Origin of the sequence: Streptomyces sp. 1114.5 (assembly GCF_003635085.1) — a bacterium.
In the GTDB taxonomy this organism is placed as follows: Bacteria; Actinomycetota; Actinomycetes; order Streptomycetales; family Streptomycetaceae; genus Kitasatospora.
In genome coordinates this window covers 2,288,405-2,402,418 of the sequence record NZ_RBXE01000001.1, presented here as the reverse complement: position 1 = coordinate 2,402,418, position 114,014 = coordinate 2,288,405, and the positions used below count along the sequence as shown (strand labels likewise).

95 protein-coding genes, 2 tRNA genes, 1 other RNA gene, 1 pseudogene and 1 riboswitch (2 of these 100 running past the window's edge) are annotated in these 114,014 nt (G+C 72.7%); of the genes and pseudogenes, 28 read left to right on the top strand and 71 right to left on the bottom strand.

All coding sequences use genetic code 11. The features are described 5' to 3' along the window. The 6 genes from BX285_RS10590 to BX285_RS10565 all read right to left on the bottom strand — a co-directional run. Positions 1-805, bottom strand: partial view of an adenosine deaminase gene (locus BX285_RS10590; RefSeq protein ID WP_373560566.1) — the 5' portion only. It extends 269 nt beyond the left edge of the window; 805 of the gene's 1,074 nt are visible here — the first part of the coding sequence; it begins with the start codon at positions 803-805; its stop codon lies off the left edge, out of view. A 175-nt stretch (positions 806-980) separates the two neighbouring features. Next, positions 981-2,276: a DUF445 domain-containing protein gene (locus BX285_RS10585; protein WP_097237751.1), complete on the bottom strand. Its 1,296-nt coding sequence runs from the start codon at positions 2,274-2,276 to the stop codon at positions 981-983. 151 nt (positions 2,277-2,427) lie between these two features. Next, on the bottom strand, positions 2,428-3,282 hold the full coding sequence (locus tag BX285_RS10580) for a hypothetical protein (RefSeq protein WP_097237750.1): 855 nt from the start codon (positions 3,280-3,282) through the stop codon (positions 2,428-2,430). 200 nt (positions 3,283-3,482) lie between these two features. Further along, positions 3,483-4,442 (bottom strand): ATP-binding cassette domain-containing protein, encoded by a 960-nt coding sequence (locus tag BX285_RS10575; RefSeq protein ID WP_097237749.1) that lies wholly within the window; start codon positions 4,440-4,442, stop codon positions 3,483-3,485. A gap of 85 nt (positions 4,443-4,527) precedes the next feature. Then, a complete protein-coding gene (locus BX285_RS10570; protein WP_259470481.1) occupies positions 4,528-5,421 on the bottom strand; it encodes an ABC transporter permease in 894 nt (297 codons plus the stop codon). Then, the gene (locus BX285_RS10565; RefSeq protein WP_121174984.1) at positions 5,414-6,325 is read right to left on the bottom strand and encodes an ABC-2 family transporter protein; all 912 of its coding nucleotides are present in this window, start codon (positions 6,323-6,325) and stop codon (positions 5,414-5,416) included. Before BX285_RS10565 ends, BX285_RS10570 begins: the two co-directional genes overlap by 8 nt. A gap of 316 nt (positions 6,326-6,641) precedes the next feature. On the opposite strand from BX285_RS10565, the pseudogene BX285_RS38295 reads away from it, so the two are divergent. After that, positions 6,642-8,450, top strand: a pseudogene (locus tag BX285_RS38295) (transglycosylase domain-containing protein); the annotation flags it as partial. Between the two features lie 537 nt (positions 8,451-8,987). Here the strand turns inward: BX285_RS38295 and BX285_RS37865 are convergent. Further along, positions 8,988-10,169, bottom strand: a complete 1,182-nt coding sequence (locus tag BX285_RS37865; RefSeq protein ID WP_220783945.1) for a winged helix DNA-binding domain-containing protein — start codon at positions 10,167-10,169, stop codon at positions 8,988-8,990. 149 nt (positions 10,170-10,318) lie between these two features. Here BX285_RS37865 and BX285_RS10545 point away from each other — a divergent pair, with 149 nt between their 5' ends. Then, on the top strand, positions 10,319-10,579 hold the full coding sequence (locus tag BX285_RS10545; protein WP_121174982.1) for an SDR family oxidoreductase: 261 nt from the start codon (positions 10,319-10,321) through the stop codon (positions 10,577-10,579). Here the strand turns inward: BX285_RS10545 and BX285_RS10540 are convergent. Beyond that, positions 10,492-10,794, bottom strand: coding sequence for a co-chaperone GroES (locus BX285_RS10540; RefSeq protein ID WP_097240225.1), 303 nt, complete (start codon positions 10,792-10,794; stop codon positions 10,492-10,494). The two genes, BX285_RS10545 and BX285_RS10540, sit on opposite strands and share 88 nt — an antisense overlap. A gap of 286 nt (positions 10,795-11,080) precedes the next feature. Beyond that, a complete protein-coding gene (locus tag BX285_RS10535) occupies positions 11,081-11,422 on the bottom strand; it encodes a DUF3618 domain-containing protein (RefSeq protein WP_097237745.1) in 342 nt (113 codons plus the stop codon). 164 nt (positions 11,423-11,586) lie between these two features. On the opposite strand from BX285_RS10535, the gene bcp reads away from it, so the two are divergent. Further along, positions 11,587-12,060: a thioredoxin-dependent thiol peroxidase gene (gene bcp, locus BX285_RS10530; protein ID WP_097237744.1), complete on the top strand. Its 474-nt coding sequence runs from the start codon at positions 11,587-11,589 to the stop codon at positions 12,058-12,060. 91 nt (positions 12,061-12,151) lie between these two features. Here bcp and BX285_RS10525 read toward each other — a convergent pair whose 3' ends face one another. Beyond that, on the bottom strand, positions 12,152-14,485 hold the full coding sequence (locus BX285_RS10525; protein ID WP_259470696.1) for a chitinase C-terminal domain-containing protein: 2,334 nt from the start codon (positions 14,483-14,485) through the stop codon (positions 12,152-12,154). A 475-nt stretch (positions 14,486-14,960) separates the two neighbouring features. On the opposite strand from BX285_RS10525, the gene BX285_RS10520 reads away from it, so the two are divergent. Next, positions 14,961-15,033 (top strand) — tRNA-Leu (locus BX285_RS10520). 65 nt (positions 15,034-15,098) lie between these two features. Here the strand turns inward: BX285_RS10520 and rdgB are convergent. The 4 genes from rdgB to BX285_RS10500 all read right to left on the bottom strand — a co-directional run bounded on the left by rdgB (position 15,099) and on the right by BX285_RS10500 (position 17,392). Further along, positions 15,099-15,704, bottom strand: a complete 606-nt coding sequence (gene rdgB / locus BX285_RS10515; RefSeq protein ID WP_097237742.1) for an RdgB/HAM1 family non-canonical purine NTP pyrophosphatase — start codon at positions 15,702-15,704, stop codon at positions 15,099-15,101. A gap of 31 nt (positions 15,705-15,735) precedes the next feature. After that, positions 15,736-16,125: a hypothetical protein gene (locus BX285_RS10510; protein WP_121174980.1), complete on the bottom strand. Its 390-nt coding sequence runs from the start codon at positions 16,123-16,125 to the stop codon at positions 15,736-15,738. Positions 16,126-16,300: 175 nt separating this feature from the next. Next, positions 16,301-17,026, bottom strand: coding sequence for a ribonuclease PH (gene rph / locus BX285_RS10505; protein WP_097237740.1), 726 nt, complete (start codon positions 17,024-17,026; stop codon positions 16,301-16,303). Positions 17,027-17,158: 132 nt separating this feature from the next. Continuing rightward, positions 17,159-17,392: a glucose PTS transporter subunit EIIB gene (locus BX285_RS10500; protein WP_097237739.1), complete on the bottom strand. Its 234-nt coding sequence runs from the start codon at positions 17,390-17,392 to the stop codon at positions 17,159-17,161. A 430-nt stretch (positions 17,393-17,822) separates the two neighbouring features. On the opposite strand from BX285_RS10500, the gene BX285_RS10495 reads away from it, so the two are divergent. The 4 genes from BX285_RS10495 (at position 17,823) to BX285_RS10480 (ending at position 23,476) form a co-directional block, all read left to right on the top strand. Further along, positions 17,823-19,112, top strand: coding sequence for a PTS transporter subunit EIIC (locus BX285_RS10495; protein ID WP_121174979.1), 1,290 nt, complete (start codon positions 17,823-17,825; stop codon positions 19,110-19,112). Positions 19,113-19,447: 335 nt separating this feature from the next. Then, positions 19,448-20,725 carry a PTS transporter subunit EIIC gene (locus BX285_RS10490; protein WP_121174978.1) on the top strand — a complete coding sequence of 426 codons (1,278 nt, stop codon included), beginning with the start codon at positions 19,448-19,450 and terminating at the stop codon, positions 20,723-20,725. 397 nt (positions 20,726-21,122) lie between these two features. Continuing rightward, positions 21,123-22,193 carry an LLM class flavin-dependent oxidoreductase gene (locus BX285_RS10485; RefSeq protein ID WP_121174977.1) on the top strand — a complete coding sequence of 357 codons (1,071 nt, stop codon included), beginning with the start codon at positions 21,123-21,125 and terminating at the stop codon, positions 22,191-22,193. Then, positions 22,190-23,476, top strand: a complete 1,287-nt coding sequence (locus tag BX285_RS10480) for an LLM class flavin-dependent oxidoreductase (protein WP_097237735.1) — start codon at positions 22,190-22,192, stop codon at positions 23,474-23,476. The genes BX285_RS10485 and BX285_RS10480 overlap by 4 nt, the downstream gene beginning before the upstream one ends. Before the next feature lie 209 nt (positions 23,477-23,685). Here the strand turns inward: BX285_RS10480 and BX285_RS10475 are convergent, their stop codons facing one another. Continuing rightward, the gene (locus tag BX285_RS10475) at positions 23,686-24,432 is read right to left on the bottom strand and encodes an MBL fold metallo-hydrolase (RefSeq protein ID WP_097237734.1); all 747 of its coding nucleotides are present in this window, start codon (positions 24,430-24,432) and stop codon (positions 23,686-23,688) included. 221 nt (positions 24,433-24,653) lie between these two features. Then, on the bottom strand, positions 24,654-24,842 hold the full coding sequence (locus BX285_RS10470; protein ID WP_097240224.1) for a MerR family transcriptional regulator: 189 nt from the start codon (positions 24,840-24,842) through the stop codon (positions 24,654-24,656). Between the two features lie 200 nt (positions 24,843-25,042). On the opposite strand from BX285_RS10470, the gene BX285_RS10465 reads away from it, so the two are divergent. Then, on the top strand, positions 25,043-25,492 hold the full coding sequence (locus BX285_RS10465; protein ID WP_097240223.1) for a type II toxin-antitoxin system PemK/MazF family toxin: 450 nt from the start codon (positions 25,043-25,045) through the stop codon (positions 25,490-25,492). A 197-nt stretch (positions 25,493-25,689) separates the two neighbouring features. Here BX285_RS10465 and BX285_RS10460 read toward each other — a convergent pair whose 3' ends face one another. From BX285_RS10460 to clpS, 8 genes are all read right to left on the bottom strand, one after another. Beyond that, positions 25,690-26,931, bottom strand: coding sequence for an IS4 family transposase (locus BX285_RS10460; RefSeq protein ID WP_121174976.1), 1,242 nt, complete (start codon positions 26,929-26,931; stop codon positions 25,690-25,692). Positions 26,932-26,998: 67 nt separating this feature from the next. Further along, positions 26,999-27,967 carry a PLP-dependent cysteine synthase family protein gene (locus BX285_RS10455; RefSeq protein WP_097237733.1) on the bottom strand — a complete coding sequence of 323 codons (969 nt, stop codon included), beginning with the start codon at positions 27,965-27,967 and terminating at the stop codon, positions 26,999-27,001. Positions 27,968-28,085: 118 nt separating this feature from the next. Next, positions 28,086-28,364: a MoaD/ThiS family protein gene (locus tag BX285_RS10450; protein WP_097237732.1), complete on the bottom strand. Its 279-nt coding sequence runs from the start codon at positions 28,362-28,364 to the stop codon at positions 28,086-28,088. A 118-nt stretch (positions 28,365-28,482) separates the two neighbouring features. Continuing rightward, positions 28,483-28,602, bottom strand: a complete 120-nt coding sequence (locus tag BX285_RS39180) for a putative leader peptide (protein ID WP_310794195.1) — start codon at positions 28,600-28,602, stop codon at positions 28,483-28,485. A gap of 138 nt (positions 28,603-28,740) precedes the next feature. Continuing rightward, positions 28,741-29,172: a Mov34/MPN/PAD-1 family protein gene (locus BX285_RS10445; protein WP_097237731.1), complete on the bottom strand. Its 432-nt coding sequence runs from the start codon at positions 29,170-29,172 to the stop codon at positions 28,741-28,743. A gap of 133 nt (positions 29,173-29,305) precedes the next feature. Continuing rightward, entirely contained in the window at positions 29,306-30,748 is a 1,443-nt protein-coding gene (locus BX285_RS10440; RefSeq protein ID WP_121174975.1) for an amino acid permease, read from the bottom strand. A gap of 222 nt (positions 30,749-30,970) precedes the next feature. Then, on the bottom strand, positions 30,971-31,543 hold the full coding sequence (locus tag BX285_RS10435; RefSeq protein ID WP_097237729.1) for a DUF2017 domain-containing protein: 573 nt from the start codon (positions 31,541-31,543) through the stop codon (positions 30,971-30,973). Positions 31,544-31,665: 122 nt separating this feature from the next. Further along, entirely contained in the window at positions 31,666-31,959 is a 294-nt protein-coding gene (gene clpS / locus BX285_RS10430) for an ATP-dependent Clp protease adapter ClpS (RefSeq protein ID WP_097237728.1), read from the bottom strand. A gap of 140 nt (positions 31,960-32,099) precedes the next feature. Between clpS and BX285_RS10425 the strand changes: the two genes are divergently transcribed. After that, positions 32,100-33,434, top strand: a complete 1,335-nt coding sequence (locus tag BX285_RS10425) for a nicotinate phosphoribosyltransferase (protein WP_097237727.1) — start codon at positions 32,100-32,102, stop codon at positions 33,432-33,434. Positions 33,435-33,690: 256 nt separating this feature from the next. Then, entirely contained in the window at positions 33,691-34,281 is a 591-nt protein-coding gene (locus BX285_RS10420) for an isochorismatase family protein (protein WP_121174974.1), read from the top strand. A gap of 48 nt (positions 34,282-34,329) precedes the next feature. Here BX285_RS10420 and BX285_RS10415 read toward each other — a convergent pair whose 3' ends face one another. Continuing rightward, positions 34,330-35,334, bottom strand: coding sequence for a hypothetical protein (locus BX285_RS10415; RefSeq protein WP_097237725.1), 1,005 nt, complete (start codon positions 35,332-35,334; stop codon positions 34,330-34,332). A 256-nt stretch (positions 35,335-35,590) separates the two neighbouring features. Between BX285_RS10415 and BX285_RS10410 the strand changes: the two genes are divergently transcribed. Continuing rightward, positions 35,591-36,217 (top strand): hypothetical protein, encoded by a 627-nt coding sequence (locus BX285_RS10410; protein WP_121174973.1) that lies wholly within the window; start codon positions 35,591-35,593, stop codon positions 36,215-36,217. Between the two features lie 536 nt (positions 36,218-36,753). Continuing rightward, a complete protein-coding gene (locus BX285_RS37220) occupies positions 36,754-37,194 on the top strand; it encodes a hypothetical protein (RefSeq protein ID WP_097237723.1) in 441 nt (146 codons plus the stop codon). Positions 37,195-37,233: 39 nt separating this feature from the next. Here the strand turns inward: BX285_RS37220 and BX285_RS10400 are convergent, their stop codons facing one another. The 5 genes from BX285_RS10400 to BX285_RS10375 all read right to left on the bottom strand — a co-directional run bounded on the left by BX285_RS10400 (position 37,234) and on the right by BX285_RS10375 (position 42,036). Continuing rightward, positions 37,234-37,803 carry a DinB family protein gene (locus BX285_RS10400; RefSeq protein WP_121174971.1) on the bottom strand — a complete coding sequence of 190 codons (570 nt, stop codon included), beginning with the start codon at positions 37,801-37,803 and terminating at the stop codon, positions 37,234-37,236. A gap of 139 nt (positions 37,804-37,942) precedes the next feature. Further along, positions 37,943-39,148: a type VII secretion-associated serine protease mycosin gene (gene mycP / locus BX285_RS10395; RefSeq protein ID WP_121174970.1), complete on the bottom strand. Its 1,206-nt coding sequence runs from the start codon at positions 39,146-39,148 to the stop codon at positions 37,943-37,945. 86 nt (positions 39,149-39,234) lie between these two features. Beyond that, on the bottom strand, positions 39,235-40,680 hold the full coding sequence (locus tag BX285_RS36795; protein ID WP_147465138.1) for a WXG100 family type VII secretion target: 1,446 nt from the start codon (positions 40,678-40,680) through the stop codon (positions 39,235-39,237). Positions 40,681-40,718: 38 nt separating this feature from the next. Beyond that, positions 40,719-41,183, bottom strand: a complete 465-nt coding sequence (locus tag BX285_RS10380) for a hypothetical protein (protein ID WP_097237717.1) — start codon at positions 41,181-41,183, stop codon at positions 40,719-40,721. 97 nt (positions 41,184-41,280) lie between these two features. Then, on the bottom strand, positions 41,281-42,036 hold the full coding sequence (locus tag BX285_RS10375; protein WP_121174967.1) for an endonuclease V: 756 nt from the start codon (positions 42,034-42,036) through the stop codon (positions 41,281-41,283). A 203-nt stretch (positions 42,037-42,239) separates the two neighbouring features. Between BX285_RS10375 and BX285_RS10370 the strand changes: the two genes are divergently transcribed. Then, positions 42,240-42,578 carry a hypothetical protein gene (locus tag BX285_RS10370; protein ID WP_121174966.1) on the top strand — a complete coding sequence of 113 codons (339 nt, stop codon included), beginning with the start codon at positions 42,240-42,242 and terminating at the stop codon, positions 42,576-42,578. A gap of 36 nt (positions 42,579-42,614) precedes the next feature. Here BX285_RS10370 and BX285_RS10365 read toward each other — a convergent pair whose 3' ends face one another. Further along, the gene (locus BX285_RS10365; protein ID WP_121174965.1) at positions 42,615-43,379 is read right to left on the bottom strand and encodes an RDD family protein; all 765 of its coding nucleotides are present in this window, start codon (positions 43,377-43,379) and stop codon (positions 42,615-42,617) included. A 100-nt stretch (positions 43,380-43,479) separates the two neighbouring features. Beyond that, entirely contained in the window at positions 43,480-44,934 is a 1,455-nt protein-coding gene (locus BX285_RS10360) for an RDD family protein (RefSeq protein WP_121174964.1), read from the bottom strand. Between the two features lie 429 nt (positions 44,935-45,363). Between BX285_RS10360 and BX285_RS10355 the strand changes: the two genes are divergently transcribed. Continuing rightward, positions 45,364-45,780 (top strand): SsgA family sporulation/cell division regulator, encoded by a 417-nt coding sequence (locus BX285_RS10355; protein WP_097237712.1) that lies wholly within the window; start codon positions 45,364-45,366, stop codon positions 45,778-45,780. A 93-nt stretch (positions 45,781-45,873) separates the two neighbouring features. Here BX285_RS10355 and BX285_RS10350 read toward each other — a convergent pair whose 3' ends face one another. The 4 genes from BX285_RS10350 to BX285_RS10335 all read right to left on the bottom strand — a co-directional run bounded on the left by BX285_RS10350 (position 45,874) and on the right by BX285_RS10335 (position 51,406). Then, a complete protein-coding gene (locus tag BX285_RS10350; protein ID WP_097237711.1) occupies positions 45,874-47,277 on the bottom strand; it encodes a glycosyltransferase 87 family protein in 1,404 nt (467 codons plus the stop codon). A gap of 170 nt (positions 47,278-47,447) precedes the next feature. Beyond that, on the bottom strand, positions 47,448-49,022 hold the full coding sequence (locus BX285_RS10345; protein ID WP_121174963.1) for a cellulose binding domain-containing protein: 1,575 nt from the start codon (positions 49,020-49,022) through the stop codon (positions 47,448-47,450). Positions 49,023-49,169: 147 nt separating this feature from the next. Beyond that, a complete protein-coding gene (locus tag BX285_RS10340) occupies positions 49,170-50,633 on the bottom strand; it encodes a HAMP domain-containing sensor histidine kinase (protein WP_398900012.1) in 1,464 nt (487 codons plus the stop codon). Then, on the bottom strand, positions 50,630-51,406 hold the full coding sequence (locus BX285_RS10335; RefSeq protein WP_259470480.1) for a response regulator transcription factor: 777 nt from the start codon (positions 51,404-51,406) through the stop codon (positions 50,630-50,632). The genes BX285_RS10340 and BX285_RS10335 overlap by 4 nt, the downstream gene beginning before the upstream one ends. 133 nt (positions 51,407-51,539) lie before the next feature. On the opposite strand from BX285_RS10335, the gene BX285_RS10330 reads away from it, so the two are divergent. Both BX285_RS10330 and BX285_RS10325 read left to right on the top strand, forming a co-directional pair. After that, positions 51,540-52,073 carry a hypothetical protein gene (locus BX285_RS10330; protein WP_183107043.1) on the top strand — a complete coding sequence of 178 codons (534 nt, stop codon included), beginning with the start codon at positions 51,540-51,542 and terminating at the stop codon, positions 52,071-52,073. 108 nt (positions 52,074-52,181) lie between these two features. Continuing rightward, positions 52,182-52,757, top strand: coding sequence for an Lrp/AsnC family transcriptional regulator (locus BX285_RS10325; protein ID WP_259470479.1), 576 nt, complete (start codon positions 52,182-52,184; stop codon positions 52,755-52,757). 9 nt (positions 52,758-52,766) lie between these two features. On the opposite strand, the gene BX285_RS10320 is transcribed toward BX285_RS10325, so the two are convergent. From BX285_RS10320 to BX285_RS10310, 3 genes are all read right to left on the bottom strand, one after another. Then, a complete protein-coding gene (locus BX285_RS10320; protein WP_257032717.1) occupies positions 52,767-53,573 on the bottom strand; it encodes a S16 family serine protease in 807 nt (268 codons plus the stop codon). Positions 53,574-53,743: 170 nt separating this feature from the next. After that, positions 53,744-54,394, bottom strand: coding sequence for an IclR family transcriptional regulator (locus BX285_RS10315; protein ID WP_097237708.1), 651 nt, complete (start codon positions 54,392-54,394; stop codon positions 53,744-53,746). A 360-nt stretch (positions 54,395-54,754) separates the two neighbouring features. Next, positions 54,755-56,587, bottom strand: coding sequence for a DEAD/DEAH box helicase (locus BX285_RS10310; RefSeq protein ID WP_257033101.1), 1,833 nt, complete (start codon positions 56,585-56,587; stop codon positions 54,755-54,757). A 308-nt stretch (positions 56,588-56,895) separates the two neighbouring features. On the opposite strand from BX285_RS10310, the gene BX285_RS10305 reads away from it, so the two are divergent. Then, positions 56,896-57,321, top strand: a complete 426-nt coding sequence (locus BX285_RS10305; protein WP_121174962.1) for an SsgA family sporulation/cell division regulator — start codon at positions 56,896-56,898, stop codon at positions 57,319-57,321. A 45-nt stretch (positions 57,322-57,366) separates the two neighbouring features. Here the strand turns inward: BX285_RS10305 and BX285_RS39175 are convergent, their stop codons facing one another. From BX285_RS39175 to BX285_RS10290, 3 genes are read right to left on the bottom strand one after another with little or no spacing between them, the layout of a single operon-like run. Next, a complete protein-coding gene (locus BX285_RS39175; protein ID WP_147465137.1) occupies positions 57,367-59,976 on the bottom strand; it encodes a rhomboid family intramembrane serine protease in 2,610 nt (869 codons plus the stop codon). Further along, positions 59,943-61,268, bottom strand: a complete 1,326-nt coding sequence (locus BX285_RS10295) for an esterase family protein (protein ID WP_097237705.1) — start codon at positions 61,266-61,268, stop codon at positions 59,943-59,945. Before BX285_RS10295 ends, BX285_RS39175 begins: the two co-directional genes overlap by 34 nt. Further along, positions 61,265-61,909, bottom strand: coding sequence for a class F sortase (locus tag BX285_RS10290; protein ID WP_257032715.1), 645 nt, complete (start codon positions 61,907-61,909; stop codon positions 61,265-61,267). Before BX285_RS10290 ends, BX285_RS10295 begins: the two co-directional genes overlap by 4 nt. Before the next feature lie 402 nt (positions 61,910-62,311). On the opposite strand from BX285_RS10290, the gene BX285_RS10285 reads away from it, so the two are divergent. Further along, positions 62,312-63,628, top strand: a complete 1,317-nt coding sequence (locus BX285_RS10285) for a hypothetical protein (RefSeq protein ID WP_179852862.1) — start codon at positions 62,312-62,314, stop codon at positions 63,626-63,628. A 3-nt stretch (positions 63,629-63,631) separates the two neighbouring features. Here the strand turns inward: BX285_RS10285 and BX285_RS10280 are convergent, their stop codons facing one another. Together BX285_RS10280 and BX285_RS10275 are read right to left on the bottom strand one after the other, a co-directional pair. After that, entirely contained in the window at positions 63,632-65,071 is a 1,440-nt protein-coding gene (locus BX285_RS10280) for an MFS transporter (protein WP_097237704.1), read from the bottom strand. A 124-nt stretch (positions 65,072-65,195) separates the two neighbouring features. Next, positions 65,196-65,510, bottom strand: a complete 315-nt coding sequence (locus tag BX285_RS10275) for a multidrug efflux SMR transporter (RefSeq protein WP_097237703.1) — start codon at positions 65,508-65,510, stop codon at positions 65,196-65,198. A 44-nt stretch (positions 65,511-65,554) separates the two neighbouring features. Then, positions 65,555-65,621, bottom strand: a riboswitch (guanidine-III (ykkC-III) riboswitch). 83 nt (positions 65,622-65,704) lie between these two features. On the opposite strand from BX285_RS10275, the gene BX285_RS10270 reads away from it, so the two are divergent. After that, positions 65,705-65,776, top strand: a tRNA-Cys gene (locus BX285_RS10270). Positions 65,777-65,843: 67 nt separating this feature from the next. Here BX285_RS10270 and BX285_RS10265 read toward each other — a convergent pair. From BX285_RS10265 to BX285_RS10245, 6 genes are all read right to left on the bottom strand, one after another. Beyond that, positions 65,844-68,171 (bottom strand): xanthine dehydrogenase family protein molybdopterin-binding subunit, encoded by a 2,328-nt coding sequence (locus BX285_RS10265; protein ID WP_097237702.1) that lies wholly within the window; start codon positions 68,169-68,171, stop codon positions 65,844-65,846. Further along, a complete protein-coding gene (locus BX285_RS39450; RefSeq protein ID WP_398900002.1) occupies positions 68,168-69,352 on the bottom strand; it encodes a (2Fe-2S)-binding protein in 1,185 nt (394 codons plus the stop codon). Before BX285_RS39450 ends, BX285_RS10265 begins: the two co-directional genes overlap by 4 nt. Then, positions 69,349-70,215, bottom strand: a complete 867-nt coding sequence (locus tag BX285_RS38270; RefSeq protein WP_257033099.1) for a xanthine dehydrogenase family protein subunit M — start codon at positions 70,213-70,215, stop codon at positions 69,349-69,351. The genes BX285_RS39450 and BX285_RS38270 overlap by 4 nt, the downstream gene beginning before the upstream one ends. 323 nt (positions 70,216-70,538) lie before the next feature. After that, positions 70,539-72,275 (bottom strand): beta-N-acetylhexosaminidase, encoded by a 1,737-nt coding sequence (locus tag BX285_RS10255; RefSeq protein ID WP_121174959.1) that lies wholly within the window; start codon positions 72,273-72,275, stop codon positions 70,539-70,541. An 88-nt stretch (positions 72,276-72,363) separates the two neighbouring features. Then, entirely contained in the window at positions 72,364-72,642 is a 279-nt protein-coding gene (locus BX285_RS10250; RefSeq protein WP_097237699.1) for a DUF3039 domain-containing protein, read from the bottom strand. 64 nt (positions 72,643-72,706) lie between these two features. After that, a complete protein-coding gene (locus tag BX285_RS10245) occupies positions 72,707-73,291 on the bottom strand; it encodes a YqgE/AlgH family protein (protein ID WP_097237698.1) in 585 nt (194 codons plus the stop codon). A gap of 304 nt (positions 73,292-73,595) precedes the next feature. Here BX285_RS10245 and murA point away from each other — a divergent pair, with 304 nt between their 5' ends. Further along, entirely contained in the window at positions 73,596-74,936 is a 1,341-nt protein-coding gene (gene murA, locus BX285_RS10240) for a UDP-N-acetylglucosamine 1-carboxyvinyltransferase (RefSeq protein ID WP_097237697.1), read from the top strand. Positions 74,937-75,011: 75 nt separating this feature from the next. Here murA and BX285_RS10235 read toward each other — a convergent pair whose 3' ends face one another. The 8 genes from BX285_RS10235 to ftsE form a co-directional block, all read right to left on the bottom strand. Then, complete coding sequence (locus BX285_RS10235; RefSeq protein WP_030059737.1) at positions 75,012-75,293, bottom strand: HU family DNA-binding protein; 282 nt, start codon at positions 75,291-75,293, stop codon at positions 75,012-75,014. Between the two features lie 508 nt (positions 75,294-75,801). Continuing rightward, positions 75,802-77,274: an NAD-dependent malic enzyme gene (locus tag BX285_RS10230; protein ID WP_121174958.1), complete on the bottom strand. Its 1,473-nt coding sequence runs from the start codon at positions 77,272-77,274 to the stop codon at positions 75,802-75,804. Positions 77,275-77,631: 357 nt separating this feature from the next. Beyond that, positions 77,632-79,935 carry a UvrD-helicase domain-containing protein gene (locus tag BX285_RS10225; RefSeq protein ID WP_121174957.1) on the bottom strand — a complete coding sequence of 768 codons (2,304 nt, stop codon included), beginning with the start codon at positions 79,933-79,935 and terminating at the stop codon, positions 77,632-77,634. 153 nt (positions 79,936-80,088) lie between these two features. Next, positions 80,089-80,469: a transfer-messenger RNA gene (ssrA, locus tag BX285_RS10220) on the bottom strand. Between the two features lie 86 nt (positions 80,470-80,555). Continuing rightward, positions 80,556-81,032: an SsrA-binding protein SmpB gene (smpB, locus tag BX285_RS10215; RefSeq protein ID WP_097237694.1), complete on the bottom strand. Its 477-nt coding sequence runs from the start codon at positions 81,030-81,032 to the stop codon at positions 80,556-80,558. A gap of 44 nt (positions 81,033-81,076) precedes the next feature. Then, entirely contained in the window at positions 81,077-82,216 is a 1,140-nt protein-coding gene (locus BX285_RS10210; protein WP_097237693.1) for a S41 family peptidase, read from the bottom strand. 112 nt (positions 82,217-82,328) lie between these two features. Further along, on the bottom strand, positions 82,329-83,240 hold the full coding sequence (gene ftsX, locus BX285_RS10205) for a permease-like cell division protein FtsX (RefSeq protein ID WP_097237692.1): 912 nt from the start codon (positions 83,238-83,240) through the stop codon (positions 82,329-82,331). A gap of 91 nt (positions 83,241-83,331) precedes the next feature. After that, entirely contained in the window at positions 83,332-84,021 is a 690-nt protein-coding gene (gene ftsE / locus BX285_RS10200) for a cell division ATP-binding protein FtsE (protein ID WP_030059730.1), read from the bottom strand. 349 nt (positions 84,022-84,370) lie between these two features. Here ftsE and BX285_RS10195 point away from each other — a divergent pair, with 349 nt between their 5' ends. Then, a complete protein-coding gene (locus tag BX285_RS10195) occupies positions 84,371-84,565 on the top strand; it encodes a hypothetical protein (RefSeq protein ID WP_097237691.1) in 195 nt (64 codons plus the stop codon). Between the two features lie 66 nt (positions 84,566-84,631). Here BX285_RS10195 and prfB read toward each other — a convergent pair whose 3' ends face one another. From prfB to BX285_RS10175, 4 genes are all read right to left on the bottom strand, one after another. Further along, a complete protein-coding gene (gene prfB, locus BX285_RS10190; protein WP_097237690.1) occupies positions 84,632-85,744 on the bottom strand; it encodes a peptide chain release factor 2 in 1,113 nt (370 codons plus the stop codon). A 57-nt stretch (positions 85,745-85,801) separates the two neighbouring features. After that, positions 85,802-87,055, bottom strand: a complete 1,254-nt coding sequence (locus BX285_RS10185; RefSeq protein WP_121174956.1) for a serine/threonine-protein kinase — start codon at positions 87,053-87,055, stop codon at positions 85,802-85,804. Between the two features lie 221 nt (positions 87,056-87,276). Next, entirely contained in the window at positions 87,277-88,446 is a 1,170-nt protein-coding gene (locus tag BX285_RS10180; RefSeq protein ID WP_121174955.1) for a GH12 family glycosyl hydrolase domain-containing protein, read from the bottom strand. Positions 88,447-88,491: 45 nt separating this feature from the next. Then, on the bottom strand, positions 88,492-90,411 hold the full coding sequence (locus BX285_RS10175) for a serine/threonine-protein kinase (RefSeq protein WP_121174954.1): 1,920 nt from the start codon (positions 90,409-90,411) through the stop codon (positions 88,492-88,494). A 414-nt stretch (positions 90,412-90,825) separates the two neighbouring features. On the opposite strand from BX285_RS10175, the gene BX285_RS10170 reads away from it, so the two are divergent. Then, a complete protein-coding gene (locus tag BX285_RS10170; RefSeq protein WP_121177384.1) occupies positions 90,826-93,648 on the top strand; it encodes an FtsK/SpoIIIE domain-containing protein in 2,823 nt (940 codons plus the stop codon). Positions 93,649-94,272: 624 nt separating this feature from the next. Here the strand turns inward: BX285_RS10170 and BX285_RS10165 are convergent. Beyond that, positions 94,273-95,088 (bottom strand): class I SAM-dependent methyltransferase, encoded by an 816-nt coding sequence (locus BX285_RS10165; protein WP_398899993.1) that lies wholly within the window; start codon positions 95,086-95,088, stop codon positions 94,273-94,275. A gap of 336 nt (positions 95,089-95,424) precedes the next feature. Here BX285_RS10165 and BX285_RS10160 point away from each other — a divergent pair, with 336 nt between their 5' ends. Next, positions 95,425-96,216 carry a hypothetical protein gene (locus BX285_RS10160; RefSeq protein ID WP_257032705.1) on the top strand — a complete coding sequence of 264 codons (792 nt, stop codon included), beginning with the start codon at positions 95,425-95,427 and terminating at the stop codon, positions 96,214-96,216. A 58-nt stretch (positions 96,217-96,274) separates the two neighbouring features. Here BX285_RS10160 and BX285_RS10155 read toward each other — a convergent pair whose 3' ends face one another. The 5 genes from BX285_RS10155 to BX285_RS10135 form a co-directional block, all read right to left on the bottom strand. Continuing rightward, positions 96,275-101,221, bottom strand: a complete 4,947-nt coding sequence (locus tag BX285_RS10155; protein ID WP_121174953.1) for an NAD-glutamate dehydrogenase — start codon at positions 101,219-101,221, stop codon at positions 96,275-96,277. Positions 101,222-101,507: 286 nt separating this feature from the next. Then, entirely contained in the window at positions 101,508-103,133 is a 1,626-nt protein-coding gene (pruA, locus tag BX285_RS10150) for an L-glutamate gamma-semialdehyde dehydrogenase (protein WP_097240213.1), read from the bottom strand. Between the two features lie 181 nt (positions 103,134-103,314). Further along, positions 103,315-103,971 carry an HAD family hydrolase gene (locus BX285_RS10145; protein ID WP_259470478.1) on the bottom strand — a complete coding sequence of 219 codons (657 nt, stop codon included), beginning with the start codon at positions 103,969-103,971 and terminating at the stop codon, positions 103,315-103,317. Between the two features lie 86 nt (positions 103,972-104,057). Beyond that, entirely contained in the window at positions 104,058-104,567 is a 510-nt protein-coding gene (locus BX285_RS10140) for a DUF6912 family protein (RefSeq protein WP_097237683.1), read from the bottom strand. A 132-nt stretch (positions 104,568-104,699) separates the two neighbouring features. Further along, positions 104,700-105,866 carry a patatin-like phospholipase family protein gene (locus BX285_RS10135; RefSeq protein ID WP_183107042.1) on the bottom strand — a complete coding sequence of 389 codons (1,167 nt, stop codon included), beginning with the start codon at positions 105,864-105,866 and terminating at the stop codon, positions 104,700-104,702. Between the two features lie 342 nt (positions 105,867-106,208). On the opposite strand from BX285_RS10135, the gene BX285_RS10130 reads away from it, so the two are divergent. Next, positions 106,209-106,697 carry an Rv3235 family protein gene (locus tag BX285_RS10130; protein WP_121174950.1) on the top strand — a complete coding sequence of 163 codons (489 nt, stop codon included), beginning with the start codon at positions 106,209-106,211 and terminating at the stop codon, positions 106,695-106,697. Between the two features lie 89 nt (positions 106,698-106,786). On the opposite strand, the gene secA is transcribed toward BX285_RS10130, so the two are convergent. Further along, on the bottom strand, positions 106,787-109,549 hold the full coding sequence (gene secA, locus BX285_RS10125) for a preprotein translocase subunit SecA (RefSeq protein ID WP_121174949.1): 2,763 nt from the start codon (positions 109,547-109,549) through the stop codon (positions 106,787-106,789). A gap of 242 nt (positions 109,550-109,791) precedes the next feature. Here secA and BX285_RS10120 point away from each other — a divergent pair, with 242 nt between their 5' ends. Further along, positions 109,792-110,349 carry a GNAT family N-acetyltransferase gene (locus BX285_RS10120; RefSeq protein WP_121174948.1) on the top strand — a complete coding sequence of 186 codons (558 nt, stop codon included), beginning with the start codon at positions 109,792-109,794 and terminating at the stop codon, positions 110,347-110,349. Between the two features lie 69 nt (positions 110,350-110,418). Continuing rightward, complete coding sequence (locus BX285_RS10115; RefSeq protein WP_121174947.1) at positions 110,419-111,630, top strand: winged helix-turn-helix domain-containing protein; 1,212 nt, start codon at positions 110,419-110,421, stop codon at positions 111,628-111,630. A gap of 16 nt (positions 111,631-111,646) precedes the next feature. Here the strand turns inward: BX285_RS10115 and BX285_RS10110 are convergent, their stop codons facing one another. Together BX285_RS10110 and hpf are read right to left on the bottom strand one after the other, a co-directional pair. Further along, positions 111,647-112,399, bottom strand: a complete 753-nt coding sequence (locus BX285_RS10110) for a response regulator transcription factor (protein WP_257032699.1) — start codon at positions 112,397-112,399, stop codon at positions 111,647-111,649. Positions 112,400-112,601: 202 nt separating this feature from the next. After that, positions 112,602-113,297, bottom strand: a complete 696-nt coding sequence (hpf, locus tag BX285_RS10105; RefSeq protein ID WP_097237676.1) for a ribosome hibernation-promoting factor, HPF/YfiA family — start codon at positions 113,295-113,297, stop codon at positions 112,602-112,604. Between the two features lie 366 nt (positions 113,298-113,663). Between hpf and BX285_RS10100 the strand changes: the two genes are divergently transcribed. Then, a protein-coding gene (locus BX285_RS10100) for a ComF family protein (protein WP_097237675.1) crosses the window boundary here: on the top strand, positions 113,664-114,014 show its beginning. 372 nt of this gene lie beyond the right edge of the window; only the first 351 of its 723 coding nucleotides appear in the window; the start codon lies at positions 113,664-113,666; the stop codon falls past the right edge of the window.

The window sequence follows — 114,014 nt, the reverse complement described above, 5'->3', positions numbered from 1 at the left end:
CGATGTTGGAGGTCGGGCAGACCTCCAGCGCGATCCGGTGCTCGCCCAGGTGGTCGAGCAGCGCCGGGTCCTTGACCGCCTGGGTGCCGTGCCCGATGCGCTCGGCGCCGAGCACCCGGATCGCGTCCCAGACCGTCTCCGGCCCGGTGGTCTCGCCCGCGTGCGGGACGCTGCGCAGGCCGACCGCGCGCGCCCGGTCGAAGTAGGGCTTGAACTGCGGGCGCGGCACGCCGATCTCCGGGCCGCCCAGGCCGAAGCTGACCAGGCCCTCGGGGGCCAGCTCGGTGGCCAGCCGGGCGGTCACCTCGGCCGCCTCCAGACCGGCCTCGCCCGGGATGTCGAAGCACCAGCGCAGCACCACGCCGAGCTCCTTCTCGGCCCGCAGCCGGGCGTCCTCGATCGCCTCCATGAAGGCGACCTCGGGGATGCCCCGCCGGACCGAGGAGAACGGCGTGATGGTCAGCTCGGCGTACCGGATGTTCTGGCGCGCCATGTCCTCGGCGACGCCGTAGGTCAGCGCCCGGACGTCCTCGGCGTCCCGGACCAGGTCCACGACGCTCAGGTAGACCTCGATGAAGTGCGCGAAGTCGGTGAAGGTGAAGTACTCGGCGAGCGCCGCCGGGTCGGTCGGCACCTTGGACGCCCCGGCGTGGCGGGCGGCCAGTTCGGCGACGACGCGCGGCGAGGCCGAGCCGACGTGGTGGACGTGCAGTTCCGCCTTGGGCATCCCGGCGATGAACGCCTCGATGCCGCTCGCGCTTCCGGTGCCACCGGTGCTCCCGGTGTTACCGGTGGGGTTTCCGATCCGACTTCCGTCCGGCTGGACCACGGCGGTGCCCTACTTCCTTCTCCGCGCCTTCTACGCGCGTTCCGACAGTGCTGGCAAGCATAGGCCGAGGCCGGCCCGCCCCGGAGGGACGGCGCCCGGCTCACTCCGGAGGGACGGACACCCCGCCCGCCCCGGAGGGACGGCGCCCGGCTCACCCCCCGAGCGCGGACGCCACGGTGTGGATCAGGAGCCCGGCCAGGGCGCCGACCACGGTTCCGTTGATCCGGATGAACTGCAGGTCGCGGCCGACGTTGGCCTCGATCTTGCGGGAGGCCTCGTCGGCGTCCCAGCCCGCCACCGTCTCGGAGATCAGCGAGGTGATCTCGGCACGGTAGGTGTCGACCAGGTACTGGGCGGCGTCCTGGAGCCAGCCGTCGACCTTGGCCTGCAGCTTGGGGTCGGTGGCCAGGCGCTCGCCGAAGCGCCGCACGCCCTCGCGGATGCGCCGGCGCAGTTCGCTGTCCTCGTCCTCGGCCGCGCCCATCACCAGGGTGCGCACGGCCGTCCAGGTGGAGTTGATCAGGTCCTGCACCTCGGGGCGGGCCAGCAGCTCACCCTTGGCGCGCTCGACCCGGGCAATGGTCTCCGGGTCGGTCTGCAGCTCGGTCGCGAAGTCGGCGAGGAAGTTGTCGATCGCGCCGCGGGCCGGGTGGTCCGGGTCGTCGCGGATGTCGGTGACGAAGCGCAGCAGCTCCTTGTAGACCCGCTCGCCGACCTGGTGGTCGATGAACTTGGGCGTCCAGCCCGGGGTCTTCTGGGTCACCTTCTGCACCACGTCCTCGTGGTTGTCGGTCAGCCAGCCGTGCGCGCGGACGGCCACCAGGTCCACCACGCCGTGGTGGCCGCCGTCCGCGACCACCTTGCCGAGCATCCGGCCCATCGGCTCGGCCACCGAGGTGGCGGCGGCCCGCCTGGTCACCGCCTCGGCGACCACCGCCCGCACGTCGTCGTCGCGCAGCACTGCGAGCAAGCCGCGCAGCGCCGCCGAGGCCTCCTTGGTGACCCGCTCGGCGCTGCCCGGCGCGGCCAGCCACTCCCCCAGCCGGCGGCCGATGCCGAGCGCCGCGAGGCGCCCGCGCACCACGTGCCCGGAGAGGAAGTTGTCGCCGACGAAGTCGCCGAGCGAGCGCCCGAAGGCGTCCTTCTTGGTCGGGATGATCGCGGTGTGCGGGATCGGCAGGCCGAAGGGGCGGCGGAACAGCGCGGTCACCGCGAACCAGTCGGCCAGCGCGCCCACCATGCCCGCCTCGGCGGCGGCCGCCAGGTAGCCCGCCCAGGCGCCGGCCCCGGCCGCCTTGGCCCAGGTGGAGAGGGCGAAGACGAGGGTCGCGAAGGCCAGCAGGCCGGTCGCGATGGTCTTCATCCGGCGGACGCCCTGTCTCTTCTGCTCATCGGCCGCGGTGAACCGGACCCCGGGGCCGGTCCCGCTGAAGGCTTCGTCACTCACCCCGCCAGTCTGCCCGGTGCCCGGCGCGGGCGAGGGCGCGCCTCGCGATCACGCGCCGGGCGTGCAGACCACCCTCACGCCGGGCGTACGCGCCGTCACCCAGGGCACGGCCGGGGCGGGCACCCCGGGACAACCGCCGGACGGCGCCCCCTCACACCCCGGACGGCCGGCCGAGGGCAGCCCGCCACGCCGCCCCGCCCGGCACGATCCGCCGCAGCCCGCGCCGCACCTGGGCCGGGACGACGCCGCGCCACAGCTGCTGGGCGAGGTTCAGCGGCGGAGCCGCCTCGACCACCGGATCCTCCCGCAGCAGGAACAGCTCGTCCGCCAGCCCGAGCCGGCCGTCCCGGAACGCCGGGTAGCCCGCGTAGTGCCGTCGGCCCTCCACGACCGTCGGCGGCTCACCGTGCGCGGCCTCGTAGCGGATCTGGTCGCGCAGCGCCTCCGGCCTTACGGCCGCGGCGAGTTCGAGCCGCACCCGCCCGGCGGCCGGCAGCCGGTGGTACACCTCGCGGGCGCCGAACCGCTCGACCAGCCGGGCCACTTCGCGGCACACCCGCTCCTGCAGCCCGGCGTCCAGCAGCAGGAAGCCGTCCCCCAGCAGCCGCGGCACGTCCCAGCTGAAGCTGCGCACCCGGATGGCGTCCAACTCCTCGCCCGGCTCCGCCAGTTCGGCGGCCACCTGCTGCAGCGCGACGATCCCGCGCAGCCGGTCCAGCACCCCGGCCCGCTCGGTGCGGTAGCCCAGGTCCTCACGCAGCACCAGGAAGCAGCAGTCGCAGTCGGCGAGGACGGACCCCCCGCCCGCCCGCGGGCAGACCTCCGGGGTGAACGGCTGGTCCGAGTAGACCGTCGACTCCTCGTTGCGGCACAGCCCGTGGCACCGGACGAGGTCCGTTCGGAGCAGCTTGGCGTCGGCCGGCGCCCAGGCCGGCGCCGAGTCGGCGAAGCCCACGGACACGGCGTCGGAGACCACGACCACCACGGTCACGTCGGGTACGGCCATCGGGCGGCGGGCCTCCGGTCCTGGTCTCGGCAGGTGACGAACGGCCAACTCGGCTCCGGACCCCGGAGTCACGACCGTCACCCGCACCGGCGACGGCGAGCAGAACACCCGCCCGGCCACCGTACGCACGAACACCACACGCGCCCACGAACGCACAGCGACCGGACGACCCCGACGACCCCGACGCCCTCGCCGCCCGCTCAGCCGATCGCGACCTCCGCGTACATCCGGGCGATCACGTCCTCGATGGCCGGCTCGCGCACCGAGAGGTCCACCAGCGGGTACCGCTCCGCGACCGCCGCCACGATCGGCGCGGCGCTCTGCTGCGCCGGGAAGGCCAGCCACTGGCGCGGCCCCTCGACCTTGACCACCCGCGCCCCGGCCACCTCGATCGGGGCCCGGGCCTCGGCGAGGTCCACCACGAGCGTGCGCTCGCTGCGGCCGGTGGCGTGCAGGCCGTCCAGCCCGCCGTCGTACACCACCCGGCCGTGGTCGATCACCATCACCCGGTCGCAGAGCTGTTCGATGTCGGTCAGGTCGTGCGTGGTGAGCAGCACGGTGGTGCCCCGGTCGCGGTTGACCTCGCGCAGGAACTCGCGCACCTTGCCCTTGCTGACCACGTCCAGGCCGATGGTCGGTTCGTCCAGGTAGAGCACCTGGGGGTCGTGCAGCAGCGCCGCCGCGAGGTCGCCGCGCATCCGCTGGCCGAGCGAGAGCTGACGGACGGGGGTGTCCAAGAGGGCGCCCAGATCGAGCAGTTCGACGCAGCGGTCGAGGTTCTCGCGGTACCGCTGGTCGGGGATGCGGTAGATCCGGCGGGCGAGTTCGAAGGAGTCGCGCAGCGGGAGGTCCCACCAGAGGGTGGTGCGCTGCCCGAAGACGACGCCGATCCGGCGGGCCAGTGTGACGCGTTCGCGGGCCGGGTCGACCCCGGCCACCCGCAGCCGTCCGGAGCTGGGGACGAGGATGCCGGTGAGCATCTTGATGGTGGTGGACTTGCCGGCGCCGTTGGGCCCGATGTAGCCGACGCACTCGCCGGCCTCGACGGTGAAGCTGAGCCCGTCCACCGCGCGCACCTCGCGCTTGGTCCGGCTGAACCGGCCGGTGCGGGCCCGTACGGTGAAGCTGCGGTGGACGTCCTGGAGTTCGATCAGTGCCATGGAAACTCCTTGCGAGCGACGATGGTTCGGTTGACGGCCCGCCCGGCGGCCCCGACGGCCGCCGGGCGGCGGCCCGGGCGGCCGTTCAGCTGCCCGTCCCGCGGTAGGCGCGCAGCCCGGCGCGCCAGGCGAGCCCGGCGGCGGCGACGCAGAGGGCGGCCGCGACCGGGGAGGCGTACTGGAAGGCCGTGGGCAGGCCGAGCGGGTCCGGGCGGCCGAGGATGTGCAGGGCGGGCAGCCAGTTGACGAAGGCCAGCGGGACGCCGAAGACCACCCCGGCGACCAGTTCCTTGGCGAAGATCGTCGGTGGGTAGTGCAGCAGGGTCGCGCCGCCGTAGGTGAAGGAGTTCTGGATCTCCTTGGACTCGCCCCACCAGAACTGGACGGTGGCGCCGCCGACGTAGATCGCGCCGAAGATGACGCTGCCGCAGACCAGCAGGACGGGTACGAGCAGCACCCGGTCCCAGGTCCAGTGCACGTCCAGGGCGGTGAGCGACCAGACCAGCACCGCCACGGCCTGCAGGGGGCGGCCGAGCCGGCGCAGCGAGAAGCGTTCGGCGCACAGCTGGGAGAGCGCGGGGGCGGGGCGGATCAGCATGGTGTCCAGGGAGCCGTTGACGATCCGCACGCCGAGGCCGTCGACCGAGCCGACCAGCATGTTGGCGACGCCGAGCGAGAAGGTCGCGGTGGCGTAGAGGAAGGCGATCTCCGGCAGGTTCCAGCCGCCGAGCCGGTCGGTGTGCCGGAACATGATCACCAGCACCACGAAGTCGAGGGAGTGGATGGCCAGACTGGCCAGCAGGTTCAGTGCGAAGGACGCCCGGTAGGCCATCATCGAGCGCATCCACATCCGGGCGCAGAGCCACCAGGAGCGCAGCGCCCAGGCGGCCCGCGCCGCGAGCGGATCACGGCGGGTCGTGAGCGGATCGTGGCGGGTCGCGCGGGGATCCCGGCGGGGAGCCGTGAGCTGCTCAGCCACCCTGCACCACCACCCGGCGGGTCGCCAGCCACTGCGCGCCCCGGCCGGCGGCCAGCAGCGCGGCCGCCCAGGCGAGTTGGAAGCCGAGCGCGCCGAGCAGGCCGCTGCCGCTCGCGCGCTCCAGGAAGACGTCCGTCGGCACCTTCACCAGCGCCGCCCAGGGCAGCACCGGGGCGAGGTCGCCGAGCAGGCCGGGGAACAGCGCGATCGGCAGCAGCATGCCGGAGAAGAACATCGAGACCACCAGCATCACCGAGCGCACGCCCTCCGAGTCGTGCAGCCAGAAGCCGGTGATCGAGACCAGGAACCGCAGCCCGAAGCTGACCACGACCGCGAGCAGCACCGAGAGCAGGAAGAACGCCCAGGTCAGCGGCTGTTCGGGCATCCGGGTGCGGAACACCAGGGCGCCCACAAGCAGCGGCCCGGTGCCGCGGACCAGCAGTTGGAAGGCGGCACGGCCGAGATCGGTGGCCAGCCACCAGCCCTGGAAGTCGACCGGACGGTAGAGGTCGACGGCGATGTCGCCGCTGCGGAATCGGTCCTGGAGGTCGTCCTGGAAGCCGCCGCCCCACACCGCGACGGTGACCAGCAGGGCCTGGCTGATCCAGATGTAGGTGACGGCCTGGCTCTGGTCGTAGCCGCCGAGGCCGGGGCGGGCCTGCCACAGGGCGAGGAAGGAGGAGGCGAGGATGATGCCGAAGACGGTGTTGGTGAAGGTGCCGGCCAGGGTGGCGGCGCGGTAGGTGGCGTAGCGGCGGAAGGCGCCGCGGGCGACGGCGGCGTAGAGCCCGAACGAGGCGGCGGCGTGGAGCCCAGGCGGGGCGGCCGGGCCGGGCCCGGGGGAGGCGACCGGGGCCGCCGCGGGATCGGGGGGCCTCGCCCCGGCGGGGGCAGCGTTCAGCATATTGTCTCCTTATCGACAATTACGGGCGCAGGGAGATACCGCCCGACACCGGCGCACACCCCAGCGGCCCCGGCCGGCCACACCCGGGGGTACCGGGCGGGGGGGCGGAGCTGCCGAAGTGGATGCGCTATCCGGTTTGCACCTTTCACCGTACCGCCGACGACCAGCCCCCGCACCCGGATTTCCCGAGCCCACCGACCAGCGCCCGCACCCGGATTTCCGGATCCCACCGACCAGCCCCGCGGCCGGATTTCCCGAGCCCGACGACCAGCCCCACCCACCGCTGAGCGGACGTCAAATAGCACATAATCTCCGCATGACCTTGAGCACCCGCCGCCAGGCCAAACGGGCCGCCCGCCGCGAGGCCCGCCGTGCCCTCCCGCTCTGGCGCCGGCTCCTGCCCACCTGGCGGATCACCCTCGGCACCCTCACCGCGCTGTTCCTGATCGCCGTCGGCAGCTTCGCCGTGCTCTACGTCATCGTCCCGGTGCCCGACGCCAACGCCCACGCCGTCGCCCAGAACAACATCTACCTCTACGCCGACGGCACCACCGAGATCGCCCGCACCGGCGCCGTCAACCGCACCGACGTCACCATCGACCAGATCCCGCTGCAGACCCAGCAGGCCGTCGTCTCCGCCGAGGACCGCACCTTCTACCAGAACCGCGGCATCGACCTGACGGGCATGCTCCGGGCCGGCTGGAACACCCTCACCGGCAAGGGCATGCAGGGCGGCTCCACCATCACCCAGCAGTACGTCAAGAACTACTACCTGACCCAGGACCGGACCATCGAGCGCAAGGGCCGCGAACTGCTCATCGCCCTCAAGGTCGACCAGCAGCGCGACAAGCGGGACATCCTCGCCGGGTACCTCAACAGCAGCTACTTCGGCCGCGGCGCCTACGGCATCCAGAGCGCGGCCCACGCCTACTACGGCGTCGACGCCTCCGCACTCACCCTCACCCAGGGCGCCTACCTCGCCTCCCTGCTCCAGGCCCCCAGCCTCTACGACGTGAAGACGGCCACCCCCGCCAACCGCGAGAAGGCCATGGCCCGCTGGAACTACACCCTCGACGGCATGGTCCAACTCGGCTTCCTCACCACCGCCGACCGCACCGCCGCCACCTTCCCCGACCCCATCGACCCCCAGCCCGCCACCGGCCTCGCCGGCCAGGCCGGCTACCTCGTCGGCGTCGCCGACGACTACCTGATCTCCTCCGGCACCATCGACGCCGCCACCCTCAAGGCCGGCGGCTGGCGGATCACCACCACCTTCGACAAGCCCCACCAGGACGCCTTCGTCAAGGCCGTCCAGGACGAACTCACCGACGAACTCGACCCCACGGCCCGCCCCACCACCGACACCGACGTCCGCGTCGCCGGCGCCTCCGTCGAACCCGCCACCGGCCGCGTCGTCGCCGTCTACGGCGGCCCCGACTATGCCAAACAGCCCTACAACGACGCCCTGCGCCAGGACAACCAGATCGGCTCCACCTTCAAACCGATCGACCTCGCCGCCGGCCTGCTCGCCCAGCACACCCTCGACGGCCGCCCCATCACCACCGAAACCCGCTACGACGGCACCAGCGAACGCCCCGTCACCGGCGGCCCCACCCCCTACGCGCCGCCCAACGAGGACGGCATCGACTACGGCGACATCACCCTGCGCCACGCCATGGTGAAGTCCGTCAACTCCGTCTACGCCCAGGAGGGCGTGGACGCCGGCCTCGCCCGCGTCCGGGAGACCGCCGTCAGACTCGGCATCCCCGACAGCGTCCGCGGCATGGACCCCGCCAACACCTCGATGACCCTCGGCACCGCCACCCCCAGCGCCCTCGACCTGGCCGGCGCCTACGCCACCCTCGCCAACCACGGCCAGGCCCACACCCCGTGGTCCGTCCTCAAACTCGAACGGGTCAACCCCGGCGGCGCCGTCGACGTCCCCAAAATGCCCGACCACAACCCCACCGACGCCATCGGCCGCGGCTTCGCCGACTCCGTCACCGACGTCCTGCGCGACGTCGTCAGCCCCCGCGGCACCGGCGCCGCCGCCCTCGACCTCGGCCGCCCCGCCGCCGGCAAGACCGGCACCACCGACTCCAACCTCTCCGCCTGGTTCGCCGGCTACACCCCCGAACTCACCACCACCGTCGGCCTGTTCCGCGAGAACCCGAAGACCCACGCCAAGGAACCCCTGGCCGGCACCGCCGGACTCACCCGGATCAACGGCGGCACCTTCCCCACCAGGATCTGGACCGCCTACATGACCGCCGCCCTGACCGGCACCCCCACCCAGCAGTTCGACCTGCAGACCGGGGACACCTCCACCACCTACACCTGGCCCACCCCCACCGGCAGCACCAGCCCCAGCAGCAGCACCACCCCACCGGCGACAGCCGGCCCACCGGCCCCACCCCCGCACCGGACACCGCCCCCACCCACGCCCCCAGCGCACCCCCCGCCACCGGCGAACCCGCCCCCGGGCCCGGCACCCCCAGCCCGCAGGCCCCCCAGCCCACCCCCAGCCGCGAACAGCCCAGCCCCAGCGCCCGGCCCACCCAGACCCGGCCGCCCCGGCCCACCGACCCGCCCACCGCCACCGACGGCCCCGCCACCCACCCGGTGGCGACACCCACGCCCTGATGGCAAGCCCGAGCGGGAACTACCGCCCCGCCACCAACTCCCGCTCCACCGGCGTCCGGAACCGCGGCGTCACCCGCACCTCCCCCAACCAGCCCGCCAAGCGCGCCGCCTCCGCCGCCACCGCCCGCTCCGCCGCCACCCCGACGTCCCGGAACAGTCGCCACACCACCTCGCCGTCGGCCCGCTGCGCCCAACCGCCCACCACCTCACCGCACCACCACACCGTCGGCCCGGCATTGCCCGCCCGGTCGAACAGCCCCGGCACGTCCTCCGGCCGCAGGTACCAGTCCCGCCCCCGCCAGCCCATCACCGCCGGATCCAGCGCCGGCAGCAACGCCGCCCACGGCTCGGGCTCCTTCACCGGCGCCTCGTCCCCCGGCAGCACCAACCCGGCCACCCCGCCCGCCAGCTCCACCTCCTGCGCACCGGCGTCCGCCAGCGCCCGGCGGACCTCCCCCAGCGTCCAGCCCGTCCACCACTTCACGTCCTCGACCGTGCCCGGCCCGTACGCCCCCAGCCAGCGCCGCACCACCTCCGCCTTCGCCTCCCGCACCGGCACCTCCGGCCACTGCGGCACCAGCGCCCACGGATAGCTGCTGCTCAGCCACGAACCACGCGGACGGCAGCGCCGCACGTGCCCGTCCGAGGCCAACAGCCGCAGCAGCCGACTGCCCACGCTCTGCCGTGCCTCGTACGGCTTGCCCGCCGACATCAGCATCGTCTCGCGCAACTGCGGGACGTCCTCGGCGAGTTCCTTGGTCGTCGCCTCCCCGCGCACCGCCAACGCCGCCAGCACCTCGCGCTCCGCCGCGGCCAGCCGCGCCTCGTCCCAGCCCTCGGCGTGGTCCCGCAGGTGCTTGAGCAGCGTCGCCCGCTCCTTGGCCGCGATCGCCCGCGCCGCCCCCGAACTCACGTACGGCGCCAGGCCCTCCGTCACCGCGAAGATCGTCCGCCGCATCGACAGCAGCTTCACCAGCGACACGTCCTCGTACAGCGCGCGGTCCACCTCCGCCGCCGAGGGCACCACCAGCCGCGCGCACGCCGACAGGTACACCGTGGCCGCGTCCGTCGCGTGCAGCCCGACCACCGCGTCGGCCACGTCCTCCACCCGCGCCGCCCGCGCCGAAGGCGCCAACGCCTGCCGCCGCCCCAGCCGGGCCCGACGCTCGCCATCACCGATCACCGGCACACGCCTCGTCATGCCCGGACCTTAGCGCCCACCACCGACAATCCCGCCCCACCCGAAGCACCGCCCGGGGGCGAGTTCCGCCGCCAGGTGCACCCGCCCACCGGTGCCCGGCCGGCACCGCCGGGCAGCGGCCCGGCCCGGGCCGGAGCGTCGCCGCGAGCATCTGCGGGGCGATCGAGGCCCTGAGCCGGGCCCTCGCGGTGGAACTCGCCCCGATCCGGGTCAACGCCGTCCGGGCCGGCATGATCCGCACCCCGCTCTGGTCCGGCCTGCCGGACACCGACCGCGAACAGCTCTACGCGCAGACCGCCGCCGGCCGCCACGGGCCCGATCGCTACAGGTACAGCCCGGTCGACCCCTCGGTGTCCCCGAAACGGGTCGCCGCCACCGCGTGCAGGTCGCGCTCGCGCAGCAGCACGTAGGTGGCGCCGCGGACCTCGACCTCCAGCTTGTCCTCCGGGTCGTACAGCACCCGGTCCCCCGGCTCCACCGAGCGCACGCTCTGGCCGACGGCCACGGCCTCCGCCCAGGTGCACCTCTTACTGAGCTCCGCGGTCGCCGGGATCAGGATGCCGCCGGTCGACCGGCGCTCGCCCTCGGCACCCTCGATGCGCACCAGCACCCGGTCGTGCAGCATGCGGATCGGCAGCTTCTCGCCCAGCCGGTCGTGCCGCGTCGGCTCGTGCGGGTGGTCGGGGTGGGTCTCGTGGTTCGTACTCACGGTCCCGAAGGTACCGCCCCCGGACGCGCGGCGTGACGCTGGGCCGACATCCGGAAGGTGCGCGGGAGACACGGGAAACCCCGGAGACCACGCAGACCCCGGAGACCACGCAGACCCCGGCGACGCCGGAGACGTCGGGAGACACACGGAAGGCCGGGCACCCACCGGGCCCGGCCCCCACCCGCCGCAGCGGTCAGCCCCGTCAGTCCTTGCGGCGCTTGCGCGACGAGGCGACCAGCAGCACCAGACCCGCGCCGACCAGCGCCGCCGGGACGATCCGCTCCTTGCGCGGCTGCCCCTTCTCGTCCACGAACTGCGCCTTGACCTTGTCCACCAGGCCGCTGGCGGCCACGTACGCCCGGCCCGCCTTCTCCTCGACGGTGGCCACCGCCTTCGCCTTGACCTGGGCGGAGATCGTGCTCGGGTGGACACGGACGGCCAACTCGTCCAGGGTCGCCGCCAGCCGGCCGCGCGCGCTCTCGATGTCCGCCTCGATCTGGGCGGTCGTCCGCGCCGACTTGTCCTGCGTGCTCGCCTCGCCCACTCGGGCCACCCCATTCACTTGCCGATGTTGTCCTGCGACTGACCCAGTGTGTCAGCTGCCGCGCACGACCGCGCGGCCCCACCCACCATCGGAGGTAAGTTGGCCGTGGTACGACCGCCCGTCCAGCCCGTCCCAGCAGCAGCACGCACCAGGAGAGTCCACCCATGACTGAGCGTCTCCAGCCCGGCGACACCGCGCCCGCCTTCAGCCTGTCCGACGCCGACGGCAACCAGGTGTCCCTCGCCGACCACGCGGGCCGCAAGGTCATCGTCTACTTCTACCCCAAGGCGCTCACTCCGGGGTGCACCAAGCAGGCCTGCGACTTCACCGACAACCTGGAGGTCTTCGCGGGCGCCGGCTACGACGTCATCGGCATCTCGCCCGACCAGCCGGAGAAGCTCGGCAAGTTCCGCGAGACCGAGAACCTCAAGGTCACCCTGCTCTCCGACCCGGACCACAAGGTCCTGGAGGCGTACGCCGCCTACGGCGAGAAGCAGAACTACGGCCGCACCTACCAGGGCGTGATCCGCTCCACCGTGATCGTCGACGAGCAGGGCAAGGTCGAGCACGCGCTGTACAACGTCAAGGCCACCGGCCACGTCGCCAAGCTGCTGCGCGACCTCAAGATCGAGGCCTGAGCCCGCCCGCCCACGACGAAGCGGTGGCGGCACACCCCCCGACCGGGTGCGCCGCCACCGCCGTCCCTCACCTCCGCGGGCCGCTCACCGCTCAGCAGGCCCCGAGGTCGCTCCAGACTCCCCACGCGCCGCTCGCCGTGGGGTCATCGCCCTTGGTCCACCACTTGTTCTGGTAGTAGCGGCCCTTCCACGAGACCTTGGTGGGGCTCGCGTAGGTGGTGCCCGCGTCCCAGCTCGGCGCACCCGCGCAACCGGCCGGCGGCGTGGTGGGCGGCGGGGTCGTGGGAGGTGTCGTCGGCGGCGTGGTCGGCGGGGTCGTCGGAGGCGTGGTGGGAGGCGTCGTACCCCCGTCCACCGCGCCCCGGGACAGGTCGCCCTTGATCCCGTACAGCGTGCCGCCCACGTTCACCGTCCAGTTGGACGGCGTGGACACCGGCAGGTAGTAGACGACATCGATGTCGACCGAGGCACCCGGCGCCAGCGACTGCCAGCCCGGAAGCTTGACCGACACCCGGTTGTAGGTGCCCTTCAGCCCGCCCACGTTGCCCGGGCCCGGATTGTCCTGCCGGATGACCTGCAGACCGAAGCCCGACTGGTCCTTGGCGTTGCCCGGAGCCGAGTTGGAGTAGTCGAACTGGAACTCGGTCCCGCCCGGCAGGGTCACCGTCGAATTGTTGACGATGTGCAGCTTCGGGTTGATCGGGTAGTTCGAGTCGCCCAGCGCGAAGTTGGTGAACGACACGTCGACCGGCAGGGTCTGCTGCGGCAGCGCGACCGTCGAACGGGTCGCGCCGTACGGCGTCGCCGACTTGAACTTGTCGTACATCAGCGAGGTCAGCGTCGAACCGGGCACGTACTCGCCCTTGCCGCCGTTGGCCCCGGCGTCCCACCGGTAGTCGCCCGCCAGCTCCCAGATCATCGCGCCGCCGGCGCCCTGGTTGACGATGTAGTCCGTCTTGGCACCCACCGACTGCTCGTCCTCGGTCGAGAGGAACACCTTCTTGGCGTCGTTCCACAGCCACGGCGCCACCAGACTGGAGCTGTAGTTGCGGACGTAGCTGCCCTGCAACGCGGTGTCCGTCACGCCGTACTTGGCCAGGTAGTCGGGCAGGACGCCCTTCTCCAGGTTCTTCGCGTGCCACATCGGGTTCGACCCGGCCGGGGACTCCTTGCCCGCGTCGTCCTTGTCGTTCCAGATGTTGTCGATGCCGGCCGCACCGTCACCGCAGGAGGTCAGACCCGAGCCCACCGGACAGCTGGTCGCGGACGCCGTACCCCAGAGACCGTTGGTGCCGCCCTGCACGTTCTTGAAACCACGGGTGTAGTACGGCAGTCCGACATTGATCCGACCACCGGGCATCGCCCCGCGGAAGTAGTGGTACGACCAGTCGGCATTCAGGTAGCCGATGCCGCCGTACTGCGCCGTGCCGTACACGTTGGCGGCCGCCAGCTCACCGTCCTTGCCGTCGTCGAACAGCGAGGCGTTCGGGCCGACGTACTTGTTCCACGCGCCGTGCAGGTCGTACGACATGATGTTGACGTAGTCCAGGTACTGCGCCACCTGGAAGGTCTCCATGCCGCGCAGCAGGTAGCCGGAGGACGGGGCCGCGACCGACAGCAGGTAGTGTCGGCCATCGGCGGCACCGGCCTTGTCCAGGCTCTCCCGCAGCGTCTTCATCAGCGCCGCGTACCCCTTGGCCAGCGAACCGCGCTTGGAGTTGGCGAGCTGCCAGTCCAGCGGGTTACCGGCATCCTTCATCGAGGTCGGGTACTCGTAGTCGATGTCGACGCCGTTGAAGCCGTACTTGCGGACGAAGTCGACCGACGAGGCGGCGAAGGTGTCGATGCCGGCCTGGTTGACGCTGCCGTCCGGGTTGACGGTCATCGAGTAGAAGCCACCGGAGTTCACCCGCTTGCCGTCGTCCCCGAAATAGCCGCCGGTCTCGGTCCAACCACCGACCGAGATCAGCGTCTTGACGTTCGGGTACTGCTTCTTGAACTTCGTCAGCAGGTTGAAGTGACCCTTGTACGGCAGGGTCGGGTCCAACTCGGCACCGGGCACGCCCGGGAAGGAGATCCCGGTCGCCTCGTTGGCCGGGCCGTCCGCACCGACCGACAGCTTGTTGTCGCCACCGACGTGCCCGAAGGCGTAGTTGAGGTGGGTGACCTTGTCCCAGGGGACGTCGCTCACCAAGTACGGCTGGTCACCGTTCTTCCCGGTGCGCCAGCCCGTGAAGTAACCGATGATGCGGCGCTGGTGGTCCGCGCCCATCTTCTCGCGCCCACCGGAGTCGTAGACGGAACAGTACGGGACGTCCACCCCGGGGGTCTGGTACAGCCCGTCCGGCCGACAGGACGCGTTGTCGACAGCCGCCGACGCCTGCGAGGGCGCCGCACCCAGCGTCGCCATCAACAGCCCGGCCATCGAGGCCGCCGCCAAGGAGGCCACACCGGCCCGGGCGCTCTTCCGGCGGACGGCAGCGGTGGGACGCTGCTCCGCCGTGGTTCGGATCAACACTCGGTCCTCCAGGAGAGAGTGTCGGCGCATGCCTGTGGGGGAGCACGCACGTGGGGGATTCAATTGGCGCAGAAGCTATGTGGTCTGAACCACATAGGTCAATAGGTCTGTACCAATTGGTAATCAGCAGCCAAACATCCCGCAGCGCTTCGGCCGAACTCGGCCGCCCCGAGCGATGCGGGGGCTGCGACGTCAACCCCGAGTGGCGCGGTAGGCCGATGACCCCGGAGGTCGGCCACATCAAAGGCGACTGGTCGGACAACCGACCGGACAACCTCCGGCTGCTCTGCCCGAACTGCCACTCCGTCACTCCGACCTCCTGCGGCCGAAACCGGAATCCTCGCGCTGGAACCCCCGATACCCGGTAGGCTTGAGCTGGTATGCGCCCGTACTCCAGCGGTAGAGAGGAGCGGTTTAGGTCCGCTTTGTCGTGGGTTCGAATCCCTCCGGGCGTACGCGTGAAATGGCCCGCCTCCCTTCGAATCGAAGGGAGGCGGGCCATCCTCGTTCCTGCGAGTCGTCAGCCGATGAGCTCCCTGACCACCGGCGCCAGGGCGCGGAAGGCCTGGCCGCGGTGGCTGATGGCGTTCTTCTCGGCCGCCGTCAGCTCGGCGCAGGTGCGGGTCTCGCCGAGGGGCTGGAGGATCGGGTCGTAGCCGAAGCCGCCGTCGCCCGCGGGGGCGGTGCGCAGGGTGCCGAGGAGGCGGCCCTCGACGACGCGTTCGGTGCCGTCCGGCAGGGCCAGGGCGGCGGCGCAGAAGAAGTGGGCGCCGCGGTGGGGTTCGGCGATGTCGGAGAGCTGGGCGAGCAGCAGGTCGAGGTTGGCGCGGTCGTCGCCGTGCTTGCCGGCCCAGCGGGCGGAGAAGATGCCGGGTGCTCCGTTGAGGACGTCCACGCAGAGGCCGGAGTCGTCGGCGACGGCGGGCAGGCCGGTGGCGCGGGCCAGGGCGTGGGCCTTGAGCAGGGCGTTCTCGGCGAAGGTGACGCCGGTCTCGGGGACGTCGGGGATCTCCGGGTAGGCGTCGGCGCCGACGAGTTCGACGTCGAGGCCGGCGTCGGTGAGGATGGCGCGCAGCTCGGCGACCTTGTGCTGGTTGCGGGTGGCGAGGATCAGACGGGTGGACATATCGCCCACCCTATCCAGAGGCTCGGGACCGTCAGCCGGTACAGGCCGAGGTGAGGTTGCCGGCGGCGTCGCCGAGCGGTTTGAGGTCGGGGACCTGGTTCTTGTCGGCGGCGTGCTGCACGTTCTCGACCTGCTTCTGCAGGTCGGTGACGGCCTTGGCGACGTCGGTGTTCTTGGAGTTCTTCCCGACCTGGTCGAGGTCGCTCTTGAGCTTCTGCAGGGCCTTCCCGGCGGCGGCCGAGTCGTTGCTGGAGTTGTCGTAGGCCTTGGTGACGTCGGCGATGTCGCCGGTGATCTTCACGGCGGTGTTGCCGCAGTCGATCGCCTTCTGCGCGGCGGAGCAACTCACCATGCTGAGCGGGAGGATCGCGATCAGTCCGGCCACGGCGAGGGCGGCGGGGCGGGCGATGCTGGACGGCATCCGGTCCTCCTGTGGGGCGCGGGTTCCGTAGTGGGGGACGCGCGCCGGGGGGTGCGCGGTTCCCGCAGCGGGGGTGCTGCGGGAACCGTACGGTCTGCGGGCCCGGCCTGTACAGCGGCTGGGGTCCGGCGGTGGGGCGTCCGGCCCGGGCTACGGCCGTGGGGCCCGGGCCGGTTCAGCCTTCGAGGGCCTTGCGCTGGATCTCGTCCAGTTCGGCGCAGCCGAGGCTGCCGAGGTCGAGGAGCCGGTTGAGGAGGTCGCGGTCGAAGGGTGCGCCTTCGGCGGTGCCCTGGACCTCGACGAAGCGGCCGTCGGCGGTGCAGACGATGTTCATGTCGGTCTCGGCGCGCACGTCCTCCTCGTACCGGAGGTCGAGCATGGGGGTGCCGTCGATGATGCCGACGCTGACGGCACTGACGCCGCCGGTGATGGGCTGGCCCTTGGCGCGCAGGATCTTCTTGTCGCGGGCCCAGGCGACGGCGTCGACGAGGGCGACGTAGGCGCCGGTGATGGCGGCGGTGCGGGTGCCGCCGTCGGCCTGGAGGACGTCGCAGTCGAGGACGATGGTGTTCTCGGCGAGGGCGCGGTGGTCGATGACGGCGCGCAGCGAGCGGCCGATGAGCCGGCTGATCTCGTGGGTGCGGCCGCCGATGCGGCCCTTGACGGCTTCGCGGTCGCCGCGGGTGTTGGTGGCGCGGGGGAGCATGGAGTATTCGGCGGTGACCCAGCCTTCGCCGCTGCCCTTGCGCCAGCGCGGGACGCCTTCGGTGACGCTGGCGGTGCACAGCACCTTGGTGTCGCCGTAGGAGATGAGGACGGAGCCTTCGGCGTGCTTGCTCCAGCCGCGTTCGATGGTGATCGGGCGGAGTTGTTCGGGGGTGCGGCCGTCGATGCGTGACATAGGCACTGAGCGTAGTGGCTCCGGACGGCGGTTCGGATGCGTCCGGGCGCACGGTCGGCTTGTGGCACGCCTCGGCCCGCCGTTCCCGTGGAGGGGCGGCGGGCCGGGGTTGGTGGGCCGGTGTGGCTCAGCTCACATCATGTCTTCGATGTCGGCGGCGATCGGGTCGGCGTCGGTGCCGATGACGACCTGGATCGCGGTGCCCATCTTGACGACGCCGTGGGCGCCGGCGGCCTTGAGGGCTGCTTCGTCGACCAGGCCGGCGTCCTTGACCTCGGTGCGCAGGCGGGTGATGCAGCCTTCGACCTCTTCGATGTTGTCGATGCCGCCCAGACCGGCGACGATCTTCTCAGCCTTGCTGGCCATCTGTTTTCTCCCTCTGTCTCGGCTCGTCGGCGGCTCTGCCGGGTGCCGTTTCTGCGCTGTGCGGTGGGGCTGTGCTGTGGGCTGTGCGGTGGGGGGCGTCCCTCGGCCGTGGGGCGGCGAGGTCCGTACCGGTGGCTGACGCGGGTTCAGCTGCGGTCGTGCCGGCGTGCGGCGCGACCAGCATCACCCGGGTCGGTCCGGTCTGCCACGTTAGTCCACTTTCGGCCCATTCCGGCGGGCAGGCTCCTGGTCGTCGCCCGAGGATGACGATCAGCGGGGCCGGAGTCCCGGAGTGCGACCTGCGTCCCAAAGTGGTCTACACCAATATATGTGTACTCCGATGAACGCAGAAAGGACCCCGGGCGTTCCTGGACTCCGCCCGGGGTCCCGCAGGGGCCTCCGGCCGGCAACCGGTTCCGGAGGGTGAAGGATGAGTTCGGCAGGAGCCACGGCCCCGCAGACCGTGTGGTGGCACACCTTCTACGGCGGTCTCCAGAAGATGGGCCGCTCGCTGCAGCTGCCGGTGGCGGTGCTCCCGGCCGCGGGCATCCTCAACCGGCTCGGCCAGCCGGACGTGTTCGGCAAGGACGGCCTGGGCTGGAACAACGTCGCCAAGGTCTTCGCCGCGGCCGGCGGCGCGCTGCTCGACTCCTCGCTCGGCCTGCCGATGCTGTTCTGCATCGGCGTGGCGATCGGCATGGCCAAGAAGGCGGACGGCTCGACGGCTCTGGCGGCCGTGGTCGGATTCCTCGTCTACTACAGGGTGCTGCACGCCTTCCCGGAGCACTGCAAGCCGCCGACCGTCCTGGTCGGCGAGCAGTGCGTGGACTACACCTCGGCGAAGGCGGCCGTCGCGACGTACCAGAACCCGGGGGTGCTGGGCGGGATCCTGATCGGCCTGATGTCGGCCTGGCTGTGGGTGCGCTTCCACCGCACCAAGCTGGTCGACTGGCTGGGCTTCTTCAACGGGCGCCGTCTGGTGCCGATGATCACCGCCCTGGTCGGCATGCTGACCGCCTGCCTCGCGCTCTGGGTCTGGCCGCCGATCGGCCGCGGCCTCAACGACTTCTCGCAGAACCTGGCCGATCTGGGCGCGGGGGGCGCCGGCATCTTCGGCCTGGTCAACCGGGCGCTGCTGCTGATCGGCATGCACCAGCTGCTGAACACCTTCGTCTGGTTCCAGTTCGGCGAGTTCACCAAGCCGGACGGCTCCGTCGTGCACGGCGACATCCCGCGCTTCCTGGCGGGCGACCCGACGGCCGGCCAGTTCCAGACCGGCTTCTTCCCGATCATGATGTTCGCGCTGCCGGCGGCCGCCCTCGCCATCGCGCACTCGGCCAAGCCGCACCGTCGCAAGGAGATCTACGGCCTGATGCTCTCGGTCGGCCTGACCTCCTTCGTCACCGGTGTCACCGAGCCGATCGAGTACTCCTTCGCCTACGTCGCCCCGGCCCTGTACGCGGTGCACGCCCTGCTGACCGGCGCCTCGATGGCGGTGACCTGGGGACTGGGGGTGCACGACGGGTTCAGCTTCTCGGCCGGCCTGATCGACTACGTCATCAACTGGGGGCTGGCCACCAAGCCCTGGCTGATCATCGTCATCGGCCTCTGCTTCGCCGCCGTGTACTACGCGCTCTTCCGGTTCATCATCGTCAAATTCGACCTGAAAACGCCGGGGCGGGAGGAGGAGGGCGAAGTCGAGGACGTCACCAAGGCCTGAAACAGAGCGTCACCGGTCATCACCCGCATTGGCCTCCGGACTCGCCGTCCGGGGGCCTTCGGCATTTCCACAAAGGACCGACGTCCCTGACGGGCGGGGTCGTGCTTTTGTTGCGCAATTAGCCAAAATCCCCATCACGGCGGGTAATCATGATCGTTGTCCGGTGAGTAGGTTTCGATTTCATAGCGCTTCCCGGAGACGGCGCTTTCCGGGTTCCTCCGGTTCTCCGCCCGTGCTACAAAACTGGTCTACACCACCCGTGGTGTAGACCAGTTCGCGGTCCGGCCCCTGTGCCTTCCCCCGACCGACCGCCATGCCGTTAGGAACCCACCCCCATGAGTCAGTCTGCGCAGGCACCGGCGCCCGCCACGGCTCCGGCCACGCCCAGCCCCGCCAAGAAGTTCGGCCAGAACCTCCTCCAGGGTCTGCAGAAGATCGGCCGCAGCCTGCAGCTGCCCATCGCGGTGCTCCCCGCCGCCGGCCTGCTGATGCGCCTCGGCCAGGACGACGTCTTCGGCAAGGACGGCCTGGGCTGGGACAAGGTCGCCGCGGTCTTCGCGGCCGCCGGCAACGGCGTCTTCGGTGCCCTGCCGCTGCTGTTCGCCGTGGGTATCGCGATCGGCTTCGCCAAGAAGGCCGACGGCTCCACCGCCCTCGCCGCCCTCGTCGGCTTCCTGGTGTACCAGAAGGTGCTCACCGCGTTCCCCGTCACCGAGGGGCACATCGCCGACGGCAAGTGGGTCGAGCCGGTCTACCAGGACCCGGGCGTGCTCGGCGGCATCGTGATCGGCCTTCTGGCCGCCGTGCTCTGGCAGAAGTACCACCGCACCAGGCTGGTCGACTGGCTCGGCTTCTTCAACGGCCGTCGCCTCGTCCCGATCATCATGGCCTTCGTCGGCACCGCCGTCGGTGTGCTCTTCGCCCTGACCTGGGGCCCGGTCGGCGATGCCATCAAGAGCATGAACGACACCCTGATCGGCGCCGGCTCGTTCGGCGCAGGTGCCTTCGGCCTGGTGAACCGCGGTCTGCTGCCCGTCGGCATGCACCAGTTCGTGAACTCCTACGCCTGGTTCCAGACCGGTGACTTCACCGGCCCCGACGGCGTCGTCGTGCACGGTGACCTGCACCGCTTCTTCGCCGGCGACCCGACCGCCGGGCAGTTCATGTCGGGCTTCTTCCCGATCATGATGTTCGCGCTGCCCGCCGCCGCGCTGGCCATCGCCCACACCGCCAAGCCTCACCGCCGCAAGGCCGTCACCGGCATGATGGTGTCGCTGGCCCTGACCTCCTTCGTCACCGGTGTCACCGAGCCGATCGAGTTCTCCTTCGTCTTCATCGCCCCGGCCCTGTACGTCATCCACGCGCTGCTCACCGCCGTCTCGATGGCCGTCACCTGGGCGCTCGGCGTGCACGACGGCTTCACGTTCTCCGGCGGCCTGATCGACTACGCGCTGGCCTGGAGCAAGGCCACCAGTCCGTGGATGATCATCCCGCTCGGCCTGGTCTTCGCCGCGATCTACTACTTCGTGTTCCGCTTCGCGATCACCAAGTTCAACCTCAAGACCCCCGGTCGCGAGGACGACGACGAGATCGAGGACGTGACCAAGGCCTGACGCCCCGCGTCACACCCGCCCGAAGGGCCCCGCCCCGCCGCTGCTCCCCCAGCGGCGGGGCGGGGCCCTTCGCGCACCGCTCCTCCGGGATGCGGAAACGGCGGTTGACGAACCGACGGAGGCCCTGGTCAACTGAAGCGGTGAACGCCTCGTGCCCGCTGGTCACCCGCAGCCACATCGACTTTGGTCGCGTGTGGTCCGCGGCGTGTCGCGGCTGAGCTGACCGTTCCCCCGCCGCCGCCCGGCTGACGTCCCGCCCGGTGCCGGCTCCTCCCCTCCCGCCCGTCCGGGCTCCGCCCGCGGGCCGTCACCGCGCATCCGCGTGCCCGCCCGCCCCCGCACCCGTACGGGTCCGCCGGTGCGCGCACGCGTCCGCACGAGGAAAGTCAGGCTCACCATGCCCCGCCCGTTGCACCTGTCCGCCGCCCTCGACAGCCCCGACACCCCCGGCCGTCCCGGCCGCTTCGACGCCGGGCACTACACCGTCCTCGCCCGCCTCGCCGAACGGGCCACCCTGGACTTCGTCACCCTCGACGACTCCTTCGCCGCCGTGCCGAGCCGCCCCGACGCGCTCGCCACCCTCTCCCGCACCGCCCCGCTGACCGGCCGGGTCGGGCTGGTGCCGACCGTCACCACCACCCACACCGAGCCCTTCCACACCTCGATCTCGGTCAACACCCTGGACTGGGTGAGCGAGGGCCGGGCCGGCTGGCTGGTCGGCGTCTCCACGACCGAGGCCGAGGCCAGGGCCTTCGGCCGCCGCCCGGTCGCCCCCGAGGACGAGCTGTGGGCCGAGGCGGCCGACGCCGTGGAGGTCGCCGCCCGGCTCTGGGACAGCTGGGAGGACGACGCGGAGATCCGCGACACCGCCACCGGGCGCTTCATCGACCGCGACAAGCTGCACTACGTCGACTTCGAGGGCCCGCACTTCTCGGTCCGCGGCCCATCCATCACCCCGCGCCCCCCGCAGGGCCGCCCGGTGGTCGTGGTGCCGGTGACCGCGGCCGACCTCGCGCCGGACGCCTCCCCCGGCGGCCGCGCCCGGGTCGCCACCGCCATCCGGCACGCCGACGTCGTCCTGCTCGACGCCTCCGACCGCGCCACCCGGCTGAGCGCCGCCACCGAACTGCGGCTGCGCGCCGGCGAGGGCCTGCGGATCCTCGCCCGCCTCGACGCCACCCTGTCCGCCCTGCCCGACCGGGCCGCCGACGAACGCCTGCTCGCCGAACTCACCGCCACCGGCACCGGCGTCGACGGCTTCCACCTCACCCCCGCCGACCCGCAGCGCGACCTCGCCGCCCTGGCCGACCGGATCGCCCCGGCCCTGCGCGCCGCCGGACTGCTGCGCACCGACTACACCGGCCGCACCCTGCGCGACCACCTCGGCCTGGCCCGCCCGGCCAGCCGCTACGCCGCCCCGCTCTCGCCCGCCGCCGCAACCCCCGCCCTCGCCGAGGTGACCCGATGACGGACCGCCCGCTCAAGCAGATCCACCTCGCCGCGCACTTCCCCGGCGTCAACAACACCACGGTGTGGAGCGACCCCGCCTCCGGCAGCCACATCGAGTTCGCCTCCTTCCGCCACCTCGCGCAGACCGCCGAGCGCGGGAAGTTCGACTTCTTCTTCCTCGCCGAGGGCCTGCGGCTGCGCGAGTCCAAGGGCCTCATCCACGACCTGGACGTGGTCGGCCGCCCCGAGTCGATCACCGTGCTGAACGCGCTGGCCGCCGTCACCGAACGGCTCGGACTGGCCGCCACCGTCAACGCGACCTTCAACGAACCGTACGAACTGGCCCGCCGCTTCGCCTCCCTGGACCACCTCTCCGGCGGCCGCGCGGCCTGGAACGTGGTCACCTCCTCGGATGCCTTCACCGGCGAGAACTTCCGCCGCGGCGGCTACCTGGACCGCGCCGACCGCTACACCCGGGCTGCCGAATTCGTGCAGCTGGCACGGGAGTTCTGGGACGCCGGGGAGGAGGGCGTACGGCACCGCGGCCCGCAGTTCGACGTCGAGGGCCGGCTCTCGCTGCCCCGCCCGCCGCAGGGCCACCCGGTGGTGATCCAGGCCGGGGACTCCGACGAGGGCCGGGAGTTCGCCGCCGCCACCGCCGACGTGGTCTTCAGCCGGCACTCCACCCTCGCCGACGGCCAGGCCTTCCACGCGGACGTCAAGCGCCGGCTCACCGCGTACGGGCGCAAGCCGGACGAGCTGAAGATCATGCCCGGGGTCACCTTCGTGCTCGGCGACACCGACGCCGAGGCCGCCGAACGCGCCACCGCGATCCGACGGGCTCAGGTCGGACCGCAGACCACGATCGCCTTCCTGGAGCAGGTCTGGGGCATCGACCTGTCCGGCCACGACCCGGACGGGCCGCTGCCGGCCGTCGACCCGGACCCCGACAGCGCCCTGGTCCAGGGCCGGGTCCGGCACGGCGACCCGGTCGCCGTCGCCCGGCGGTGGCGGGCGGTGGCGGCCGAGAAGCAGCTGACCAGCCGCGAACTGGTGATCGAGCTGACCGGCCGGCAGTCCTTCATCGGCGCCCCCGCCACCGTCGCCGCGCAGATCGACCACTTCGTGCAGAACGACGCCGCCGACGGCTTCATCCTCGTCCCGCACCTCACCCCGGGCGGCCTGGACGAGTTCGTCGACCGGGTGGTGCCGCTGCTCCAGGAACGCGGGGTCTTCCGCACCGACTACACCGGCCACACCCTCCGGGACCACCTCGGACTGCCCGTCCCCGGGCGGCGTTAGGCACTCTGGATCCCCTGGATCCAGGGGATCCACCCCCGCCGGGCGGCATGCACGCCGGCCTGGAAGCGGCTCTCCGCTCCCAGGCCGGCAATGACCTGACGTCCAGTCACGTCAGTCTCTTCCGGCGCGAGTTGGGGATCTCCATCGGCGCAGCCTGATGAGACGAACCGGCTGGCCCCAGTGGGGTCAGCCAGTGCCGGCAGCGTCCGTCAGAGCTCGTACACCGCGCCCGCGCGGGCGATCTCGACCGGCCCGGCGTACGCGGCGGCGGCGTCGCGGCGGTTGTGCTCGGCGTCGGTCCACGGGGGGATGTGGGTGAGGACGAGCCGGCGGGCGCCCGCGGCGGTGGCGTGCTCGCCGGCTTCGCGCCCGTTGAGGTGGACGGCCCGGTAGGTGTCGCGCCCGTCGATGTACGCGGCCTCGCAGAGGAAGAGGTCGGTGTCGCGGGCGAGTTCGACGAGTTCGGCGCTCTCGCCGGTGTCGCCGCTGTAGACGAGCGAGCTGCCGCCGTGTTCGAGCCGGAAGGCGAAGGCGTCGACGGGGTGGTTGACCCGGGCGACGGTGATCCGGAACGGGCCGAGCCGGAAACTGCCGGGGGTGAGGGTGCGGAACTCGAACACCTCCTTCATCCCCGGGTTCTCGGGCATGTCGTAGGCGCGGGCGAGCCGTTCGGCGGTGCCGGCCGGGCCGTACACGGGCAGCAGCTCGGGGCAGCCCTCGGCGCGGTAGTTGCGGGCGACCCAGTAGGCGCACAGGTCGACGCAGTGGTCGGCGTGCAGGTGGCTGAGCAGGACGGCGTCGACGTCGTAGAGGCCGGTGTACTTCTGCAGGGCACCGAGGGCTCCGTTGCCGAGGTCGAGGACGACGCGGTACCCCTCGGCCTCGACCAGGTAGCTGGAGCAGGGCGAGTCGGCGGACGGGAAGCTCCCCGAGCACCCCACCACGGTCAGTTTCATCCGAGCCCCTCCGCCCCGACACGTCCTGGCTGCTGTTGGAAAACGGCATGGAAAACAGCATGGAAAACGGCAGGCCGGGCCGGTTCGACCGGCCGGGAGCACTGCATTGGTGTGTCGAGGGTAAGGGCGGAGGGGCACTTTGCCCCCGTCCCCGTGCCGCGCTGTGGCTGGAATCACCAGAACGCCGGGGACGGGGGCGGGGGCCGGGGACGGGAAGGCGGTCAGCGGTGGCGGGGGCGGTTGCGGGCCCAGGCGCGGATGGTGTCGGGGTACCAGCGGGGGTGGCCGCTGCCGTCGATGACGTCCGGGTCGGGCAGCAGCCCGTGCCGGCGGTAGCTGCGGACGGTCTCGGGCCGGACGCTGATGTGGCGGGCGATCTCGGCGTAGGACCACAGCTCGGATCCACTCACGAGGAACACCTCCGGAGGGGGCGGGGGCGGGCGGTCGTGAGGCAGCCTCTCCGGAGTCCACCGGAGCCTTCTGCGCAGAAGGGGCACGGTGGCCGTTCCGTGACGAACCGGGAGCAACGTACGGACAAATACTCAACTGTCACAGCCGTCACGGTGGTGGCGTCCACCCTGGGCCCGGTACGGTTCGCGGCATGAACGGCATGACTGGTACCTGGGTCGTCCTGGCACTGGCCGGCATCGCGCTGGCGGCGGCCGTCGCGGCGCTGCGGGCGCGGCGCACCCGGCCGGCCGCGCGTCCGGCCGGCCCGACCGGCCCGCGGCCGCGCCCCGGCACCAGGGCCCTCCCGGAGCCGCAGGAGATCTGGTGGGCGGAGGTGCCGTTCGAGGACGGCCCGGGCTCCAAGGACCGCCCGTGCCTGGTGCTGCGGGTGCGGGGCCGGACCGCCACCGTCGCGAAGATCACCAGCAAGCACCACGCCGACCGCCCGGGCGTGCTGCCGCTGCCGCCGGGCTCGGTGGGCGACCGGCAGGGCCGGGCCAGCTGGCTGGAGACGGACGAACTGCGCGACGTGCCGCTGTCGGCCTTCCGCCGCCGGGCCGGCACGGTGGACCGCCAGGTCTGGGCCCGGGCGCAGAAGGTGCTGAACTAGGGCCAATACTGCTGATTTAGGTAGTTTTCCGGCTGGTTGAGGTGGCTCGGGTCGGCCCGACCAGTCGGACTGTTGGTGCGTCGGGTCGCGGTTGGTTGGAGTGCTCGGCGCGCTTGAGTGCCCAGTTCGACATCTTGCGTTTGATCACGCGAGGGTTGGAGCGCAACCGCCTTGGGGGCAGGAGCCGTTCGGTTATCTCACGCAGGCTCCGGACGGTAGCCCGGTTGAGTCGGGAGGGGGGAAAGCGCCGCCTGCCCGGTGACGTGGCGGCGGACGATGCGCAGGGTGCGGGTGAAGGAGATCCGGTCGGGATCGTGCCCGTCTCGCAGGGCGGCCTGGTGCATCAGGTCTCGCAGGGCGTGGTGGACCAGCAGGAACGCGAAGATCTCCTGTTCGACCCCGTGCGGGTGCTGGGAGCGCAGGACGAGCCCGGGGCCGCCCTGGTGGTTCTTGATCTCATCGAGTGTGTTCTCGATCTCCCACCGTTGGGCGTAGAGGGCGGCGAGCTCCGGGGCCGGGGCCCGGGCGGGATCCAGGATGCTGGTGATCAGTCGATAGACGGTGCCGTCGCCGCCGTGCGGGCCGAGTGTGTACTCGACGACCCGTACCCGCTCCGGATCCGCCCGCCGGTAGTGGTCCCGCGCCGTGACGATCTCCGAAAGGTAGGAGCCGTCGTCGAGCATCTCGACCACCGGCAGCACGACCACGCTCCGCACCCGCCACAGCAGATCGGCGCCGCCCGCCCTCGCCGCCCGCCACAGGTCCAGGCCGCAGAATCCGCGGTCGGCGAGCACGAGCATGCCTTCGACCAGCGCGGGGAACAGCCGCTCGGCCAGGACGGCCTCGTGGACGGACAGCGGTCCGATCTCGGCGGCGAACACGGCGTGAGTGCCGCACTCGGCCAGGGCCGCGACCCTTGCCTGCGGATACGCGCTGCGGCCCTGACCGCGACTGCTGCCCGGCCTCCCGAAGAACCCGGCGTTCGCTGTCGTGTCCGGCAGGTCGAAAACGGTGCCGTCCACCGCGACCAGCCGCCACCGCCGATACCAGGCGCCCTGTGTCTCACGGACTGCCACCGGCCGGCAGACCCGGGTGAACAGGACCCGCAACGGCTCGGGCCCGAGCCGAAGACGCGCCCGGCCGATCGCCGCCGTCGTCGGCACTCGCCAGGCCCGAGCCCACCGGCCATCGCGCTCCAGCCCCTGGACGAGCAGCCGGGCGACCTCCTCATAGCCCTGCCCGAAGAACAGGCACATCGCCAGGACGAAATAGACCACCACCCGTGCCGGCAGCAATCGATGCCGCTGTTCGACCCGACCGCACTCGGCGACCACCTCATCGATCAACTCGGGCGGATAAGCCCGCGTCAGCACCCCCAACGCGATCCGATCCGAGAGCCGGTCACTCACCGGCGACTTCACCTGTCCAGGCCTTGGCACAACCCAACCAACGACTGAATCGCACCAAAGTCACCGGTATTGGAACTAGGGCCCGTCCGGAACCGGATCAGGCCCAGAGCTGGCCCTGCAGCGCCTCGACCGCCGCCTCGGTGGACTCGGCGGTGTAGATGCCGGTGGACAAGTACTTCCAGCCGCCGTCGGCGACCACGAAGACGATGTCCGCGCGCTCCCCCGCGGCTGCCGCCTTGCGGCCGACGCCGATCGCCGCGTGCAGGATGGCGCCGGTGGAGACGCCCGCGAAGATGCCTTCCTGCTGGAGGAGTTCGCGGGTGCGGCGGACGGCGTCCGCGGAGCCGACGGAGAAGCGGGTGGTGAGCACCTCGGCGTCGTACAGCTCGGGGACGAAGCCCTCGTCGAGGTTGCGCAGCCCGTACACCAGGTCGTCGTAGCGCGGTTCGGCGGCGACGATCTTCACGCCGGGGACCTTCTCGCGCAGGTAGCGGCCGACGCCCATGAGGGTGCCGGTGGTGCCGAGGCCGGCCACGAAGTGGGTGACGGTCGGCAGGTCGGCGAGGATCTCGGGGCCGGTACCGGTGTAGTGGGCGCCCGCGTTGTCGGGGTTGCCGTACTGGTAGAGCATGATCCAGTCGGGATGCTCGGCGGCGATCTCCTTCGCCATCCGCACGGCGGTGTTGGAGCCGCCGGCGGCCGGGGAGGGGATGATCTCGGCGCCCCACATGCGGAGCAGTTCGCGCCGTTCCTCGCTGGTGTTCTCGGGCATCACGCAGACCATCCGGTAGCCCTTGAGCTTGGCGGCCATGGCGAGGGAGATGCCGGTGTTGCCGCTGGTGGGCTCCAGGATGGTGCAGCCCGGGGTGAGCCGGCCGTCGGCCTCGGCGCGCTCGATCATGTGCAGCGCCGGGCGGTCCTTGATCGAGCCGGTCGGGTTGCGGTCCTCCAGCTTGGCCCAGAGGGTCACCAGGCCCTCGTCGTTGCCGGGGACGGCGGCGGACAGCCTCGGCAGGCGGACCAGCGGGGTGTTGCCGACGGCTTCGAGCGGGCTGTCGTAACGCAAGGGGGCCTCCGGCCACGGCGGTGAGGGTCACCCGGCGGTGAAGGCAGCGGGTGCTGGGGGTCGCGGATGGTGAGGGTTGCCGGGTGGCTCCCCCGCCGGCGGCGGGGGAGCCGGTGGATCAGCGGGCGCCGCCGGCCACGGCGGGCAGGATGGTGACGCTGTCGCCGTCGGCGAGGGCGGTGGAGATGCCCTCCAGGAAGCGGACGTCCTCGTCGTTCAGGTAGACGTTGACGAAGCGGCGCAGCTCGCCGCCGTCGACCAGGCGGGCGGCGATGCCCGGGTGGCGGGCGTCGAGGTCGGTGAAGAGTTCCGCGAGGTTGCTGCCGTTGCCCTCGACGGCCTTGGCGCCGTCGGTGTAGGTGCGGAGGATGGTCGGGATGCGGACCTCGATGGCCATGGGTGCGCTCCTGTGCGAGTCGTGGAGTGGGTGGGCCGCAGCGGGCGCGGCGGGACGGCGGTGCCCGGGGCTCGGCGTCGCCGGTGGGGCGGCGGGCCCGGGTGGGGCTGGGCGGCTCTCAGCGCGAGCGCGCGGACGTGCCGGGACAGATCGCGCCGGCGTGCCGGCACAGGTCGATGTGCAGGCGCGCCACGAGGCGGGTGCCCGGGGCCTGGTTGCTCACATCGACGGAACGCATGGGCTCATCGTATAGATTCCCGGGCCCGCTCCGACATGCCCGTCTCGGGATCCGGATGTTCTCGTCCCCAGTGCTGAGACACCGGGGCCCGCCGACCGGTTCGGAACGGTCGGCGGGCGGGGTGCGGGCGGGGGCCGGTCAGGCCGCGTACTCCTCGACGACCTGGACGTCTTCCTCTGTGATCTCGCCGTCCACGATGCGGAACGAGCGGAACTGGTACGGGTCGTCCTCGCCGTTGCCGTCGGCGGTGGAGACCAGGACGTAGTGGGCGAAGGGCTCGGAGGCGTAGCTCACGTCGGTGCGCGAGGGGTAGGCCTCGGTGGCGGTGTGGGAGTGGTAGACGATCACCGGCTCCTCGTCGCGGTCGTCCATCTCGCGGTAGAGCTTGAGCAGGTCGCCCGAGTCGAACTCGTAGAAGGTGGGCGAGCGGGCCGCGTTGAGCATCGGGATGAACCGCTCGGGCCGTCCGCTGCCGGCCGGTCCGGCGACCACGCCGCAGGCCTCGTCCGGGTGGTCGGCGCGGGCGTGGGCCACGATCCGGTCGCGGAGTTCTCGGGTGATGGTCAGCATGCGGGTCAGGATAGCCACGCCCCGGCAGGTGTCTGCCGGGGCGTCCGAGGCGCGGTCGGCCGGTGTCCGCGGTGCGGTCGGCACCCCCCGGCCCAGGGGCGGACCGGGGGCCGGTCAGCCGGACCGGGGCCGGTCAGCCGGCGTCGCGGGCGGGCAGGTGGTCGTGGGCGGTGGCGTGGACGGCCTGCGGGTTGCGGCGTTCGAGGAAGCGGTAGCCGACCACCAGCAGGACGGCCCAGGCCGGGAAGACGTACAGCGAGATCCGGTTGCCCTCGTCGAGGGCGATCAGGACGACGACCAGGGCGAGGAAGGCGAGCGCGGCCCAGCTGACCCAGGCGCCGCCGGGCGCCTTGAAGGTGGGCCGCGGCAGGTGGCCGCCCTTCCAGGCCTTGCGGTAGCGGATCTGGGAGATCAGGATCATCGCCCAGGTCCACAGGCCGCAGACGGTGGCGACCGAGGTGATGTACTCGAACGCCCGCTCCGGGACGAGGCCGTTGAGCACCACGCCGACGCCCATCAGCAGGCAGGAGACGGTGATCGCGACGGCCGGGCTGCGGCGGGAGTTGAGCTTGGTGAGCCGCCCGGGGGCCTGGCCGCGCAGCGCGAGGTCGCGCAGCATCCGGCCGGTGGAGTACATGCCGGAGTTGCAGGAGGACAGCGCGGCGGTGAGCACCACGAAGTTGATGATGCCGGCCGCGGCGGGGATGCCGATCTTGCCGAAGGCGGCGACGAACGGGCTGACGCCGGGCTGGAATTCGGTCCACGGGACGAGCGAGAGGATGACGACCAGGGCGCCGATGTAGAACAGCGCGATGCGCCAGGGCAGGGTGTTGATGGCCCGCGGCAGGGTCTTCTCGGGGTTCTCGCTCTCGCCCGCGGTGACGCCGACGAGTTCGACGCCCAGGTAGGCGAACATGACGATCTGCAGGGTCATCACGGTGGCGCCGATGCCCTTGGGGAAGAAGCCGCCGTTCTCCCACAGGTGGCTGACCGACGCGGTGTCACCGGCCTTGCTGAAGCCCAGGGTGAGCACCCCTATGCCGATCAGGACCATGCCGATGATGGCGGTGACCTTGACCATGGAGAACCAGAACTCGATCTCGCCGAACACCTTCACCGAGATCAGGTTGGCCGCGTAGAGGATGACCAGGAAGGTCAGCGCGCTGAGCCACTGCGGGATGTCCGGCGCCCAGAACTTCACGTACACGGCGGCGGCGGTGGTCTCGGCCATGCCGGTGACGACCCAGAACAGCCAGTACGTCCAGCCGGTGACGTAGCCGGCGAAGGGGCCGAGGAACTCCCGGGCGTACTCGGCGAAACTGCCGGAGACCGGGCGGTAGGTGAGCAGTTCGCCGAGGGCCCGCATGATCACGAAGATCACCAGGCCGGCGACGGCGTAGGAGAGGATCAGGCTCGGGCCGGACTTGGAGATCGCGGTGCCGGCACCGAGGAAGAGGCCGGTGCCGATGGCGCCGCCGATGGCGATCATCTGGATCTGGCGGCTTCCGAGTCCCCGCTCGTAGCCCTCTTCGTCCGGAGTGGTGTCGACGACTTCGTCGGACAACTTCTCGGCCATGCGCACACCGTCCTGGTCGGTCTCGGGGGTGGAGAAGTCGTACCACGCACCATCCGAATAGCGGTGTTCGTCTGAGCGATATTTGAGCATGGCCTGGTAGGGTTCGCCCGATTTTGTGCGGAAAAGCCCCGGCGGATCGTCCACATGCTGGACGAAACCGTCGGGGCTTGCCCGAAAGCGGGCAGGATCACCCCTGAACGTGGGCCGGGATTCAGCTCCCGTTCACCCGGCCATCGCCTCCAGCAGCGACTCCTGCAGCGCCCCCAGCCACAGGTACGCCATCACCAGCGGCTTGCGCTCGTCGCCGTCCGGCAGGTCGTAGAGGCCGTCCTCGTCGTCCTCGGTGACCTCCAGCCGGACGCCGAGGGCCAGCCGTAGGTCGTTCAGCGCGCCCAGCCAGCGCGGGCAGTCCTCGGTGCCCAGCTTGAGCACCCCGCCACCGCCGAGCCCGTCCAGCGCCCGGATGACGAACAGCGCGTCGTCCCGCTTGCGGGCCCGCAGGTCCAGCTCGGTGAAGCGGCGGAACTCCCCGGACGCCGCCTCGGCCTCGCCGTCGTCCGGCTTCTCCGGATCGCCGTAGGCGTCGGGGAAGAACCGGGCCAGCACCGGATCGGCGGGCGCCTCGGTCGGCCCCTCGGCGAACAGCGCGGCCAGCGGGTCGCCGCCCTCCCCGCCCGGCCCGGGGCCGATCAGCTCCAACACCTGCACTTCCAGCGAGCGCAGGATGGAGGCCTCCCACTCGTCCAGCGCGATCACCGCGCCGCCACCGCCGGTGCTCTCGAACAACCCAGCCATCTGTATCGGTCAGCCCGTCTTCGTCGTCGTCGTCGTACGGCCGGCGGTCCGGCGTCGGTCGTACCGCAGCGCCGGTCGCACCGCGGCGTCAGTCGTGCCGCGGCGTCAGTCGTGCCGCGGCGTCAGTCGTGCTGCAGCGTCGCCCAGAGGCCGTAGCCGTGCATCGCCTGGACGTCGCGCTCCATCTCCTCGCGGGAACCGTTGGAGACCACCGCCCGCCCCTTGGTGTGGACGTCCATCATCAGCTTCCGGGCCTTGTCCTTCGGGTAGCCGAAGTAGGCCTGGAAGACGTACTGGACGTAGCTCATCAGGTTGACCGCGTCGTTGTGCACGATGGTCACCCAGGGCGTGTCCGGTTCTGCCACCGGCAGCCCCTCGACCTCGGGGCGCTCGATCTCCGCGGGCGCGACACTCACGCCGGGTCCTCCTCGCTGCACACTCGTCCGTTGCTCCTCAAGCCCCATGCTGCCATCCGGGGGACACCCGGGCGATTCCGACCCGGTCCGCTCGACGAGAAATCGTCACTCTGACGCTAAGTGGTAGTAGCATCATCTCCATGGACGCCACTTCCGTGCGCGCGGCCGGCTCGACCGCGCTCCTCACCGACCGCTACGAGCTCACCATGCTGCAGGCCGCCCTGCGCAGCGGGGCCGCGCACCGCCACTCCGTCTTCGAGGTCTTCACCCGCCGTCTGCCGGGCGGCCGCCGCTACGGCGTCATGGCCGGCACCGGCCGGGTGCTCGACGCCGTCGAGGCCTTCCGCTTCTCCACCGCCCAACTGGACTGGCTGGCCGGCCAGGGCGTGGTCGACGAGGACACCCTGCGCTACCTCGCCGATTACCGCTTCCGCGGCGACATCCACGGCTACCCCGAGGGCGAGGTCTACTTCCCCGGCTCGCCGCTGCTCACCGTCGAGGGCAGCTTCGCCGAGGCGGTGATCCTGGAGACGGTGATCCTCTCGATCCTCAACCACGACTCGGCGATCGCGGCCGCCGCCTCCCGGATGACGGCCGCCGCCGGCGGCCGCCCGGTCATCGAGATGGGCGCCCGCCGGGCCCACGAGCAGGCTGCCGTCTCGGCCGCCCGGGCCGCGTACGTGGCCGGGTTCGCCGCCACCTCCGATCTGGAGGCCGGTTTCACCCACGGCATCCCGACCACCGGCACCGCCGCCCACGCCTTCACCCTGGTCCACGACAGCGAACGGGACGCCTTCCGCGCGCAGATCGCCTCGATGGGCAAGGGCACCACGCTGCTCGTCGACACCTTCGACCTGCGCGAGGCCGTACGCACCGCCGTCGAGGTGGCCGGCCCCGAACTGGGCGCCGTCCGGATCGACTCCGGCGACCTCACCCTCCTCGCCCACCGGGTCCGCCGCCAGCTCGACGAACTGGGCGCCGAGAAGACCAGGATCATCGTCACCTCGGACCTGGACGAGTACGCGATCGCCGCCCTGGCCGCCGCCCCGGTCGACGGCTACGGCGTCGGCACCAGCCTGGTCACCGGCAGCGGCCACCCGACCTGCGCCATGGTCTACAAGCTCGTCGCCCGGGCCGAGACCGAGGGCGGACCGCTGGTCCCGGTCGCCAAGCGCGCGGCCGGCGGCAAGACCAGCATCGGCGGCCGCAAGTGGGCGGCCCGCCGGCCCGACGCCGAGGGCGTGGCCGAGGCCGAGGTGGTCGGCACCGGGCCCGTCCCGGAGGAACTGCGGCCGCACCTGGTGCAGGTGCCGCTGGTGCTGGCCGGCGAGACCGTCGGCCGGGAGCCGCTGAGCGCCGCCCGCGAACGGCACGTCCGGGCCCGGGCCGCACTGCCGCTGTCGGCCACCCAGCTCTCCAAGGGCGACCCGGTGCTGCCGACCGAACTGGCCCTGCCGGCCGACCCGGCCCACTGACCCCCGGTCCCGCCGGCCGGGCCTGACCCTCGCCGGCCGGCCGGGCCGGCGGGCCCGAACGCAGGCCCCGGCCCGGCCACCGGACCGGCCCCCGGGGGCTTCCGCCCCCGCGCGGCACTCCCTAGAGTCAGCCGTAGAGTTCCCCGGAGCTCCCCGAGAACCCCCCGAGTCCCGCACAGCCGGGCCGAGTACTCCCGAGGGCTCCCCCACCGGGGCGCCGCCTCCCGCGGGCCCCCGACATCCGAGGATGCGAGCCATGCACCGGGCACTGATCGTCGTCGACGTGCAGAACGACTTCTGCGAGGGCGGCAGCCTGGCCGTCGCCGGCGGCGCCGAGGTGGCCGCCGCCATCACCGACCTCATCGCCGAGTCCTCCCCCGGCTACCAGCACATCCTCGCCACCCGCGACCACCACATCGACCCGGGCGACCACTTCTCCACCCAGCCGGACTACGTCGACAGCTGGCCGCCGCACTGCGTGGCCGGCACCGAGGGCGTGGGTTTCCACCCCAACTTCGCGCCCGCCGTCATCTCCGGCGCGGTCGAGGCGGTCTTCGACAAGGGCGCCTACTCGGCGGCGTACAGCGGCTTCGAGGGGCTGGACGAGAACAACCGCGGCCCGGTGGAGTGGCTGCGCGAGCGGCAGGTCGACGAGGTCGACGTGGTGGGCATCGCCACCGACCACTGCGTGCGGGCGACCGCGCTGGACGCGGCCCGGGCGGGCTTCACCACCCGCGTCCTGCTGGACCTCACCGCCGGGGTGGCCGCGGAGACCACCTCCGCCGCGCTGGAGGAGCTGCGGGCGGCCGGCGTCGAGCTGGTCGGCACCCCGGTGGTCCGGTCCTAGCGCCTTCCGGCCCGGCCTGGCGGCATCCGGCCCGGCGACACCCCCGGCTCAGACCACCAGCAGCTCCACCACGTCCGTGCCCCCGGCCTGGTACGCCTCGCGCAGCTCGCCGCCGACCGCGTCCGGGTCGGCGGCCAGCCGGGCACCGGAGACGTACACCACGCGGATGCCCAGGTACTCCATCCGGTGCTGGCCGCCGCGTACCCAGGCGGCCTCGCCCTCGCTGACGCAGCGCAGGTCGGAGTCCACCTCCACCGCGACGCCGCGCTCCGGCCAGTAGAGGTCCGGAACACCGATGTAGGTGCCGCCGCACATCCGCAGTTCGGGGGCGCTCAGCGGGGCGGGCAGCAGCCACTCGTCCACCAGGTGGCCGACCCGCTCCAGCACCGCGTCCCGCTCGGCGGCGAGGAGTTCGTCCAGCGCGGCCCGCACCCGGGGTTCGGCGGTCAGCCCGGACTCGGTCAGCTCCGCCACCAACTCCCGTACCGTGCACCGGTTCTCCGGCCGCGCGACGGCCTCCCGCAGCACCTCGCGCACCGGCGCCGCAGCCTGCGGGTCCGCCGTCCACTCGCCCAGCGCGTCCGCGACCGCCCGGGCCACCGGCGCACAGGCCAGGCCGTGCACCGAGCGGGCCACCAACTCCCTTTCGGTGCGCCGGATCCGCACCGCGCCGACGTCCTTCAGGCGACGCTGACGGGGCACCAGGACGTCCACCCCCGTCACCGCGGGCAGCCGGGGCACGGCGGCGAAGCCGTACAGCGCGAGCGCGGCCGCACCGGTGATCACCGCGCCCTCGCGGCGGCCCTCCTCACGGCCGTTCTGCGCGGCGTACAGCAGCGCGGCCCAGATCCGCTGCTCCGGGGTGGGCTCCTCGGACTGCAGCAGGTAGACCCTGGGCAGCAGTCGCTGCCAGGGGCCGCCCCGGCGGCAGTGCCCGGTGATGACCCGGGCCGGCACGCCCCGGGCGCGGAGCTGACTCGCGGTGACGACGTTCTGCTGACGCTGCGCCAGTTCCTCCAGGGACGGCGGCGGCGAGGGAATCCGGTAGCTCATGCCGACACCATCCCCAACCACCCGGACCTGCGACCGAAAGGCTGACGCACTGTTACCCAACCGTCGCGAAACCGGGACCAGCTCGCACTAAAGTCCTCATACCCTCACTCATTTGGAGTAATTGACGCTCATCAGGTTGTCATACCTGATCGAAAACGATTGCCGGCCTGGTTGCCTGACCCAGAGTGACCAACCACATACGGCGAGGAGCCCCCCAAGCGTCAATCGCACCCCAAGGATTGCCTAGGCTTACGTCATGTCACGTGACGAGACCGCCGGCCTCCGCGCGGCCCAGCTCCGCCTCGGCCGCCTGCCCGGATACGTCCGCCGCCCGGACCCGGCGCGCCGCAGCGGCGAGAAGGGCCATACGTACAAGAAGGGCTGGGAGGTCCGCTTCACCGCCCGCAGCGAGGCGGAGATAGCAGAGATCCGCGACCTCGTGGTCGCCGCCGGATTCGCCCCGGCCAGGCCGTTCTTCAAGGGCCACCAGCTCATCCAGCCGGTTTACGGCATGGCAGCGGTGCAGGCCTACCTCGCTGCTAGACAGGCGGCCGAGGAACACGCCGCCCGGGCCGCCCTCGGCCGGCGGCGACGAGCGGCGGGGCGGGCCGCCGGCGGGCACGGCGCCGCGGGTGCGCACCCGGCCGGTGCGCACAGCCCTGGCGTGCACGCGGCCGGCGCGCACGCGGCCGGTCCGCACGCCGGGGGTGCGGCACACCGGTGCGAGCGCGAGGAGGCCGCCGCTGCGGCGACTGCGGCCGCAGCGGCGGCGACCGCCGTGCAGGCGGCCCGACGGCGGGCCGTCGAGACCTTCCCCACCCAGGTCGAACGGGACACCGCCGCCGACCGGATCTCCCCCGCGGAGGCCCGGACGACCTCCTGACGGTCGGACACACCGCCCGTCCCCCCGCCCCGGTCGGCCGCACGCGGGTCCAGGCCGCCGGGGCACGGTCGAGCGGCACGGAGCCATTGGCAGCCGGGGCCGCACACCCCCGCCCGTCGCCACGCCCGGGACCGTGGTGATCGACGCCATGATCGTGCGCGCGGTTGTGAGGGCGGTAGTGCGGGCGCGGGTTCGCGCCGTAGGCGTGGACGTCCGCCGTCGGAACGCCTACGGTGGCACATCAACTGCCTTGCAGCCGAAGCCGTCCACACCCTCTGACCAGCCGCGACACGCTTGCACCTACGCTCCACGCACCACTGCGCAGCACCGCACCGCCGGCCCCGCGCCGGCCCCCCGTCGGCCCCCTGCCCGTCCGCCCCGCCGCCCCGCCGCTCCCGGTCGCACCGGAACCGGCCGGGCGGCGGCAGGTTCCGGGCATTCCATCGGATTGGTCACCCAGCGCACCGAGGGCCTACCGTAGAGTGAGCACAGATGATCGACCGTCAGAAACCCATCTCCCTTTCCGAGAAGACGAGATGACCAACCGTCACACGACTTCCGCCGGACCACCCCCGGGGCCCGGCGAGCCGGAGGACGTACCACTGGAGTTCACCGCGTTCTGCGAACTCCACCGCCCCCGGTACCTCAGCTACGCGCGGGTGTGGCTGACCGAGCACAGCACCGCGGCCGCCGCCGTCCAGCAGGCCTTCGCCGAAATCGCGGTGCACTGGCGCGAGTTGATGGGAAGCGCCAACCCGACCGCGCACGCCTGGGAGATCCTGCGCGGCATCGTCGCCGACCACACCCACCGGGCACCCGCGGCCCCGGACCGCCACCCGGCCGACGACGACCTGGCGATCCTGCACTACGTCGTCGGCCTCGCCGCCCCCGAGATCGCCGACGTCATCGGCACCGACGCCGCCAGCGTGGCCGGGCGACTGCGCCGCACCATGCTGCACGAGGCCTCCGGCTGGTGACCCCGCGCGCCACCCGTCCCGGGCTCGTCCCCGGACGCCTCAGACCCGCTCGCCCGTGACGTCGTACAGGTGGTGCACCGGGTCGTGGATCAGGTACCGGGCGAACGACTCCACCGTGAACCGCGCCCCGTCACTGCGGTTCCCGGTCCGCTGCCACTGCTCGCCGGCCACCCGCTCGAAGGCCGCGGCCAGCGCCTCCGCGGCCTCCGCCAACTCCGCCGCCACCACCTTCGGCTGCTGCTCGCCGTACCGCTCGGCGACGGCCGTCCCGTCCTGGTCCCAGTTCGGGAACACCGGGTCGTCCAGGTCCAGCATCAGGCCCAGCCGGACGTCGAACAGCCGGAAGACGTCCCGGACGTGGCACGCGTACTCCAGCTCCGACCAGACGCCCGCCTCCGGCCGGCGGCGCAGCCCGTCCTCGTCCCCGGCCAGCACCGCCAGCCAGCCCGCCGCATTGGCCCGGATCATCCCCGCCACGTCCTCGCGCACCACCCCGGGGGTGTCCAACCCGCAGTCCGGGCACCGGCGTTCCAGCACCCACGTCCAGTCCTTGGTGTCGGGGACGATCTCCCCGGCGGCAGCGCCAGCGGTGTTCTCAGAAGTGCTCATGGGCCCAGCATGGCGGCCACCGCAGCCACCCCACCAGCGGCAATGCCGCCAGCCGCCGCCGAAATGCTGCCAGCCCACCGGCGCACCGCCCCCGCCGACCTCGCCATCGCCGTCGTCGACCGATCCCGACCGGCGCCACTCACCACCGCCTCCGCCGCCCCCGCACCACCGCAAACACCGACAGCCCCAGCACCACCGCGCCGACCGCCACCGCGGCGATCACCAACCCGGTGCTGTCACCGCCGCTCCCCCCACCGTCGGCCTCCGGCACCACCGGCTCCGCGGAGGGCTGGTCGGTCGCCTCACTCTCGTCGTCACTCGGCGGCGTCCCCCTGGACTCCAGCCGCTTGACCAGCGGATTCTCCCGAGGCCCGGTGTCCACGGCGGGATTCGCCTCCAACGCCTTCGCCGGCGCGAGGACCCCGTAGCCGTAGTGGTTGTCGGGGACCACTGTCCCGTCGCTCGGCGGGGTGGCCGACTTGATCATCCGATTGATCACCTGCCCGGCAGACAGCTCGGGGTACTTCGACCGGATGAGCGCGGCGGTGGCGGAGACGTAGGCGGTGGAGTCGGAGGTGCCAGTCCCGACCCCATAGCTCGTCGGGGATTTGGCCGACGCGTGATAGACCTCCACACCAGGTGCGATGAGTGTGGTCTCAGGCCCCGGTGTGGAGCCATCCCACACGACACCCTTGGAGTCGACTGCCCCGACGGCCACCACCCCGGGAAAGGCCGCCGGATAGTTGACACCCAGGTCCGACCCGCTGTTGCCCGCACTGGCAACCAGCACGGCGTCCTTCGACACCGCGTACGCGACGGCCTTGCGCGCCTGCGTGTCGAACCGGAGAAGTCCTCCGATGGACATGTTGACGACTGTCGCACCGTGGTCCACTGCGAAGCGGATTGCCTCCGCAAGGTCGTTCACCTGAGGCTCGGGACCACTCTCCGTGGTCTTCACCTTAACCGGGAGGATCTTCGCCTTCGGAGCCAGGCCCATCACCCCAGCCGTCCCGCCGTGCCCATGACCTGCGATCAGGCTCGCCATACCGGTGCCGTGGCCGTCGGTGTCGATACGGCCGTCGGATTGGGTGCCGGAGAAGTCTGCGCCGGGAAGCACCTGCCCGGTCAGATCCTGGTGCTCCGAGTTCACCCCACTGTCGATCACCGCAACGACGACGCCCTCGCCCTGGCTGACCGGCCAGACCTTCGCCGCAGCCTCGAAGGTCTTCAGAGCCCACTGTTGGTCCCTGATCTGATCGGCCGATGCTGCCGGTGCGACGACGCTCCAGACCAATGTTCCGGCGGCAAAGGCCGCCGTACCACGCGCCAACCAGCGGCTCGTCAAACCCGGTCACCCCACTCAACGAGGCATCCCGCAGATCACCGACCTGCGGGATGCGATCAGCTCACCCGTCCGGCTACGGACCGGCCTCATTTCACCACGTTCGGGTTGGTCGGCTTGTCCGACGCCCAAGTCTCCTCGTCCTCCACGAGGTAGTCCGGTCGCCTGCCGCTCTTGCCCCGATCCTTCTTACGTCCTTGTGCGCCACCCAGCGCGCCACCGGGCGCCATACCACTCGTGCCCGTGGCACCGGGCTCGCCGGTGAGCCGAGCCCGCGTGCCCAGCCCGGAACCGCCTTCCGTGAAGGCCTCCTTGCCGCGAGCACCTGCGCCTGGCTTTGCCGGCCCTCCGACAACCCCACCGGAGCGTGCCGGGGCATTGCCGGTCTGCTTGGCCCCGGACATTCCACGGCCTCCGCCGCCGATACCTGGAGGGACCTCGCCACCACCGCCGGTGCTGACGCCGCGGCCCCCACGCGGGCTCGGGCCCTCCACCGTGATCTCCCGACCGGAGAACCCCTTGTCACCGAACCCGGTCTTGCTCTGGCCGAAGCCCGGCAGAGCCGATGGACTCTGTGCGGTCGGCCCACCAGGGCTGATGGTCGTCTGCCCGCCGCCACCCGAAACCGGTGCACCGACAGGGCTCGGAGTCGGTGCACCGGTCAGGGCCGACGTCTGGGTTCCGGAGGTAGGGGGACTCGGCACGATTCCACCGGGGCGGGACACCGGGGTACCGGAAATACCCGCGTCAGGGCCACGACCCACGGTGGCCGACGGCTTCGGCGGAGCCTGTGCCGTGCCTCCCTTGATCCCGGAGTCGGTGGGAGCGCTCACGCTCCTGGACGTGGAGCCGGCCGCCGACGGAGGCTGGAAGGACTTGGGTCGCTGCGGCGCAGTGCCGCCTGTCGTCCGCGCCGAGGTTCCTCCAGCCCCCAGCGAGGTGCCCGACATCACCGCAGCCGCCACCGCCGCCGCAGCACCGGGGTCTTCCTGCGCCGTCACGTCACGGGAGTCTTCCTTCCCTCCAGGACGATAGGGCGGCGGAGCCTTCAGGGCCGGGGTCGCGATGCGGTAGTGCATGGCGAGGGTCTGCATGATGGCGGCGGCTTCGGCCTTCTTGCGATTGGCGATGGGGATGTGGTCGTCGCCGTCGCCGAAGAGGGAGGAGACGCCGTCGGCGACGTGGTCCTTGAAGCTGTCCCAGTTGCCGGGTTCCTCGGGCATGTCGTGTTTGGCCTTGGCCATGGCCTCGGAGACGTTGTGGAGGATGTTGGCCGCGTCGTTGGCGTAGGCGGCGGCGTTGTTGATGCTGGCGGCCAGGTTGAGCATGCGGGTGTGGAAGGCGTTGCTGGTGGCGCCTTCCCAGGTGGTGGCGGCTTCGGTGCTGGCCTTGGTGAGGGCGAGGCGGATCTGCTTGAGGGTGTCGGCGGCGTTTCGCCAGGGGTCGCCGGCCGCCATCACCGCGCCGGGGTCGAGGGCCTGCGCCATCGTGCGGAGCTGGGCGTGGCTGTACTTGGTGAAGTCGGTGTAGACCATGGGCGGTTCGCCTCCGTTCGTGGCCGGGCGGGTGGTGGCTAGATGGTGGCGTTGCCGCGGTGGGACGGGGTGAGGTTCTTCTCGTAGGCGGCCTGGCTGCTCGCCGAGGGCTTCTCCACGGACCAGCCGTCGCCGCCGAGTTTGAGCTTGCCGGCGGTGTGCTGGTCCTGTTCCTCGTAGTTGGTGGCGGTGAGTTCGGCCTTGTGCTGGGCGTCGTCGACGGCTTCCTGGAGCTGGTTGAGGACGTCGCGCAGCGCGTCCCGCATGGTGCTGTAGCGGCCGTGGATCTCGGTGGCTTCGGCGAAGGTGCCGAAGGCGTTCTTGCCGAGGCCGCTGCGCCCGTGGGTGTCGTTGCCGTCGGCGTGTTTCTGGAAGTCGGCGAGCAGGAGCCGTACTTGGCCGGCGAAGGTGCGGAGCTGTTCGACTTCGACGCGGTAGCCCTGTCCGCTTCCCCCGGTCGATCCGGTTCCACCGGTGCTTCCGGTACCGGTCCCTGATCCCATGGCGGCGCCTCCCCCGTGCGTCCGTTCCTGGCGGTCGGGGCCGGGCCCCGGTGTCTCATGTCTAACACACGGGGCCCGAACCCCGCCCGGGGCTTGGTCAGTTCGCGGTCGTCCGGCTGTCGTGGGCTTCGGCGCGGGCTTCGGCGAGGGCTTCGGCGAGGGCGCGGCGGCAGAGGGAGTCGGCGTGCCGGGTGGTTTCGGGGAGGCGGTAGCGGGAGGCGAGGTGGAGGGTGGTGCGGACGGCGGTGTCGAGGTCGATCCGGTGGCCGACGGAGACGTAGACGGGTTTGACGCCGGGGCGGGTCCGTACGGCGCGGCCGACTTCCTCGCCGGTGGCGGGGTCGGTGAGCGGGGCGGTGGAGCCGCGGGGTGCGTCGGGCTCGTGGTGCTCGAAGGTGAAGGGGGTCTTGGCGACGCCGAGGGTGCGCAGCCCGGTCACGACGCCGAGGTGGCTGGCGAGGCCGAGGCGGCGGGGGTGGGCGAGGCCGTAGCCGTCGCAGACGACGGTGTCGGGGGTGCGGGTGAGGGCGGCCAGGGCGTCGAGGACGGCGGGGAGTTCGCGGAAGGCGAGGAGCCCGGGGATGTAGGGGAAGGCGATCCGGCCGACGGCGGTGGCCTGTTCGACGACCTCCAGGGTGTCCCGGTCGAGCAGGACGGCTGCGGCGGCGACGAGGTCGTGGTCGTCGTCGTAGGCGACGTCCACGCCGGCGATCAGCCGGCCGGGGACGCCCGGAACACCGGTACCGTCGTCGGGGTCGTCGGTGTCGTCGTGGGCCTGGACGAGCGGGCGCAGCCGCTGCTGTTCGGCGAGTGCCTCGGCCTCGGTGGTGGGCCAGTCGGCGGGGATGGGCACGGTCGGTTCCCCCGGTGCGTGGTGTCGACAGGTTGCGGTTCACCGTACCGACCGGCGCGGACGACCCTGGGGTGAGCCCGTGCGCCCCCTGTGCCCCCGGGTCGGCGGGCTAGCCTGGAGGCAGTGAACTCCCTTGCCGGGTAGGACTTCTGGCACCGGTACCACTCCCGCCCGTTTCCCCCGACGTGCGAAGGACCCCCGTCATGCCGCGTCCGTCCGCTGCCCAGGCCTGCCTCGGCTCGTTCACCGTCGTCGCCGCCACGGTGGCGCTGTTGGCCGCCTCGGGCGCCTCGGGCGTCCTGGCGGTCACAGTGCTGGTGGTGTTCGCGTTGACGCTCGGCACCGTGGTGACGGTGCTCTCGCTGTCGGCGTCCTCGAAGCCGGACCCCGCCGTCGCGGCCCGGCCGTCCCCGGAGCCGCTTCCCACCGAGAGCACCCCTGTCGCCGAGAACATCCCTGTCGCCGAGGACGCCCCGGCCGCCGAGGACGCCCCGGCCGCCGGGAGCGCCGCCGCCGGACACGCGTACGCCCGGCAGCGCTGATCCGCCGCCGGGCGCAGGCGCGTTGCGCGCCGCCGTTCAGACCTCCGTGGTGACCACCACGGTCTTCGCGGCCTTGTCGTGGATGCACTGCCGGTACGGCTTGTCGAAGACGCCGAAGATCCCGTCGACGATCCACCAGATCGCGGCGCAGCAGAGCACGGCCGGGAGGATGAACACCGCGGCGCGGGTCCAGGCGGCGGACTGGGTGGGCGTGCTCCCGTCGACGAGCATGGCGACGCGGACCTTCACCGCCTTCTTGCCGAGGGTCTGGCCGTCCCGGCTGGTCATCAGGGCGTCGTAGATGAGGTAGAGGGCGCAGCCGATCCAGAACGCCTCGGCCGAGCCGTTGCGCTCGCTGAGGTCGGTGAAGGGAGCCACCACGATCACGCCGACGGCCTGCATGAGGACGTAGTCGATGAGCCGGGCGAGGATCCGCTTGGGCCAGGTGCCGATCGGCGGCATGCCGGGGACGGGCCCGGTGCCGGGGCCGCCGTACGTGCCGGGGCCGTAGCCGTACCCGGGCGGCGGCTGGTCCTGCGGCGGTCGGCCGTACGGGGACTCCCCGGACGGGGCTTCGCCGTACGGGTTCTGATCGCGGTTCGGCCCGGGGTACGGGGTGCCGCCGTAGGTGCCCTGGTACGCGCCGGGGCCGCCGGACGGGGTCTCCGCCGGGCCGTTGGACGGGGTCGGGCCCGACGGCTCGCCTTCCGGCGTTCCGCCGCCGGGCTGCGGGGACTGCTTGTCGAAGGAGGGCTTGCCGCCCCCCTCCGGCTGGGGGCCTGAGGGGTCGTGGTCGCTCATCCCCCGAGTAGAACACCGCCCATTCTCGTCCTCCGGGATATTCCGTCCGTTTTGCCGCCGGGGGCGGGGACGGGCGCGGAAGCGCGGAGAAGCGCCGGCTTCAGCCGCGCACCACCCGGGTCCGGGCCGCGCGGTCCTGCCAGCCCCGCCGTGCCGGACGGTCGGCCACCGGCCAGACCAGGCCGAGCAGCAGCACGGTACCCAGCTGCCGGACGGCCCAGCGGAGCAGCGAACGGCCGAGGCTCAACCTGCCGCGGGCGGTGGGGGCGGTTGCGTCCACCACTCGGATCCCGACCAGCCGCTTGCCGAAGGTCTGGCCGGTCCGCGCGATCGGCAGCACCTCGTACAGCAGACCGGCGAACAGCAGGATGCCGATCAGTACGGCGATCTTGCCCAGCACCACGTCGTCCACGAGCCAGACCTGGACCTGGCGGCGGGTGAGGGCGCTGGCCATCCGGGCCTGGTCGAGTTTCTCCTGGAGGTGGTCGGACACCGAGCGGCCGAGCGGGATCCCGGCGGCGACGGCGACCACCAGCAGCACGAGGGTGTCCACCACCCGTGCGGCCAGCCGCCGCCCCAATCCGGCCGGCACGGCGGCGGGCGCGGAGGCGGCGGGCCGGCGCCGGACGGTGGCCTCCCGGGCCGGTCGCGGCACGGCGGGCATCGGTGTGGTGGGGGCGACCGCCGCGGGCTCCGCCTTGACCACGGGCACTGCGCCCGAGGCCTCGACGAGGGGCGTCGGGGACACCGCGGCCACCGAGCCTGACGAGGTCGCCGAGGCCGCCGAGGCCGCCGAGGCCGCCGAGGCCGCCGAGGCCGCCGAGGCCGCCGAAGTCTCCCGCACCGCCACGGCCATGGCCGGCGCAACGGCCGCGGCCACCTCCACGGCAACCGCAGCGCGCTCCGGTTCCGCGCGCCCCTCCTCCGCCTCGGGCGCCCCCGGAAGCACCCCCCAGGAGACCCAGCGCGGCACGTCCCCGGTCTCCGCCAGCCCCCGCTGGGCCCGCGGATCGGCCTGCCAGCCGGACTCCCCGGACTCCCCGGACACCGGCTCGGCCACCGACCCGACCGTACGGAACACCGGCCCGCCGATGACCTCCGCCACCCGGGGCCCGAACACGAAGGACGCCCCGCCCGAGGTCTGGTCGAAGTACACCGGCCCGGTGTCACCCCCACCCGCCGGCATCAGGGCCTCCGGCCTCTGCCCAGAACCCGCTTCCGCCTCCGGCTCCGGCTCCGGCCCCGAGACCGCCTCCGGCTCCGAAACCGCCTCCGGGACCGCCACCGCCTCCGGCCCGGACCCCGGGGCCGCCACCGCAGGAACCACCGGCGGCGGCACCGCCCGGGCCGGCGGCACTGCCGCCCCGCTGCGCCGGGTCGCGTACCGGGGCGGCACCAGCACCTCGCCCTCGGCGGGCGCGAGCCGACTGGTGCCGGGCACCCAGGCCGAGCCGCCCCAGTACCGGACGAAGCCGGGGATGGAGGGGTCGGGGTAGTACCCCGGTCCGGGTGCGACGGCCGGGTCGCCGCCGTCGGCGAAGGGGCGGTCCGTCATGGGGGTCTTCTTTCCTGGCAGGTCCTGACGCGGGCAAGGGCGGGCAAGGGCGGGCAAGGAGGGACAACGGAAGGACGGGGGACGCCGTTACGGCACATCCGTCCGCGCGCGCACCCGGCGCACACCCGGCGCTCGGCGCACGTGGGGGCGCCGCCGATGGGCGGACAGTCGCTGGGCAGTCACAAAGGGTAGTACCTCGCCGAAGTCGCGACGGGAAGTTCGTCAATCCCCGGACAACGGCGGCCCGCCCGCGGTAAGGAACCGGGCGCGCGACCGGGCGCGCGCGCCGCGCAGCCGCCCGTTCACCACCCCTCGCCGAACTTCCCGAAGAAATCCCGGAAACGTGTGTAAGAGCCGGTGCGGACCGCCCTCTCAAAGGTCACAGGGCCCGGAACCGGGCACGACCCGAAGGCAGAGAGGAAGACGATCATGGAGCGCCCCGTCAGCGTCGTCGAGCACGAGCTGGAGCTCAACCTGGTGCTCTCGCCGGAGCACAGCGTGCCCGTCCCGGCGCGGTTGTCCTACGGCAGCCACGACCCGTACGCGGTCTACATCACCTTCCACCTGGACACCGGTTCCCCGGTGACCTGGGTGTTCGCCCGCGAGCTGCTGGTCGAGGGCACCTTCCGCCCGTGCGGCCAGGGCGACGTGCGGATCTGGCCGACCCGCTCGGGCCGGCGCAGCGTGCTGTGCCTCGCGCTGAGCTCGCCCGCCGGGGACGCGCTGCTGGAGGCGCCGCTGCCGGCCGTCGCGGCCTGGCTGGAGCGGGCTCACCGGCTGGTCCCGCCGGGCAGCGAGCTGGCGGCGCTGGACATGGACGGCTCGCTCGCCGAGCTGCTCGCCTAGGCGTGCGCGACAGCGTGCGCCGCAGGGCGCACCCGTACGTCCCACCCGAGCAAGGGCGCAACAGAGGTGACAGGAGCGGCCGCCCCCGCCGCCTCAGCGGGCCGCGGGGGCCTGCTGACGGCCGCGGGCGGTGTCCGGGCCGCCGCTGCCGTCGCGCTGTTCGGGCAGCCGGACCAGCGGGGCACCGGCGGAGCGCCGCCGGGCCCTTATCCGGACCGCGGCCGCGAGCAGGAAGCAGAGCCCGACCCACGGGTAGACCGAGGTGGGCAGCTGGCGCCACGGCGGCATGTGGAGGACGGCCGCACCCTCCGGCTTCGCCGCCCACATCGCGAAGGAGAGGAAGGCGACCAGCGTGGCCCAGAAGACGGCCCGCCAGCGCAGCCGGCGCACGGCGGCCGGGCGGGCGCGCTCGACGGAGGCCTCGGCGGCGAGCAGGACGAGCAGCGGAACGCACCAGACCCAGTGGTGGGTCCAGCTGATCGGGGAGATCAGCACGGCGGTGACGGCCGCGCAGCAGACGCCCCAGGCCTCGGCCCGGGGCAGCCAGCGGCCGCTGCGGGCGGCCCAGGCGGCGACGGCGAGCCCGGCCAGCGCGACCAGGCCGCCCCCGAGGGTGGCGAGGGTGCCGGGGTCGGTGCTGTGCAGCAGGCGGGCGAAGGCGCCGCGCATGGACTGGTTGTCGACGATCCAGGTCTTGCCGACCCGGGAGGAGTCGTAGAGGTACTTGGTCCAGAAGCCCCAGGTGGCGTCGGGCAGGACGAGGGCGCCGAGCAGGAACGTGCCGAGGAAGGTGAGGCCGGCCACGAAGGCGGCCCGGATCCGGCCGGTGATCAGCAGGTAGACCGCGAACAGGCCGGGGGTGAGCTTGATGCCGGCGGCGATGCCGATCGCCACGCCCTTGCTGCGGCGTCCGTCCGGGCGGGTGAGGTCCCAGAGGATCAGGCAGGCGAGCGCGAGGTTGATCTGGCCGTACCGGAGCGTGGTGAACACGGGTTCGAGCCAGACGCCGAGGCCGGTCACCAGGACCACGCCGATCGGCCGCAGCTCGCGGCGCGGCCAGCCGACCAGCTTGAAGGACAGGTGGGTCAGCAGGGCGAGCAGGCCGATGTTGCCGAGAGTGATCACCACCCGGAGGACGGGGACCGGGAACCAGGTGGTCGGGACGAACAGCATCGCCGCGAAGGGCGGGTAGGTCGCGGGCAGGTTCCACTCGGTGACGCGCAGCGCGTACAGGTCGGTGCCGTGGGCGACGGCGGCACCCTCGGCCCGGTAGACGATCATGTCCACCATCGAGGTGTGGACGAAGTGGCGCACCACGGCGTACCCGACCAGGGACAGCAGCGCCACGGCGGAGGCGGCCAGCAGCGGTCGGCGGGGAGCCCCGCGCAGGGCCCGGACGGGGGCGCCGAGCGCCCGGCTCAGCCGGTCCGACAGGGGGGCGGGCGAGGGGTCGGGTGCGGTCCGCACCGGGCTTCGCTCGTCTTGCACCGCTGTCACTTGTCCACTCCGTCCACCGCTCGGCCAACCAGCGACGATACCGGATGCCACCCGAACGGAGCCGAACGCAATCGACTACGCAAAGTGACAAAGACGCCCCGACCAGCCGTGCTGGGCTGCGGACTCGGCACGGACGGCCGGGGCAGAACAGGAACCCGGGCAGGCGGGCCTCAGCCCTTGTACGCCCCGAAGGCCCGGGTGAAGTCCAGCGGCTGCTGGACGATGCTGCTGCAGGTCGCGTCCGCATAGCCCTTGGCGCCGCCGTCGCAGGCCTTGTCGCGGGTGCCGGACCACATGGCCAGCCAGGCCAGGTGCTTGGCCGTCGCGAAGTCGGCGAGCTGCTGGGCGTCGGCCACGGTGAAGACCTCGCTGGCGACGTCGTTGACGCCGATCATCGGGGTGACCGCGACCTTGCGCCAGGCGGCCGCGTCGTCCAGCCCCAGCACGCTTTTGACCTGGGCCTGGGTGGCGGTGGCCGCGGCGATCGCATACTTGCCCATCCGGCCCTGCGGGTCGGGGGCGACCCCGTCGCCGAAGTCCATCGCCATGATGTTGACGGCGCCGACGGCGACGCCATTGGCCTTGGCGCCCGCGACCAGGTCGACGCCCTCCTGGGTCAGCCCGGAGGGCAGCGCGGGCAGGGTGAAGGAGACGTCGAGGGCCTTGCCCCTGGCGGCGGCGTTCTTCTGCAGCTGGGCGACGGCCTGGGCGCGCCGGGTGTTGGCGGCGGCGTCGGCGATCGCGCCGCCCTCGACGTCGAAGTCCAGCTTGGTCGCCCCGTAGGCGTCCACGACCTTCTGGTACGCGGCCGTGAGGTCGGCGGTGGAGCCGCAGGCGAGGGCCAGCTCGCTGCCGTTGGCGCCGCCGAAGGAGATCCGGACGTCGCCGCCGATCGCCCGCAGCTCGCCGATACGGGCGGCCACCGCGTCGGTGGACAGGTCGCTGACGCCGCCCCACTTGGGCACGCAGCCGCCACCGGACACCACGAAGGCCAGGTTGAAGTCCTTCACACCGCTCGCCTTGGCGGTGGCGACCAGGTCGTACGGCGGGTAGAGCGAGGTGTCCACGTACGGGGCGAAGCCGGCCCCGGCACCGGCCGGGGGAACGGGCACACCGGTCGCCGTGGGGGTGGCGGTCGGGGTCGGCGCCGGGGTGGTCGGCTTCGCCGTGGCGGTGGGGCTGGGCTTCGTGGACGCGGTCGCGGTCGCCGTCGCGGTGGCGGTCGGAGCGGTGGTCCCCGTCGGCGAGGCGGTGGCGGTCGGACGCCCCGAGGGGGTGGGCGCGGTGCCGTCGCCGGGCTTGCAGGAGACGTTGTTGATCAGGCAGTCGGCCGGTTCGGCCTGGGCCGCGCCCGTGCCCTGGGCGACGAAGCCGACCACCACGCTCCTGCCGGGCTCCAGTCGCCTGCTCCAGGCCTCCGGCTTGACCGTGACGTGCCGCCCGACGGCGGTGAAGGTGGCGTTCCAGAGGGAGTCGATCTTCGCCCCGACCGGCAGGTCGAAGCTGAGCGTCCAGTCCTCGATCGGGCTGCTGTCCGGGTTGGTGACCAGGTACTGCCCGGTGTAGCCGGAGTCCCAGCTGCTGGTGCGGCTGTAGACGGCGCCGAGCGAGGCGGCGCTGGCCGAGGTGGCGAGGAGGACCGTCCCGCCCGCGACCAGGGTGGCGGCGACCGCGGCGGCCCCGATGATCGCGCTCTTGCGGCTGCGCCTGCGGCGGCCGGAGCGACGGGTGGGCTGGGTGGTCATGGCGCGTTACCTCCGCGGATGCCTTCGGTCGGGTGACCGACGCTAGCGGCGGCCCGAGGGCGGAACGGGCGGGCTGAGCGAGCGGTAGAACTCCCTTAGGCCACCGTTAAGGAAGACGCCTCCCCGGGCACCTGACCCCTCCTCACCTCACCGCGGGAAGAGCATCCCCCGCGCGGCACCCCGCGCTGCCGCCCGCGACCGCCTCCGCCCGGTCCGCACGGGCGCCGCCGCCTCCGGCCGGGTGCGCAGCCGCAGGCGGGTCTCGGCGCCGCCGAGCACGGCCGAGCGGCCGAGGGCGAGGTCCCCGCCGGTGGACTCGGCGAGCTTGCGGACGATGTCCAGCCCGAGCCCGGTGGAACCCTCCCCGCCGTGGCCCTCGCCGCGTTTGAGGGCGGCGGCCGGGTCGCTGTAGCCCGGTCCGCCGTCGCCGACCAGCACGATCACCGAGCTCTCGGTGGCCAGGACGTCGACCGAGAAGGCGGTGCCGACCGCGGTGTGCCGGAAGACGTTGCCGAGCAACGCGTCGACGGCGGCCGCCAGGTCCCCGCGCTGGACGGGTACGGGGGCCGCCCGTTCGGCGCCGGCGAGCTGCCAGCGGCGCCCCTCGTCCTCGGCCAGTGCGGACCAGAAGGCGACCCGTTCGCGGATCACCTCGGCGGCGTCGCAGCCGACCGCGACGGCGGGCGCGTCCTCGGGGGCGCGGCGGGCGGAGCGGATGATCTGGTCGACCTCGCGCTCCAGTTGGGCGACCGCGTGCCGGGTGGCGTCGGCCGCGTCGCCGTCGCCGAGCGAGGCGGCGTTGAGGCGCAGCACGGTCAGCGGGGTGCGCAGCCGGTGGGACAGGTCGGCGGCCAGTTCCCGTTCGGCGGCGAGGAGTTGGACGACCCGGTCGGCCATGGTGTTGAACGCGTGGCCGGCCTCTCGCAGTTCCTCCGGGCTGCCGTCGACCTGCTTGCCCGCCACCGGGACGCGTACCGCGAGGTTCCCGGCGCCGAGCGAGCGAGCGGCGCCGGCGAGCCGGCGGGCGGAGGCGACGATCCGGTTGCCCATCCGGTCGGCGACCAGCACCGAGATGGCGACCAGGGCGAGCGCGACGGCGGAGAGCACCAGCCAGGCGGTGGAGACGCCCCGGGTGAGGTCACTCTCGGCCACGAACACCTCGACCACGGCGGTCCGCCCGGTGTCCACCGCGACCGGCTGGAGCAGCGCGTAGCCGCCGGCCACCTTCACGGTGAAGGAGCGGCCCTGCCCGCCGGCCGTGGCCACGTCGGCGTCGGCGGCCCGCCCCTCACCCAGCGTCGGCCCGACCGGCCCGGCCGGGGGGCCGATGGCGACCGGCTGCTCGGCGGCCGGCAGGTGGACCGCCATCCGCCCCTGCCCGCCGGCGTCCGTACTGGCCAGGGCCCGATCGACGGCGTCCCGGTCGGTGGTGATCGCCAGGGCCGGCCCGAGCGCCGCCGCCTGCCGCTCGGCGGCGGTGAACGCCCGGTCCCGCGCGGTCTGTTGGACCATCAGGCCGAGTGGGATGAGGAAGGCCAGCGCGACCATGGTGGTGCCGGCCACGGCGGCCTTGATCAGGGCCCAGCGCAGCGAGCGCCCGAACCTCCTCATGTCCGGTGGCCCGCCGGTCCCCCGGCGGCTCCCGGCCCTCCGGCGGCTTCCGGCCCTCCGGCGGCTTCCGGTCCCCCGGCCGCTCCCGGCCCTCCGGCGGCCTCCAGCCGGACCCCGACGCCCCGGACAGTGTGCAGGTAGCGGGGGCTGGAGGCGGTCTCGCCGAGCTTGCGGCGCAGCCAGGAGAGGTGGACGTCGATGGTCTGGTCGCCGCCGTAGGTCTGCTGCCAGACCTCGGCGAGGATCTCCTTGCGCGGTACGACCACGCCGGGCCGCCCGGCCAGGAAGGCCAGCAGGTCGAATTCACGGCGGGTCAGGTCGAGCAGCCGTCCGTCCAGGGAGGCCTCGCGCCGCTGGAGGTCGATGGCCAGCCCCCCGACGCGCAGCACCTGGGTGACGGGTGCGGCGCCCCCTCCGAGCCGGCGCAGTACGGCGGCCATCCGGGCACTGAGGTGTTCCCCGGAGAAAGGTTTCACCAGGTAGTCGTCGGCACCGTCGTTGAGCAGTCGGACGATCTCGGCCTCGTCGTCCCGTGCGGTGGAGATGATCACCGGCACGTTGGTCAGGCCCCGGATCATCTTGAGCGCCTCGCTGCCGTCCAGGTCGGGCAGCCCCAGGTCGAGGATCACCAGGTCACAGCCCACCTGGGCGACCTCCCGCAGCGCCTCCAGCGCGGTGCCCACGCTGCGGACCGCATGACCGGTGTCGGTCAGGTGGCGGATGAGGGCGGAACGTACGAAGGGGTCGTCCTCGACCACGAGCACTGTTGCCATGGGCCTGCACGGTACGCCATCGGCGGGCAGTGGTCTGTACCTCGGGGGCGGTCCGGACAGTGGGCAACTGCCCTGAGGAACAGCCGGGGTGCCGGTCTCGGACGGGGTGGAGATGCGGCAGGATGTGCGGACGATGCGGAACGGACTGGTACAGCTCGGCGCCTGGGCGGCGGCCACCGGGGCGGCGGTGGCGCTGGCCTGGCTCGGCGTGCACGCAGTCCTGACCGACGCCGCGTTCGAGCAGCCCACGGCGCTGCCGCTGCCCTCCCCGAAGGCCGACGGCACGCCGTACTCCCCGACCGCCGCCCCCGAGCAGCCGCGCTCGGCCCTGCAGTCCGAGCCCCCGGCCCCGCCCACCACCCCGGCCGCCGCCACCACGCACCCGGCGGCACCCACCGCGACCGCCCCGCCCTCCCGTCGGCCCGCGCCCACAGCCACCGCGACGTCCACTGTGAAGAGCTACCCGATCCCGGGCGGCAAGGTCGCACTGGACCTGAAGGCCGACAGCGCCTCCCTGGTCTCCGCCACCCCGGACCCGGGCTGGCAGATGCAGGTGTGGAACGGCCCGCAGTGGATGCGAGTCGACTTCACCAAGGACAACCAGGCCAACTCGGTCTTCGTCTCCTGGAACGGCCACCCGCCGGTGGTCGAGACGGCCGTCCGCTGACGGCGCCCGGCCCCCTGATGCGCCCCTCAGAACTGGTCAAGCCGTGCCCCGGGGCGGGAGAATCGGCCGCGCCGCTGTACAGCATGCCCACCCCAGGACGGTGCCGTGATGCCCCCCGCCCACTCCCCGAGCTCCCCCGGTTCGCCCGACTCCGCTCCGGCCTCCACTTCCGTCTCCGCGTCCCCGCAGGCCACTTCGACCGCGGGCAGTACGAACGACACGATCGACGCCCTGGACGGCCGGCTGATCCGGCTGCTCGCCGAGGAGCCGAGGATCGGGGTGCTGGAGTGTTCGCGCCGGCTGCAGGTCGCCCGGGGCACCGTGCAGGCCCGGCTGGACCGGCTCCAGGCCAAGGGCGTGATCGGCGGCTTCGGCCCCGAGGTGGATCCGGCGGCGATCGGCTACCCGGTGACGGCCTTCGCCACCCTGGAGATCTCCCAGGGCCAGGGCTCGGACGTCAGGGCGCACCTGGCGAGCGTGCCGGAGGTGCTGGAGCTGCACACCATCACCGGGATCGGGGACATGATGGTGCGGATCGTGGCCCGGTCCAACGCCGACCTGCAGCGGGTGATCGACCGGGTGGTGGGCTTCGACGGGATCGTCCGCTCGTCCACCGCGATCGTGCTGGAGAACCCGGTGCCGTACCGGATCCTGCCGCTGGTGGACCAGGCCGCCGCCGAGTAGATCCCCGGATCAGCAGGAGGGAACGCTGCCGCCGCTCTTGAGCGCCTGCAGCGCCGCCACCGACTCGCCGAGCGTGCCGACCGGCACCAGCCGCAGCGTCCCGGGCAGGTTCACCTTGGCGTCCGTGCACTCGTCCCTGGGCAGCAGGAACACCGTCGCGCCGTCCCGGGCGGCCGCCTGCGTCTTCAGCGGGACACCGCCGACCGGGCCGATGGTGCCGTCCTTGTCGATGGTGCCGGTGCCCGCGACGGTGAGCCCGCCGGTGAGGTCGCCGCCCTTGCCGTCACCGGCGAGCTTGTCGACGATGCCCAGGGCCAGCATCTGGCCGGCGCTGGGGCCGCCGACGTCGCCCAGGTCGACCTTGACCTTCACCTGGTCCGGCGACAGGTGGAGGTAGTTCAGCGCGGCCGCGGTGGCGCTGTCCTGCGACTGGGCCATCTGCTCGGCGATCACCTCGTTGGCCTTCGCCGGGTCGCTCTCCGCGTAGACGGTGTCGGTGGGACGGACCGCCTCCTTCGGGTCGAACCAGGCCTGCATCGACCGCAGGAAGGTGTTGCGCTGGTCGGCGTTGGTCGCCGTGATGGTGACCATCCGCAGCTGGCCCTCGGTGGTGCGCAGCGGCGCCCCGGTGATGGTGAGCACCGGCTTGTCCTGGTAGGTGCCCAGGGTGTCCGCGGTCGAGCCCGGCCAGGTGATGGTGTACGGCAGCGGGACGAAGGCGGCCACGCCGAACAGCGAGGCGACCAGCAGCCCGCACAGCGCGAGCGCGCGGGTCCGCGGGGAGGTGAGGGCCTGGGGCAGCTTGGTGTCGGACACAAGGGGAATCCAAACACACGCTGCTACTCGCCCGCTCGCCTCCGGGGCGCTCCGGCCCGGTGCCGACGGTCGGCGCTCCCTCGCTTCTCCCTTTCGGTACCGGCGCGCCCCTTCGGCTCGGGGCGGGGTCGCCCGGGCCCCTTCGGCTCGGGGCGGGCGGGCGCGGGGCGCTACCGCAGGGCGTCGGCCACCTCGGTCGCCGCCTCCACCACCCGGGGGCCGACCCGCTCGGGCACCATCCCGTTGAGCATCACCACGCCGACGCTGCCCTCGATGCCGCTCAGCCCGAGCAGCGCGGCGGCCGCCCCGCAGGCCCCGGACTGTTCCTCCGCGCGGGTGATGACGAAGCCCTGTTCGGGCCGGCGTTGGCTGGGGAAGGTGCGGGCCTCCAGGATCGCCCGGCCGGCCGCGCTCTCGCCGAGCGGGTGGCGCTGCCCGGTCCGGTAGGCGACGTGGAAGTCGGTCCAGCTCGGCTCGACCACCGCGACGGCCAGCGCCTCGTTGCCGTCCACCAGGGTGAGGTGGGCGGTGGCGCCCAGGTCCTCGGCGAGGCTGCGCAGGGCCGGCAGCGCGGCCTCGCGCAGCAGCGGGTGCACCCGGTGCGCGAGCCGCAGGACGCCGAGGCCGACCCGGGCGCGGCCGCCGATGTCCCGGCGGACCAGGCCGTGCTGCTCCAGGGTGGCGAGGAGCCGGTAGACGACGGTGCGGTTGACGGCCAGCCGGGCGGCCAGTTCGGTGACGGTCAGCCCCCGCTCGGAGTCGGCGAGGAGCTTGAGGACCCGGACACCACGGTCCAGGGTCTGGGAGGTCTCGGCTGTCACGACGGGCAATCCTTTCCGCGGCGCTCGCGGGGCGTGCGGCGCCGGTCCAAGGTCGGTGTCGCGCGCAGGTGGGGGGTGGCCGCGCTCGGACCGGTCGGTGTCTCCTTGACGCCCGTACGGTCCTGCGGCGCCCGTCCCGCGGGGGGTTGCCCGGCGGAAGAGCGTGGGGGAAAGGTAGTGAAGGAAAGGTCCCGGCGGAAGTGGTTGTCCAAAATTCGGGCGTGATCGACTTCGACACCGCCGAAAATTCCGGACAAACACCCCCAATTCACCTGGTACATCAGCGCACGAGTTCGACTTCGGTCCGAAGTCCGGACACACCGGGGCAGACGGCCCCTCCCGCGACCGCCTGCCGGACCGTTACTTCGCCCACTCCCGGATCTTCGCGATCCGCGCCTTGAGCTGGTTGGCGGTGGCCTGCGCGGTGAGCGGCCCGCCGCACTGGCGGCGCAGCTCGTTGTGGATGGTGCCGTGCGGCTGGCTGGTGCGATGGTGCCAGGCGGCCACCAGCGCGTTCAGCTCCTTGCGCAGCTCCCGCAGCTCCTGGTGGGTGACGACCGGCCGCTGCTCGGCGGGCAGCTCCAGCAGGTCCGCCTCCTCGGCGGGCTTGGTCTTGCTGCGCTGGATCTGCCGGTGCTGGCGCTTCTGCAGCAGCATCTGCACCTGGTCGGGCTCCAGCAGGCCGGGGATGCCGAGGTAGTCGTCCTCCTCCTCGCTCCCCGGGTGGGCCTGCATGCCGAATTCCATGGCGTTGTACAGGACCCGGTCGAAGACCGCGTCGGAGCCGAGCGCCTCGTAGGAGAACTCCTCGCCGCCCGCGCCGTCCGGCCCGTCGTTGGCCCGCTCCGCCTCGGCGAGCAGCCGGTCCTCCTCGTCGAAGAGGCCCTCGCCCTCCTTCTTCGGCCGGTCCAGCACGTGGTCGCGCTGGACCTCCATCTCGTTGGCGAAGCCCAGCAGCATCGGGATGGTCGGCAGGAACACCGAGGCGGTCTCGCCACGCTTTCGGGCGCGCACGAAGCGGCCGACGGCCTGGGCGAAGAAGAGCGGGGTGGAGATCGAGGTCGCGTACACCCCGACGCACAGCCGGGGCACGTCGACGCCCTCGGACACCATGCGGACCGCGACCATCCAGCGCGAGGTCCCGGCCGCGTAGTCGGAGATCCGCTTCGAGGCCTCGGCCTCGTCGGAGAGCACCAGGGTGACCTTCTCGCCGCTGATCTCGCGCAGCATCTTGGCGTACGCGCGGGCGACGTTCTGGTCGGTGGCGATCACCAGGCCGCCCGCGTCCGGGATCGCCTTGCGGACCTCGGTGAGCCGGCGGTCGGCGGCCTGCAGCACGCTCGGGATCCACTCGCCCTGCGGGGAGAGCGCGGTGCGCCAGGCCTGGGCGATCAGGTCCTTGGTCATCGGCTCGCCGAGCCGGGCCTCCAGCTCGTCGCCGGCCTTGGTGCGCCAGCGCATGTTGCCGCTGTAGCTGAGGAAGATCACCGGACGGACGACGTGGTCGGCGAGCGCGTGCCCGTAGCCGTAGGTGTAGTCGGCGACGGACTTGCGGATGCCGTCGCTGCCCGCGTCGTACGCGACGAACGGGATCGGGTTGGTGTCCGAGCGGAACGGCGTACCGGTCAGCGCCAGTCGGCGGGTGGCCGGCTCGAAGGCCTCGAAGCAGGCCTCGCCCCAGGACTTGGAGTCACCGGCGTGGTGGATCTCGTCCATGATCACGAGGGTCTTGCGGGCCTCGGTCCGGTTGCGGTGCAGCATCGGGTTGACCCCGACGCCCGCGTAGGTGACCACGATGCCGTGGTAGTCGCGGGACAGCGGCCCGGAGGAGTACGCCGGGTCGAGCCGGATGCCTATCCGTGCGGCGGCCTCGGCCCACTGCTTCTTCAGGTGCTCGGTCGGTGCGACGACCGTCACCTGCTGCACCAGGTGGTTGTGCAGCAGGTACGAGGCCAGGGTGAGCGCGAAGGTGGTCTTGCCTGCGCCCGGGGTCGCGACCGCGAGGAAGTCGCGCGGCTGGGTCTCGATGTACTTGTCCAGCGCCCCCTGCTGCCAGGCCCGCAGCTTGCCCGCGGTGCCCCAGGGGGCGCGGCCGGGGAAGGCGGGCGAGAGGTGGTGCGAGGCGGCGGGCGCGGCGTGGCCGACGGCCCGTACGGGGGGCTGCGGCTCCGACACGTCGGAGAACAGCGGCATCGAGGAGGCGGCGGCAGTACTCACGGTCTCCGAGGGGGATCATCGCAGGTCAGAGGCAGTTTTGCGGCCCCGTCCCGCGGTCGGGCGGCGATCGGACAACCCGCCCAGCCTACCGGCCCGGCGCCGTCGGGGCCTCCAGGAGAGGCGCCGCGCCGGGCCCGCACGGCCGGAAATCGATGTGACGCACGTCACATCGGATCGGCGTCGAAACCGGGTAATCACGGTGGTCACCAGGACTCTCACCAGGGTGAGGCCGCACCGCCCCTCCTGCCCCAGCGCGGCCTCGCACCGAACCGAAGGGACCTCCCGTGCGCACCGTCGAAGAGACCGTCCAGGCCCGTCTGATCCTCTCCTCCCACCGCTCCGTCCGGCTGCGGGCCGTCCTGTCCTACCTGCCGGAGGACCCGCTGGCCGTGCGGATGGCCTTCCCCGCCGAGTTCTCGCTGGACGAGGCCCCGGAGGTGCAGGGCGGCGAGGACATCGTCTGGGTCTTCGCCCGCCGGCTGCTCTCGACCGGAGTCGAGGTGCCGACCGGCCTCGGCGACGTCCACGTCCGCCCCGCGCCCGGCCGCTGCACCATGGTCGAGCTGCGGGCCCCGGAGGGCACCGCGCTGCTCCGGTTCGACACCGGCGACCTGCGCCGCTTCCTGTGGCGCAGCCGCCTGGTCGTCCCCGAGGGCGAGGAGCACCTGCACCTGGACGCCGACCGCGCCCTCGCCCAGCTGCTCGGCTGAGGGGGCAGGCCGCCATTCGCCCGCTCGCCTCCGGGGCGGCCCCCCTCAGCCCGAGAGCTTGCGCATCAGCCGGACCCCCTGCGCCGCCGTCAGGTGCGGCAGGTACGCCTTGCCGATCGCCCGGGTGATGCCGGGCAGCGCGGCCGGGTCGGGGTAGGCCATGTACATCGGCCGGTACTCCGGCTGGAACTTGGCCTTGAACGCGAGCAGCGAGCGGAAGCCGTACACCGGCTCCAGCGCCTTGCCCATCCAGTCCAGCATCCGCTGCAGGCCGGTGGGCTCCTCGTCCTGCCCGGTGCGGGCCAGCGGTGCGCCCGACAGCGACAGGAAGCGCGCGCCCTCCTCCTTGAAGCCGAGCGCGGCCGAGGCGATCAGGAACTCGCTGACGCCGCGGAAGCCGTCCGAGCGCCGGCGCATGAAGTCGAGCGTCCAGCCGACCGGCACACCGTCCTCGTACACCGGCATCCAGCTGGTCAGCCCGTGCACGACCCGCTGCTCGTCCACCGCGATCAGCACCCGCACGTCCTGGTCGTCCAGCTCCTCCAGCCCGCCGAGGGTGAAGCCCATCTCGGGCAGGCCCTTCTCGGAGACCCACTCCTCGGAGATCGCCCGGATCTGGTCCCGCAGCGCGAGCGGCGCCTCGTGGTAGGCCCACCACTCCGCGGTGATGCCCTGCTTGCCGGCCTTGTTGAGCGCGGTGCGGATGTCCTGCCACTTGCGGCCGGTGAAGGCCAGCTCGGGCAGCGCCACGACGGTGTCCTCGGCGACCTGCACCGAGCGCCAGCCGAGCTGCGCGGCGGCGTCCCTGGTCTGCCCGCAGACGCTGTAGAAGCACGGCGTCCAGCCCCGGGCGTCGCAGTACCGGGCGAAGCCGGCCACCGCCCGGGCCCGGTCCTCGGGCGCGCCGAAGGGGTCGCCGGTGGTCAGGGCGACGGTGCCCACCAGCCGGTAGGCGACGGCCGCCCGGCCCTGCTCGTCGAACCAGTAGTGGTTGCCGTCCCAGGTGGTGATGAAGGACAGCGTCCCGCCGCCGTGGGCGGTCAGCAGCGCCCGGGCCCGGGCGGCGGCCTCGGCGTCGGTGTGCACCGACGGCCGGCGGAAGGCCGACAGCAGGACGGCCAGTGCCACCACCCAGAACGCCAGCCCGCAGTACGTCTCCAGGAAGCGCGCCACCGGGCCGACCGCGATCGGGTAGTCCGGCGTCAGGTCGTTGTACGCGGGCGGCAGGAACTGCGCCGGCAGCCCGTGCAGCAGCCGGCGCACGGTCGCGCCCGGTTCGAACTGGCTCGCCACCAGCCGCCCGAGCCCGACGTACGCGGCCGAGGAGACGAATGCGGCCCCACCGAGCACCAGCAACAGTCGGCGCACCGAGCGGCCGGACAGCCGCACCCGGAACCGCTTGCGGGTGGCCAGCAGCAGCCCGGTGGTCAGCAGCGGCAGCAGCATCGCCTCGACGAAGTACTGCACCACGTCCCGGCTGACCGGCCCGGCGTCCAGGTACAGCCAGCCCAGCAGCGCCCCCCAGAGCAGTTCGGTGGCGACGGTCACCAGCCAGGCGAACCGCAGCCCGCGGCGCAGCCCCTCGGCGAGCACCAGCAGCAGTGCGGGGAACAGCGCCGCCATCAGCCGGCCGGGGGTGTCGAAGATCCGGACGACGGCGTGCGCGCGGGCACAGTCGTGCGCCGAGATCGCGCAGAAGTCGGCGACCTCCTCCGGGCTCAGCCGGTGCGAGAAGTACAGCTCGGAGAAGGTGTTGAAGGGCCCGCTGGCGGTGTCGTACAGCGAGGCGATCAGCGGTCCGAGGGCGGCGGCCACCAGGCAGAGCGCGACCAGCACCCGGGTCTCGGAGTGCGAGGAGCGGTGCGAGCGCAGGTACGGGCGGCCGCGGCTGAGCAGCGCGCCCACGCCGAGCCCGGCCAGCGCCGCGGCGCACCGCTGGACGCTCTGCAGGTGGCCGACGTACAGCGTCATGACCAGCGGCAGGAGCAGCACCAGCAGGTGCAGTCGGCGGCGCCACAGCACGGTGAGCCGGTAGCCGAGCACCCCGGCCAGCGCGAACAGGCCGACGGCGGGGCCGACGGAGATCTGGTCGGACACCGAGGCGGTCCACTGCTCCCCGGCCGAGGAGCCGAGGGCGACCAGCCCGGTGCCCAGCAGGGTGCCGACGATCTGCCCGCCGACCAGCACCGCGAGGGTGCGCAGCCGGCCGAGCCGCTGCTCGGCGGCCGGGCCGACCAGGAGCAGGAGCAGGCTGGCGAACACGTACGAGCCGATGCCCGAGCACCAGAACATCGAGGTGAACGGTGCCCACCAGTGGCCGTCGGTGAGCGTGGGCACGCCGACCCCGGCCCGGCCCAGCAGCCGTTCGGACGGCCCGCGGGTCAGGCTGCCGGTGGCCGCGCCGAGCAGCCAGAGTCCGGCGAGCAGCGCCAGGGTCAGCGGCGCCGCGCGCAGCCGGACGCCGAGCGCCCGGGCCGCCCGCCGGGCCCGCTGCGGGCGCGGTTCCGGCGTCCGGGTGACGGGTGCGCGGTCCGCGCCGCGTTCGGCCGCGCGCTGGGCGACGACCCGGGGCGCCTTCTGGTCCTGCTCGCCGGCGGCGACGACGGCCGTTCCCGCCCCCGTCACCGGGTCAGCCCGGTCTGCTGGGCGAGCCACGGGATCTGCTGGGCGATGCCGGGTCGGAAGACGACCCAGCCGTGGCCGCCCGGCATCAGCTCGAACTTGGACTTCATCCCGGCCGCCTGCACGGCCTGGTTGACCTTCTCCATCTGCGGCCTGAACTCCTCGTCGGTCTCCCCGACGAGCAGGGCGACATTGGTGTCCGGGAACTTCCTGCGGGCCATCACGTGCAGCGGGTCGACCGCGTCGAACTTCTTCCCGTCGCCGCCGAACGCGGCCTTGACGGTCTGCTCGCGGCTGCCGAGGGTCGGCTCCAGCTGCCCGGACATGTCCAGGACGGTGCCGTACACGTCGGGCGCGTTGACGCCGAGCTGGAGCGCGCAGGTGCCGCCCATCGAGGCGCCCCCGATCGCCCAGGTGTTGCGTCCGGTCGCGGTCTGGAGGTTCTGGTGGATCCAGTTGGGGACGTCCACCGCCAGGTAGGTCTGGGTCTTGGCGATCTTGGAGTCGAGGCAGAGCGTGTTGGCCCAGGTCGAGCCGAGCTGGTCGGGCATCACCACGATCGGGGCGAGGCCGCCGTGCTCCGCGGCGTAGGCGTCAAGTGCCTCGTTGATCTGCGCGGAGAGCACCCAGTCCCCCGGGATGCCGGGCTGACCGGTGATCATCACGACCACCGGGAGCAGCGGCCGCGGGTTGGCCTGGTAGGCGGGCGGGAGGTAGACGTACGCGTCCCGGGCCTTGAAGCCCGACCGGGCGCCGGGGATCGGCACCACCGAGACGGTGCCCTTCTCCGGCAGGCCCGCCGGCGGCTGCCAGACGTCCTCCAGCACCTTCCCCGGCGGCGTGGCCACGGTCTGGGCGGCCTTGTCCATGACCAGTCCGTCGGTCTTGGTCAGCCACGGCGCCAGCATCACGCGCCCGCTCGGGAACTGGCCGAAGCCGATGTTGACCTCGGAGGAGGCCATCAGCACCACCAGTGCGCTCAGGCCCAGCACGAGCCCCCGCCGCTTCCAGCCGGGCCGGCGCATCCGGTAGCCGGCCAGGCAGAGCCCGAGCAGGGCGACGGCTATCCACCAGGTCACGTACTCGGGCGTGCCCTCCGGGAAGGGGTGCCACCAGCCGTCGACCACGACGTCCAGCAGCAGGCTGAGCGCGGCGGCGGTGAACAGCGCGGCGGGCAGGCGGAAGCGCCACCAGCGCCGGTCGCGGCCGACGGCGAGCGCGAGCAGGGCCCCCCACCCGACGACGTACACGACGTGCGGGATCAGGCCCTCGGTGAGCGGCCAGTCGATCGGGTTCCAGCGGGAGGCGAGAGTCAGCGTGGTCATACGGCTTTGCCCGGCGGGGTGGTGTCGGCCAGGAACCCGTAGGCGACGACGTTGCCGTCGTAACCGTGTTCCTCGCTGTAGGCGCCGCCACAGGTGATCACCCGTAGTTGCGCGTCGGCGGCCTGACGGTAGACCCGATCGTCCGGGAAGTCCTTTCGGTCGTGCACTTCGATGGCGTACAGCTGGTAGACGGCGGTGGCGCCGTCGGCGCGGGCGATCTCGATCCGGTCCCCTCGACGGAGCGCTCCCAGATGGTAGAAGACGGCCGGACCCGACTTGTTGTCGACGTGCCCCGCGAGGATCGCGGTGCCGCGCTGGCCGGGGCTGGCGCCGCCGCGGTACCAGCCCGCCAGGTTCCGGTCGGCCTCGGGCGGGGCCTGCAGGTGTCCGTCGGAGTCCAGCCCGAGCGCGGTGACCGGGGCGTCCAACCGGACGGCCGGGATGCGGATCCGGGTGGGTGCGGACGGGCCCAGCGGCGGGACGACGGAGACCGGCGCGATGCCGGCCTGTGCCTGGCCGGCGCCCGGGGCGGGCGGCAGCACCAGCGGGCCGCCGTCGTGCAGCAGCCAGGCGCCGAGCACCAGCGCGGCCCCCGCCGCCAGGGTGCCCGGCCAGGGGCTCCTGCTCTGCTGGACGCCCACGGGCGCTCCCCTCTGCCGACGGAACCCCGCTTCCTGGGAGTTTCCTGGGAACAATTGAACCGGATGGGACTGTATGGCACGTCCATACGATGGTCATATCGACACCCCCCGATCGGCAGGGACGCCGGCGCTTTCCCCTGCGCCGGGTGGGCACCCGGTCGCGGAGCGCGACGGCCGCCTCCCACGCGCGGACGCCACGGGACCGCGCCTGGCAAGACCTACCGACGGTTTACGGCCCCGATCGGTTGCGTCGTTCGAGCGATCACTCATGACCGCGCGCTGCGCCTCTTCGACCGTTTCCACCCTCGTGCCATGCTGACGCGGTCACGGGTTCGATCCCCCGCGTGTCCGACCGGGCCCATCCTCCCGCACGCAGTCGAACGCCACATGAACGGAGTGACCATGGACGCTCTGTCCCGCCGCACCCTGCTGGCGGCCGGCGCCGCCACCGCCGCCACCCTGGCGGCCGGCTGCGGCAGCAACCACGCCACCGGCGGGGAGCGGGCGACCGGCGCCGCCGGCCCGGCCACCGGCGCGGCCGACGAGCAGGGCACGACTCCGGCCCCGGCACCGGTCGTCCCCAAGCCCCAGGCCGTCCTGATCGGCGACGGCTCCACCTCCGACACCGGCGCCCAGCCGCACCAGCCCGTCCCCGAGCAGCTCCGCCCCGGACAGCGCCCGCCGCAGTTCGTGGTCTTCTCCTGGGACGGCGCCGGCGAGCTCGACAACGGCCTCTTCGCCCGCTTCCGCCGGCTGGCCCAGGAGCACGACGCGAAGATGACCTTCTTCCTCAGCGGCCTCTACCTGCTGCCCGAGTCCAAGAAGGACCTCTACCGCCCGCCGCAGCACAAGGTCGGCGCCTCCGACATCGGCTACCTCAGCGACCAGCACATCCACGACACCCTGGAGAACCTGCGCGCGGCCTGGCTGGAGGGCCACGAGATCGGCACCCACTTCAACGGCCACTTCTGCGGCGCCACCGGCGTCGGCAAGTGGTCCCCCGAGGAGTGGGACAGCGAGATCCAGCAGGCGATGGACTTCGTGACGAAGTGGCGCACCAACACCGGCTTCACCGACCTGCCGGCCCTGCCCTTCGACTACCGCAAGGAGCTGATCGGCAGCCGCACCCCCTGCCTGGAGGGCCAGCGCAACCTGCTGCCCACCGCCGTCAAGCGCGGCTGGCGCTACGACAGCAGCGGCAACGGCTCCCAGGTGTGGCCGCAGAAGATCCAGGGCGGCGCGCTGTGGGACCTCCCGCTGCAGTCCATCCCCTTCCCCGGGCACACCTTCCAGGTGCTCTCGATGGACTACAACATCATGTACAACCAGTGCGGCCCCAACACCAAGGCCGACCCGGCGCTCTACCCGGGCTTCCAGGCCCAGGCCCGCGACGCCTACCTGATGGGCTTCGACCGCACGTACAACGGCAACCGGGCGCCGTACATCATCGGCAACCACTTCGAGGAGTGGAACGGCGGCATCTACATGAACGCCGTCGAGGACGTCCTCAAGTCCATCGCGGGCAAGCCGGAGGTCCGGCTGGTCTCCTTCCGCCAGCTGGTCGACTGGCTGGACGCCCAGGACCCGGCGGTCCTGCGCAAGCTGCAGACCCTCGCCCCGGGCCAGTCCCCGGCCGGCGGCTGGGAGGCCTTCCTCGGCACCCCGGCGGCGCCGCCGGTCCCCGCCGCCACCGGCGCCGCCCCCGCCCCCGTCGGCTGACCGTCAGGACCGGGTACGGACCCGGCCGGAGAGCAGCGCCCCCAGCAGGGCCACCCCGGCCATCACCAGCAGGATCACCGCGAAGGCGCCGGACGACCCGGCGCCTTCGGCCGTTTCGTGGCCGACCGCCAGGGCTCCGCCGCCCAGCGCCGCGAACAGCACCCCGGCCAGGCCGGTGAGCAGCACGTTGCCCAGCGCGTCGCTCATCTGCAGCGCCGCCGAGTTGGCCCCGGAGTCCTCCGGCGCGGAGAGCCTCATCATCAGCACGCTGATGCTCGCGATGGCCAGCCCCATCCCGACGCCGCCGATCCCCCAGGCCACCGCGGCCACCCAGGCCGGCACCGCCGGAACCAGCACCAGCGCGGCCCCCGCGATCGCCACTGCGGTCAGCACGAAGCCGACCCGGATCAGCGCCTCGCGGTAGCGCTCGGCCCCCGGCCGGCCCTGCAGCCAGGAGCCCAGCGCCCAGGAGAGCCCGCCGCTGGTCAGGGTGAGCCCGGCCAGGGTCGGCGACAGGCCGCGCTGGGTGGTCATCATCAGCGGGATGAAGGCCTCGGAGGCGAAGAACGCCCCGGCCGCCACCCCGCGCAGCAGGATCACCGTCGGCAGCCCGCGCCCGGCCCGCAGGGTCCGCTGCGGCAGCAGCCCCAGGACGGCCGGCGCCAGCAGCGCCGCCCCGGCGATCCCGGGGAGCAGCCCGACGAGGTCGCGGCGCTGGCCCGCGTACTGCAGCAGGCCGGCACCGAGCGCGGCCATCGCCGCCAGCCGGGTGCGCCGGCGGTCGAAGTCCGCGCCCCTGGGCACCGGGTGCTCACGCTCGGAGCGGGCCAGCGCCGGGCCCATCACGGCCAGCGGCAGCAGGATCAGCACCGGCACGGCCAGGAACACCCAGCGCCAGCCGAGATGCTGGGTGACCGCCCCGGCGACCAGCGGGCCGACGATCGAGGGCAGCACCCAGGCCGAGGAGAAGGCCGCGAACACCGACGGCCGCAGCCGCTCCGGGTAGGCCCGGCCGACCACCACGTACAGCGCGACGATCACCAGCCCGCCGCCCAGGCCCTGGACCGCCCGCCCGGCCACGAACACCCACATCCCGGGCGCCGTCCCGGCCACCAGCAGGCCGACGCCGAACACCCCGATGCCGGTGAACAGCGGCTGCAGCGGCCCGCGCCGGTCGCACCACTGACCGGAGACGACCAGGGCGAACAGCGTGGTGGTGAAGTAACCGGAGAAGGCGAAGGCGTACAGCCCGAGGCCGTCCAGCTGGCGGGCCGCGGTCGGCATCGCGGTGTTGACGGCGGTCGCCTCGAAGGCGATCACCAGGACCACCGAGACGATCCCCAGGGTGAGCGCGCGGTAGCGACCGCTGAGCACCCCGCCGGCGGCGTCGTCGTCGAGGGGTATCGGAACGGGGTCGACCGAGGTGGGGGAGGCAGTGGTCATACCTGACATCGTAAGAGCCGTCCGCCTCGATGACCCCTGACCAGGGTCGGTGATCGACTCGGTCCCGGGGCCTAGGACCAGGCGGCCCGGGACCGGCCGGGGACCGGGAGGGCCCCCGGGGGCGTCAGTGCAGCACCTTGAGGCCGACCACGCCGGAGACGATCAGCAGCAGGCAGGCGATCCGGGCCGCGGTCACCGCGTCCCCCAGGACGGCCATGCCGTAGAGCGCCGTGCCGACCGCACCGATGCCGACCCAGACCGCGTAGCCGGTGCCGATCGGGATGGTGCGCATCGCATACGCCAGACCGCCCATGCTGAACAGCAGCGCGACGCCGAAGACGAGGCTGGGGACGAGGCGGGAGAAGCCCTTGGAGGATTCCAGGGCGACCGCCCACACGGTCTCCAGGATTCCCGAGACGATCAGAACGAGCCAGGCCATGACGGTGATTCCTCCGCAGTCCACAGCGGCCGGATTGCCGCTGAACTGCGCCGTCTTGTCGTCACCGGGTACGACGCGCTCGTCCGGGGTGGCGGGAAAAAGCCACCGGACTTCGAACGTAGCACACCTTGCCATACAGAATTTACACAACGGCGTTGACCCCGCTCCGCCGGATCCGCCACCATGAATTCACTGGCCGTGTGCCCGAGTGGTTTAGGGAACCGTCTGCAAAGCGGTGCACGCGGGTTCGATCCCCGCCATGGCCTCGCGGAAAAGGAATTGCCGGTCGACTTCCGAAGAAGTCGGCCGGCAATTCCTTTCGCTTTTCTCCGCTCAGCCCGTGACGGCGTCCTCCGCCCGGATCGGCAGCCGGCCGACCGGCAGGCCGGTCGCGGCCCGGACGGCCGCGGCGACGGCCGCCGGGGCCACCACCGCGGGCACCGCGCCGACCGCCTTGGCGCCGAAGGGGGCGACCACGTCGCGCTCTTCCAGCAGCGCCGCGATCCGCACCTCCGGGGTGTCCAGCGCGGTGGGCAGCCGGTAGCCGGTGAGCGAGGGGTTCTGCAGCACGCCGCCCTCGGTGCGCAGGTCCTCCAGCAGCGCCAGGCCGACGCCCTGGGCCACGCCCGCCTCGATCCGGTCCTCGATCTGCCGCGGGTTCAGCGCCCGGCCGACGTCCTGGGCGACCGTCATCTCGACCACCCGCACGGCGCCCAGCTCGATGTCCACGTCCACCACCGCCCGCATCGCGCAGAACGAGATGGAGACGAAGGCGTCGCCCTGCCCGGCCTCGTCCAGGGGCTCGGTGGGGTGCGGGCGGCACTGCGCGGTGGCCCACAGCTCCTTGCCCTCCAGCGCCTCGGCGACCGGCATGCCGAGCACCCCGTCGTACGAGGTGATCTTGCCGTCGGCGATCTGCAGCAGCTCCGCCGACATCCCGAAGTTCGCCGCGATCGGCTGCAGCAGCTGGTGGCGGACCATCAGCGCGGCCCGCTCGACGGCTCCACCGGAGACCCAGGTGTGCCGGCCGCGGGCGGAGGGCCCGGCGATCGACTGGTCGCTGTCGGCGGGCGCGATGTAGACCTCGCTGACGCCCAGGACGGTCTGCACGATCTGCCGGGCCAGCGTGGCGAAGCCCTGCCCGGAGTCGACGGCCGCGCAGATCACCGTGGCGTGGTCGCCGCTGACCCGGACGGTCGCGGTGGAGACCTCGTCCTCGCCCTCGGCGCCCAGCATGTGCACCATGCCGACGGCGTAGCCGATGCCGCGGCGCACCGCCGCCGGGTCGCCCGCGCCGCCGGGCCCGCCGGGCAGCAGCCACTCGGCGTCCGGGTCGTCCACCGGCAGGGCCGGCAGCGGCTCGTCCGCGACGGCGTCCAGCAGCGCGCGCACCGGCGCCGGGCAGGTGACGGCCTGTCCGGTGGGCAGCGGGTCGCCGGTGGACATCGCGTTGCGCCGGCGGATCTCCACCGGGTCCACGCCGACCCGCGCGGCCAGCTGGTCCAGCTGCGATTCGTACGCGAAGCAGGCCTGCAGTGCGCCCTCGCCGCGCATCCGGCCGGCCGGCGGGTTGTTGGTGCGCACCGCCCAGGCGTCCACGAAGACGTTCGGGCAGACGTACGGGCCGACCGAGAACGCCGTCGCGGCGGCCAGCGCCTCGGCGGAGACGTCCGCGTAGGCGCCGCCGTCCAGCAGGATCTGCGCCTCGACCTTCACCAGGGTGCCCTCGGCGTCGGCGTGGTGGCGGTAGCGCAGCAGCGCGGGGTGGCGCGAGGTGTGGGTGTGGAAGGACTCCTCGCGGGTGAGGGTCATCTTCACCGGGCGGCCGGTGCGCAGCGCCAGCAGCGCCAGGGTGACCTGGAAGGACAGGTCCTCGCGGTCGGTGGTGGCGCCCGGCACGCCGGTGACCACCAGTCGGACCCGGTCCGGCTCCAGGCCCAGGCAGGCGGCGGTGCGGTCGCGGTCGCCGTGCGGGTCGGTGGAGGACAGGTGCAGCTCGACGCCGCCGTCCGGCCGCGGCACGGCCAGCCCGGCCTCGGCGCCGAGCGGAGCCGGGTCCTGCCGGCCGACCTGGTACAGGCCCTCGACGACGATCTCGCCGACCGCGTCCGGGTCCCCGGTGCGCAGCGGAAGGTGGCGGAACAGGTTGCCGTCCGGGTGCAGCGCCGGCGCGGTGAAGGACTGCTCGGGGTCGGTCACGGCCTCCAACGGCTCGTAGTCGACCGCGATCAGACCGACCGCCAGCCGGGCGGTGTCCGGGTGGTCGGCGGCCACCGCGGCGATCGGCTCGCCGTGGTGGCGCACCACGCCGGCCGCCAGCACCGGCCGGTCGGCGACGATCGGGCCGGCCGGAGCGCCGTCGGGGGTGCCCTCCGGGCCGGGCGGCAGGTCGGCGGCGGTGACCACGGCGTGCACGCCGGGCAGGGCCAGTGCGGCCGAGGTGTCGATGCCGCGGATCCGGGCGTGCGGGTGCGGCGAGCGCAGCAGCGCGCCCCACAGCAGCCCCTCCGCCCACAGGTCGGCCGCGTACGGGTAGATGCCGAGCGCCTTGGGCAGCGCGTCACTGCGCAGCGGGGAGCTGCCCAGGCCGAACGGCTCCGGTGCGCCGCCCTCGCCGCCGTCCTGCTGGAGTGCTGCGCCGATGTCGGTAGGCGACGTCATGATGCGTGGTCGTCCTCGGGGAGCCGGATTCCGTGGGCGGGGGTGGCGCCGTACGGGACGCCGGCCGGGGCACCGCCCTCGGCCGGGGCACCGTGCGGGGCGGCGTACGGGGTGCCGTGCGGCGGCGTGCCGTCGAAGGCGGCGCCGGGCAGCGGGGTGCCGTGCGCGGGGGTGGGCTCGTAGACCGGGGCGTCGTACCCGGTGTCGTAGCCGTTCTGCTGCTGGTGGCCGTCCGGGTAGGGCAGGTACGTGCCGTGGGCGGGGGTGCCCTGGTACGCCTGCTCGGGGTAGGCCTGCGGCGGGTAGTACACCTGGTCGTCGACGGCCTGGGCGGGGATGCCGCCGTGGACCGGGGCCGGCCCGGCGGTGTCGTACACGCCGGTGTCGTAGCCGCCCGCCGGGTCGCCGTACGGTGTCCCGGCCGGGGCCTGCACCTGGTCGACGGGGGCGACGGGCTGCTGCGGGACGTGTTCGATCCAGGCGTCGGCGTCGGCGTAGACCGGCGGCTCGACGGCCGGCTCGGGCGCGACGGCCACGGCCGGTGCCTCGGCGACGGCCTCGACGGGCGACTCGGCGGCCTCCTGGGCGGGGGCGGCGGCCTCCGCGGCGGCGGCCTCCTCCGCCTCCTCGGCCAGCAGCGCCCGGGCGTCCGCGACGGTCTGGACGGCGGCCAGCACGCCCTTGTAGCCGGTGCAGCGGCAGAGGTTGCCGCAGAGCGCCTGCCGGGCCTCGACCTCGGTGGGCCGGTGGTTGCGCTGCAGCAGGTCGTGCACGGCCATCGCCATGCCGGGGGTGCAGTAGCCGCACTGCACGGCGCCGGAGGCGGCCAGCGCCTGCTGGACGTCGCTCGCGCCGCCGGCGGCCGACAGGCCCTCGACGGTGTTGATCTCGCTGTCGGCGGCCAGCGCCGCGGGCACCAGGCAGCCGGCCACCAGCTGGCCGTCCACCTGCACCGAGCAGGCCCCGCACTCGCCCTGCTCACAACCGTCCTTGGCGCCGGCCAGGCCCAGCCGCTCGCGCAGCACGTAGAGCAGGCTCTCGCCGATCCAGGCGTCGGTGACGGGCCGTTCGAAACCGTTGACCCGCAGCGTGTAGGAGGCGCACGGGCGCAGCTCACGACTGACCTGCGGGGAGAGGCCGAGCGGGTCGGCGTCGAGGGTCTCGATGGGGTCTGTGGTCACTTCAGCGCCCTTCCCAGTGCCCGTCGGGCCAGCACCGCTACGGTACGCCGCAGCCGAGTGGCGGCCGCCGTCGGCCCCTCGGTCACGGCCTCCCAGGCGCCCTCGGCGCCGTAGTTGTCGGGGACGCAGGCGGCGGCCACGTACTCGCCGAAGGCGGCGGTCGCGGCCGGGTCGATCTCCCGGCTGCCGTCCCAGTCGATGCAGCCGGCCACCCAGGCCTCGGCCTCCAGCGGGCGCAGCGGCACCGGGGCGACGGCCCCGACCGCGCAGCGCACCGAGCGCCGGGCCGGGTCGAGGACGAGGGCGACGGAGGCGGTGGCGCGGGCCGGGCCGCTGCGGCCGGTGGCCTTGAGGAAGACCTGCGGGGCGTGCAGCAGCGGGACGCGCACCCAGGTGAGCAGTTCGCCGGGGCGCACCGGGTCGAGGCCGGTGAGCAGGTGACTGACCGGCACCTCGCGGCTGGCGCCGGCCCGGGCGAGGGTGACGGTGGCCTCCAGCGCGGCGAGCACCGGCAGGGTGTCTCCGGCCGGTGCGGCGGTGACGATGTTGCCGCCCAGGGTGCCGACGTTGCGGACCTGCGGCGGGCCCGCGGTGCGGGCGGCGTCGGCGAGCGCGGGGATGAGCGCGGCGAAGTCGGGGCGGTCCATCCGGGCGTGGGTGAGTCCGGCGCCGAGCACGGCGGTGCCGCCGTCCTCGTAGCGCCAGCCGCGCAGTTCGGTGATCCGGCCGAGACCGACCAGGGCGGCGGGGCGCAGCCGTCCGGCGTTGACGGCCTCCATGAGGTCGGTGGCTCCGGCCACCGGTACCGCGGCCGGGGCGGTGGCCAGCGCGTCGACGGCCTCGTCGAGCGAGGCCGGCAGCATGATCGTCCGGTTCACCTGGGTCCCACCGTGCTCCACTTGCTCATCGATCGCCTGCCGCCCGCCGGCCCACGGCCGTGTCGTCCCGCGTCAGCAGCCCGGCCTGGCCCGTAGGGTACGGGCGATCGGGCCGGGTTGGGCAACTCTGGCACACAATGCTCGATGATCATTTCGGGGCCCGTGAACGGGACTGCCCGATTGGGACGGATACCGGGCGGTATCTGCCCCGACCCGGTCCGGGCCAGGGCAGATGTTCATCTGTTCTTGACGTCGGACGACCGCCCGGAAGTTCCCGGACACCCTCAGCGGGAACCACACGCGGAGAGCTACCGCACCGGCGGCGGCCCCTCGATCGGGCGGCCGGCCACGCCGGGCCACCGCTGCCAGGGCAGCGGCCCGTCGGCCGGGCGGTACTCGACGCCGAGCGCGTCCAGCACCCGCAGGTGGGCCGTCAGCCGCCGCTCGAAACCGGCGAAGTCGCGCTCGGCCGGCTCGGCGGGCAGCTCGGACCAGGCGACCTCGGCGAAGGCGACCAGCCGCGGGAACGCCCGGTAGTCGATGTCCCGGGCGCTGTCCATGAACTCGCTCCACAGGTTGGCCTGGGTGCCGATCACGTGCCGTGCGGCGGCCTCGTCCAGCTGCGCGGGCACCGGCTCGAAGCGGTAGACGTCCTCCAGCGTGCGCACGAAGCCGACCGGGATCGGCTCGTCCGGCCCGTCCGCCTGCCGGTGGTCGAAGTAGACGTGCTGCTCGGGGCACATCACCACGTCGTGCCCGGCCTTCGCCGCGGCGATCCCGCCCCCGAAGCCGCGCCAGGACGACACCGCGGCACGTGACCGCCCCCACGACTCCGGGCGCTCGGTACCCGACGCCGACGCTCCTCCCTCCGGCGCTCCCTCCTCCGTCGGTTGCTTGTCGCCCGTCGCTTTCGGCGTCGGCGCGCCCTTTGGCGTGGTGGCAATGGCCAGTCCGCCCTCCAGGATCTCGTCCCAGCCGATCAGCCGGCGGCCGTGCTCGGCCAGCCAGCGGTCGAAGTGCCGGATGACGTGGCTCTGCAGCTCGTCCTCGTTGGCCAGGCCCAGCTCGCGGATCCGGGCCTGGGCGGCGGCGCTGTCCTTCCACTGCTCCTTGGGGCACTCGTCGCCGCCGAGGTGGATGAACTCGGACGGGAAGAGCTCCAGGACCTCCTCCAGCACGCCCTCGAAGAAGCGCAGGGTCTCCTCGGAGGCGTTGAGCACGTGGTGGCTCACCCCCCAGTCCGTCCAGACGCCGAGCCCGGCGGTGTCCACCACGTCGGTGTTGCCCAGCTCGGGGTAGGCGGCGACGGCGGCCTGGGTGTGGCCGGGCAGGTCGATCTCCGGGACGACGGTGACCCCGCGCCCGGCCGCGTACGCGACGATCTCGCGCAGGTCGTCCTGGGTGTAGTAGCCGCCGTGCGGACGGTCGTCCCGGCGCTGCCCGCTCCGGTAGCCGACCATCGAGCGCTCCCGCCAGGCGCCGCGCCCGGTCAGCCTCGGGTAGCGCTTGATCTCGATCCGCCAGCCCTGGTCGTCGGTCAGGTGCAGGTGCAGCACGTTGAGCTTGTGCGCGGCCAGCAGGTCGACGAAGCGCAGCACGTCCGTCTTGGGCAGGAAGTGCCGGGCGACGTCGAGCAGCGCGCCGCGCCAGCCGAACCGGGGGGCGTCCTCGATGTCGGCGCCGGGCAGCACCCAGCCCTCGCGGCGCAGCGGCGCGCGGCGGTGGGCGTCCGGCCCGAGCAGCTGCCGCAGGGTTTGCGCCCCCCACAGCGCGCCGGCCGGGCCGCCCGCGGCGAGCAGGGCGTGGCCGGGGCGCACCGTGAGCCGGTACGCCTCGGCGGCGAGCGCGTCGTCCTGGACCAGTTCGATGCCCGCGCCCGGCCGGCCCGGGCCGAGCGGCAGCCCGGTGGCGGCGGACAGCGTGGCGCGCAGCCAGCTCTCGGCGTCGGCCAGCCCGGCGGCGGCGGTCAGCGTGGTGGCGGCGTCGAGCGGGAAGTCCTCGTCCGGGCGGCGGACGGCACTCGAAGGTGCGGGAATGAGATCCATTCCGACATCCTGCCCACGCCCGGAACGATTGGCATAGACCACTGCGGAAACGCGGTGCTATGCAAAACGAGGCCGCACGGCCGGCGGACTACTTCTTGTCGTCGTCGCCGCCCTGCGGCTTGCCGATGCCGTCGTAGATCTCCTTGCACATCGGGCAGACCGGGTACTTCTTCGGGTCGCGCCCGGGCACCCACACCTTGCCGCAGAGCGCCACCACGGGAGACCCGGAGAGCGCGCTCTCCATGATCTTGTCCTTCTGGACGTAGTGCGCGAAGCGCTCGTGGTCGCCGTCCCCGTGGGACACCTGCGGGACGGGCTCGACCAGGGTGCCGGTGCCGAGGCCGCGCTCGGGCTCAAGAGTGCTCATGAGTGCCAAGTCTATGGGCGCCCCGGGAAACCGGGCCAGTGTCGCGCGTGGCGGGGCCCGCGGCTCAGTTCATCGTCGGGTCGTCGGGGTACGTCGCCAGCAGGGCGACCGGCCCGCGCTGGCGGCGCAGCACCGCGCGCCACAGCCGCTCCGGCTCCGGGCTGGAGACGTCCCCGGGCTCGCAGTCCACCAGGTACCAGGCACCGCTCTCCAGCTCCGCCTCCAGCTGGCCCGGCGACCACCCGGCGTACCCGGCGAAGATCCGCAGGCTGCCCAGCTCCCCGGCCAGCACCTCGGGCGGCGCCTCCAGGTCCACCAGGCCGATCGCCCCGTGCACCCGCCGCCAGCCCAACGGCTCGCCGCCGCCGGGCTCCCCGGGCGCCACCGCGAGGCCGAGCGCCGAGTCCAGCGCCACCGGCCCGCCCTGGAAGACCACGGCGGGCTGCCCGACGAGTCTCCCCCAGCCGTCCAGCACACTGCCCACCTCGACCGGCGTCGGCCGGTTGAGGACCACACCGAGCGCCCCCTCGGCGTCGTGGTCGAGGAGGAGCACCACCGCCCGCGCGAAGTTCGGATCGGTGAGCAGGGGCGTCGCGACGAGCAGACGGCCGGTGTGGGACCGGCCTCCGTGCGAATGGGCCGCCGTCATGCCTCACATGATCCCGCAGAACGGCACCGCGGGGACACCGCAACGCCCGAAACCACGCCACGCCGACGAACACCCGTACGGCCGTACCGGAGGGCGGCCGCGCCGCCGGAGAGAGCACCATCACGGGAGAGGCACACGGGAACCATCGGCACGCCTACTACCATCTACGTCTGGTGGACGCCCTTACACGGTGCCGACTCGGTTTCGCCGGGGGCCCGAACGCGCCCGTACGACCGGTCCACCACCGGCTCTCTCCCGGAGCCCCCCTTTCCTCACTCCTCTGGCACCCCGGATTGCGAGAACGATGACCGACGACGTCCTGCTGGTCCACGGCGGAAACCCGCTCGAAGGCGAGATCCGCGTCCGCGGTGCGAAGAACCTGGTTCCCAAGGCCATGGTCGCCGCCCTGCTCGGCCAGGGCCCCAGCAGACTGCGCAACGTCCCGGACATCCGCGACGTCAAGGTGGTCCGCGGCCTGCTGCAGCTGCACGGTGTGACGGTGCGCACCGGCGACGAGGACGGCGAGCTGATCCTCGACCCCTCGCACGTCGAGAGTGCCAACGTCGCCGACATCGACGCGCACGCCGGCTCCTCGCGGATCCCGATCCTGTTCTGCGGCCCGCTGCTGCACCGCCTCGGCCACGCCTTCATCCCGGGCCTGGGCGGCTGCGACATCGGCGGCCGCCCGGTCGATTTCCACTTCGAGGTGCTGCGCCAGTTCGGCGCCACCATCGAGAAGCACCCGCAGGGCACCTACCTGGTCGCCCAGCAGCGCCTGCGCGGCACCAAGATCGAGCTGCCCTACCCCTCGGTCGGCGCGACCGAGCAGGTGCTGCTCACCGCGGTGCTCGCCGAGGGCGTCACCGAGCTGCGCAACGCAGCCATCGAGCCGGAGATCGTCGACCTGATCTGCGTCCTGCAGAAGATGGGCGCGATCATCACGCTCGGCACCGACCGGACCATCCTGATCACCGGTGTGGACGAGCTCGGCGGCTACACCCACCGCGCGCTGCCGGACCGGCTGGAGTCCGCCTCCTGGGCCTGCGCGGCGCTGGCCACCAAGGGCGACATCTACGTCCGAGGCGCCCGCCAGCTGGAGATGATGACCTTCCTCAACACCTTCCGGAAGGTCGGCGGCGCCTTCGAGGTGGACGACGAGGGCATCCGCTTCTGGCACCCCGGCGGCGAGCTCAAGGCGATCGCCCTGGAGACCGACGTGCACCCGGGCTTCCAGACCGACTGGCAGCAGCCGCTGGTGGTCGCGCTGACCCAGGCCACCGGCCTGTCCATCGTCCACGAGACGGTGTACGAGTCGCGCCTGGGCTTCACCGGCGCGCTGAACCAGATGGGCGCGCACATCCAGCTCTACCGCGAGTGCCTGGGCGCCACCCCGTGCCGCTTCGGCGCCCGCAACTTCCTGCACTCCGCGGTCGTCTCCGGCCCGTCCAAGCTGATCGGCGCCGAGCTGGTCATCCCGGACCTGCGCGGCGGCTTCTCGTACCTGATCGCGGCGCTGGCGGCCGAGGGCACCTCGACCGTGCACGGCATCGACCTGATCAACCGCGGCTACGAGAACTTCATGGAGAAGCTGCGCGACCTGGGCGCGCACGTCGAGCTGCCCAGCGAGCAGCTGGTCGACGCCTGACCGGTCGGCACCTGACACGGCGAGAGGCCGGGCTCCCCGCGGGGAGCCCGGCCTCTCGGGCGTTCAAGGGGTGACTCAGGCGCCCTTGGCGGCTTCCTTCAGCTTGGAGCCGGCGCTCACCTTGGCGCTGTAGCCGGCCGCGATCTGGATCGGCTCGCCGGTCTGCGGGTTGCGCGCGGTGCGGGCAGCGCGGTGGGTGCGCTCGAAGGTCAGGAAACCGGGGATGGTGACCTTCTCGTCGCCCTTGGCGACGACCTCGCCGACGATCTCGGCGAAGGCGGCCAGAACGGCGTCGGCGTCCTTGCGGGTCACCTCGGCGCGCTCGGACAGCGCGGCCACCAGCTCACTGCGGTTCATGTGTACTCCTGTGGTCTGTTCGCTTGCGGTGTGCGGGGGCCCATCGGTTCTCCCACCGGGGGGCACCCGGATGGGCCGCAGGTCCGCACACTGTGCTCATGCAGGCAATGCGTGGTCGCAGGCCGGGTCCGTACCCGATGCCGCGCGCCGGAGCCTTCGAAGGCCCGCCCGCCCGCCTGGATACGAATCCTGCCCCGACCGGCCCCGAGAAAGCCAATCGGGCCCCGGCCGGGCCACCCGAACATCGCCCGCCCGTTGGAGGTGTGACGCTCCGTCGGCTCCGGCGGACCGGGAGCGGGCAGCGGTCGGGACGACTCGCCGGAAGACCAGGGGGACGTTCCGTACTTGTCGGACACGCCTGCCCCGTGCAGGGCTACCGTACGCCCTAGGACTGACAAGCCCAAACACGCCCCTCGCCCTTGTGTCGCAAGGGTTCGGGGCGGGCTGGGCGGGTATGACCGCTATTCGCACATTTGAGCGACGGAGGACACGTCCACCGGTCGGGTCGTCAGAGCTTGACGACGGGGAAGGCGGAGGTGTCCAGGGTGCCGACGATGCCCGGGGTCGGACGGGCCGGCGCGGGGGCCTCCTGGGCGCCGGCCAGGGCCGCCTCGCGCACGGCGGCGGCGACGGTCTTGGCGACGTCCTTGTGGAAGACGCTCGGGATGATGTAGTTCGCGTTCAGCTCGTCGTCGGCGACGGTGGTGGCCAGCGCACGGGCGGCGGCGATCATCATCTCGGTGTTGACCGTGCGGCTCTGGGCGTCCAGCAGGCCGCGGAAGACGCCCGGGAAGACCAGCACGTTGTTGATCTGGTTCGGGAAGTCGCTGCGGCCGGTGGCGACCACGGCGGCGGTCTGCCGGGCGATCGCCGGGTCGACCTCCGGGTCCGGGTTGGCCAGCGCGAAGATGATCGCGTCCTCGGCCATGGTGGCCAGGTCGTCGCCGTCCAGGACGTTCGGGGCCGAGACGCCGATGAAGACGTCCGCGCCCGCCACGGCCTCCTTGAGGCTGCCGGTGCGCTCCGAGCGGTTGGTGTGCTCGGCGATCCAGCGCAGGCTCTCGTTGAGGTCCGCACGGCCGCGGTGGACCACGCCGTGGACGTCCGCCACGGTGGCGTGCTCGACGCCGGCCGCCATCAGCAGCTTGAGGATCGCGGTGCCGGCCGCGCCGGCGCCCGACATCACCACCCGGATCTCGCCGATCTCCTTGCCGACCACCTTCAGCGCGTTGGTGAGGGCGGCCAGCACCACGATCGCGGTGCCGTGCTGGTCGTCGTGGAAGACCGGGATGTCCAGGGCCTCGCGCAGCCGGGCCTCGATCTCGAAGCAGCGCGGCGCGGAGATGTCCTCCAGGTTGATCCCCGCGAAGCCCGGGGCGATCGCCTTGACGATGGCGACGATCTCGTCGGTGTCCTGGGTGTCCAGGCAGATCGGCCAGGCGTCGATCCCGGCGAAGCGCTTGAAGAGGGCCGCCTTGCCCTCCATGACCGGCAGCGCGGCCTCCGGGCCGATGTTGCCCAGCCCCAGCACCGCCGAGCCGTCGGTGACCACGGCGACGCTGTTGCGCTTGATGGTCAGGCGGCGGGCGTCCTCGGGGTTCTCCGCGATCGCCATGCAGACCCGGGCGACACCGGGGGTGTAGATCATGCTGAGGTCGTCACGGTTGCGGATCGGCAGCTTGGACGACATCTCGATCTTGCCACCGAGGTGCATCAGGAAGGTGCGGTCCGAGACCTTGCCGATCGCCACCCCGTCGATCGCGCGCAGCTTCTCGACGATCTCCTCGCCGTGCGCGACCGAGGAGGCCGCCACCGTGACGTCGATCCGCAGCGCCTCCAGACCGGAGGCGGTGACGTCGAGACCGGTCACCGATCCGCCGGAGGACTCCACGGCCGTGGTGATCGCGCTGACGGCGTTGCCCCGGGCCGGGACCTCCAGCCGTACCGTGATCGAGTTGGAGACACTGGGCACCGTCGCCATCGACGCTTCCTTCTTCCGTCTGTCCCGCAGGCTCAACATTTTGTTGAAGGCATCGCCTGCGCATGCTAGACCTCGATCGTCGCACCTTCCAAGGGATAGCCAGAAATAACGTTCATAGAGTGTGCGGATCCGACAATCCCGGCCGACCCGACCGGGCTCCCGTCGCCCACTCCTTGCCTCTCCGGGCCGATGCGTTACATTGGACAGGCACCGGCTCGATCCAAGCCCCCGGGCCCAACCTTCGTCCCTTCGAGGGACCACTTGCCGCGAGGCGAGCATGGCGGGTCGGTGTACTAAACGTCTGAAGGCCCCTCACCAAGCGGTGGGGGGCCTTCTTCCGTCGGTCCGTAGGGTCCGTCAGCCGTGCAGCAACGCGGGCACGCCGGCCGAGTCCGGCAGGTCGTCCGGGCCGGACAGCACCGTCAGCCGCTGGGTCGCCCGGGTCAGCGCGACGTACAGCACCCGCAGCCCGGCCTCCGACTCGCCGGCGATGCCGGTCGGGTCGGCCACCACGGTGGCGTCGTACTCCAGACCCTTGGCCTCCAGGCTGCCCAGCACCACCACGCGCTCGCCCAGGCCCTCGGCCCAGCCGGCCGCCTCGGCCCGGCGGTCCATCGGCACCACGATCGCCACGGTGCCGTCCACCTCGCCCAGCAGCCGCTCCAGCTCGGCCCGGGCGGCCGCACCGAAGGCCTCCGGCGAGGGGTCGGTGACGGCTGCGAAGCGCGGCTCCACGCCGACGTGGCGCACCGCGCTCGGCGAGGGCGTGCCCGGGGCGGCCAGCGCCAGCACCTTGGCCGCGACCTCGGCGATCTCGGCCGGGTTGCGGTAGTTCACGGTCAGCGTGAACCGGCGGCGCGGCTTGCCGGACAGCACCTCGTCCAGCGCGGACTGGGCCTCCTGCGGGAACGGCCAGGAGGACTGCGCCGGGTCGCCGACGATCGTCCAGGTGGCCATCCGGGCCCGGCGGCCGATCATCCGCCACTGCATCGGGGTGAGGTCCTGCGCCTCGTCCACGATCACGTGGGCGTACTCCTTGCGCTCCACCGGCTGGCGTTCGCGCTGGCGGGCGCTGCGGTCGGCGAAGGTGGTGACCTCCTCCAGGCCGGTCAGCAGGTCCATCGCATCCACCTCGCGGACCTTCGGGCGGGCCGCCTCGCCGAGCAGCACCTGCAGCTCGTCCACCAGCGCCACGTCGTGCGCGGACAGTGCGCCCTCACCCTCCGGGGACAGGTGGCGCCAGGAGGCGGCCAGCAGCCGCGCCTCGTCCGGGGTGACGGCCCGGCGGGCGATCCGGTTGATGTGGCGGTGCTGCTTGAGCGTGCCGAGCACCCGGCGCGGGGTCAGGGCCGGCCACCAGGCGTCCAGGAAGTTCAGGAACGAGGCCTCGTCCGAGACGTACTCGTCGAAGGACTCCTTCTCCTCCTGGCGCTGCTCGCGGGCGTAGTGGTCGGTGGGCTTCGGCAGGTTCCTGACGACCTCGTGCCACAGCGCGTCCAGCAGCAGCCTGCGGGCGCGCGGGCGCAGCAGGTTCAGCGGGGTGCCGCCGGAGCCCACCACGTTGCCGCGCACGGCCTTCAGCCGGCCCGCGTCGAGCTTCAGCACCTCGCCGCGGGCGACCACCTTCAGCTCCTGCGGCGCGCCCAGCTCCAGCGCCGCCCGGGCGGCCCGGCGCAGCAGCTGCGTCATCCGGGCCGAGCCCTTGACCCGGGCCGCCTCGGGGGTGTCGTAGGTGCCCGCCTCGATGCCGTCCACCAGCGAGCCGACGGCCCGGATGGCGACCTGGCCCTCCTCGCCGAGCGCCGGCAGCACGCCCTCGGTGTAGGAGACCAGCAGCGGGGTCGGGGAGACCACCAGGATGCCCCCGGCGTAGCGGCGGCGGTCCTGGTAGAGCAGGTAGGCGGCGCGGTGCAGGGCGACGGCGGTCTTGCCGGTGCCCGGGCCGCCGGTGACCAGGGTGGCGCCCGCGGCGGCGGCGCGGATCACCTCGTCCTGCTCCTTCTGGATCGAGGAGACGATGTCGCGCATCGAGTGGCTGCGGGCGCGGCCCAGCGAGGCCATCAGCGCGCCGTCGCCGACCACGGCCAGTTCCTCGCCGTCCAGGGTCGGGGTGAGGTCGGGGCGCAGCAGGTCGTCCTCGACGCCGATCACCTTGCGGCCCTTGGAGCGGATCACCCGGCGGCGGATGACCCGGCCGGGCTCGACCGGGGTGGCGCGGTAGAACGGTGCGGCGGCGGGCGCGCGCCAGTCGATCACCAGCGGGCCGTACTCGGCGTCCAGCACGCCCAGGCGGCCGATGTGGAGGGTCTCGGCGACGGCCGGGTCGGCCGGGTCGAGCGGGGTGTTCGAGGGGATGCCGTGCTCCTCCGGGGCGTCCGCCCGCTGGAGGTCGATCCGGCCGAAGAGGAAGTCCTCGAACTCGTTGTTGAGGCGCTGGAGGTGCGCGCCGGCCCGGTAGACCTGGGCGTCACGCTCTGCGAGGGCGCCGGGGGTGCCGACGTGGACCCGCTTGGCGGCGTCCTCCAGGATGTACTCGGCCTCGGCGAGCTTCTCCTCCAGCCGGTGGTAGACGGTGTCGAGGTGCTGCTGCTCACCGGCGATCTCGCGCTCGCGGACGGTCTCGTGGTCGGTGGCGGGGGTGGTGTCCGTGTTGCTCTGCATGGCCTCGGTGGTTGCGACGGAATCCGGCTCCGGAAAACGAGCGGACGGATGATCCTACGCCGCGACCCCCGGACGGCGCTGCACCGGAACGTACAAAATCCGAAGGCCGCCCCCCGCGCGGAGCGGAGGACGGCCTTCGGTGTGAACATGGGGTGGTGGAGATGCCGGGAATCGAACCCGGGTCCAGTGGAGTTAATTCAGGGCTTCTCCGAGCGCAGTCCGCTGTGCTTTTCTCGGCCCTGGCGGTCACACGGACAAGCCGCCAACAGGCCCAGCTGCTGTTTGATTTCCCATCCACCCCGCAGCCCGGGCGGACGGTTGAGTTCCCTAGATTATGCCAGGGTCCGGGTCGGGAACCCCCCGGTCTGACACCCAAGCGCTATCGGTGCTTATTAGGCAGCGAGAGCGAACTGCTGGGAATCGCGCTTAGAGTTGGCGATTATTTTTTTGCGACACGTGGTTTACGAGATCATTGCCGCGTTCCTCGGCTCGCTTCCCCTGTTTCAACATCCCCTGTCGAAACCGATCATCCCCATGTTTTGTTGAGAAACAGCTCGGACGGTGACCGTCCGTGTTGCTTGCGCCATAGTACGCGAGGCGACGGGCGAGGGTCCAGCGGATTAACCCTGGCGCCGTCGGGCCGCCGCCACGGCACGTGCCGTCTCGCGGGTGTCCTGCTTCTCGCGCAGGGTCTGGCGCTTGTCGTACAGCTTCTTGCCGACCGCGAGCGCCAGCTCCAGCTTCACCCGGCCGTCCTTGAAGTACAGCGAGAGCGGGATCAGGGTGTGGCCCGCGTCGCGGACCTTGGTCTCGATCTTGCGGATCTCCAGCTTGTGCAGCAGCAGCTTGCGCTTGCGCCGGGCCGCGTGGTTGGTCCACGTCCCCTGGGTGTACTCGGGGATGAAGACGTTGTCGATCCACGCCTCGTGGTTCTGGATGTACGCGTAGCCGTCGACCAGGTTGGCCCGCCCCTCGCGCAGCGACTTGACCTCGGTGCCGGTGAGGACGAGGCCGCACTCGTAGGTGTCGAGGATCGTGTACTCGTGTCGCGCCTTCTTGTTCTGCGCGATCAGCTTCTGTCCGGTTTCCTTTGCCATAGCCCGGACATTCTCGCACTTCCGGGCCCTCGGGGGCAGCTCCTTTAGGCGCGGGTGCCGAGCCCGGCCAGCACCCGCAGGGCGAGCGCGTCGGCGTCCTCGCCGGTGGCCGCCGGGACGTCGGGGGCCAGGCCGGTGCCCTCCGGGGAGCGGCCGGCCGGGGTGTAGTAGCGGCCGACGGTCATCTCCAGCACGGCGCCGTCGGCGAGCCGGCTGGGCTGCTGGACGGTGCCCTTGCCGAAGGTCCTGGTGCCCACCACGACGGCGCGGCTGCGGTCCTGCAGGGCGCCGGCGAGGAGTTCGGCGGCGCTCATCGTGCCGCCGTCCACCAGCACCACCAGCGGGGTGCGCTGGTCGCCGCCGCGCGGGGCCGTCAACTCCCTGGTCCCGCCGCGCTCCTGGTACGAGCCGACCGGGCCGCCGTCCAGGAAGATCCCGGCGGTGCCGGCCGCCTCGTCGACCAACCCCCCGGAGTTGCCGCGCAGATCGAGCACCACGCCGGTGTGCGGTGCGCGCAGCGCGGCGCGCACCCGATCGGCCACGCCGCTGGTGAAGGCCCGTACGGTGACCCGCAGCACGCCCCGGTCCAGGCGCTCCGCGACCACCTGTTGGCTGTCCAGTAAGGCCCGCCGCAGCCGCAGTTCGCGCACCTCGCCCTCGCCGCGCCGGACCTCCAGGGTCACTTCGGAGCCGGCCCTGCGCTCGTCGCCCTGGCCGCGCAGCCGGGCGACCACCTCGGTGACCGGCAGGTGGTCGGCCTGGTCCTGGCCGACCCGCAGCAGCCGGTCCCCGGCGGCGATCCCGGCCGCGGCGGCCGGGCCGTCGGGCGCGACCTGGGAGACCTCGGTGGCGCCGTCCTGGCCGCGGCCGACCGAGAGGCCGACGCCGAGGTAGCGGCCGTCCAGGCCCTGGCTGAACTCGGCGTACTCCTGGGCGCTGTAGTACGCGCCCCAGCGGTCGCCGGTGGCGCCCAGCAGGTGCTCGGCCTGCTGCTCGGACAGCGCGGTGCCGGCCGGGTCCGCCGGGAGCGCGCCGCCCGCCGCCCGGGCGGCGTCGACGGAGGGGCGCGGCGGAGTGCCGCCCGGGTCGCCCCAGGCGCCGGTGGCCGCGCCGGCCAGCAGCACGGCGCCGAACACCAGGCTGAGGGCGGCCACCTGACGTGCCCTGCGCGGAGTTTGCAGCATGGCACCGGAGTGTAGACACCGCCCCGCGCGCGACGGGCCGGAACGGCGGAGCGCGAAACGCCGGCGGCCCCGGACGGCGCAGTGCCGTCCGGGGCCGCCGGGTCGTCCGGGGTCAGACCTTGAGGTACTTGCGCAGCGTGAAGAACGCCGCGATGCCGGCCATGCCCATGCCCACCACGACCAGCAGCGGTATCACCGCGAGCACCGAGCCGAGGCCGATGAAGTGGATGAACTGCACCCGGTCGGCCAGCCAGTTCTGGACGAAGAAGTGCCCGGCGACCAGCAGTCCGGAGGCCATCGCCGCGCCGAGCAGCGCGGCGAACGCGGCCTCGGCGATGAACGGCATCTGGACGTAGAAGTTCGAGGCACCGACCAGGCGCATGATGCCGGTCTCGCGCCGCCTGCTGAAGGCCGACACCCGGACGGTGTTGACGATCAGCAGCAGCGCGACGAAGAGCATCAGCACCATGATCACGAACGCCGCCGTCTGCAGGCCGTTGAGCAGGCCGAACAGGTTCTCCAGGATCTTCCGCTGGTCCTCGACCGACTTCACGCCGGGCTTCCCGGCGAAGGCGCTCTGGATCACGTCGTACTTGGTCGGGTCGTTGAGCTTGACCCGCCAGGACTGCGGCATGGCGTCCGGGCCCAGGACGGAGATGAGCGGGTTGTCCGGGTTCATCTCCTTCCAGTGCTTGTACGCCTCGGGGGAGCTCTCGTAGGTGGACGACTGGACCACCGAGGTCATCTTGTCCAGCTGGTCCTTGATGTCCTGGACCTGCTGGTCGGTGGCCGCACCCTTGTCGCACTGGGGCGAGTTGCGGGCGTCCGCCTTGGTGCAGAAGTAGATGCTCACCTCGACCTTGTCGTACCAGTACCCCTTCATGGAGTTCACCTGGTCGCGGACCAGGAGCGAGGAACCGGCGAGAGCGAGGGAGAGCGCGACACTGACGACGACCGCGATCGTCATCGTCAGGTTGCGTCGGAGACCCACACCGATCTCCGACAGGACGAACTGGGCACGCATGCGGGAAACAACTCCAGGGTCGGTACTGCTCGGTCGGGCGGTTCGGGCCGGCGGCCCCACGGGTCAGCGCTGGTCGGTCAGCGCTGGGCGGTCAGTGCTGGTACCCGTAGACGCCGCGGGCCTGGTCGCGGACGAGCAGCCCCTTGTCGAGCTCGATGACGCGCTTGCGCATCTGGTCGACGATGGCCTGGTCGTGGGTGGCCATCAGCACCGTGGTGCCGGTGCGGTTGATGCGGTCGAGCAGCTTCATGATGCCGACCGAGTTCTGCGGGTCGAGGTTGCCGGTGGGCTCGTCCGCAATCAGCAGCATCGGCCGGTTCACGAACGCCCGGGCGATCGCCACGCGCTGCTGCTCACCACCGGAGAGCTCGCCCGGCATGCGGTCCTCCTTGCCGCCGAGGCCGACCAGCTCCAGCACCTCGGGCACCACCTTGTTGATGGCGCTCTTGGGCTTGCCGATCACCTCCAGGGCGAAGGCGACGTTCTGCGCGACCGTCTTGTTGGGCAGCAGGCGGAAGTCCTGGAACACGGTGCCCAGCTGGCGGCGCATGTGCGGCACCTTCCAGTTGGACAGCTTGCCGAGGTCCTTGCCCAGCACGTGCACCGCGCCCGTGCTGGGGCGCTCCTCGCGCAGGCACAGGCGCAGGAAGGTGGACTTCCCCGAGCCGGACGAGCCGACCAGGAAGACGAACTCACCCTTCTCGATCTCCAGCGAGACGTTGTCCAGGGCGGGACGGTTCTGCTTGGGATAGGTCTTGGAGACGTTGTCGAATCTGATCACGGCTGCATCACGGAGGCCATCCTAGGCGGCGCCAGTCCTCGGTCGATCCGCCCCGGAGGCCCGGTCCTGGGGCGGGCGAAAGGAGCGCAGAGGGCCGCTCCCGGTCTGGGACCATACGCGAATCGAGAACCGGCCCGCAGGGGCCGCCCAGGACAGCACGCGAAACCTGGGAGATAATGTCCGGTTATGCCCGGAATATTGCGAGGCATCTCACAGCCCGGGAGCCGGAACCGCCGGAACCTGGCAGAGTGGAGGAAGCGACCGTGTCCGGCCGCTCCCCCGTACAGGGCAAGAACGGGAACCAAAGCCCCGTCCGGCGCGTTGGCTGTAGCAGCGAGGAGGAGATCGCATGACCTGCGACCATCTGGTGTGCGCCAACTGCAACGGCCGCGTCAGCGACGGGCGTTGCCCGGTGTGCCGCGCCAACCGGGCCCGGCTGCAGGAGCAGCAGGGGCCGTTCGCCGCGCTCTCCCCCGCGCTGCTGCTGGCCCTGCTGGCCGGGCTGCTCGCGGTGGCGCTGATCGCGCGGCAGGCGCTGGCCTGACGACCAGGAGACGTACGAGAAGGCCCCCGACCGCTGCGGTCGGGGGCCTTCCTCGTGTTTCGGTGCCTACTCGGCGCTGGTCTCGCGCTGCTTGCGCCAGCGGATGCCGGCCTCGATGAAGCCGTCGATGTCGCCGTCCAGCACGGCCTGCGGGTTGCCCGCCTCGTACGCCGTGCGCACGTCCTTGACCATCTGGTACGGGTGCAGGACGTAGGAGCGCATCTGGTTGCCCCAGGAGCTGCCGCTGTCCTTGAGCGCGTCCATCGCCGCCTTCTCCTCCTGACGGCGCCGCTCCAGCAGCTTGGCCTGGAGGACGTTCATCGCGGACGCCTTGTTCTGGATCTGCGAGCGCTCGTTCTGGCAGGAGACCACGATGCCGGTCGGCAGGTGCGTGATGCGCACCGCCGAGTCGGTGGTGTTGACGCCCTGGCCGCCGGGGCCGGAGGCGCGGTAGACGTCCACGCGCAGGTCGCCCTCGTCGATGTCGACGTGGTCGGACTGCTCGACGACCGGAAGGACCTCGACACCGGCGAAGGAGGTCTGCCGGCGGCCCTGGTTGTCGAACGGCGAGATGCGGACCAGGCGGTGGGTGCCCTGCTCGACGGAGAGGGTTCCGTAGGCGTACGGCGCCTTCACGGTGAAGGTCGCGGACTTGATGCCGGCCTCTTCGGCGTACGAGGTGTCGTACACCTCGGTGGGGTACCCGTGCCGCTCGGCCCAGCGCAGGTACATGCGCATCAGCTGCTCGGCGAAGTCGGCGGCGTCCACGCCACCGGCCTCGGCACGGATGTTGATCAGCGCCTCGCGGGCGTCGTACTCGCCGGACAGGAGGGTGCGGACCTCCAGCTCCTCGACCGCCTTCTGGAGCGAGACGAGCTCGGCCTCGGCCTCGGCGCGGGTGTCCGCGTCGTCCTCGGCCTCGGCCAGCTCGAACAGCACGCCCAGGTCGTCGATGCGGCTGCGAAGGCCCTCGACGCGGCGCAGTTCGCCCTGGAGGAAGGAGAGCCGGCTGGTCACCTTCTGCGCGTTCGCGACGTCGTCCCACAGGTTGGGGGCGGCTGCCTCCTCCTCCAGGACCGCGATGTCGGCCCGGATCTTGTCCAGGTCGAGGACGGCCTCGATCGACCCCATGGTCGTATCGAGGTTCTTGAGCTCTTCGGAAGGATCGACGGCTGCCACGCCCCCAGGGTAATGGTTCCGGGGGTGGTCATGACGACACCCCCGGTCCGCCCGGCGCTACGGAGCCCGCGGGGCGGTGCTGTGGACGGCCGGACGGTTCGGGTGGCCGTGGTCCGGGGTGGTCGCCGCGAAGGCCGTCCAGGCCGCCGCTGCGCCCGCCAGCAGCAGGACGGTGGCCAGCAGGACGGCCAGCATCCGGCGGCGGCGCAGCAGCGCCTGGCGGTCCCGGCGGTGGCCCGGGGCGGTGCGCTGGGCGCGGGACTCCGCGGCGTACGCGGCCAGCTCCTCGGCGGACGGGCGGCGCAGGCTGGTGTGGGTGTCCCGGGTGGAATCCGGGGCGGCGCCGGGTACCAGCGGGACGGCCGGGCCGCGGCGGCGCTTGTGGGTGCCCGGGCCGGCGTCGATCTCGGCGTAGACGGCCTCGCCGGGGGTCAGCTGCTCCTCGGCCGGGGCGCGGCCCTGGGTGGGCACGGCCAGCACCGGCAGGCCCGCCAGCGAGGGCAGCTGCTCGCGCAGCCGGGCGGCCAGCTCGGCGGCGCGCAGCCGGGAGGCGGGGGCCTTTGCCAGGCACTCGGAGATGATCCGCCACAGCCCGTCGGGCAGGCCGGGGATCGGCGGCACCTGCTCGGTCACGTGCCGGCGCAGCACCGCGCCGGTGTGGCCGCCGCCGAACGGGGTGGAGCCGGCCAGCAGCTCGTACAGGACGGTGGCGAGGGCGTAGATGTCGACGGCGGCGCGCGGCTCCAGGCCCTCGATGATCTCGGGGGCGAGGTAGTCGGGGGTGCCGATGATCCGGGTGGCGCGGGTCCGGCGCGGGGCGTCGACCAGGCGGGCCACGCCGAAGTCGGTGAGCTTGGCGCGCGGGGCGCCGCCGGGGCCGGGGGCGGCGGCGAGGTCGAGCAGGACGTTCTCCGGCTTGACGTCGCGGTGGACGATCCCGGCCGCGTGCGCGGCGGCCAGGCCGTCGGCGACGTCGGCGATGATCGAGGCGGCGGTCTGCGGCGGCAGCGCGCCGTCCCGTTCCAGCCGGGAGCGCAGGTCGGTGCCCTGGACGAGTTCCATCACCAGGGCGAGGTCGCTGCCGTCCACGACCATGTCGCGCACGCCGACCACCCGGGGGTGGTCGAGGCTGGTCAGCGCGGTGCGTTCCTGGACGAAGCGGCCGACCAGCACCTGGTCGGCGGCGAGGTCCTCGCGCAGCAGCTTGACCGCCACCGGGCCGTCGGGCCCCTCACCGAGCCAGACCGTCCCGGCCGAACCCCGGCCGATCACCTGGTGGACGGTGTACCGGCTGCCGATCTTGCGTGCCAATGCTGCTCCGTGGGCGGCGCGGGAGCGCTCCGGGGGTCCGGGGCGCTCGGTGGGGCGGGACAACAGCGACCAACCTACGCGCCCCGACCCCCTGCGCGGGCCGCCTGAGGGGCCCGGACCGGGACTCGCGGGCGAGAAATCTCGTGGATTGTCGACAAAGCGTCAATCCTGGCGTGTGGTCCCGGTCCCGGCGCGTTCCCGGGCCCGGGCCCGAGCCCGGATCAGCCCACCGAGTCCGGCAGGGTCCAGCGCTGCCCGGTCGAGCCGTCGCAGCCGGCCAGGTCGGCGCCGCCGCCCGGCACGGTGCCGTCCGCCGGATCGCGCAGGCAGCCCTGGGCGCCCTGGTTCCACAGCGCGCCGGCCATGCCCACCAGCCACACGTGGTACGGCGAGCCGTTGCAGGGGTTGAGCGAGGCCCGGTTGCCTTCGGTGCCCAGGCACTTGCCGCCCTGACGGATCGTGCCGTCGATCTCCACGCTCCACTGCTGGGCGGGCGAGCCGTCGCAGTCCAGCAGCGCCACCGGCTCGGGGCCGTCCGGGGCTCCGCCGGGCAGGTCGGCCAGGCAGCGGCCGCCGGGGGCACCGACCGGGCCCACCGGGCGGCCGGGCCGGACGTCGGTGGCGAAGGACTCCGTGCGCAGGCCGGCGCCGTCGCGCCAGACCTCGAAGCCGGCCTCCACCGAGATCAGGTACCACTCCGGCTTGACCACCCCGCGGGCCACCGCGTCCCGGACGAAGGCCCGCAGGTCGAGGTCGGTGACCGAGGTGACCGGGGTCTGCGCCTGGTAGGCGACCATCGGCCACTGCCGGCCGTTGGCGGCGATGGTGAGCTGCCAGCTGGTGTAGCCGGCGCCGCCGATGCCGGCGGTGCTCCCCGCAGGGCCGGCCGACGCCGGGCGGCGGTCCAGCCAGACCATCAGCTCGGCGCCGTCCGGCTGGCCGTTGGCGGCCGGGGTGGTCGCGCCGGTGTTGAACCACAGGTCGTACGCCACGTTGAAGTCGCCTTGGGCGGGCAGCGTGGTGGACCAGCTGCTGGTGGCCCGCCCCAGCTCCGAGACCCGCACCGGCAGCGCGCTGCCCGTGCTGCAGGTGCCCCAGTGGCAGCCGTCGAAGATCTCCGGGTAGGCGACCGGCCCGGCTGGCGGGCTCCCGGCCGCTTCGGAGGACTGCACGGTGAACCCGGCCCGGCCGTCCGTCCCGAGGCACTGGCGGGCCCCGCCGTAGTTGTTGTTGTCCACCACGTACCGGCCGCCCGCGACCGGGACGGTCTCGTACTGACGGCAGTGCGACACCTCCGCCGCCGCTGCCGGACCGGCCGGCAGGAGCAGCCCCGCCACCGCGAGCACGGCGCCCGTCAGCGCCGTGCCCACCCGGCTCCCCCGTGTTCCCATCCCCGTGCTCCCCCGCGGTCCTTCGTGGTCCTTCGCCGTCCTGTCCTACTTTCCGAAGACGCTGCTCACCCAGTCGCGCGCGGTGTCGTACCAGCCCACCACGTTGTCCCAGTAGTGCGGCAGCGGCGTGAAGTTCCACAGCGCCACCGAGGCCAGCGCCAGCACCAGCAGCACCATCAGACAGCCCTTGAGGCAGCCGAGCCCCGGGATGTACATCCGGTTGCGGCTGCGCGGGCGCGGCTCGCGGGCCGGCGCGGACTCGCGGCGGGCCGGCTCGCGCGGCTCCTCGCGGCGCGGCGGGGCCTCCCGGTACTGCGGTGCGGGCGGCTCGGCCCGGCGCGGCGCCGCGGCGGGCGGGGGCGGCGGGTACCCGCCCGGCCGGCGGCCGTACCCGTCCGGGGCCTGCCGGTAGCCGCCCGGCGGCTGCGGTCGGCCTCCGGCCGGGCCGGCCTGGCCGCCCTGGCCCGCCTGTCCTGCCCGGCCTCCCTGACCGCCCTGGCCGCCCTGGCCCGCCTGGTAGGGCGGCGGGGCGACCGGCGGGCGCTGCGCGTAGCCGGGCGGCGGCGGGGCCTGGCGGTAGCCGGCCGGCGGCTGCGGCTGGTGGCCGGGCTGGCCGCCCGGGGCGCCGCGGTACGGCGGCGGGGCGCCCTGGCCGGCCTGGTAGGGCGGCGGGGCGACCTGCGGCTCGCCGTACTCCTCGTAGTCCTGCGGGCCGAAGTAGCCGACCTGGGTCTGCTGGTTGCGGTCGCGGGCCGCGCGCAGCTGGGTCTGCCACGGGTGCGGCGCCTCCTCCTTCGGCGCGGCCGGCGCCGCGGGTCCGCCGGGCGCCACGGGCGGGGGCGGCGGGACGGCGGTGGGCGGCATCACCCGGGTACGGTCCTCGGCGCCGTACGGGGGTGCGGGCGGCGGCTGGGTGCCCATCACCCGGGTCGCCCCGGCCGGGTCGTACTGCGGGGCGCCCGGGCCGGTCTGCGGCAGCACCTGGGTGCGGTCCTCGGTGCCCGGCAGCACCCCGGGGACGGCCGGGACGGTGCCGGGGACGACGGTGGGCCGCGGGTCCGGCTGCAGCAGGGCGGCGACCGCCAGCGCCTCGTCCACCGCCGCCGGGGAGGCGTGCACGCCGACCCCGGCCGCGACCACCCGCAGGGCGCGGGCCAGCGCGGTGGCACCGGGCCGCTGGGCCGGGTCCTTGCGCAGGCAGCGCTCGATCACCGTCCACAGCGGCTCGGGCATCGTGCTGGGCCGCTGCGGCTCCTGCGCCAGGTGGGCCTGGAGGACGGCGAGGGCGCTGTCGCCCTGGAACGGCTGGCGGCCGGTGACCAGCTCGTACAGCATGATCCCGGCGCCGTACACGTCCACCGCGGAGGTCTGCGGGCGGCCCTCGGCGGACTCCGGCGCGACGTACGCGGGAGTGCCGACGAACTCGTGGGTGCGGGTGACGCCCGGGGAGTCGGCGAGGCGGGCGATGCCGAAGTCGGTCAGCAGCGGGTGCATCTGCTCGACGCCGTCCACGACCGTGGAGGCGAGCAGCACGTTGGCCGGCTTGAGGTCGCGGTGGACGATCCCGTCGGCGTGGCTGGCCGCCAGCGCGTCCGCGACCTGGGCCATCAGCAGGGCGCCCGCGATCGGGCTGAACGGGCCGTTGGCGCGCAGGTAGCGGGCCAGGTCGGGGCCCTCGACCAGGTCCATCACCAGGGCCAGCAGCTCGCCCTCGACGACCAGGTCGCGGACCCGGACGATGTTGGGGTGGCTCAGCCGCAGCAGCAGTGAGCGCTCGCGCAGGAAGCGCATCACGACGTCCGGGTCGGCCGCCAGTTCCTCGCGCAGCACCTTGATCGCCACCCGCTGCCCGGGCTCGCTGCCCGGCACCTGGACGTCCTCGCGCACCACACCGCGCCAGACGGTGCCGGTCGCACCCCGCCCGAGGGTCTCATCCAGCAGATACTTGCTGCCGACTGGCCGCACCTGTCGCACTCCTCGCCGTGCCGCCCGCGCGGGGCGCTCCTCCGCCGGTGCGGTGAGCCTGCCGGGCCCGTGTCTGCGGCCACTCTAACGGTGTCCGTTCGGGTTTTCGGGGTGACCGGCAGGGCATCGGAGCAGGGTTGGGGGACATCCCCTAGGGGTCCCCGGAGCCGCTCGCTGGGCTGCTCAGGGGGCCTTCGGGGCGGCGGTTGACCTGACCCACCGTCGCCTCCACCATGGCGATGATCGCAAGATCGTCAAATCCGGTACCGTGCGCGGACCGTCCGTGCCGGATGGCAGGATGGACACTCGCCACTCGTGTGGCCCAACGGGGCCGCCGCGGCCGCCCGGTGCGTCCACGACGGCGCCGGGCAGCGGTACCAGGCTTCACATCAGCAGAAGGGACCCGCGGGCGAGATGCAGATCCGGCTGACCGTCCTCCGACCGCGCAGCGGCCCGACCGCCGCCGGCTCCGCCATCCCCTACGTGGACGTGCTGGTCACCGCGCCCGTCGGCACCGCGCTCGGCGCCATCGCGGGCGCCCTCGCGGGCGCCGTCGGCGTGCGCGGGCCGCGGGCCGCCACCCACGTGCACCTCTACGCCGGGGCGCACCGGGTGGACGAGCACACCCTGCTCGGCCACCCCCCGCTGCTCGACGGAGCTGTCCTCAGCCTCAACGAGCCCGACCCGACCGCCGACGATCCCGACGACACCCCCGCCGCCGCCGAACTGCGCGTGGTCGGCGGCCCGGACGCCGGCGGCGTGCACCGGCTGCACGGCCGGGAGATCCGGATCGGCCGCTCCGGCGAGGCCGACGTCCCGCTCGACGACCCGGACGTCTCCCGGCTGCACCTCTCCCTGCACCTCGCCGAGGACGGCCGGGTCTCCGTCCGCGACCTCGGCTCCACCAACGGCACCGCCCTCGACGGCCGGCTCGTCCCGCCCGGCCCGCCCGAGGCCGCCGTCCCGCTGGAGCCCGGCGCCCTGCTGCGGATCGGCGAGTCCACCCTCCAGGTGGCCGCCCCCGCCGCGGCCGACACCGCGGCGGCCGCCCGTACCGCCCTACCCGACGGCCACGGCCACCTCCAGCTCGCCGCCCCCGGCCCCGCGGCCCGCCCTTCACCGCCGGTGGTCGAACCGCCCACCGCCCCCGAGCCCGTACCCGGCCGGGGCCGCGGCCTGTTCTCCCTGCTGCCCGGCCGCGCCGCCGAACCGCCCGGTCAGGAGAGCGCCGAACGCCACCACGCGGCCATCCGGCAGCGCCAGACCGCCGCCCAGCGCGAACGCTGGCCCGACCTCGCCACCCTGCTGCTCAACGCCGTCGGCCCCGGCCCCCGGCTGTGGGAGCGCGGCCCCGGCCATCCCGACGCGCTCACCCTGCGGCTGGGCACCGCCGACCGCCCCGGCGGCCCCGGCACCACGCCCGGCACGCTGCTGCCCGCCGTCCCGGTCACCCTCGACCTGCAGACCGCCGGCAGCCTCGGCCTCAGCGGCCCGCGCGAACGCCTCGACGCCCTCACCCGCGCCGTCGTCGCCCAGCTCGCCGCGCTGCACCCGCCCACCGGCCTGAGCCTGGTCGTGGTCGACGCCGACCCGACCCGCACCCCCGAGGAACGCGTCGACACCTGGGCCTGGGCCCTGTGGCTGCCCCACCTGCGCCCGGTCGACGGCCAGGACTGCCGCCTGCTGGTCGGCCTCGACGACGAACAGGCCACCGCCCGGCTGACCGAGCTCACCGCCCGGCTCAGCGGACCGAGCGGCCTCGGCGGCCACCCCGCCACCGTGGTCGTGGTGGACGGCCGCCCGGCCACCGAGACCGCCCGGCAGGCGCTCGACCTGCTGCTGCGCCAGGGCCCGGCGGTCGGCATCTTCCCGGTCTGCCTCGCCGAGCAGCCCGAACTGCTTCCCCGCGGCCTCGGCGCCACCGCCCTGATCACCGGCGAGGTCGGCACCCAGCTCTCGCTCGACCGCCCGGTCGCCCGCGGCCGCGAGACCCTGCACGAGGTCTCGCTGGACGCCGTCTCCGACGCCTGGGCCGAGCGGCTCGCCCGCGTCCTCGCCCCGCTGCGCGAGGCCGCCCCGGCCGCCCGCGGCCCGCTGCCCGACGCGCTGCGCCTGCTCGACCTGCTGCAGCTCGACACCGTCACCCCCGCCAAGCTGTCCGCCCGCTGGGCCGCGCACGCGGGCGGCATCGGCGCCGCCACCGCCCTGCTCGGCACCACTCGGGACGAGCTGTGCACCCTCGACCTGGCCGACCCCGAGCTGTCCCTCCCCTCCCCCGACCCGGGCGGCCCGCACCTGCTGATCGGCGGAGCCCGCGGCTCCGGCAAGACCGAACTGCTGCGCACCCTGGTCGCCTCGCTCGCCGTCTCCGAACGCCCCGAACGGCTCGCCGTCACGCTCATCGAGGGCCGGGCCACCGAGGAAGGCCTCGACGGCTGCACCGAACTGCCGCACGTCACCGGCCTGGTGAACGCCGCCACCGACCCGCGCGCCGCACTGCTCGCGGCCGAGGCGCTGGAGGACGAACTCACCCTGCGGGAGCGGCTGTTCGACGGCCTGGACTTCGCCTCCTGGCACGCGGCGCGGATCCTGGACGGGCACAGCTTGGACACCGACCGCCCGCAGGTCCCCGTTCCCGCCACCGTGGGCGCCGGCTCGGCCTCCGCTCCCCGGATCATCTCGCCGCGCGGCTCCTCCGACGCCCGGCCGGCCGCCACCCCCTCCTCTGCCGTCCCCGCCCGCCTCGTCGTCGTCGTCGACGACTACGACGCCCTGCTCTCCCCCACCTCCCCGGCCGGCCGCCCGCTTGCCCGCGCCCTGGCCGCCATCGCCCGCCGCGGCGGCCCGCTCGGCATCCACCTCGCCGTCGCCACCGGCCGTCCGGAGGAGAGCGCCGGCACCGAGGTGGACGAGGCCGCCCTGCTCCGGATCGCCCTGCGCACCGACGACCCGGCCGACTCCGACCTGCTGATCCACCTCGGCGACGCGGCCGCCCTCCCCGAGGACACCCCCGGCCGCGGCTACCTCCGCCTCCCCGACGGCGGCGTCACCGCCTTCCAGGCCGCCCGGATCAGCGGCCGCATCCCCCGCACGGCGACCCTGCGGCCCACCGTCGTCGCGATAGACCCCCTCCAGCTCGGCGCCCCACCCGCCCGCCGCCCGGTCCGCGAACTCGGCAACGGCCCCACCGACCTCGCCCTGCTGGCCAGCGCCCTCCAACGCGCCGCCGCCCGCTGAGCGGTCAGCAACAAAGCCGGTGCCTACACCTCTCCTACGGGCGGGCCCGTGTCAGAAGACACGGGCCCGCCCGAACACCAGGTGTCCCACCCGCCCACCCCTTCTACGAACCGCAAAGCAACGGCGGCCCCGGCCAAGGGTGGCCAGGGCCGCCGAAACCAGCGCCGATCAACACTCCTCATCCGCCCGGTAATGCGAGAAACGACAGCGACCCACCGTGGTTTGGACAGCAACGGGATTGATGTCTTGCCGCCCGCCGGACACGTCCGGCGGGCGGCAAGAAAAAGGCGACTGGTGTGTGGATTCAGCGCCCCTATCACCCCGTCGCCGCTTCGGCCGTGCCGAAGCGGCGACGGCATTGGCTGGCTCCCTTCTGCGCAGGAAGTCGACCAGACCGACTTCCTGCGCAGAAGGGAGGAGAGCTGCGGGTTGATTGCTGCTGCGCTTCGCTGCCCCGCCGGACGCATCCGGCGGGGCAGCGAGACGGGAACTGGCCGGTGCGAATGCGAGACCGGCATACGCCATGACGAAACGACTCCGCCGACGAAGCGCGAGGAGCGCCGACTCAGGCGAACGGTCTTGATCACGCCCTGCGACCCGGTGTAGCGGACCGGCCCTCTCCTGTCAGGGGTGACAGATCAGGATGCCGCCAAGGCATGTGATCTTGAACGACCCCTCGGCCGCAATCGTGATGGCAGCAATCTCCGCCGCCCGACTGACGGTCTCGTGGAACGGGACGCCGCATTGGTCGGCCCACGCCTCGTAGGAGGCCAGGTGGGCAACGATCGGCGCTGGGTCGGTGATCTCGATGGTGCCGGGAAGTTCCCGCACCCGGATGTCCTTGAACACCGTCCCGAGGTAACTGGGGGCTTTCTCCAGGGAGAAGCGGGAGCTGAGGGAGACCCGCGCCGGCCCCTCGGGAATCCCGAGGACGTCTCCTGCGGCCCTGGCCCAGAGCCGGTCCAGCTCCCGCTTGTCGGTGTCGCTGTTGGTCGAGGCGATGAGCACACCGCCGGGCCGGAGAACGCGGGCCAGTTCCTTGATCGTGGCCTCGATGTCACTTACGTGGTACAGCATGTGCAGGGCCAGCACGGCGTCGGCGCTGTTGTCGGCGAAGGGCAAGGCCTGGGCATCGGCCACCAGAACCGGCTTCTCGACGTCGGCAAGGATGCCCGCCGAGATGTCCATCCCGACGACCTGGAGATCCGGGCGGTCCGTGTGCAGGCGGCTGACGAACTTGCCGTTGCCGCAGCCAACATCAAGGACGATCCCGCTTGTGCCGGTCAGCTCTTCGACGGCGATCCCGGGCAGGTCGTACTGCGGCTGCTGCCATCGGTAGATGGACTGGCGGGCGGCCAGGTGGCGCCCGTCGGCGTAGGCACTGTTCGCGAGGATCATCCTGTCGGCGACTGCGGCGTCCTGCTGTGCGGTGCTCGTCACTGGGGCAGCTCCGGAGCGTTCGTGAGTGCGGGTCCGAGAACAGGCTTCTCTGACATTCTCACGGAGACTCAGGACAATCGGGGAGCCTGCGTAGGTAGGCTCGGCGAGAAGCGCTACGGGCGCGGCTCGCCTGCCTGTCGGAGAGGTGAAACAGTGTCCTGTCACCGTAGTCCGCCTTTGGCAAACGGTTCGCACTCTGTGTAGTTGATGTGCTACTTTCCGCATCATCAACAGAACATAGGAGACCCCGGCGGTGCTGGAACACCCCGGGGTCCGGCACAGGAGCTAGGACTCCCAATGCAGATTCATCGTAGCGCTCACGCGCGCTCTTTCACCGTGCTTCCCAACGGCCTGTTGCAGGACCGCCGCCTCAGCTTCACCGCTCGCGGCCTCCTCGCCGATCTGCTCTCCCGCCCGAACGGCTGGCGTGAGGACGGCCGACAGATGGCCGACACCAGCACGCAAGGGCGCGGCGCCGTACGCCGCGCGCTCAAAGAGCTGAAGGACGCCGGGTATTACCGCGTCGACACCGTCCGGCTGCCCAACGGCACCGTCCGCTCCGAGGCCCACGTCTTCGACACCCCGCAGCTCACGTCGGCGGCACCGGTTGTCCCCCGTCCGGCCGCCGGTGAACGAGGCACCGGCCGCACTGTCGTCCCTTCCGTAAAGAACCCGGCAGAAGAACCCACCCTCCCGGACGAACAGACCCGTAAAGCGGTAGCAACGCTCTTCCGGGCGATCCGACCCGAACCGCGTCTGCGCCTCGGCGAGGCCGAGGCCCGACAACTCGCGCCCCTCGTCACCCACTGGCTGGAACGGGGCTGCAGCGAAGCCGAGTTGGCCCACGCGCTGCTCCCCGGGTTGCCGCAACCGATGCACTCCCCGGCGGCGATCCTCCGCGATCGCCTGCAACGCAAGCTGCCACCCGAACGATCGGCGCCCCCACCGGCCTCCTACGCCGAGTGCGGCCGCTGCCACGACCCGGTGCCCCGCCCCGGGATCTGCCGCTCCTGCGCAGGCCTCGGCACGAGAACCCCCGCCGTCGGCACCGGGGCAGCCGCCACCCCCAGCGGCGCCGCCCGCGCCCGCGCAGCCCTGCGCGGGCGCGGGCCCCTCGTCACCGCGTGAATGCGGCGGGCCCGCGTCCGAGGAAGGACGCGGGCCCGCCGGCAACAGGAGCCGTCCGTCAGCGCATCGAGCCGGTGCGCAGCAGGGTGCGGATGACACGCATCGCGACCGAGAGGCTGGACAGCTCGTAGTTGTCCGAACCCCTTATGTCGTCGAGGGTGCTCTTGGCCCGGTTCAGCAGGGTCGCGTTGAGCTCCGCCCAGGCGGTGTAGCGCTCCTCCGGGGTGGCGCCCTCGGGGCCGCAGGCCAGGATGTCGGCGGTCAGGGCGGCGTGCGCCGCGAAGAGGTCCTCACGGATCGCGGCCCGGGCCATCGACGACCAGCGGTCGGTGCGGGGCAGCTCGATGATGCGGTCGAGCAGGTGCGAGATCTGCAGCCGGTCGCCCAGGTCGTAGTAGAGCTCGGCGACCTCGGCGACGTCCTTGCCGGAGCGGTCCGCGACCTCGGTGATGTCCAGGGTCGGGAAGACCGAGGAGAGGCCGGCGATCCGGGTGGCGAGCTCCTCCGGCACGCCGGCGGCGGCGAGTTCGCCGTACACCGACTCGAACCAGGCCAGGTCCTCGCCACGCAGCGGCTTGGGCAGCGAGCCCCAGACCTGCTTGATCCGGTCGTGGAAGAACTCGATGGTGCCGGCGATGTCGAGCGGCTGGCGGCGGTTGTTGAGCATCCACCGGGTGGCGCGCTCGACCAGGCGGCGCGAGTGCAGGCGCATCTTGGTCTGCACCCGGGCGGGGACCTGGTTGTCCAGGCCCTCGATCTCGCCCCAGATCTCCTCCAGGCCGAAGACGGCCCGCGCGGCGGTGTGCGTCCGGGCGATCTCCTCGTAGGTCGCGCCGGTCTCCTCCTTCAGGCGGAAGGCGAAGGTGCAGCCACCGCGGTTGATCGTGTCGTTGACGATCAGCGTGGTGATGATCTCGCGGCGCAGCGCGTGGCTGTCGATCGCGTCGGCGAACCGGGCCCGCAGCGCGCTCGGGAAGTAGTCGTGCAGCGCGGTGCGGAAGTACAGGTCGTCGGGCAGGTCGGTGGCGAGCAGCTCGTCGGCCAGGATGATCTTGGTGTAGGCGAGCAGCACGGACATCTCGGGCTGGGAGAGCCCGCGGCCGCCCTGCTGGCGGTCGCGGATCTGCCGCTCGGTGGGCAGGAACTCCAGCGCCCGGTCGAGCCGGCCGGCCGCCTCGAAGCGGTTGATCATCCGCGCGTGGACGTTGACCATGCTGTGCGCCTGGGCGACGGCGTTGGCCAGCACCACGTTCTGCGCGTAGTTGTTGCGCAGCACCAGGCGGCCGACCTCGTCGGTCATCTCGGCCAGCAGGGCGTTGCGCTGCTTGACCGTCATGTCGCCCTCGGCGACGACCTGGTTGAGCAGGATCTTGATGTTGACCTCGTGGTCCGAGGTGTCCACACCGGCGGAGTTGTCGATCGCGTCGGTGTTGATCCAGCCGCCGGTGCCCTCCGGGCCGCCGGTGGCCGCGTACTCGATGCGGCCGAGCTGGGTGCAGCCGAGGTTGCCGCCCTCGCCGATGACCCGGGCCCGGACCTGCTCGCCGTTGACCCGGATGGCGTCGTTGGACTTGTCGCCGACCTCGGCGTTGGTCTCGCTGGAGGCCTTGACGTAGGTGCCGATGCCGCCGTTCCAGAACAGGTCGACGGGAGCCTGCAGGATCGCCTTCATCAGCTCGGCCGGGGTGAGGCGGCTCTCCTCGATGCCGAGCGCGGCCCGGACCTGCGGGGTCAGCTGGATCGACTTGGCCGAGCGGGGGTGCACCCCGCCGCCGGCCGAGATCAGCGACTTGTCGTAGTCGTCCCAGGAGCTGCGCGGAAGGTCGAAGAGGCGGCGGCGCTCGGCGTACGAGGTGGCCGCGTCCGGGTTCGGGTCGAGGAAGATGTGGCGGTGGTCGAAGGCGGCGACCAGGCGGATGTGCTCGCTGAGCAGCATGCCGTTGCCGAAGACGTCGCCGGACATGTCGCCGATGCCGATGACGGTGAAGTCCTCGGTCTGGGTGTCGACGCCGAGTTCGCGGAAGTTGCGCTTGACCGACTCCCAGGCGCCGCGGGCGGTGATGCCCATGCCCTTGTGGTCGTAGCCGGCCGAGCCGCCGGAGGCGAACGCGTCGCCGAGCCAGAAGCCGTACGACTCCGCGACGCCGTTGGCGATGTCGGAGAAGGTCGCGGTGCCCTTGTCGGCGGCGACGACCAGGTAGGTGTCGTCCTCGTCGTGGCGGACCACGTCGGCCGGGTGCACGACCTCGCCGCCGACCAGGTTGTCGGTGATGTCCAGCAGCGCCGAGATGAAGGTCTTGTACGAGGAGATGCCCTCGGCCAGCCAGGCGTCGCGGTCCACCGACGGGTCCGGCAGCTGCTTGGCGACGAAGCCGCCCTTGGCGCCGACCGGCACGATGACGGTGTTCTTGACCATCTGCGCCTTGACCAGGCCCAGGATCTCGGTGCGGAAGTCCTCGCGCCGGTCGGACCAGCGCAGACCGCCGCGGGCGACCTTGCCGAAGCGCAGGTGCACGCCCTCGACCTGCGGCGAGTAGACCCAGATCTCGAAAGCCGGGCGCGGGGCCGGCAGGTCCGGGACGGCCTTCGGGTCGAACTTCATCGACACGTAGGGGTGCCACTGGCCGTCGGCGGTGTGCTGGAAGAAGTTGGTCCGCAGGGTGGCCTTGATGAGGTTCAGGAAGGAGCGCAGGATGCGGTCCTCGTCCAGCGAGACGACCTCGTCGAGGGCGCCGTCCAGCTCCTCCAGGATGCCCTCGGTCAGCTCCAGGGCGCCCGAACGGTGGCTCGGGCTGAGCCGGGCCTCGAACAGGTTGACCAGCAGGCGGGTGGTGTGGGTGTTGTTGCGGAGCGCGTCCTCCATGTAGTCCTGGGAGAACGTGGAGCCCGCCTGGCGCAGGTACTTGGCGTACGCGCGCAGCATCATCGCCTGGCGCCAGGTCAGCCCGGCGGTCAGCACCAGCTCGTTGAAGCCGTCGTTCTCGGCCTTGCCGGTCCAGGTGGCGGCGAAGGTCTCCTGGAAGCGCTCGCGGGCCTCGTCGGTGAGGTCGGTGGCCTCGCGCAGCCGCAGGCCGAAGTCGTACACCCACGCGGTGGTGCCGTCGGAGCGGCGCAGCGCGTACGGGTGCTCGTCCAGCACCTCGACGCCCAGGCGCTGGAGCACCGGCAGGACCTCGGTGAGCGAGATCGGGCCGCCGACCCGGTAGATCTTGAAGCGGCGCTCGTCGTCGCCGGCGCCGACCGGCTGGTACAGGTTGAGGCGGAAGTCGCCCTCGCCGTGCAGCGACTCGATCTGCTTGATGTCGGCGACGGCGGTGCGCGGCGGGAAGTCGGCGCGGTAGCCGTCGGGGAAGGCGTTGGCGTACTTGTGGCCGAGCTCGGCGGCCTTCTCCTCGCCCAGTTCGAGGTGCAGCTGGTCGTGGAAGCCGTCCATCCAGAACCGGGCGGCCTCGGCGAGGCGGTTCTCGATCCGCTCGACGTCGCTGTCGGTGAGGTGCGGCAGCTCGGTGCCCGGGGCGACCCGGACCACGAAGTGCAGTCGGGTCAGCACCGACTCGGTGGCGTACACCGTGTAGTCGATGGTGGCGCCGCTCAGCTCCTCCTTGAGGATGTCGGTGAGCAGCAGCCGGATCCGGGTGGTGTAGCGGTCGCGCGGCAGGTAGATGAACGCGGAGAAGTAGCGCCCGTACTCGTCCTGGCGCAGGAAGAGGCGCAGCTTACGGCGCTCCTGCAGGTAGAGCACGCTGGTGGCGATGGAGAGCAGCTCGGAGGCCGGGGTCTGGAAGATCTCGTCCCGCGGGAAGGTCTCCATGATCTGCAGCAGGTCGCGGCCGTCGTGGCTCTCGCTGGAGAAGCCGGACTCGTCCAGCACCGCCTGGACCTTGCGGCGCACGACCGGGATGCGGGTGACCGACTCGGTGTAGGCGGCCGAGGAGAACAGGCCGAGGAAGCGGCGCTCGCCGATCGGCTCGCCGGCGGCGTTGAACTTCTTGACGCCGACGTAGTCCAGGTAGGCCGGGCGGTGCACGGTGGAGCGGCTGTTGGCCTTGGTGAGGACGAGGGCCTTCTTCTCGTGGGCCTTGGCGCGCACCGGCGCGGAGAGCCGGCCGAAGGCCTCGCTGACCGAGTGGTGGCGGTCGTCGTGGCTGTGCGGGTCGGAGCGCAGGATGCCCAGGCCCGTGCCGGCGACGGCCTTGAGGACCTCCTCGCCCTCGTGCTCGACGAGGTCGTACTCGCGGTAGCCGAGGAAGGTGAAGTGGTCGTCGGCGAGCCAGCGCATCAGCTCCCAGGCCTCGCCGACCTCCTGCTCGGACAGGCCGGTCGGGGGCTGCTCGGCGAGCTCGTCGGCCAGGCGCAGCGCGCTCTCGCGCATCTTGCCCCAGTCCTCGACGACCTCGCGGACGTCGCCGAGCACGCGGCGCAGATTGGCCTCGATGGTGCGCAGGTCGTCGCGGTCGGTCTCGCGGTCGATCTCGATGTGCATCCACGACTCGACGGTCGCGTCGGCCGGCCACTCGGCGCCGGCGGCCTGGCTGCGGGAGCAGGCGTCGACGTCCAGGATCTCCAGCAGCTTGCCGGTGATGTCACGGCGGACGACCAGCTGGGGGTGGATCACGATGTGGATCGCGCGGTCCTGGCGGGACAGCTCGTTGGTGACGGAGTCGACCAGGAACGGCATGTCGTCGGTGACCACCTCGACCACCGTGTGGCCGCAGGACCAGCCGTTCTCCTCGACCGAGGGGGTGTGGACCCGCACCTCGGCCGTGCCCTGGGGGCGCTTGAGCCCAAGGCGGTAGTGGGAGGCGGCCGCACCGTAGACGTCGACCGGGTCGCGGTCGACCAGGTCCTCGGGCGCGGTGTGGAGGTAGTAGTGGTGCAGGTACGCGGTCAGAGCGCCGTTGCTCAGACCCTCCCCCGGCGCCGCTCCCCCCACCTGGCTGTTCTCAGCGGCTGCGGCTGCCTTCTTGAGCAGTTCGGCCTTGGCTGCGTCCAGCTTGGTCTGCATGACTTCTTGGCTCCTGTCGCGCGCCGTTGCGTGACTCGGTGGTGTGTGGATGTACACCGACGGGTCAGCCGCAATCCTGCCGCACCATCCGACTGAAAGGGGCTCATGGCACGCATGAAACGTCCTCCCAGTGGGTAGGACGACACGTTCGTCCTGCAAGCCACCCGACGACGCCAGCCAGCCTAACCGGATCAATCGAAGGTGGACAGGGACAGGTAGGCGCAAACCTGCAGGATGTCGGGTCCGTCCTGGACAGCATGTCCAAACCGGAGGCTGATGTTCACTCTCAGCCCATGTGCGGGTATCCGTGGTGAGTCGGCGGGACGAACGACTCCTTGATCGACCGGGCCGAGGTCCAGCGCAGCAGGTTCTGGGCGGCACCGGCCTTGTCGTTGGTCCCGGAGGCCCGGCCGCCGCCGAAGGGCTGCTGGCCGACCACGGCACCGGTCGGCTTGTCGTTGATGTAGAAGTTCCCGGCGGCGAAGCGCAGCTCCTCCACGGCCTGCGCGATGGCGTAACGATCCTGCGCGATCACCGAGCCGGTCAGGCCGTACGGGGCGCCGCCGTCGACCCGCCGGAGCACGTCGTCCCAGCGGGAGTCCTCGTACACGTGGACGGCCAGGATTGGGCCGAAGTACTCGGTGCGGAAGATCTCGCCCCGGTGGTCGGAGGAGACCAGGACGGTCGGCCGGACGAACCAGCCGATCGCATCGTCGTACTGGCCTCCGGCCGCCAGTTCGATCGTCGGATCGGCCTTGGCGCGGTCGATCGCCTCCCGGTTCTTCTCGAAGGCGCGCCGGTCGATCAGGGCGCCCATGAAGTTGGACAGGTCGGTCACGTCGCCCACCGCGAGCGCGTCCACCTCCGCCAGGAACTCGTCCTTGATCCGCTGCCAGAGGCTGCGCGGCAGGTAGGCGCGGGAGAGCGCGGAGCACTTCTGGCCCTGGTACTCGAAGGCGCCGCGGATCAGCGCGGTCCGCAGGATCTCCGGGTCGGCCGAGCGGTGGGCCAGCAGGAAGTCCTTGCCGCCGGTCTCGCCGACGATCCTCGGGTAGGTGCGGTAGCCGCCGATGTTGGCGCCGATGGCCTGCCACAGCGACCGGAAGGTGGCGGTGGAGCCGGTGAAGTGCAGCCCGGCGAGCGCCGGATCGGCCAGCGCCACCGGGGAGACCTGCAGGCCGTCGCCGGTCACCAGGTTGATCACCCCGGGCGGCAGGCCGGCCGCCTCCAGCAGCCGCATCAGGTGGTGGGCGGCCAGCATCTGGGTCGGCGCGGGCTTCCAGACCACCGTGTTGCCCATCAGTGCGGGGGCGGTGGGCAGGTTGCCGGCGATCGCGGTGAAGTTGAACGGGGTGATCGCGTAGACGAAACCTTCCAGCGGGCGGTGGTCGGTGCGGTTCCACACCCCGGGCGAGGAGAGCGGCTGGTCGGCCAGGATCTGCCGGGCGAAGTGGACGTTGAACCGCCAGAAGTCGATCAGCTCGCAGGCGGAGTCGATCTCGGCCTGCTGCACGGTCTTGGACTGGCCCAGCATGGTGGCCGCGTTGAGCGTCTCCCGCCAGGGCCCGGAGAGCAGGTCGGCGGCGCGCAGGAAGACCGCCGCGCGGTCGTCGAAGGAGAGCGAGCGCCACTGCCGCCCGGCCGCCAGCGCCGCGTCCACCGCCGCACGTGCGTCCTCCCGGGTGGCGTTGCCGAGCACGCCCAGCTTGGCCGCGTGGTGGTGCGGCTGGACGACCTCGATCCGCTCGCCGCCGCCGAAGCGCTGCTCGCCGCCGATGACCATCGGCAGCGGGACCTGCTCGGCCGCCAACTCGTCCAGCCGCCGCACCAGCCGCTCCCGCTCCGGGCTGCCGGGCCGGTACGCGTGCACCGGCTCGTTGACCGGGGTCGGCACCTCGGTGACTGCGTCGATGGGCATGGCGGCTCCGTCCTGCTGGCTCGTCTGTCGCTCCAGCCTGACCAACGGCAGACCGATCCGCCCGCCCGGACACGCGGACGGCGGACGTGGCGCCCGCCACTGCCGCGCGCCGCCCGGCTCGGCCCGGGGCGGCTCAGGATCTCGCCCGGTTCAGCCCGGTTCAGCCCGGGTCCGCTCAGCCGGCGATCCGGCCCGCCAGCTCCACCGCCTCGGCCAGGGTGTCCACCACCGGGACGCCGACCGGCTCCAGCTTCTCGCGCGTGTGCGAACCACCGGTGTACAGCACCGCGCGCGCGCCCACGCTCAGCGCCGCCAAGGCATCGTCCGCAGCGTCCCCGATCAACACCGTACGGGCCGGGTCGACCTCCTCGCCGAGCGCGGCCAGGTGCCGGACGAGGTGCTCCGCCTTCTGCCCGCCCGCCGGGCCGCTGCGGCCGTCCACCCGCAGGAAGTGGCCGGTCAGGCCGAAGGTCTCGACCAGCGGGACGAGGTTCTCGTGCACGTACATCGACAGCAGCGACTGGCTGTGCCCGGCCGCCTGCCAGTCGGCCACCAGCTCACGGGCGCCCTCGGTCAGGCCGCAGGACGCACTCAGCTCGCGGTAGCGCTGGTGGAAGGCGTCGTCCAGCTCCAGCCACTCCTCCCGGGAGGGCTCCCGGCCGAGCAGCCGCTGGTAGAAGCGCGGGATCGGTATCTCGTACTGCTCCCGGTACTCCTGCAGGCTCATCGGCCCGACGCCGATGGTCGCGAACGCGGCGTTGCTCGCCCCGAGCACCGCTTCCATGTCGTGGAAGAGCGTGCCGTTCCAGTCCCAAACGATGTGAGTGCGCACGGAGCACAACGGTAACGCCGGGCACCGACCCGCCGGTAGGACTCAGCTCACGCACCCGCCCCGGCAGGCCCGCCCGCCGCGCCCGCTCACGCCAACAGCGCGGGGATCTCCTGGGTCGCGAACCAGAGCAGGTCGTGGTCCTCGGCGCCGTCCACGGTGAACTGGGCGTCCTGGTCGCCCGCGTCGGCCGCGGCCACCGCCGCCACCGCCGCCGCGACGTCCGTGACCACCTCGTCGTCGGACACGTCCGCGTGCACCGCGGCCGCCTTGGCCAGCCGCACCGGACCGGCCAGCAGCACCCGGCCGAGCGAGGCCTGGTCCTGGTACTCGTCGCCGGGGAAGGGCCGTACGGACGCATCGGCCACGTCCAGCGCCACCACGACCCGGCGGCGCGGGGCGTCCGGGTCGGCGGCCAGCAGCCGCAGCGAGGCCTGGGCGGCCCGGTTCAGCGCCGCGTACTCCAGCTCCTCGATGTCGTCGCTGACGTACCACTCGCGCAGCGCGGGCGTCACGGCGTACGCCGCGGACTGCTCCAGGGCGCCGCCCTCGTGCGCCGCCGCCAGGCCGGTCAGGGTGGTGGGCAGGTACACGCGCATCGGTGACACTCTCCGGTTCGGTCCAGCGGGGTCCGTCCGCCGGGTCCGTCCAGCGGAACGGATTCCCCGGCGCCCCAAGAATAAGCGCCGCCGGGCTCCCGTGATCACCTGCGGTGCGGCTTGCCCGGCCGGTCACCGCGCGGCCCGCAGCGCCTCCCGGCTGGTCCGCAGGGCGCTCTCCAGGACGGCGCCGCGGCGGGCCGGGTCCATCAGGTTCGGGCCCATCACGGCGAGGTCCGCCAGGGTCGGCGCGAGCAGCCGCACCCGGACGCCCTCGGCCCGCAGCAGCGCGGCCTCGCGCAGCAGCTGGCGGGTGACGGCGCGGCGGTAGCGGCTGACCAGCTGCGCCAGCACGCCGCGCGGGCGGTCCCGGTCACGCCACTCGCGCAGCGCGGCCAGGGTGGCGCGCCCGGCCGGGCCGGACCGTTCGGCCCCGGCTGCCCTGTCGGCCCGCCGGTCCAGCCTCAGGGCCATCGGGGCGAGCACGTACACCTCGTCCAGCCCGCGCCCGAGCATCAGGTCGGCGTTGGTGGCCGACCAGCAGCCGCCGTCCACGTACGCCGAGCCGTTCAGGCGCACCGGCGCGAACCAGCCGGGGATCGCGCAGGAGGCCATCACGGCGTCGGCGACCGCGACCGCCGGGGCGTCCGGGTCGCCGAAGACGACCCGGCGGCCGCTGCGGTAGTCCACGGCGGCCACCCGCAGCGGCGAGCCCGCCGCCCACGCCGCCGCCCCGGCGGTCTCGCCCGCGCCCGCACCTGCGGCCGTGTCCGGGTCCGGGTCCGGCCGGCCGCCCGGGCCGAGCAGGCCGCGCACCAGCTCGCCGACCGGTGCCAACGAGCCGCGGCCGTGCGGCGCCATCGCCGAGACCATGGTCAACAGCGGGTACTCCCGCGGGTGCCGGACGGCGTCGCGCAGCAGGCCCGGCGAGCCGATGCCGGCCCGCGGGCGGGGCGGCAGCGCACCGCCGACGGCGGTGTCGTAGTCGAAGTCGACCCCGGCCAGCGGACCCTCGGTGATCGGCAGGCCGCGCTGGTGGTCGCGCAGCTGCTCGGGCCGGACGCCGCCGGCCAGCATCGCCGCGAGGATCGCGCCCGCCGAGGTGCCGAGCAGGACGTCGGCCCCGCCCGGCTGTCGCCCGGTGGCCTCCTCGACGGCGCACAGCGCGCCGACCGTCCAGGCCGCGCCGAGCATCCCGCCGCCGCCCAGCACCAGTCCGCGCCGGGGTGCGCCCCCGGCGGGCGGGGCGGTGCCCTCGGTCGCCGGGGCCGGCACCGTCGCTGCTACCCGTGTGGTCATGGCGGCCGCCCGTCGTCGTGGGGGGCGGCTGTCCGCTCCCCGCGGTTCCCGGTCAGGCTCCGATGGTGCGCGCCCAGAGCGGTGCGACGCAACGCGGCAGCGGGCCAGGACCACCCGGTCCGCCCAGCCGGAGCGTCCCCTTTCGGGCCGTACGGCCTGCCCCCGCACGTCAACCGGGTGTTGCGCGAACGCTGCTTCGATCCCTCGCCACGCTGGCTGCCTCACCCGGATAGGTGAACTCGGAGCCCGGCCCCGACCGGGTCGAAAAGGCATTGCCGCCCCGCCCGGGCCACCCCCAGCCTGGACCCGTCCGTACCCGCACCACCCCGCCGAGGAGCCACCGTGACCGCCCACCTCACCGCCCGCCCGCACCGCCACCAGCACCGCCACCAACACCCTCGCCCGCACACCGCAGGCGCAGGAACCGGCACGGGCACGGGCACCTGCGATCCGGCCGGGCGCCGCCCGCGCCACCCGCGCGCCGCCTGCACCGGCACCCCCGGCCACGACCCCCGGGCGCTGGCCTCCCGCTTCGCCCACCAGCTGGTCGAGGTGCTCACCGGCGCCCGCCCCTCCGGCCAGCTGATGCGGCACACCAGCCTGGACGGCTACGGGCAGCTCGCCTCGCTGGTCCGCATCGGGGCCCTGCGCCGCGGCGGCGCCGCCGACCGGCCGCGGCTCGGCCCGGTGCACGACCGCTCGCCCTCGCCCGACGCGGTCGAGGCCTGCGTGCGGGTCGACCTCGGCCGGCGGCACCACATGGTGGCCTTCCGGCTGGAGCAGCGCGGCCCGGCGGGGCAGTGGCAGTGCACCGCCGTGGAGGCCCGGTGAACGCGCTGCGCCGCCCGGGGGCGCAGGGAACGGCGCAGGGCGCCGCCCCGGTACGGGTACGGCGCCCTGCGCGGCGTCCTGCGGCCGGCTCAGCCCTTGCGGCGGCGGCCCTTGGCGGACTTGGCGGCCTTGCGGCGCTCGGCGCGGGTCATCCCGTCGCCCTCGTCCTCCGGCGCGAGGTCCTCGAAGTCGCCCTCGATGACACCGCCGCCGATCTCGTCCGAGGGAGCCGTGTAGTGCAGCCGCTGCGGCTTCGGGGCCTCCAGGCCCTTGGCCTTGATCTCCGGGCGGGCGGCGTCCTTCTCCAGCTTGTCGAGCGCCACCTGGGCGTCCTCGACCGGGACCTCCTCGACCTGCTGCTCGACCTGGACCTCCAGGTTGAACAGGTAGCCGACGGACTCCTCCTTGATGCCCTCCATCATCGCGGTGAACATGTCGAAGCCCTCGCGCTGGTACTCGACCAGCGGGTCGCGCTGCGCCATGGCCCGCAGGCCGATGCCCTCCTGGAGGTAGTCCATCTCGTACAGGTGCTCGCGCCAGCGGCGATCCAGCACCGACAGCACGACCCGGCGCTCCAGCTCGCGCATGATCTCCGAGCCGAGCTGGTCCTCACGGGCGCCGTACTGGGCCTGGATGTCCTCCTGGATGACCTTGGTCAGGAAGTCGGGGGTCAGACCGGACGGGCCGCCGACCTCCTCCTCCAGGTCCGCCAGGTCCAGGGAGAGCGGGTAGAGCTGCTTGAGCGCGGACCAGAGCTTGTCCAGGTCCCAGTCGTCCTCGTAGCCCTCGCCGGTGGCCGCCTTGACGTAGGCCTCGACGGTGTCGTCCATGAAGTGGCCGACCTGCTCCTGCAGGTCCTCGCCCTCCAGCACGCGGCGGCGCTCGCCGTAGATGACCTCGCGCTGGCGGTTGAGCACCTCGTCGTACTTGAGGACGTTCTTGCGGATCTCGAAGTTCTGCTGCTCGACCTGGGTCTGCGCGGAGGCGATCGCGCGGGTGACCATCTTGGACTCGATCGGCACGTCCTCGGGCACGTTGGCCATCGAGAGCACGCGCTCGACCATGCCGGCCTTGAACAGGCGCATCAGGTCATCGCCCAGCGACAGGTAGAAGCGGGACTCGCCCGGGTCGCCCTGACGGCCGGAGCGGCCGCGCAGCTGGTTGTCGATCCGGCGGGACTCGTGGCGCTCGGTGCCGAGGACGTAGAGGCCGCCGGCCTCCTTGACCTCGTCCTGCTCGGCCTTCACCGAGGCCTTGGCCTTCTCCAACGCGGCCGGGAAGGCGGCCTCGTACTCCTCCGGGGTGTCCGTCGGGGTCAGCCCGCGCTGCGCCAGCTCGGCGGCGGCCAGGTGGTCGGCGTTGCCGCCGAGCATGATGTCGGTGCCGCGGCCGGCCATGTTGGTGGCGACGGTGACGGCGCCCTTGCGGCCGGCCTGCGCGACGATCTGAGCCTCGCGCTCGTGGTGCTTGGCGTTCAGCACCTCGTGCGGGATGCCGCGCTTGCGCAGCTCCTGGGAGAGGTACTCGGACTTCTCGACCGACACGGTGCCGACCAGCACCGGCTGGCCCTTCTCGTGCTTCTCGGCGATGTCCTCGACGACGGCGGCGAACTTGGCCGGCTCCGACTTGTAGATCAGGTCGGGCTGGTCGATGCGCAGCGGGGTCTTGTTGGTCGGGATCGGGACGACGCCGAGCTTGTAGATCTGGTGGAACTCGGCGGCCTCGGTGGTGCCGGTACCGGTCATGCCCGCGAGCTTGTCGTACAGGCGGAAGAAGTTCTGCAGGGTGATGGTGGCCAGCGTCTGGTTCTCGTTCTGGACCTCCACCCCCTCCTTCGCCTCGATCGCCTGGTGCATGCCCTCGTTGTAGCGACGGCCGGCCAGGATGCGGCCGGTGTGCTCGTCGACGATCATGACCTCGCCGTTCATCACGACGTAGTCCTTGTCCGCCTTGTACAGCTCCTTCGCCTTGATGGCGTTGTTCAGGAAGCCGACCAGCGGGGTGTTCACCGACTCGTAGAGGTTGTCGATGCCGAGGTAGTCCTCGACCCGGGTGACGCCCTCCTCCAGGATGCCGACGGTGCGCTTCTTCTCGTCGACCTCGTAGTCGCGGTCGATCTTCAGGCGCTGCACCAGCTTGGCGAAGTCGGCGTACCACTTGGTCGCCTGGTCGGCCGGGCCGGAGATGATCAGCGGGGTGCGGGCCTCGTCGATGAGGATCGAGTCGACCTCGTCGACGACCGCGAAGTAGTGGCCGCGCTGGACGAGTTCGTCCTTGGACCAGGCCATGTTGTCGCGCAGGTAGTCGAAGCCGAACTCGTTGTTCGTGCCGTACGTGATGTCCATCGCGTACTGCTGCTTGCGCTCGGCGGGCGTCATGTTGGCGAGGATCACGCCGACTTCGAGGCCCAGGAAGCGGTGCACCCGGCCCATCCACTCCGAGTCGCGCTCGGCGAGGTAGTCGTTGACGGTGATCAGGTGGACGCCCTTGCCGGTCAGCGCGTTCAGGTAGGCGGGCAGGGTGCCGACGAGGGTCTTGCCCTCACCGGTGCGCATCTCCGCGACGTACCCGTGGTGCAGGGCCGCGCCGCCCATCAGCTGGACGTCGTAGTGCCGCTGGCCGAGCACGCGCTTGGCGGCCTCGCGGACGGTGGCGAACGCCTCGGGGAGGATGTCGTCCAGGGTCTCGCCGTCCGCGAGCCGCTGCTTGTACTCGTCGGTCAGTGCGCGCAGCTCGGCGTCGGTGAGGTTGACGAAGTCCTCTTCGATGGAGTTGACCTGGGCAGCAATCCGCTGCAGCTTGCGAAGGATCTTGCCTTCGCCTGCGCGCAGGATCTTGTCGAAGACGGACACTTGAGCGGGCTCCTTGCCTGTATTGGCACTGGACGACTGCACGGCGGGTCCACCCCACCGCACGGGCCATCGTATGCGAGGAGTCCAATGCCCCGGGAGGTGCGTCAGCACGGTATTCCCGTGTCACCCGCGCGAGCACATGACCAGATAGCACCGTCCACCGTGACAAAACGGTCGGCCGGTCCGGGAGTTGGCCGGATAATCGGATGCCCGGGTTCCTCATGGCACGGAATAATCCGTACATGGATGAACTCCCCACCGAACCGGTCACCCTCACCACCGAGCGCCTGGTCCTGCGGGCCCCGCAGGAGAACGACATCGACGCGGTGTACACCGCCTGCCAGGACGCCGAGATCCAACGCTGGACGGTGGTCCCCTCCCCGTACCGACGCGAGGACGCGGAGTTCTTCGTCCGCGAGCTCGCCGGCGAGGGCTGGCGCACCGGTGCGAACCGGATCTGGTGCGTGTTCGAGCGCGAGTCCGGTGCCCTGGTCGGCAGCCAGGCGCTCGTCCTGCGCGACCACGACCCGCGCTGCGCCGAGGTCGGCTGGTGGGCCACGAAGGAGTTCCGAGGCCGCGGCTACACCGTCGAGGCCGCCCGGGCCGTCGCCCACTACGGGCTGCGCGAGCTGGGCCTGCGCCGCCTGGAGTGGCAGGCCTACGTCGGCAACGAGGGCTCCCGCGCCGTCGCCGACAGGGTCGGCTACCGCTTCGAGGGCACGCTGCGCTCGTACGCCGAGCAGCGCGGCGTCTTCCACGACACCTGGCTGGCCTCGCTGCTGGCCTCCGACCTGGACTGACCGACCCCGTCACCCCGGCTACCCGGCCGACCCGGCCGCGTGTCAGTGCCCCGGGCTACGCTCGCCGGCATGACCGCCGAAGCCGCCCGCAGCGTCCCCGTCACCGTCCTGAGCGCCGACGACGCCCGCCGGATCGCTCTGCGGGCCCAGGGCCTGCTGGGCGCACCCGACCGCCGGGCCGGGGTGCGCGGGGTGCTGCGGCACCTGGGTGCCGTCCAGCTGGACACCATCTCGGTGCTCGCCCGCTCCCACGAGCTGGTGCCGTACGCCCGCCTGGGCGCGGTCGGCCGCCCGGCCGTCGAGGCGGCGTACTGGGGCGGGGGCACGAGCTTCGAGTACTGGTCGCACGCGGCCTGCATCCTGCCGGTCGAGGAGTGGCCGCTGTTCGCCTTCCGGCGCCGCCGCTACCGCGACCGCGGCCACCTCTGGGGCCACCAGGTCGCGCCCGAGACCTACCGGCTGGTGCTGGACAAGCTGCGCGCCGAGGGGCCGCTGACCTCCACCGAATTGGGCGGCGCCAAGAAGACGGCCGAGTGGTGGGACTGGTCGGACACCAAGGTCGCGGTGGAGCGCGCGCTGGCCTTCGGCGACGTGGTCTGCACCGAGCGCCGCAGCTGGAAGCGCGTCTACGCGCTGGCCGAACAGGCCATCCCGGACTCCCTGTTCGAGCAGGACCGCTCGAACGAGGAGTGCGTGCGCACCCTGGTCGCCCAGGCCGGCGCCGCGCTCGGCGTCGCCACCCGGGCCGACCTGCTGGACTACCACCGGCTGCGCGCCGAGGAGTTGGACCCGGTGCTCGCCGACTGCGGGCTCGTCCCGGTCGAGGTGGCGGGCTGGGGCCCCAACGGCGCCCCCGCCCCGGCCTGGGCCGATCCGGCCGCCCTCGCCACCGCCCCGCGCGGACGCCACCGCACCACGCTGCTCTCGCCGTTCGACTCGCTGATCTGGGACCGCCCGCGCACCGAGCGGATCTTCGGCATGACGCACCGGCTGGAGGCCTACACCCCCAAGCACAAGCGGGTGCACGGCTACTTCGCGATGCCGCTGCTGGCCGGCGGCCGGCTGGTCGGCCGGGTCGACCCGGCCCGCGAGGGCCGCACCCTGGTCGCCCGGCAGGTCTCGCTGACCGAGGACCGGGGCCACGGGGCCCGGCGCCTCGAAGCACTGGCCACCGCCCTGCGCGAGGCCGCCTCCTGGGTCGGCTGCGACACCGTGCGGGTCGGGGCGCTGCACGACGAACGGCTGCGCCCCGCCCTGGAGAAGCTGCTGGCGAACGGCTGAGCTCGACCGGCCCGGCTCACCCTATTTCGAGGATCTTCTCCCGCATCGCGTACACCACCGCCTCCATCCTGGAGTGCAGTTGCAGCTTCTCCAGGATGTTGCGCACGTGGTTCTTCACGGTGTTCTCGCTGATGAACAGCTCCTTGGCGATCTCCCGGTTGTTCATCCCGGTCGCCACCAGCTTGAGCACCTCCAACTCCCGGTCGGTGAGCCGGGGTGCGGGCACCAGGTCCCGGTCGTCGGAGCGGCGCTGGATCATCGACTTGAACTCGGTGAGCAGCTTGGAGGCCATCGAGGGGCTGATCTGCGACTGCCCGTCGGCGACCGCGCGGATCGCGGTGGCGACCTCGTCGGTGGAGATCTCCTTGAGCAGGTAGCCGGTGGCCCCCGCCTTGATCGCCTCGTAGAGGTCGGCCTCCTCGTCGCTTATCGTCAGCATGATGATCTTGGTGCTGGGCGCCACGTCCTTGATCGCCGTACAGGCCTCGATCCCGCTGCGCCGCGGCATCCGGACGTCCATGAGGATGATGTCGGGTAGCAGGTCGGCGGCCTTCAGCACGGCCTCGGCGCCGTCCCCCGCCTCGCCGACGACCTTGATGTCCGGCTCCTCCGCGAGGACGATCTCCAGCCCCCGGCGGAACAGTGCGTGGTCGTCCACCACCAGCACACGGATCGGCTCACCCCGGCGCGGCGCATACGCGGGCTCCTCCTCCGGCCCCGACGGCAGCCCGGGCCCAGCCGCGGGCCCCAGCCCGAAGTGATCCCCCATCCGCTCCTCCCCCTTCGCGGGTAGTCGTGCGCCAATCATTCCACGCTCCGCAGTGGCCGCGGTCACCCTCCGGCGCCGATTCCCCCGCATCGGGTGACCCCTCCCCCGGGGACGGCCCCCGCTCGAACCGTCCTGCCCCGGAACGCCGGTGACCCCGGCGGCCGTAGCCGCCGGGGTCACCTCTCCATCGCTCCTAGGACGGTCAGTCCTCGTCGTCGGCTGCGCCGATCGCCCCACCCGCACCGCTGCCGGGCCCGGCCGACTGGTCGGTCTGCAGGTGGATGACACCGTAGTTGTAGCCGTGTCGGCGGTAGACCACGCTCGGCAGGCCGCTGTCCTTCTCCACGAAGAGGTAGAAGTCGTGGCCGACCAGCTCCATCTCGTAGAGCGCCTGGTCGAGCGCCATGGGGGCGGCCGGGTGCGTCTTCTCCCGGACCACCAGCGGGCCTTCGCCCTCCACTTCCAGGGATCCCATCATGGTCTTGCGGACGGCGCCGTTCGTCCCGCCCTCCTGGGCCGTCGTGGCCGGCAGCGCGGCCAGGGCCGCGGTCGCCTCGGCGACGCTGATGGGGGTGCGGCCGTTCGCGCCGCCCTTGTGCACCCGGCGCCGGTCTGCGGACTTGCGCAGCTGCGCGTCGAGCTTCGCCGCAGCCAGGTCGAGCGCCGCGTACGGGTCGCCGGCGGCGGCTTCGGCCCGGATCACCGGCCCACGGCTACGGAGAGTGATCTCCACCCGCTCGGACCGGTCGGCCTGCCGCGGGTTGTGCTCCTTGGACACCTCGACGTCGAGGCTGATCACCTTGCCGTCGAACTTCTGGACCTTCTCCAGCTTCTCGGCCACGTGCTCGCGGAACCTCTTGGGCACCTCGGTCTTGCGGCCCTTGACGACGATGTCCACGCAGAACTCCGATCCCTCGTGCTGACGCCGATCCGGGTGTACCGGATCGGGCTGAGACCCAGCTGGACCAGCCCATCCACTGCCGGCCCCCCGTCCCCGCCGCCGGCGGGAAACGACTGGCCCTCACCTCACTTCCTCCCCACCAGGGACGGTTGAAACCCCCTGGAGCCTTATCGAACACCTCACACGGGCTTTTCGCCTCCCCGGGCGAGAAGGCGGGTATGACCCGATACTGCGAGCGGGCGGTCAAGCTGGTGCACCCTGTCTACCCTCCCGCGAGTGAAGTATGGGTAAATACCTGGACAACGACCCCCATACGGCGCATCCTTTGCTCACTCCCCGTGCCTGCCGCCGCCAGGAGCAGCCGTGCCGCTGAGCCCCTCCCCCACCCGTCCGCCGTCCGCCCACGGACCGTTCGGCCACGCACTGGCCGGGCTGCTGGACGTCCTGCTCCCCGCGAACTGCGCGGGCTGCGGCGCCGAACGCACCCAGCTCTGCCCGGCCTGCCGGCACGTCCTGGCCGCCGCGCGGCCCGGCCCCACCCTGCTGCCCTGGGCGCACGCCGCCGCCCCGTACACCGACCCGGTGCGGCAGTTGCTGCTCGCCCACAAGGAGCGCGGCGCGCTGCGGCTGGCGGGGCCGCTCGGCGAGGTGCTGGGCCGGGCGGTGCGCTCCGCCCTGGGGGCCCGGGCCGGGGCCGCGCCGCTGCTCCTGGTG

Bases quoted from the DNA above. Each gene is read 5' to 3' on its own strand.
- BX285_RS10225 (WP_121174957.1), bottom strand. From the start codon at position 79,935: ATGCAGAGCAACACGGACACCACCCCCGCCACCGACCACGAGACCGTC.
- BX285_RS37865 (WP_220783945.1), bottom strand. From the start codon at position 10,169: ATGACGAGGCGTGTGCCGGTGATCGGTGATGGCGAGCGTCGGGCCCGG.
- BX285_RS10580 (WP_097237750.1), bottom strand. From the start codon at position 3,282: ATGGCCGTACCCGACGTGACCGTGGTGGTCGTGGTCTCCGACGCCGTG.
- BX285_RS10480 (WP_097237735.1), top strand. From the start codon at position 22,190: ATGACGGACCGCCCGCTCAAGCAGATCCACCTCGCCGCGCACTTCCCC.
- BX285_RS10435 (WP_097237729.1), bottom strand. From the start codon at position 31,543: ATGGCTGGGTTGTTCGAGAGCACCGGCGGTGGCGGCGCGGTGATCGCG.
- bcp (WP_097237744.1), top strand. From the start codon at position 11,587: ATGACTGAGCGTCTCCAGCCCGGCGACACCGCGCCCGCCTTCAGCCTG.
- BX285_RS10235 (WP_030059737.1), bottom strand. From the start codon at position 75,293: ATGAACCGCAGTGAGCTGGTGGCCGCGCTGTCCGAGCGCGCCGAGGTG.
- BX285_RS10280 (WP_097237704.1), bottom strand. From the start codon at position 65,071: ATGACCACTGCCTCCCCCACCTCGGTCGACCCCGTTCCGATACCCCTC.
- rph (WP_097237740.1), bottom strand. From the start codon at position 17,026: ATGTCACGCATCGACGGCCGCACCCCCGAACAACTCCGCCCGATCACC.
- BX285_RS10155 (WP_121174953.1), bottom strand. From the start codon at position 101,221: ATGCAGACCAAGCTGGACGCAGCCAAGGCCGAACTGCTCAAGAAGGCA.
- BX285_RS10540 (WP_097240225.1), bottom strand. From the start codon at position 10,794: ATGCTGCACGACCGGGTGCTGGTGCGCATCGAGGGTGCCGAGGGCGAG.
- BX285_RS38270 (WP_257033099.1), bottom strand. From the start codon at position 70,215: ATGCTGCCGGCCTCGCTCGACGAGGCCGTCGACGCGCTGGCCACCGCC.
- BX285_RS10110 (WP_257032699.1), bottom strand. From the start codon at position 112,399: ATGGGGGATCACTTCGGGCTGGGGCCCGCGGCTGGGCCCGGGCTGCCG.
- BX285_RS10295 (WP_097237705.1), bottom strand. From the start codon at position 61,268: ATGACCACGCTGACTCTCGCCTCCCGCTGGAACCCGATCGACTGGCCG.
- BX285_RS10370 (WP_121174966.1), top strand. From the start codon at position 42,240: ATGCCGCGTCCGTCCGCTGCCCAGGCCTGCCTCGGCTCGTTCACCGTC.
- BX285_RS10285 (WP_179852862.1), top strand. From the start codon at position 62,312: ATGGACGCTCTGTCCCGCCGCACCCTGCTGGCGGCCGGCGCCGCCACC.
- BX285_RS10195 (WP_097237691.1), top strand. From the start codon at position 84,371: ATGACCTGCGACCATCTGGTGTGCGCCAACTGCAACGGCCGCGTCAGC.
- ftsX (WP_097237692.1), bottom strand. From the start codon at position 83,240: ATGCGTGCCCAGTTCGTCCTGTCGGAGATCGGTGTGGGTCTCCGACGC.
- BX285_RS10335 (WP_259470480.1), bottom strand. From the start codon at position 51,406: ATGGCAACAGTGCTCGTGGTCGAGGACGACCCCTTCGTACGTTCCGCC.
- BX285_RS10230 (WP_121174958.1), bottom strand. From the start codon at position 77,274: ATGGCGACGGTGCCCAGTGTCTCCAACTCGATCACGGTACGGCTGGAG.
- BX285_RS10500 (WP_097237739.1), bottom strand. From the start codon at position 17,392: ATGGCCAGCAAGGCTGAGAAGATCGTCGCCGGTCTGGGCGGCATCGAC.
- BX285_RS10450 (WP_097237732.1), bottom strand. From the start codon at position 28,364: ATGGCCATCGAGGTCCGCATCCCGACCATCCTCCGCACCTACACCGAC.
- BX285_RS10365 (WP_121174965.1), bottom strand. From the start codon at position 43,379: ATGAGCGACCACGACCCCTCAGGCCCCCAGCCGGAGGGGGGCGGCAAG.
- BX285_RS10330 (WP_183107043.1), top strand. From the start codon at position 51,540: ATGCGGAACGGACTGGTACAGCTCGGCGCCTGGGCGGCGGCCACCGGG.
- BX285_RS10265 (WP_097237702.1), bottom strand. From the start codon at position 68,171: ATGACGTCGCCTACCGACATCGGCGCAGCACTCCAGCAGGACGGCGGC.
- BX285_RS39180 (WP_310794195.1), bottom strand. From the start codon at position 28,602: ATGCGTTCCGTCGATGTGAGCAACCAGGCCCCGGGCACCCGCCTCGTG.
- BX285_RS10275 (WP_097237703.1), bottom strand. From the start codon at position 65,510: ATGGCCTGGCTCGTTCTGATCGTCTCGGGAATCCTGGAGACCGTGTGG.
- BX285_RS10440 (WP_121174975.1), bottom strand. From the start codon at position 30,748: ATGGCCGAGAAGTTGTCCGACGAAGTCGTCGACACCACTCCGGACGAA.
- BX285_RS10575 (WP_097237749.1), bottom strand. From the start codon at position 4,442: ATGGCACTGATCGAACTCCAGGACGTCCACCGCAGCTTCACCGTACGG.
- BX285_RS10565 (WP_121174984.1), bottom strand. From the start codon at position 6,325: ATGCTGAACGCTGCCCCCGCCGGGGCGAGGCCCCCCGATCCCGCGGCG.
- BX285_RS10325 (WP_259470479.1), top strand. From the start codon at position 52,182: ATGCCCCCCGCCCACTCCCCGAGCTCCCCCGGTTCGCCCGACTCCGCT.
- BX285_RS10445 (WP_097237731.1), bottom strand. From the start codon at position 29,172: ATGCTGACCATCACCCGAGAACTCCGCGACCGGATCGTGGCCCACGCC.
- BX285_RS10355 (WP_097237712.1), top strand. From the start codon at position 45,364: ATGGAGCGCCCCGTCAGCGTCGTCGAGCACGAGCTGGAGCTCAACCTG.
- BX285_RS10245 (WP_097237698.1), bottom strand. From the start codon at position 73,291: ATGACGGCGGCCCATTCGCACGGAGGCCGGTCCCACACCGGCCGTCTG.
- BX285_RS10255 (WP_121174959.1), bottom strand. From the start codon at position 72,275: ATGGATCTCATTCCCGCACCTTCGAGTGCCGTCCGCCGCCCGGACGAG.
- BX285_RS10415 (WP_097237725.1), bottom strand. From the start codon at position 35,334: ATGAGCTACCGGATTCCCTCGCCGCCGCCGTCCCTGGAGGAACTGGCG.
- BX285_RS10360 (WP_121174964.1), bottom strand. From the start codon at position 44,934: ATGACGGACCGCCCCTTCGCCGACGGCGGCGACCCGGCCGTCGCACCC.
- BX285_RS10475 (WP_097237734.1), bottom strand. From the start codon at position 24,432: ATGAAACTGACCGTGGTGGGGTGCTCGGGGAGCTTCCCGTCCGCCGAC.
- BX285_RS10345 (WP_121174963.1), bottom strand. From the start codon at position 49,022: ATGACCACCCAGCCCACCCGTCGCTCCGGCCGCCGCAGGCGCAGCCGC.
- BX285_RS36795 (WP_147465138.1), bottom strand. From the start codon at position 40,680: ATGGTCTACACCGACTTCACCAAGTACAGCCACGCCCAGCTCCGCACG.
- BX285_RS10525 (WP_259470696.1), bottom strand. From the start codon at position 14,485: ATGGCCGGGCTGTTGATGGCGACGCTGGGTGCGGCGCCCTCGCAGGCG.
- BX285_RS10135 (WP_183107042.1), bottom strand. From the start codon at position 105,866: ATGACCACACGGGTAGCAGCGACGGTGCCGGCCCCGGCGACCGAGGGC.
- BX285_RS10410 (WP_121174973.1), top strand. From the start codon at position 35,591: ATGTCACGTGACGAGACCGCCGGCCTCCGCGCGGCCCAGCTCCGCCTC.
- BX285_RS10425 (WP_097237727.1), top strand. From the start codon at position 32,100: ATGGACGCCACTTCCGTGCGCGCGGCCGGCTCGACCGCGCTCCTCACC.
- BX285_RS10170 (WP_121177384.1), top strand. From the start codon at position 90,826: ATGCAGATCCGGCTGACCGTCCTCCGACCGCGCAGCGGCCCGACCGCC.
- BX285_RS10510 (WP_121174980.1), bottom strand. From the start codon at position 16,125: ATGCCGTCCAGCATCGCCCGCCCCGCCGCCCTCGCCGTGGCCGGACTG.
- BX285_RS10380 (WP_097237717.1), bottom strand. From the start codon at position 41,183: ATGGGATCAGGGACCGGTACCGGAAGCACCGGTGGAACCGGATCGACC.
- BX285_RS10180 (WP_121174955.1), bottom strand. From the start codon at position 88,446: ATGGGAACACGGGGGAGCCGGGTGGGCACGGCGCTGACGGGCGCCGTG.
- BX285_RS10340 (WP_398900012.1), bottom strand. From the start codon at position 50,633: ATGAGGAGGTTCGGGCGCTCGCTGCGCTGGGCCCTGATCAAGGCCGCC.
- BX285_RS10465 (WP_097240223.1), top strand. From the start codon at position 25,043: ATGACTGGTACCTGGGTCGTCCTGGCACTGGCCGGCATCGCGCTGGCG.
- BX285_RS10140 (WP_097237683.1), bottom strand. From the start codon at position 104,567: ATGCGCGTGTACCTGCCCACCACCCTGACCGGCCTGGCGGCGGCGCAC.
- BX285_RS37220 (WP_097237723.1), top strand. From the start codon at position 36,754: ATGACCAACCGTCACACGACTTCCGCCGGACCACCCCCGGGGCCCGGC.
- BX285_RS10115 (WP_121174947.1), top strand. From the start codon at position 110,419: ATGACCGCCGAAGCCGCCCGCAGCGTCCCCGTCACCGTCCTGAGCGCC.
- murA (WP_097237697.1), top strand. From the start codon at position 73,596: ATGACCGACGACGTCCTGCTGGTCCACGGCGGAAACCCGCTCGAAGGC.
- BX285_RS10250 (WP_097237699.1), bottom strand. From the start codon at position 72,642: ATGAGCACTCTTGAGCCCGAGCGCGGCCTCGGCACCGGCACCCTGGTC.
- smpB (WP_097237694.1), bottom strand. From the start codon at position 81,032: ATGGCAAAGGAAACCGGACAGAAGCTGATCGCGCAGAACAAGAAGGCG.
- BX285_RS10400 (WP_121174971.1), bottom strand. From the start codon at position 37,803: ATGAGCACTTCTGAGAACACCGCTGGCGCTGCCGCCGGGGAGATCGTC.
- BX285_RS10495 (WP_121174979.1), top strand. From the start codon at position 17,823: ATGAGTTCGGCAGGAGCCACGGCCCCGCAGACCGTGTGGTGGCACACC.
- BX285_RS10485 (WP_121174977.1), top strand. From the start codon at position 21,123: ATGCCCCGCCCGTTGCACCTGTCCGCCGCCCTCGACAGCCCCGACACC.
- BX285_RS10210 (WP_097237693.1), bottom strand. From the start codon at position 82,216: ATGCTGCAAACTCCGCGCAGGGCACGTCAGGTGGCCGCCCTCAGCCTG.
- BX285_RS10420 (WP_121174974.1), top strand. From the start codon at position 33,691: ATGCACCGGGCACTGATCGTCGTCGACGTGCAGAACGACTTCTGCGAG.
- BX285_RS10490 (WP_121174978.1), top strand. From the start codon at position 19,448: ATGAGTCAGTCTGCGCAGGCACCGGCGCCCGCCACGGCTCCGGCCACG.
- rdgB (WP_097237742.1), bottom strand. From the start codon at position 15,704: ATGTCCACCCGTCTGATCCTCGCCACCCGCAACCAGCACAAGGTCGCC.
- BX285_RS10310 (WP_257033101.1), bottom strand. From the start codon at position 56,587: ATGCCGCTGTTCTCCGACGTGTCGGAGCCGCAGCCCCCCGTACGGGCC.
- BX285_RS10120 (WP_121174948.1), top strand. From the start codon at position 109,792: ATGGATGAACTCCCCACCGAACCGGTCACCCTCACCACCGAGCGCCTG.